General features: G+C 58.1%; 82 protein-coding genes, 2 tRNA genes and 11 pseudogenes (2 of these 95 cut by a window edge). 52 read left to right on the forward strand and 43 right to left on the reverse strand.

The genetic code is table 11. The annotated features are described in order from the left end of the window. The 5 genes and pseudogenes from rdgB to SJQ66_RS29810 form a co-directional block, all read left to right on the forward strand. Positions 1–19, forward strand: partial view of an RdgB/HAM1 family non-canonical purine NTP pyrophosphatase gene (gene rdgB, locus SJQ66_RS26320; protein ID WP_024901661.1) — the end only. 644 nt of this gene lie to the left of the window's left edge; 19 of the gene's 663 nt are visible here — the last part of the coding sequence; its start codon lies off the left edge, out of view; it ends in the stop codon at positions 17–19. Beyond that, positions 16–1,350, forward strand: coding sequence for a radical SAM family heme chaperone HemW (gene hemW, locus SJQ66_RS26325; RefSeq protein ID WP_024901662.1), 1,335 nt, complete (start codon positions 16–18; stop codon positions 1,348–1,350). The genes rdgB and hemW overlap by 4 nt, the downstream gene beginning before the upstream one ends. Positions 1,351–1,449: 99 nt before the next feature. After that, positions 1,450–1,539 (forward strand) — tRNA-Ser (locus tag SJQ66_RS26330). 151 nt (positions 1,540–1,690) lie between these two features. After that, a pseudogene (locus SJQ66_RS26335) lies at positions 1,691–2,378 on the forward strand (IS6 family transposase). 105 nt (positions 2,379–2,483) lie between these two features. Then, positions 2,484–2,603: pseudogene (locus tag SJQ66_RS29810) on the forward strand (IS3 family transposase); the annotation flags it as partial. A 512-nt stretch (positions 2,604–3,115) separates the two neighbouring features. Here the strand turns inward: SJQ66_RS29810 and SJQ66_RS29915 are convergent. Then, positions 3,116–6,936 (reverse strand): annotated as a pseudogene (locus SJQ66_RS29915) (beta strand repeat-containing protein); the annotation flags it as partial. 978 nt (positions 6,937–7,914) lie between these two features. On the opposite strand from SJQ66_RS29915, the gene SJQ66_RS26350 reads away from it, so the two are divergent. The 6 genes from SJQ66_RS26350 (at position 7,915) to SJQ66_RS26375 (ending at position 23,825) form a co-directional block, all read left to right on the forward strand. Next, positions 7,915–8,754 carry a phage tail protein gene (locus SJQ66_RS26350; RefSeq protein WP_320534741.1) on the forward strand — a complete coding sequence of 280 codons (840 nt, stop codon included), beginning with the start codon at positions 7,915–7,917 and terminating at the stop codon, positions 8,752–8,754. A 129-nt stretch (positions 8,755–8,883) separates the two neighbouring features. After that, the gene (locus SJQ66_RS26355) at positions 8,884–9,858 is read left to right on the forward strand and encodes a tetratricopeptide repeat protein (protein ID WP_236693559.1); all 975 of its coding nucleotides are present in this window, start codon (positions 8,884–8,886) and stop codon (positions 9,856–9,858) included. Positions 9,859–10,012: 154 nt separating this feature from the next. After that, a complete protein-coding gene (locus SJQ66_RS26360) occupies positions 10,013–15,418 on the forward strand; it encodes a YDG domain-containing protein (protein ID WP_320534742.1) in 5,406 nt (1,801 codons plus the stop codon). A gap of 91 nt (positions 15,419–15,509) precedes the next feature. Next, a complete protein-coding gene (locus SJQ66_RS26365; protein WP_253463893.1) occupies positions 15,510–17,207 on the forward strand; it encodes a ShlB/FhaC/HecB family hemolysin secretion/activation protein in 1,698 nt (565 codons plus the stop codon). Positions 17,208–17,373: 166 nt separating this feature from the next. Beyond that, positions 17,374–18,174 carry a S8 family serine peptidase gene (locus SJQ66_RS26370; protein ID WP_046153418.1) on the forward strand — a complete coding sequence of 267 codons (801 nt, stop codon included), beginning with the start codon at positions 17,374–17,376 and terminating at the stop codon, positions 18,172–18,174. 128 nt (positions 18,175–18,302) lie between these two features. Then, positions 18,303–23,825 carry a hypothetical protein gene (locus SJQ66_RS26375; RefSeq protein ID WP_320534743.1) on the forward strand — a complete coding sequence of 1,841 codons (5,523 nt, stop codon included), beginning with the start codon at positions 18,303–18,305 and terminating at the stop codon, positions 23,823–23,825. Between the two features lie 49 nt (positions 23,826–23,874). On the opposite strand, the gene SJQ66_RS26380 is transcribed toward SJQ66_RS26375, so the two are convergent. From SJQ66_RS26380 to SJQ66_RS26400, 5 genes are all read right to left on the reverse strand, one after another. Further along, on the reverse strand, positions 23,875–25,410 hold the full coding sequence (locus tag SJQ66_RS26380; RefSeq protein ID WP_320534744.1) for a sensor domain-containing diguanylate cyclase: 1,536 nt from the start codon (positions 25,408–25,410) through the stop codon (positions 23,875–23,877). Between the two features lie 579 nt (positions 25,411–25,989). Beyond that, on the reverse strand, positions 25,990–26,928 hold the full coding sequence (locus SJQ66_RS26385) for a DUF979 domain-containing protein (RefSeq protein WP_024901672.1): 939 nt from the start codon (positions 26,926–26,928) through the stop codon (positions 25,990–25,992). Continuing rightward, the gene (locus SJQ66_RS26390; protein ID WP_024901673.1) at positions 26,925–27,689 is read right to left on the reverse strand and encodes a DUF969 domain-containing protein; all 765 of its coding nucleotides are present in this window, start codon (positions 27,687–27,689) and stop codon (positions 26,925–26,927) included. The genes SJQ66_RS26385 and SJQ66_RS26390 overlap by 4 nt, the downstream gene beginning before the upstream one ends. A gap of 322 nt (positions 27,690–28,011) precedes the next feature. After that, on the reverse strand, positions 28,012–29,412 hold the full coding sequence (locus SJQ66_RS26395; protein ID WP_024901674.1) for an MFS transporter: 1,401 nt from the start codon (positions 29,410–29,412) through the stop codon (positions 28,012–28,014). Positions 29,413–29,479: 67 nt separating this feature from the next. Further along, positions 29,480–30,253 (reverse strand): putative hydro-lyase, encoded by a 774-nt coding sequence (locus SJQ66_RS26400; protein WP_024901675.1) that lies wholly within the window; start codon positions 30,251–30,253, stop codon positions 29,480–29,482. Between the two features lie 386 nt (positions 30,254–30,639). Between SJQ66_RS26400 and SJQ66_RS26405 the strand changes: the two genes are divergently transcribed. Continuing rightward, positions 30,640–31,572 (forward strand): LysR family transcriptional regulator, encoded by a 933-nt coding sequence (locus tag SJQ66_RS26405; protein ID WP_046153441.1) that lies wholly within the window; start codon positions 30,640–30,642, stop codon positions 31,570–31,572. Positions 31,573–31,693: 121 nt separating this feature from the next. Then, complete coding sequence (locus SJQ66_RS26410; RefSeq protein WP_320534745.1) at positions 31,694–35,107, forward strand: hypothetical protein; 3,414 nt, start codon at positions 31,694–31,696, stop codon at positions 35,105–35,107. Positions 35,108–35,150: 43 nt separating this feature from the next. Here the strand turns inward: SJQ66_RS26410 and SJQ66_RS26415 are convergent, their stop codons facing one another. From SJQ66_RS26415 to recA, 6 genes are all read right to left on the reverse strand, one after another. After that, the gene (locus tag SJQ66_RS26415) at positions 35,151–35,744 is read right to left on the reverse strand and encodes a pilin (protein ID WP_024901678.1); all 594 of its coding nucleotides are present in this window, start codon (positions 35,742–35,744) and stop codon (positions 35,151–35,153) included. A 214-nt stretch (positions 35,745–35,958) separates the two neighbouring features. Beyond that, positions 35,959–36,666 carry a TerC family protein gene (locus SJQ66_RS26420; protein WP_024901679.1) on the reverse strand — a complete coding sequence of 236 codons (708 nt, stop codon included), beginning with the start codon at positions 36,664–36,666 and terminating at the stop codon, positions 35,959–35,961. A 224-nt stretch (positions 36,667–36,890) separates the two neighbouring features. Continuing rightward, on the reverse strand, positions 36,891–37,772 hold the full coding sequence (gene sucD, locus SJQ66_RS26425) for a succinate--CoA ligase subunit alpha (RefSeq protein ID WP_024901680.1): 882 nt from the start codon (positions 37,770–37,772) through the stop codon (positions 36,891–36,893). Between the two features lie 217 nt (positions 37,773–37,989). After that, the gene (gene sucC, locus SJQ66_RS26430) at positions 37,990–39,153 is read right to left on the reverse strand and encodes an ADP-forming succinate--CoA ligase subunit beta (protein ID WP_024901682.1); all 1,164 of its coding nucleotides are present in this window, start codon (positions 39,151–39,153) and stop codon (positions 37,990–37,992) included. Between the two features lie 742 nt (positions 39,154–39,895). Next, positions 39,896–40,528: a recombination regulator RecX gene (recX, locus tag SJQ66_RS26435; RefSeq protein WP_407691526.1), complete on the reverse strand. Its 633-nt coding sequence runs from the start codon at positions 40,526–40,528 to the stop codon at positions 39,896–39,898. Continuing rightward, the gene (recA, locus tag SJQ66_RS26440; RefSeq protein ID WP_024901684.1) at positions 40,529–41,611 is read right to left on the reverse strand and encodes a recombinase RecA; all 1,083 of its coding nucleotides are present in this window, start codon (positions 41,609–41,611) and stop codon (positions 40,529–40,531) included. Between the two features lie 243 nt (positions 41,612–41,854). On the opposite strand from recA, the gene SJQ66_RS26445 reads away from it, so the two are divergent. The 8 genes from SJQ66_RS26445 (at position 41,855) to SJQ66_RS26480 (ending at position 53,387) form a co-directional block, all read left to right on the forward strand. Further along, positions 41,855–42,601, forward strand: a complete 747-nt coding sequence (locus SJQ66_RS26445; RefSeq protein WP_046153414.1) for a response regulator — start codon at positions 41,855–41,857, stop codon at positions 42,599–42,601. Further along, positions 42,601–44,430, forward strand: coding sequence for a sensor histidine kinase (locus SJQ66_RS26450; RefSeq protein ID WP_320534746.1), 1,830 nt, complete (start codon positions 42,601–42,603; stop codon positions 44,428–44,430). Before SJQ66_RS26445 ends, SJQ66_RS26450 begins: the two co-directional genes overlap by 1 nt. Before the next feature lie 345 nt (positions 44,431–44,775). Then, on the forward strand, positions 44,776–46,398 hold the full coding sequence (locus SJQ66_RS26455; protein ID WP_162199085.1) for an MFS transporter: 1,623 nt from the start codon (positions 44,776–44,778) through the stop codon (positions 46,396–46,398). Between the two features lie 107 nt (positions 46,399–46,505). After that, positions 46,506–46,582, forward strand: a tRNA-Met gene (locus SJQ66_RS26460). Positions 46,583–46,732: 150 nt separating this feature from the next. Then, complete coding sequence (locus SJQ66_RS26465; protein ID WP_320534747.1) at positions 46,733–48,526, forward strand: site-specific integrase; 1,794 nt, start codon at positions 46,733–46,735, stop codon at positions 48,524–48,526. Between the two features lie 699 nt (positions 48,527–49,225). Then, positions 49,226–50,059, forward strand: a complete 834-nt coding sequence (locus SJQ66_RS26470; RefSeq protein ID WP_320534748.1) for a hypothetical protein — start codon at positions 49,226–49,228, stop codon at positions 50,057–50,059. Next, on the forward strand, positions 50,056–51,162 hold the full coding sequence (locus SJQ66_RS26475) for a helicase domain-containing protein (RefSeq protein ID WP_320534749.1): 1,107 nt from the start codon (positions 50,056–50,058) through the stop codon (positions 51,160–51,162). Before SJQ66_RS26470 ends, SJQ66_RS26475 begins: the two co-directional genes overlap by 4 nt. A 407-nt stretch (positions 51,163–51,569) precedes the next feature. Continuing rightward, positions 51,570–53,387, forward strand: coding sequence for an alpha-ketoglutarate-dependent dioxygenase AlkB (locus tag SJQ66_RS26480; RefSeq protein ID WP_320534750.1), 1,818 nt, complete (start codon positions 51,570–51,572; stop codon positions 53,385–53,387). Positions 53,388–53,973: 586 nt separating this feature from the next. On the opposite strand, the gene SJQ66_RS26485 is transcribed toward SJQ66_RS26480, so the two are convergent. Then, positions 53,974–54,723 carry a hypothetical protein gene (locus tag SJQ66_RS26485; RefSeq protein WP_320534751.1) on the reverse strand — a complete coding sequence of 250 codons (750 nt, stop codon included), beginning with the start codon at positions 54,721–54,723 and terminating at the stop codon, positions 53,974–53,976. Between the two features lie 189 nt (positions 54,724–54,912). Next, a pseudogene (locus SJQ66_RS26490) lies at positions 54,913–55,131 on the reverse strand (transposase domain-containing protein); the annotation flags it as partial. A gap of 306 nt (positions 55,132–55,437) precedes the next feature. On the opposite strand from SJQ66_RS26490, the gene SJQ66_RS26495 reads away from it, so the two are divergent. After that, the gene (locus tag SJQ66_RS26495; RefSeq protein ID WP_320533730.1) at positions 55,438–55,638 is read left to right on the forward strand and encodes a hypothetical protein; all 201 of its coding nucleotides are present in this window, start codon (positions 55,438–55,440) and stop codon (positions 55,636–55,638) included. Then, positions 55,628–57,706, forward strand: a complete 2,079-nt coding sequence (locus SJQ66_RS29815; RefSeq protein WP_320533729.1) for a recombinase family protein — start codon at positions 55,628–55,630, stop codon at positions 57,704–57,706. The genes SJQ66_RS26495 and SJQ66_RS29815 overlap by 11 nt, the downstream gene beginning before the upstream one ends. On the opposite strand, the pseudogene tnpC (SJQ66_RS26505) reads toward SJQ66_RS29815, so the two are convergent. The 5 genes and pseudogenes from tnpC (SJQ66_RS26505) to SJQ66_RS26525 all read right to left on the reverse strand — a co-directional run. Continuing rightward, positions 57,704–58,462, reverse strand: a pseudogene (gene tnpC, locus SJQ66_RS26505) (IS66 family transposase); the annotation flags it as partial. The gene SJQ66_RS29815 and the pseudogene tnpC (SJQ66_RS26505) overlap by 3 nt on opposite strands. A gap of 64 nt (positions 58,463–58,526) precedes the next feature. After that, complete coding sequence (gene ltrA, locus SJQ66_RS26510; RefSeq protein ID WP_320534562.1) at positions 58,527–59,774, reverse strand: group II intron reverse transcriptase/maturase; 1,248 nt, start codon at positions 59,772–59,774, stop codon at positions 58,527–58,529. A 530-nt stretch (positions 59,775–60,304) separates the two neighbouring features. Next, positions 60,305–60,889: pseudogene (locus tag SJQ66_RS26515) on the reverse strand (IS66 family transposase zinc-finger binding domain-containing protein); the annotation flags it as partial. Positions 60,890–60,951: 62 nt separating this feature from the next. Beyond that, positions 60,952–61,287 carry an IS66 family insertion sequence element accessory protein TnpB gene (gene tnpB / locus SJQ66_RS26520; RefSeq protein WP_320534752.1) on the reverse strand — a complete coding sequence of 112 codons (336 nt, stop codon included), beginning with the start codon at positions 61,285–61,287 and terminating at the stop codon, positions 60,952–60,954. After that, the gene (locus tag SJQ66_RS26525; protein ID WP_320534753.1) at positions 61,284–61,667 is read right to left on the reverse strand and encodes a transposase; all 384 of its coding nucleotides are present in this window, start codon (positions 61,665–61,667) and stop codon (positions 61,284–61,286) included. The genes tnpB (SJQ66_RS26520) and SJQ66_RS26525 overlap by 4 nt, the downstream gene beginning before the upstream one ends. A 119-nt stretch (positions 61,668–61,786) precedes the next feature. On the opposite strand from SJQ66_RS26525, the gene SJQ66_RS26530 reads away from it, so the two are divergent. The 4 genes and pseudogenes from SJQ66_RS26530 to SJQ66_RS26545 all read left to right on the forward strand — a co-directional run bounded on the left by SJQ66_RS26530 (position 61,787) and on the right by SJQ66_RS26545 (position 63,566). Continuing rightward, positions 61,787–62,041, forward strand: a complete 255-nt coding sequence (locus tag SJQ66_RS26530; protein ID WP_320534754.1) for a transposase — start codon at positions 61,787–61,789, stop codon at positions 62,039–62,041. Between the two features lie 124 nt (positions 62,042–62,165). Next, on the forward strand, positions 62,166–62,510 hold the full coding sequence (tnpB, locus tag SJQ66_RS26535; RefSeq protein ID WP_320534755.1) for an IS66 family insertion sequence element accessory protein TnpB: 345 nt from the start codon (positions 62,166–62,168) through the stop codon (positions 62,508–62,510). A gap of 149 nt (positions 62,511–62,659) precedes the next feature. Further along, positions 62,660–63,018 (forward strand): annotated as a pseudogene (locus SJQ66_RS26540) (transposase); the annotation flags it as partial. 32 nt (positions 63,019–63,050) lie between these two features. Continuing rightward, complete coding sequence (locus SJQ66_RS26545; protein ID WP_320534756.1) at positions 63,051–63,566, forward strand: DDE-type integrase/transposase/recombinase; 516 nt, start codon at positions 63,051–63,053, stop codon at positions 63,564–63,566. A 126-nt stretch (positions 63,567–63,692) separates the two neighbouring features. Here the strand turns inward: SJQ66_RS26545 and SJQ66_RS26550 are convergent, their stop codons facing one another. Beyond that, entirely contained in the window at positions 63,693–64,985 is a 1,293-nt protein-coding gene (locus SJQ66_RS26550; protein ID WP_046154612.1) for an IS110 family RNA-guided transposase, read from the reverse strand. A gap of 81 nt (positions 64,986–65,066) precedes the next feature. Here SJQ66_RS26550 and SJQ66_RS26555 point away from each other — a divergent pair. Both SJQ66_RS26555 and tnpC (SJQ66_RS26560) read left to right on the forward strand, forming a co-directional pair. After that, positions 65,067–65,381, forward strand: a pseudogene (locus SJQ66_RS26555) (integrase core domain-containing protein); the annotation flags it as partial. A 31-nt stretch (positions 65,382–65,412) separates the two neighbouring features. Continuing rightward, positions 65,413–66,414: an IS66 family transposase gene (gene tnpC / locus SJQ66_RS26560; RefSeq protein WP_320534757.1), complete on the forward strand. Its 1,002-nt coding sequence runs from the start codon at positions 65,413–65,415 to the stop codon at positions 66,412–66,414. Here tnpC (SJQ66_RS26560) and SJQ66_RS26565 read toward each other — a convergent pair. Both SJQ66_RS26565 and SJQ66_RS26570 read right to left on the reverse strand, forming a co-directional pair. Then, on the reverse strand, positions 66,394–68,472 hold the full coding sequence (locus SJQ66_RS26565) for a recombinase family protein (RefSeq protein ID WP_320533729.1): 2,079 nt from the start codon (positions 68,470–68,472) through the stop codon (positions 66,394–66,396). The two genes, tnpC (SJQ66_RS26560) and SJQ66_RS26565, sit on opposite strands and share 21 nt — an antisense overlap. Beyond that, positions 68,462–68,662, reverse strand: a complete 201-nt coding sequence (locus tag SJQ66_RS26570; protein ID WP_320533730.1) for a hypothetical protein — start codon at positions 68,660–68,662, stop codon at positions 68,462–68,464. Before SJQ66_RS26570 ends, SJQ66_RS26565 begins: the two co-directional genes overlap by 11 nt. A gap of 190 nt (positions 68,663–68,852) precedes the next feature. On the opposite strand from SJQ66_RS26570, the gene SJQ66_RS26575 reads away from it, so the two are divergent. Further along, a complete protein-coding gene (locus SJQ66_RS26575) occupies positions 68,853–69,047 on the forward strand; it encodes a hypothetical protein (RefSeq protein ID WP_320533723.1) in 195 nt (64 codons plus the stop codon). Then, positions 68,969–69,184 (forward strand): annotated as a pseudogene (locus SJQ66_RS26580) (transposase domain-containing protein); the annotation flags it as partial. The gene SJQ66_RS26575 and the pseudogene SJQ66_RS26580, both read left to right, overlap by 79 nt. 476 nt (positions 69,185–69,660) lie before the next feature. On the opposite strand, the gene SJQ66_RS26585 reads toward SJQ66_RS26580, so the two are convergent. From SJQ66_RS26585 to SJQ66_RS26605, 5 genes and pseudogenes are all read right to left on the reverse strand, one after another. Beyond that, the gene (locus tag SJQ66_RS26585) at positions 69,661–69,876 is read right to left on the reverse strand and encodes a hypothetical protein (RefSeq protein ID WP_320534758.1); all 216 of its coding nucleotides are present in this window, start codon (positions 69,874–69,876) and stop codon (positions 69,661–69,663) included. Positions 69,877–69,978: 102 nt separating this feature from the next. After that, positions 69,979–71,091, reverse strand: a complete 1,113-nt coding sequence (locus SJQ66_RS26590; protein WP_320534759.1) for a beta family protein — start codon at positions 71,089–71,091, stop codon at positions 69,979–69,981. Position 71,092: 1 nt separating this feature from the next. Next, positions 71,093–72,310, reverse strand: a complete 1,218-nt coding sequence (locus SJQ66_RS26595; RefSeq protein ID WP_320534760.1) for an ImmA/IrrE family metallo-endopeptidase — start codon at positions 72,308–72,310, stop codon at positions 71,093–71,095. Between the two features lie 533 nt (positions 72,311–72,843). After that, positions 72,844–73,230, reverse strand: coding sequence for an IS3 family transposase (locus tag SJQ66_RS26600; protein WP_320535380.1), 387 nt, complete (start codon positions 73,228–73,230; stop codon positions 72,844–72,846). A gap of 21 nt (positions 73,231–73,251) precedes the next feature. Next, a pseudogene (locus SJQ66_RS26605) lies at positions 73,252–73,623 on the reverse strand (transposase); the annotation flags it as partial. Positions 73,624–73,926: 303 nt separating this feature from the next. Between SJQ66_RS26605 and SJQ66_RS26610 the strand changes: the two are divergent. The 5 genes from SJQ66_RS26610 to SJQ66_RS26630 all read left to right on the forward strand — a co-directional run bounded on the left by SJQ66_RS26610 (position 73,927) and on the right by SJQ66_RS26630 (position 79,849). Beyond that, positions 73,927–75,036 (forward strand): TauD/TfdA family dioxygenase, encoded by a 1,110-nt coding sequence (locus SJQ66_RS26610; RefSeq protein ID WP_320534761.1) that lies wholly within the window; start codon positions 73,927–73,929, stop codon positions 75,034–75,036. 166 nt (positions 75,037–75,202) lie between these two features. Continuing rightward, entirely contained in the window at positions 75,203–76,573 is a 1,371-nt protein-coding gene (locus SJQ66_RS26615) for an MFS transporter (protein WP_320534762.1), read from the forward strand. Positions 76,574–76,676: 103 nt separating this feature from the next. After that, entirely contained in the window at positions 76,677–77,942 is a 1,266-nt protein-coding gene (locus SJQ66_RS26620; RefSeq protein WP_024901692.1) for an ATP-grasp domain-containing protein, read from the forward strand. A 77-nt stretch (positions 77,943–78,019) separates the two neighbouring features. Continuing rightward, the gene (locus SJQ66_RS26625; RefSeq protein ID WP_320535381.1) at positions 78,020–79,147 is read left to right on the forward strand and encodes an ATP-grasp domain-containing protein; all 1,128 of its coding nucleotides are present in this window, start codon (positions 78,020–78,022) and stop codon (positions 79,145–79,147) included. 162 nt (positions 79,148–79,309) lie between these two features. Continuing rightward, complete coding sequence (locus tag SJQ66_RS26630; RefSeq protein WP_253463884.1) at positions 79,310–79,849, forward strand: GNAT family N-acetyltransferase; 540 nt, start codon at positions 79,310–79,312, stop codon at positions 79,847–79,849. Between the two features lie 42 nt (positions 79,850–79,891). Here SJQ66_RS26630 and SJQ66_RS26635 read toward each other — a convergent pair whose 3' ends face one another. Both SJQ66_RS26635 and SJQ66_RS26640 read right to left on the reverse strand, forming a co-directional pair. After that, a complete protein-coding gene (locus tag SJQ66_RS26635; RefSeq protein WP_024901694.1) occupies positions 79,892–80,620 on the reverse strand; it encodes a LysE family transporter in 729 nt (242 codons plus the stop codon). A gap of 135 nt (positions 80,621–80,755) precedes the next feature. Then, positions 80,756–82,195, reverse strand: coding sequence for a GntP family permease (locus SJQ66_RS26640; protein ID WP_176026038.1), 1,440 nt, complete (start codon positions 82,193–82,195; stop codon positions 80,756–80,758). Between the two features lie 497 nt (positions 82,196–82,692). Here SJQ66_RS26640 and SJQ66_RS26645 point away from each other — a divergent pair, with 497 nt between their 5' ends. From SJQ66_RS26645 to SJQ66_RS26660, 4 genes and pseudogenes are all read left to right on the forward strand, one after another. Further along, positions 82,693–84,729: a response regulator gene (locus SJQ66_RS26645; protein WP_320534763.1), complete on the forward strand. Its 2,037-nt coding sequence runs from the start codon at positions 82,693–82,695 to the stop codon at positions 84,727–84,729. A 195-nt stretch (positions 84,730–84,924) separates the two neighbouring features. Beyond that, complete coding sequence (copD, locus tag SJQ66_RS26650; protein ID WP_320534764.1) at positions 84,925–85,884, forward strand: copper homeostasis membrane protein CopD; 960 nt, start codon at positions 84,925–84,927, stop codon at positions 85,882–85,884. 55 nt (positions 85,885–85,939) lie between these two features. Next, a pseudogene (locus tag SJQ66_RS26655) lies at positions 85,940–86,254 on the forward strand (DUF2288 domain-containing protein); the annotation flags it as partial. Between the two features lie 106 nt (positions 86,255–86,360). Next, positions 86,361–87,083 carry a 16S rRNA pseudouridine(516) synthase gene (locus SJQ66_RS26660; protein WP_024901699.1) on the forward strand — a complete coding sequence of 241 codons (723 nt, stop codon included), beginning with the start codon at positions 86,361–86,363 and terminating at the stop codon, positions 87,081–87,083. 24 nt (positions 87,084–87,107) lie between these two features. Here the strand turns inward: SJQ66_RS26660 and SJQ66_RS26665 are convergent, their stop codons facing one another. Further along, a complete protein-coding gene (locus SJQ66_RS26665; protein ID WP_320534765.1) occupies positions 87,108–88,229 on the reverse strand; it encodes a Rossmann-fold NAD(P)-binding domain-containing protein in 1,122 nt (373 codons plus the stop codon). A gap of 99 nt (positions 88,230–88,328) precedes the next feature. On the opposite strand from SJQ66_RS26665, the gene SJQ66_RS26670 reads away from it, so the two are divergent. Further along, positions 88,329–89,360, forward strand: coding sequence for a CDP-6-deoxy-delta-3,4-glucoseen reductase (locus tag SJQ66_RS26670; RefSeq protein WP_024901701.1), 1,032 nt, complete (start codon positions 88,329–88,331; stop codon positions 89,358–89,360). Positions 89,361–89,442: 82 nt separating this feature from the next. Here the strand turns inward: SJQ66_RS26670 and SJQ66_RS26675 are convergent, their stop codons facing one another. Beyond that, complete coding sequence (locus SJQ66_RS26675) at positions 89,443–89,592, reverse strand: hypothetical protein (protein WP_320534766.1); 150 nt, start codon at positions 89,590–89,592, stop codon at positions 89,443–89,445. Between the two features lie 34 nt (positions 89,593–89,626). On the opposite strand from SJQ66_RS26675, the gene SJQ66_RS26680 reads away from it, so the two are divergent. After that, entirely contained in the window at positions 89,627–90,820 is a 1,194-nt protein-coding gene (locus SJQ66_RS26680) for an acetylornithine transaminase (RefSeq protein ID WP_046153411.1), read from the forward strand. 274 nt (positions 90,821–91,094) lie between these two features. On the opposite strand, the gene SJQ66_RS26685 is transcribed toward SJQ66_RS26680, so the two are convergent. The 6 genes from SJQ66_RS26685 to SJQ66_RS26710 form a co-directional block, all read right to left on the reverse strand. Further along, positions 91,095–91,811 carry an ABC transporter ATP-binding protein gene (locus SJQ66_RS26685; protein WP_024901703.1) on the reverse strand — a complete coding sequence of 239 codons (717 nt, stop codon included), beginning with the start codon at positions 91,809–91,811 and terminating at the stop codon, positions 91,095–91,097. Continuing rightward, the gene (locus tag SJQ66_RS26690; protein ID WP_024901704.1) at positions 91,811–92,587 is read right to left on the reverse strand and encodes an ABC transporter ATP-binding protein; all 777 of its coding nucleotides are present in this window, start codon (positions 92,585–92,587) and stop codon (positions 91,811–91,813) included. Before SJQ66_RS26690 ends, SJQ66_RS26685 begins: the two co-directional genes overlap by 1 nt. Positions 92,588–92,617: 30 nt before the next feature. Then, positions 92,618–93,784: an ABC transporter permease subunit gene (locus tag SJQ66_RS26695; RefSeq protein ID WP_024901705.1), complete on the reverse strand. Its 1,167-nt coding sequence runs from the start codon at positions 93,782–93,784 to the stop codon at positions 92,618–92,620. Positions 93,785–93,817: 33 nt separating this feature from the next. Then, positions 93,818–94,768 carry a branched-chain amino acid ABC transporter permease gene (locus SJQ66_RS26700; RefSeq protein WP_024901706.1) on the reverse strand — a complete coding sequence of 317 codons (951 nt, stop codon included), beginning with the start codon at positions 94,766–94,768 and terminating at the stop codon, positions 93,818–93,820. A 1,057-nt stretch (positions 94,769–95,825) separates the two neighbouring features. Further along, positions 95,826–96,806 carry a 4-hydroxy-3-methylbut-2-enyl diphosphate reductase gene (ispH, locus tag SJQ66_RS26705; RefSeq protein ID WP_407691527.1) on the reverse strand — a complete coding sequence of 327 codons (981 nt, stop codon included), beginning with the start codon at positions 96,804–96,806 and terminating at the stop codon, positions 95,826–95,828. A 37-nt stretch (positions 96,807–96,843) separates the two neighbouring features. Next, positions 96,844–97,299, reverse strand: a complete 456-nt coding sequence (locus SJQ66_RS26710; RefSeq protein WP_024901707.1) for an FKBP-type peptidyl-prolyl cis-trans isomerase — start codon at positions 97,297–97,299, stop codon at positions 96,844–96,846. 207 nt (positions 97,300–97,506) lie between these two features. On the opposite strand from SJQ66_RS26710, the gene radC reads away from it, so the two are divergent. The 3 genes from radC to rpmG all read left to right on the forward strand — a co-directional run bounded on the left by radC (position 97,507) and on the right by rpmG (position 99,059). Then, the gene (gene radC, locus SJQ66_RS26715) at positions 97,507–98,355 is read left to right on the forward strand and encodes a RadC family protein (protein WP_024901708.1); all 849 of its coding nucleotides are present in this window, start codon (positions 97,507–97,509) and stop codon (positions 98,353–98,355) included. A 291-nt stretch (positions 98,356–98,646) separates the two neighbouring features. Continuing rightward, positions 98,647–98,880, forward strand: coding sequence for a 50S ribosomal protein L28 (gene rpmB / locus SJQ66_RS26720; protein WP_024901709.1), 234 nt, complete (start codon positions 98,647–98,649; stop codon positions 98,878–98,880). 11 nt (positions 98,881–98,891) lie between these two features. Then, positions 98,892–99,059: a 50S ribosomal protein L33 gene (gene rpmG, locus SJQ66_RS26725; protein ID WP_024901710.1), complete on the forward strand. Its 168-nt coding sequence runs from the start codon at positions 98,892–98,894 to the stop codon at positions 99,057–99,059. Between the two features lie 358 nt (positions 99,060–99,417). Here the strand turns inward: rpmG and SJQ66_RS26730 are convergent, their stop codons facing one another. From SJQ66_RS26730 to purN, 3 genes are all read right to left on the reverse strand, one after another. Beyond that, positions 99,418–100,614 carry a DesA family fatty acid desaturase gene (locus tag SJQ66_RS26730; RefSeq protein ID WP_024901711.1) on the reverse strand — a complete coding sequence of 399 codons (1,197 nt, stop codon included), beginning with the start codon at positions 100,612–100,614 and terminating at the stop codon, positions 99,418–99,420. A 413-nt stretch (positions 100,615–101,027) separates the two neighbouring features. Continuing rightward, positions 101,028–102,335 (reverse strand): RsmB/NOP family class I SAM-dependent RNA methyltransferase, encoded by a 1,308-nt coding sequence (locus SJQ66_RS26735; protein WP_046153410.1) that lies wholly within the window; start codon positions 102,333–102,335, stop codon positions 101,028–101,030. Beyond that, positions 102,332–102,979, reverse strand: coding sequence for a phosphoribosylglycinamide formyltransferase (purN, locus tag SJQ66_RS26740; protein WP_253463870.1), 648 nt, complete (start codon positions 102,977–102,979; stop codon positions 102,332–102,334). Before purN ends, SJQ66_RS26735 begins: the two co-directional genes overlap by 4 nt. Before the next feature lie 158 nt (positions 102,980–103,137). On the opposite strand from purN, the gene SJQ66_RS26745 reads away from it, so the two are divergent. From SJQ66_RS26745 to dut, 5 genes are all read left to right on the forward strand, one after another. Then, positions 103,138–104,124, forward strand: coding sequence for a bifunctional riboflavin kinase/FAD synthetase (locus SJQ66_RS26745; protein WP_320534767.1), 987 nt, complete (start codon positions 103,138–103,140; stop codon positions 104,122–104,124). A gap of 474 nt (positions 104,125–104,598) precedes the next feature. Further along, positions 104,599–107,430 (forward strand): isoleucine--tRNA ligase, encoded by a 2,832-nt coding sequence (ileS, locus tag SJQ66_RS26750; RefSeq protein ID WP_253463920.1) that lies wholly within the window; start codon positions 104,599–104,601, stop codon positions 107,428–107,430. A gap of 60 nt (positions 107,431–107,490) precedes the next feature. Beyond that, complete coding sequence (lspA, locus tag SJQ66_RS26755; protein ID WP_024901716.1) at positions 107,491–108,009, forward strand: signal peptidase II; 519 nt, start codon at positions 107,491–107,493, stop codon at positions 108,007–108,009. Further along, positions 108,010–109,362 (forward strand): bifunctional phosphopantothenoylcysteine decarboxylase/phosphopantothenate--cysteine ligase CoaBC, encoded by a 1,353-nt coding sequence (coaBC, locus tag SJQ66_RS26760; RefSeq protein ID WP_320534768.1) that lies wholly within the window; start codon positions 108,010–108,012, stop codon positions 109,360–109,362. After that, positions 109,359–109,805 carry a dUTP diphosphatase gene (dut, locus tag SJQ66_RS26765; RefSeq protein WP_024901718.1) on the forward strand — a complete coding sequence of 149 codons (447 nt, stop codon included), beginning with the start codon at positions 109,359–109,361 and terminating at the stop codon, positions 109,803–109,805. Before coaBC ends, dut begins: the two co-directional genes overlap by 4 nt. Before the next feature lie 182 nt (positions 109,806–109,987). Here the strand turns inward: dut and clpA are convergent, their stop codons facing one another. Both clpA and clpS read right to left on the reverse strand, forming a co-directional pair. Next, positions 109,988–112,285 carry an ATP-dependent Clp protease ATP-binding subunit ClpA gene (clpA, locus tag SJQ66_RS26770; protein ID WP_024901719.1) on the reverse strand — a complete coding sequence of 766 codons (2,298 nt, stop codon included), beginning with the start codon at positions 112,283–112,285 and terminating at the stop codon, positions 109,988–109,990. Then, the gene (gene clpS / locus SJQ66_RS26775) at positions 112,282–112,596 is read right to left on the reverse strand and encodes an ATP-dependent Clp protease adapter ClpS (protein WP_024901720.1); all 315 of its coding nucleotides are present in this window, start codon (positions 112,594–112,596) and stop codon (positions 112,282–112,284) included. The genes clpA and clpS overlap by 4 nt, the downstream gene beginning before the upstream one ends. Positions 112,597–113,362: 766 nt before the next feature. Between clpS and cspD the strand changes: the two genes are divergently transcribed. Beyond that, positions 113,363–113,569 carry a cold shock domain-containing protein CspD gene (cspD, locus tag SJQ66_RS26780; RefSeq protein ID WP_024901721.1) on the forward strand — a complete coding sequence of 69 codons (207 nt, stop codon included), beginning with the start codon at positions 113,363–113,365 and terminating at the stop codon, positions 113,567–113,569. 265 nt (positions 113,570–113,834) lie between these two features. On the opposite strand, the gene icd is transcribed toward cspD, so the two are convergent. Next, positions 113,835–115,091: an NADP-dependent isocitrate dehydrogenase gene (icd, locus tag SJQ66_RS26785; protein WP_024901722.1), complete on the reverse strand. Its 1,257-nt coding sequence runs from the start codon at positions 115,089–115,091 to the stop codon at positions 113,835–113,837. A gap of 155 nt (positions 115,092–115,246) precedes the next feature. Between icd and SJQ66_RS26790 the strand changes: the two genes are divergently transcribed. Further along, positions 115,247–115,343, forward strand: partial view of a pseudouridine synthase gene (locus SJQ66_RS26790; protein WP_036007147.1) — the 5' end (the start) only. It continues 467 nt past the right edge of the window; the window shows 97 of its 564 coding nt (coding positions 1–97); the start codon lies at positions 115,247–115,249; its stop codon lies off the right edge, out of view.

A 115,343-nucleotide genomic window follows, 5' to 3' on the forward strand; every position in this document is an offset into this window, starting at 1 on the left:
GCTGGCCAAGCTGCAATGACATCGTCGCATGATCCGGATGGGCAAGATCGCGAGAACCAGCGCCCTGCTTCCCCTGCGACGGCGAAGACCGCCCGGAGGACCATTCCGCTCGTTCCTGCCGGTGCGGCCCAGTCACAGCATCTGTTCTCCGGACCAGCGGACGCGGCGCGCCCTTTTCTCGCGCCTGGACGGCTGCGGTTGAGCGCATTGCCGCCGTTATCGCTCTACATTCATTTCCCGTGGTGCGTGCGGAAGTGCCCGTATTGCGACTTCAATTCGCACGAGTGGCAAGGTGCCGATGCGCTTCCAGAGCAAGCGTATCTGGATGCGCTGTGCGCGGATCTGGAAAGCGCCCTGCCGCTGATCTGGGGCCGTCGGATACACAGCATCTTCATCGGTGGCGGTACGCCCAGCTTGATGAGTGCCGCGGGGCTGGATCGATTGCTGGCCGACGTGCGCGCTCGCCTCCAGATCGATCCGCAGGCGGAGATTACGCTCGAAGCCAATCCTGGCACTTTCGAGGCGGAGAAATTCGCCCGTTACCGCGATAGCGGCGTGAATCGCCTTTCCATCGGCATACAAAGTTTCGATGCGACCATGTTGAAGCGTCTCGGACGTATTCACGATGCCGATGAAGCGCGTGCCGCGGTCCAGATCGCAGCGCGAACATTCGACAATTTCAACCTGGATCTGATGTTCGCGTTGCCGGGTCAGGATCTGACGGCGTGTCAGAAGGACTTGCATACGGCGCTGTCGTTTGCGCCGCCGCATTTGTCGTTGTATCACCTGACGCTCGAACCGAATACGCTGTTCCACAAGTTTCCGCCGCCCGCGCTTCCAGATGACGACCATGCCGCGGACATGCACGAATGGATCACAGAGACGATGGCCGGCGCGGGGTATCGGCACTACGAAGTGTCGGCGTATGCGCAGCCGGAACGGCGCAGCCTGCACAACACGAACTACTGGCAATTTGGTGACTATCTCGGCATAGGCGCGGGCGCGCATGGGAAGCTGTCGTTCCCGGAACGGATTATTCGGCAGGTACGTCATAAGCATCCGGCGACGTATATGGCCAAGGCCATGGCCGGCGAGGCGGTACAGGAGTCGCACGAAGTCGGCAATGCCGATCTGCCATTCGAATTCATGCTCAATGCGCTGCGGTTGGACGAAGGCGTGACGGTGCAGATGTTCGCCGAGCGCACTGGCTTGCCTGCCACGGTGTTGTCCAAACAGCGCGATGAAGCAGAGCGTCGCGGCTTCCTGGTCCCGGATCCCCTCCGGATCATGCCCACGCCGCTCGGCCAGCGCTTCCTCAACGATCTACAAGAGATATTCCTGGCGGATTGACGCCCGGAACTCGAAAGTGCGCGGTTCGGGGCGCCTGTTGGGTGTCAGGCCGCCACAGAGAGTCGACGCCGCGGAAAAACAATGTACAATCCCGGTCTCGGAGGGCTGGCAGAGCGGTTGAATGCACCGGTCTTGAAAACCGGCGAGGCTTCGCGGTCTCCGTGGGTTCGAATCCCACGCCCTCCACCATATTTATCGATAACCCCCGTAGATTCAAATATTTACGGGGGTTTTTCTTTTTGTGGTCAGCGCTGGGCACTGCCACGTTAGCGAAGCGATCGGCTAAGCTAACCAGATGAAATCCTCGTCCATCTGATGCGGCCCCGGTTTCCCACCCGCCATCATTAGCCTCGCCGTGCGCTAGTATTTCCGCTTCTCGTTGCGCTTTCGTGAGATCGCAGAATTGTTGCTGAAGCGCGGCGTCGTGGTGAGCTACGAATCGATCCGACGATGGTGCGATAAATTCGGCGATCACTTTGCCCGTCAAGTGAAGATCACCAGGCGCCAGGCGTCAGAGCAGCACTTGGCATCTGGACGAAATGTTCGTGCGCTTGCGTGGTGAGCCTTACTCGCTATGGCGCGCCGTCGACGAGCACGGCCGCGAACTTGACATCCTTTCGCAAAAGCACCGCCATACCGGGGCAGCCCAGCGATTCTTTAGAAGGATATTGCGCAACCACCCTGTCCCGCAGGCTATCGTGACGGATCAGCTTCGCAGTTATACGGCAGCCAAAGGCAGAGTGTCGGTGCTTGCCAAGAACAAGCACATCTTCGTACGCGCTGCGGCGCGTGTGAATAATTGCGCCGAAAACAGCAATCAACCTACCCGAGAGCGGGAGCGCCGCGTGCGCGGATTGAGGGATCGGCAACGAACCCAGCGTTTCCTCTCGAACTTCGGTCCGATTCGACAGCATTTTGCGCTGAAGCGAGAAAGGCTTGGCGCGGCGGAGCATCGAGGTCAAGTTCTTGCTCGCCTAGCCTCATGGCAGCACCCGACACTTGCCGGCCAAAATCCGTCCGCGCGTTAAGAGCAGGCAGTGAAATACCGTTTTTCGCTCCTCGCGCGATATCGTGACAGTGCCCCCCCGTAACACCACGGGCGGCCTCACTCGTCTCGCACACAAAAAATTTGACAGTCCCATATCAGCTATTACCCGATGCAGCCGTACAACTGGATTCGGCCACATCAATTCAATGACGGGGTACCACCGGCAGTCACAGAGGAAAAACTTAACCCGGTGTCCGACGTGAGTCGACCACTACATAAGCAATCCTATACATATGGACATTCTTCCGCCACTCAGTTCTTACTGCGACAGAACCAGATTACGCTTACCGAGTCTGTGTAACCCTCAGAATCCGGCCTGTCTCAGCATCACATTCAACTCGCCTATCACCATCGCTTCCAGAAAGAAAAAAGCTAAGTGTGCCGTCCACGTAGAATACGTCGGAGAAAACAGCATCGCTCCCGGCATCCGATGGTCTCGCAAGGACAAATCTCTTGCTACCGTCCAAGTCGATCACATAAGCCGAGTTCTGATTAAGCTCAAAGGGGCTCTCAACAATCGCGACGCCACTCAAATCTGCCAGCGGGCACGCAACTCCGTTCTTTGAGAAATCTATTTGGACGGGCCGGCGCCCATCCACCCATGAGACGGCAATAGGAAGCAACTCGGCAATCGGGCGCCTCTGCGGATTGTTAACGCGGTCATAGGTCGGATCCTTATAGTGCGTAGTGTAACCAGCGAGTGTTGACATGTTCACCTTAGTTAATGGGTCGTGGACTGCCGATCGGCACAAGCTTGCTACGGTCGGAGTAGTTCAGAATTTGCACCTGATTTCCACCGCCAGGATATATGACGCCATTGTACGTCTGGGGTCCCACTGTACCGACTTGCACTTGCACCCCTTGGGGAATGTAGAACTCTTGAACGCTTGCAATTTGAGTCTTAAATGCCGGCGTCACGGCCAAGCTGTTGCGCACGTAGTCCACACTACTTATCGAGTCCAAAGTTCCCCATCCGCCTGGGTTTGTCTGTCCGGGCGCCATTGCCATCTGGATATACATGCCACCTGATGGCGACGGGTACGAGTTGAGCGCAGTTCCCCCCATCCACGGCTCGGAATTAGTCGGCGATGATAACAAGAGGGCGTTGCCCGTGTTTGTCGCAACACTACCACCAGAGGCAGTCCCCCCTACTTTCGCCCCCGCCAACCCTGCAACCAAAGGCGTATCCGCCGCAACTGTTACTCCGTCTTTCTGAACGAACGCCGCCTCGCCCAGCGCTGCCTTCTCCGAGTCAAGCTGTTTCTTTAGCTCCTGCCTTTCCTTTTCAAACTCCGACTCGTGGTCAAGTGTCGAATTGTTCAGAGCCTCGTTCTCAGCAGACGTCGCCCCGCCAACCCCATTGACATTGCCCAGCAACGCATTGGTACCACCCAACAAAGTCGCAAGCCCAACAATCTCTGCACGCTGCGTGTTCGTAAGGTTAGCAGATCCCCCCGCCGCGTTGACCAACAACGGCGCAACAATAGCGCTCGTCGCGCCTCCGATCGCACCACCTTCGCAGCCTGTACTGCTAGCCGCTCCTGCCGCACATCCTAGTGCCGCATGCGCAAGCACATAGGCTGCCGATCCCTGTTCCAGCAAAGAGCCAGGTTGTGAAAGTTGCCCGATTTCGTACGCGCCGATCGCCGCAGCGTTTGACACAAGTGAGCCCTTCAATGCACGAAGGTAGCTACCACCCTCGACGGCCGTTTGTACCCCAGCCGAAATCGCCGCACTACCTACTGCTGCCGCAAGTTGCGTCGACAGGGCCGCACCCGTTCCTGTGGCAGAGGGAGACATCAAACTAGACAGATTCTGCAGACCTGCAAGTTGCGCCAGTGATTGGGAACCGCTGCCAAGCACATTCGTGCCTGTGCTGAACCCCAGTCCGCCCTCCGCACTATAGGTAATCCCGTTCAGCAAACCCGCTGTAATACCACTGACCAAACCTGCTTCGCCGATTTGGTTTAGGTCAAGCGAGCCTGTATTGATTAATTGGCTCGTCGCGCTGCTCGCCATACCTGCAAGCGCCGCAGAAACGACGACATTGCCCAGCCCCGCCGAAACAGCCGCGCTACTTGCCGTAACGGCTGCAAACGTACTTCCCGCCGTCGCCCCAGCCGCCGCGCCGACGGCTCCTGAAGCCGCACCATACGTAACCACCGAAACCGCGATCGCTGCGGCGATCGCCACAACGCTCAGCCAGCCAGGCGTCCCCCCTCCTTGACGAACTGCGTGTGCAATGCGTCCGCCACTGTCTCTTGCGAGAAATTACTGCCTAGCTGTTGCTGCAACTGGGTAACCAGCGCAGCGGTTCCCGCGGCATTCACGCTACCGTCCGCGTTCAACAGATTCAAGGAACCGCCGATCTGCGTGAGCTGGTCCACATTCAACGCATAGTTCGCCGCGCTCATATAGCCGCCCGGCTGCACCACCGTACCCGTGGTGTCGACGTAGCCTCCCTTGACGCTCGACCACTCGTTTCCGATATCGACCTGGTTTGCCCGGTTCGTCAACGTGCCAGTATCGATCGTCAACGTGTTGGCCGCCGCGATCGTGCCGGTGTTCAATACCGACCCACCGCTTTTATTGAACGCAAGCGTGACATTCGTACCCGAAATCGTGCCGCCGGCTTGCAAGGCGTTCGTATCTTGTGGCAGGTATATCTGTGGCATCAACGCGGTAATCGTCGGACACGCACTGGTACCCGTCGCCGTACACGACGGGTCCGGCACCGTCTGCTCGACGTACCACAACATCGGTTTATCAAGCGCCGCTACCTGCGTCTGACTCAACGCGTCACCCAGCTTAAGATTGTTATTCTCCGCGTAGGTCAACGCGTTTTGATATAGGATGCCTTTTTCCTGCTCGGTGACCGACAGGTTGTTTTTGCTGTCATAGCTCAGCCCATCGATAAAGCTCGCTTTGCCGGTCTGCTGCAGGGCGACTTGCTGTAAGAGCAGGTCTTCTTCCTGCGGGTTGTAATAAAACAGGGTCGTGCTAGGCTGCAACCTGTTCGGTAAATTGTTGATTAGATCTTGTGGGGTAAAGCCGTTGCTCGTGCCAATCGCCGAGTCGACGTAGGATGCTGTACCTGCCACCGCAACTGACGTATAAGCACCAGAACGCGGAATCGACAGATTCAAGCTTGGCAAAGTGGTCGGGTTAAGCGAAATCACCTGCGATGCACTATTTGCTCGTGGCGTATAAGTGTTTGCCGTTGTGATGCCGTTAATCAAGCTTTGACCGGTCAGCGAGATTGGCGTACCCAAGACATTGCCAACGTTCTGAATCGTGCCGCCCGCATTAATCGTCAGGTTTGGTGCCTGAATCGTGGCTGCAATACTGCCCACTGGCTGCGGGGGATCGATCGAACCACCGGTCTTTGTATAAGCATCCCCGTACAGTGCCGTGCATTCGGCCACCGATCCACATGCCCACGTATCATGCGACTTATCGCTACTGAACAAGCCTGTCGACTGAATCCAGTGCGAATGCCAATACGCATTCAACGTTTGCGCTTCGTTGATAACCGGCCCGGATACATTAATCGTCGCGCTGGTTCCCGCCGAAATCAAACTCCCCACGTTGGTCAGGCTGCCAGCGTTGATCTGCAAGTTGTTCCCGGCGCTGATCACCGATGAACTTCCAGATTGCTGATCGACATACGCCGAACAACATCCGTCCTTGTATCCCATACAACCGGCGTAGGCTTCGGTCGAACCATAATTGACGCTGATTTGGACTGGCGGCGGAAGCGTGTTCGTGATGGCACCGGACACGTTCAAGGTAATATCGTTGCCCGCGACGATATTACCCGACGTGTTGTTCAAGCTCTTCGCAGCCGTGCTTGAAGTCGCCGTGGTCCCGACGCCACCGACAACCAGATCATGCCCGGCAAGCAAGCTGCCAAACGTATTGTTTATCTGGCCTGCTGCGATGACCAAATCATGGCCGGCATAGATCGTTGCATTTTGTGAGTAGTTGAACGACGCCGTGGTGGGGCCACTGCCCTTCGCAGCGCCCGCTGTGCCACATCCTTCATTCGGCACACCCGAGGCACAGCCCGTCTGCGCAGCCTGGTTCTGTTGCGTACCACCTTGGTTCGTCAGACTTTGTGCCGTGACCGAGACGTCATTACCGGCATAGAGCAGACCAGCATTAGTCAAATTGCCACCGGACACCGTCATATTGTTGCCGGCGGCGATCATGCCCGTTGGCGTTGTCCAGGTCGTGGTGCCAGTGCCGGTCGGCGCGGCAGCACCGGTATTAATCGAGAACGTCGCGGGGGCATAACTGTCAGGTTGGCCACTGCAGTTAAAGTAGCAGTCGTAGGGGCCGCTGTAGCTTCCGCTGCCATTGCGCACGGCAATCGTGCCAATTGACGCGAGTTGGTTCAGGAACGCAGAATAATCACTCTGATTGATCCACGTGTAGGTGGTGGCCGTCAGCGATGGGGCAATCGGGCCGTTGCTTAACGACTGCACGTTTAATGACACATTGCCTTGGGCCGAAATCTGGCCGCCGCGATTCGACAAGAACAAACCTCAGGTCAAACAGAAGCAAGTTCACACCAGAAACCGTACTTGCGCGTTTTCTCCATGGCACATGCATGCGATCATTAGGGCGTTAAACCGCATAATGGAAACGATAAATAGCACCATGATATTTAGAATAACATAATAATTTTAAAACCTTTTCACAATCTTGGAAGTCGAGCAAACGCCGTGATGCGACTGCAAAAAACCGCACAACGAAAAAGCGGCGGACGTTGCGATAAGTAAAAACAGAGTGCATCCCAAAGACGCATGAACGACCATCAGCTTTGAAAGACTGATTGGCAACCAGATTGTTGCCTAAGCAGAATATTTTTTACTAGCGAATTAAAAAAATTCCAACCGTAGCAACTACGACACAAAGGCGTGATGAGCGCGGATATTTTTTCTCGCGTTTGTTAGAGCCTTCTGTTAGATTTCAAAAAATTTCAAATCGTGTCGTCAGATTATGTATGTGTTTGGGAACCGTAATTGAAACGACCGTTTTAATTCGGCCGTCCCGCACTTTTAGTTCATCTTTATCGTCCGATCCACCGGATACACAGTGCCGCGAATGACATGGATCAGGCTTCTCATCTCTACGTGAGCAATAGTATTCATAGGTATCCGATGACACGGGGGATAAGCAAAAGTCACTCAAGAATTAAGATCAAACGATCGTTTGATCTAATCAATTGATTTTCTGTAAAAGTATGCGTGGCGTTTTCTACAAAACGACTTTGGGATCATCGCGTGAATGCTCGAGGCAAAAATATTCATCGAAGTGATCGATGGCGTTTTTCCTGTATTTCCAGACATTTATTAGCATTAGTTGATTGCAGTCTTTATTGACTTGATGAGCGACGGGATGGCGCGAATGAGCACATGCGTATGAATATGATTTACGCGTTTTCGCCGCCCCCCGTTTAAGCACCATTCTTTGATCACGTTGGCAGAAGAGAAGAGGCGGGATACACGACTATGAAGATTTCGATTAAAAAACAAACAGTGGCACTGACCTTGAGCATTGCCGCTGCCGCCGGCGCGTGGAGTACGAACAGCTTCGCGTGTTCGGACACACCGGTTTTAGGAAGCATTTGCATTATGGCCACGCCGGCGAGCTTCGGATCGTTTAACCGCACTTATACGCTTGCCGCAGGTCAACAGCTGTTAATCAACCAGAATGCGGCGCTGTATGCATTGATCGGCATTACGTACGGTGGAAATTCGACGAGTTTCAATCTGCCGGATCTGCGCGGGCGTGTCATCGTCGGTGCTGATGGCACAACAACCTACTCCGCTGGTAAAACGGGGGGCCAGGCCAGCGTCACATTGACGACGGCACAACTTCCCGCCCATTTTTTCTCCTTTAGCGCGCCCATCCCTGTCAACAATCTGACAGCAGAAACGAAGCTGAGCGGATTGACCGGGACGGTAGACCTGTCTAATGTCAAAAGCACCGGGAAAGCCAACGCATTGGTCATGAATGTGGTGAGTACGGGAGCCGGCGTGATTTCACCGTCGGGTAGTTATCTCGGGAAAGTCAGTACCGCTTTGACGGCACCCTATTCAACAGGAACACCCGACGCCAAGCTTGCTGCCGGTGCGATCGGAGGAGATCTGGCCGTGAGCGTGGCAAACGGTACCACGGCGCCGGTGACAATGAGCGCAACCGCAACCACTACCATCAGCGGGACAGCAACGGTATCAGGTGTGAGCAATGTGGTAGGCGGCGGTCAAGCCGTGCCGACCATGCCGCCCTACCTCGTGCTCTCTTACTACATCGCCACCAACGGTCTTTATCCATCAAGGGATGACTAATGCGGCATCCGGATACCGTCACTTATTGATGCACGTCGCCGCTTCCGCCTAGTGCCTGACCGGAAGCGGCGCACAGTGTCGGGACGATATCCAATTGTCTATTGACCTTTAGCACCGAGTAAAACCATCTTGCGCTTCGTCGCCATGCTGGCAGGCCTGACTGCCCTTCTATTCTCGATCGGGGCATACGCCGTATCGGGGTCATCCGACGCGACGCTTGCGCGGGGCGACAAAGCCTTGGCGGCAAAACAATACGATGTCGCCTATAAGGAGTACGCCCACCTTGCATCGCATAACGGCCTGGCGCAATTCGATCTGGGTTTGATAGAACGCAATGGCTGGGGGCGCCCCGCGGATCCTGTAAAAGCCTGCAACTGGTTCGAACAAGCTGCTCACAACAAAGTGCCGGCGGCGGAACAGTTTCTCGGTGATTGCTATGCACAAGGCATTGATCGTCCCGTCGACGGCAACGCCGCCGTTCAGTGGTACATGAAGGCCGCTGATGCCGGCGTGTTCTACGCTTTGTGTGACGCCGGCGAACTTTATTTGTCGGGGGACATCGTCCCAAAAGACGCGCAGCAGGGGTTGGCCTTATGTGCCCGAGCCGCGCAATTGGGATCGACGCCCGCCATGCGGCGCGTTGCCGATGCCTATCGGGAGGGCAAGTCCGTACCGCAGAACCTGTCGGCCGCACGCTATTGGTACGGACAGGCAGCGGAGCGGCATGACGTGGAAGCACAGTACCGGCTCGGCGTGATGTTAAGTCAGGGGGACGGCGGCGATGTCAATTTGCCGCAAGCACTTGGTTGGCTTGAAATAGCCGCTTCGGAGGGCTATGCCCCGGCCTATTTGCCCGTTGCCGTGCTCTATGCCAACAGTGCGGTCGACCCCAAGACAGGTGCCTTGCCACCGGATGTCCTTGCAAAGATTTATATGTGGAATAGCGCGGCGCAAGCGACGAACCACAATCCGGAAGAGCGCGCGACGATGGACCGTATCGAGCAGTTGACGCTATCCGTCATGCCCGCACAGTGGCGCCCCGATCTCGATCGTCGGGTCAAGGCTTATCTGGCGCAGCATGGTGAATCACCATCCCATCAATAGGATTGCCATGCGCACGCAAGCGACGACAACCTGCGAGCGTGCGTGGCACGGCTCACCCCTCATTCTCGAAACCGGGCGTCAGTAACGTGCGCGTGAAGCGCCGTGTACCGCGACCATATCGCTTTTAGCTCTCTTCACGAAACCTTTTGTCATCATGCGCCACGCTTCCGTGAACCACATTTACCGCCTGGTGTGGAGTCAGGTTCATCAAACCTGGATCGCCGTGTCAGAAAGAGCGCGGGGGCGTGGCAAGACTGCCAGCCCCAAACTGCTCGGGGCCACGTTGCTCGCTGTCGCGCACACAGCGCTGGGCGCACCCACAGGGGGCGCAATCACTGCCGGTAGCGGAAGCATCAGCCAGTCGGGCACCACCACCACGGTAAACCAGTCCAGCGCGAATCTCTCCGTCAATTGGCAGACGTTCAATACAACGAGTCAGGAGACGGTCAATTTTGTGCAACCTTCGGCGAGCGCGATCGCGGTCAACCGCATCGCGGATACGAATCCGACGCAATTCCTCGGCCATCTGAACGCCAATGGCCAGATCTACCTGATCAATCCCAATGGCATCGTGTTCGGTGCGGGTGCACAGATCAACGTCGGCGGCCTGGTCGCCTCGACACTCGATACCAGCGATACGGGCTTAAGCGGGGCCGCACGTAATTTCACCGGCACGGGCACCGGTAGCATCATCAATCAGGGCAGCATCACGACTGCCAACGGAGGCTTTGTCGCCTTCATCGGCAAGACGGTCAGCAACCAGGGCAATATCGTTGCACCCAGCGGTGCCGTCGGCCTGACTGCAGGTAATGACGTAACGTTGTCGTTCGCCGGAAACAGCATGGTCGGTGTGCAGGTCAACCAAAGCACGCTCGATAGCCTCGCTGAAAACGGCGGATTGATCCAAGCCGATGGCGGTGCGGTCTGGTTGTCCGCCGGGGCGAAAGACGCCGTGCTCGCGAGCGTGGTCAACAATACGGGCATCATCCAGGCCAGAAGCGTCCAGAACGTCAACGGCACGATCGTGCTCGACGCCGGGGGTGCCGGGACCAGCACCAACAGTGGGACGCTTGATGCATCCGGCAAGAACAGTGGCGAAACCGGTGGCACCGTCGACGTTCTAGGCAATACGGTCAACGCGACAGGCACCAGCAGCATCGACGTCTCGGGTGACGCGGGCGGCGGCACGGCACTTGTGGGAGGCAATTTTCATGGCACCGGTACCGAGCACAATGCCACCACGACGAACGTGGACGCCGGCGCGACGATCAACGCCGATGCCCTGACAACGGGCAATGGCGGTAACGTGGCGGTATGGTCGGATAAGACCACGACGTTCAACGGTAGTATCAGCGCGCGCGGTGGCGCGAACGCCGGCGACGGCGGCCAAGTGGAAACATCGGGCGAGACGCTGCATGTCGGCACTGCCGCGGCGGTGAACACTTCGGCGGCGCACGGCAACACCGGCGATTGGCTACTGGACCCGGCTGACATCACGATCGGCAATATAAGCTTCTGGAGCACCCAGGCAGGGGCACCGTCGATTGACGTGGATTCGGTTGCGCTCACCAACGCGCTCAATACCAGCAGCGTCACGATCAAAACCACCCAGTCATCCGTGAGCTGCACAAACGCGACCTGCGGTTCCGGTAGTGGCAGCAATGGCGATATCATCCTGCTGGATGCCATTGGCACGCAGACCGACAGCAACGGGCAGTACGTCAACTGGAACACCGGAAATACCACGTTAACGCTAAGCGCTTATCGCAATATCCATTTCAAGTCGGACAACGCGACCGGTCAAGCGGGCTTTATCGATATCAGCAGCAACGCCCAAGGTAAACTCGTCTTGCAAGCGGACAACGCTGCAACCGGCACTGGAACGATCATTTTCGACCAGGTCAACGCCAATGGGATCGGCTTGGATAATACGCCGGTCTCGGGCGCGGTCAAGATTTACTATACCTCCGCGAACTACACGGCGATCGACTTCACGCCCTACTTGTTCAGCCCCAACAGTGTCGATCTTTCGCCATATGTCACGGGCTATATGAGCGTGAACGTCGGCGCAACGGTCGCGTCCAAGACCTATGACGGCACGACGAGCGCGACGGTATCCGTCTCCGCCCCGTCAACGTTGCCCAGCGGTGTACAAGTCAATAAGGACAGCGCGACCGGCACTTTTTCCAGCGCCAGCGCCGGCACGGGGAAAGCCGTCACACTGAGCAATGTCACGTTCAGCAACAACGACACAACCATCACCGTCAATGGCTACAGCTACTATCTGAATGGGCTGACGAGCCAGACCGGCACGATAACACCGAAAGCTCTGTCCATCTCTGGCCTGACCGCGAACAATAAAACCTACGATGGAACGACCACCGCAACCTTGAGCGGGACCGCCGGTATCGCAAGCGGTGGCATCGTGGGCAGTGATAACGTCACGTTGTCCGGAACGGCCAGCGGCAGTTTCTCGAGCGCCAATGCCGGCCTGCAAACGGTGACGGTAGGTGGCTACTCTCTGCAGGGAACCGCCGCAAGCAACTACACGCTGAGTAGCACGACGTCACTCTCGGCCACAATCGAAAAGGCCACGCTGACCGTCAGTGGAACAAAAACGTATGACGGTACGACATCGGTCAGCGGCAGCGTGCTGACCGCGCAGGGCGTCAACGGCGAGACATTTACGATAACCGGTAGTGGCGATGCTTCAAATCTCGCGAGCAAGAACGTCCAGTCGAACGGTACCCTGGCCACCCTCACCGGACTCTCGTTGGGCACGGGCAGCAGCGGCGCGTTGAGCAGCAACTACACCGCCCTGTCCACGACGAATAGCGCGATCTCGGTAACGCCTAAAACGCTGACGGTGACCGGCATTACCGCTGCCAACAAGGTGTACGACGCCACCGCAAACGCTGTCTTGAACTCAAGCGGCGTCACGCTGTCCGGTCTCGTGGCGGGCGACAGCCTTACGCTTGCCGGAGCCGGTAGCGGCACCTTCGCGGACAAGAACGTTGGCACCAACAAGAGCGTGACGGTGTCTGGCTACACCGCATCCGGCACCGACGCCGGTAATTACACCCTGGTGATGCCGAGCAATGTCACGGCCTCGATCAGTAAGGCAGACCTGACCGTTTCTGGCGTCAGCGCGCAAAACAAAACGTATGACGGCACGACCGGCGCGACGCTGGCCGGGACCGCTGCGGTCTCGGCGCTTGGAAGCGATGTCGTGACGGTCTCCGGCACCGGTACCGGCACCTTCGCAAGCAAGAATGCGGGAACGAACGCCGTGACAGTGAGCGGCTACAGCTTGAGCGGCACCGATGCCGGCAATTACAACCTCGTCTCGCCGACGGGTCTGACTGCCACGATCAATAAGGCGAATCTGGCCTTGTCGGGCATCTCGGCATCGGACAAGACGTACGACGGGACCACGACAGCGACGTTGACAGGATCGGCGGCGGTAAGCGCGATCGGCGCCGACGTCGTGTCCGTGACCGGCACGGGCATCGGTACGTTCGCGACAAAGGATGTTGGGGTCAATAAGACGGTAACGGTGATCGGCTACACGCTCACCGGCGCGGATGCAGGCAATTACAACCTCATCGTGCCCGGCAATCTCACCGCGCAGGTGACCAAGGCGGCGCTGTATATCACGGGCGTAACGGCATCCGACAAGACCTATGACGGCGGCACGAGTGCCAGCTTGACCGGCACGGCGACCGTCGCCGCGATAGGGGCGGATCAAGTATCCGTTACCGGTACTGGCACGGGGACATTCGCCACTAAAGACGCGGGGACAAACAAGAACGTCACGGTGACGGGCTATTCCCTCAGCGGTCAGGACGCAAACAATTACGACGTGGTGCAACCCACTTCGCTGACCGCCACGATCAACAAGGCGGATCTGACCCTGAGCGGCATATCCGCATCCAACAAGACCTACGACGGGACGACGTCCGCCACGCTAAACGGCACGGCGGCGGTTACGGCCTTGCAAGGTGACACCGTCTCGCTAGCCGGCACCGGGATCGGCACGTTCGTCGACAAGAACGCGGGCACCAGCAAGTCCGTCACGGTAAGCGGCTACACGCTGAGTGGCACCGATGCGAATAACTACACCCTTGTCGAACCCACCAATGTCACCGCGTCGATCGCCAAGGCCGACCTGACGCTGGGCGGCGTCTCTGCGTCTAACAAAACGTATGACGGCACGACATCCGCGACCTTGACGGGCACGGCATCAGTCACGGCCTTGCAAGGTGACACCGTGGGCGTAGGCGGCACCGGTGTGGGTACGTTCGCCGACAAAAACGTCGGCACAAGCAAGTCCATCACCCTGAGCGGCTATACGCTAAGCGGCACCGATGCGGGCAATTACAATCTGGTCGAACCGACCAACGTCACCGCGTCGATCTCGAAAGCCGACCTGAGTATTTCCGGGATATCGGCCGCGACTAAGACCTACGATGGCACGACGGCGGCCACGTTGACGGGCGCGGCGACGGTAAGCGCGCTACAAGGCGATACCGTTTCTCTGTCTGGCACCGGCACAGGTGTGTTTGCCGACAAGAACGCAGGGACGAACAAGCAAGTGACCATCAGCGGCTACACGTTGAGCGGCGTGGATGCAGGCAACTACACCCTGGTCGTACCGAGCAACGTGACAGCCTCGATCAACAAAGCCGACTTGTCCATCTCAGGCCTGTCCGCGTCCAGCAAGACGTATGACGGCACGACCACGGCAACGCTGACCGGGATCGCCTCTATCAGCGCCATCGGCAGCGATGTCGTTTCCTTGAACGGCACCGGCGCCGGTGCCTTTGCGGACAAGAATGTCGCCGTGAATAAAGCGGTTAGCGTCTCGGGATACACGCTGAGCGGCGCCGACGCGGCGAACTACCAACTCGTGACCCCCGCCAGTCTCGTCGCAAGCATCACACCCGCAACCCTGACGGTCAGCGGCATCACAGCCAACAACAAGGTCTACGATGGATCGAGCGCGGCAACGACCAATACATCGGGTGCGACCTTGGCTGGACTGATCGGCTCGGATAACGTGACTCTCAATTCGGCAGGCAGCTTCCTCGATGCCAATGTCGGAAATGGCAAGACCGTCAATCTGGTCAATACGATCGCAGGCGACGATGCTCGTAATTATCTGCTGACTGGCGAGACCACGACGTTTGCGAACATCTCGCCACTGCCAGTCGCAACACCGGCACCCGCCGCCACCGCTTCCGCAACGTCCCCTCAAGTCCAGCAGGCGCAGACAGCGGTCACACAGGTGCAATCGGCGATGCAACCACCGCAGGCGGCAACGCAACCGCAATCGCTTACCCTGTCTTCGACGATCGTCGTGCAGCAAACGAATGGTTCAGCGCAAGGCGGCACGGATGAAGCGGGCGCATCGAATGGCGGCGCAAATACGTCATCGCGCGAGAACACGGCATCGCGCTTCATCAATACGAGCGGCAGCTTCGGTTCGCCGGCGCCCACCTTGCAAATTCAAAATGGTGGCATGCGCTTGCCCGCGCTGGTCTCCAGCGCTACGGAATAATGCATCGATATACATTTAGCCGTTCAACACGATAGCGCGCGCCCGCTCGCGGGTGCGCATGCAGCTAACCGCACGCCAGCACATGCACTTGATGACCCGTTTTTCTTTTTCCATGCGAAAGGCCGTGATTGCGGCACTCGCACTTGCTTCGTTCGATACGCGTGCGGATACCCTGCCCGGTCCCGTCGCCGCGCCCGATTCCGGGGCGTTTCTTCAACAGCTGCAACCCCAGGTTCCACCCGCCCCCGCGGCGAATCGACCCACGTTGCAAGTAGAACCGAACAGCACCGCCAATCCGCCTGCCTCGCAACCCATTGCCGTCAAGCTGATCCGTATTACGGGCAACACCGCATTTTCGACCGACACCCTCCACGCCATTGTGGCCGACCAGGAAGGGCAAAGTCTGACGTTACCGCAGTTAGACGCAGTCGCGGGACGGATCACCGCTTTCTATCAGCAGCGCGGCTATGCTCTCGCGCGCGCGATCATTCCCCCGCAGTCGATAACGGATGGCGTGGTGCACATCCAGGTGCTCGAAGCGCGCTACGGAGAGATTCACCTGCAGAACAGCAGCAAGGTCAACAGTCGCCTCATCAATGCCACGCTCTCACGATTGCATTCGGGCGACCCGATCGCGGATGCGCCGATGAATCGCACGCTTCTCTTGCTATCCGATATTCCGGGGGTAGGCGTCCACGCACTGCTCAAGCCAGGAAGCGCGGTTGGAAGCGCGGATCTCGACGTCGACACCACGACCACGCCCATGACTTTCGCGAACGTGTCGCTCGATAACTACGGCAACCGTTATGTAGGTCGGGCGCGTTTGTCGGGGAACGTCAATATCGTCAATCCACTGCATCATGGTGACATTCTCAGCGCAAACGTCGTCACGACGGGCAGTGAGATGAACTACGGCCGCCTCGCCTACGATACGCTACTCAATGGTCTTGGAACACGCTTCGGCGGCAGCTATTCCTATCTGCGCTACAAGCTCGGCGATAACGCCAAGGCGCTCGATGCACATGGCACGGCGATGGTCGCGAGCCTGTGGGCCAAGCAACCGTTGCTGCGAAGCCGGGAAGCGAACATCTATGCCCAGTTGGAATTTGACGAAAAGCGGCTGCGCGACCGGATCGACGTCAGTGATCTGCGCACGGATCGTCACCTTGGAAACTGGGTGTTGAGCTTGAATGGCGATACGCGAGATACGCTATTCGTGGGGGGCATCAATGCCTGGAGCATTGCGTGGACGAATGGACGAAACACCTTCGACGACGACGCCGCCCGCGCATCCGATGCATCCACGGCACGCACCACGGGTGGCTATTCGAAATGGAATCTCAACTTTTCGCGCCTGCAGGGTCTGACGTCTCGCGACTCGCTGTATGTCAACGTCGCGATGCAATGGGCCGACACCAATCTCGATTCGGCCGAGAAGATGTCCGTGGGCGGTCCCTACTCCGTTCGCGCCTATGATATCGGCGCCATTTCAGGCGACACAGGCTATCTCGCGACCGTGGAATTAAGGCATGACCTTGGCGGATGGATTTCAGGGCAATGGCAAGTCCTGGCATTTGTCGACAACGCCTTTGTCAAGGTCAACCGTCATCCCTGGAGCAATGGCATCAACAGTGCCACCCTCACGGGCACCGGCGTGGGTTTGAACTGGACGGGTCCGGCACTGTGGCGCGCCACCCTGTCTCTCGCCAAGCGCGTTGGCAATACGTCCACGCTCGTATCATCGCCAGCATCCGTAAGGGCCTGGCTCATGGTCAGTAAAGCCTTTTGAGATGCGATTCACTCGCTCGAGACGACTAATAACCATTCGCGATATCGTTTTTGGGAAATGTCATAAAGCTTGAGATTTCCACGGTTAAGATGCGCATTGGCACTGCTTTGCAAGGCCAATATCGATCGCCCTACGTGATCTTGGTATCACCACGCCTTGAGTCGAGATGCCGCCATTTGAACAAACGCCTGTCACGGTTTGCTTGCTCGATAGCGGCTTGCTCCATGGCAGCGATCTGGTTCGACACGTTGTCGCGGGAGTCGATCTGACACGGGACGTCCCGTCCGATGACTGGGCGTCAAGCACCAATGCACACGGATCGCACGTGGCGGAAACGGTGTTGACAGAATGCCCGGAAGCACGGCTGGCAGTGGTGCGTATCATTGACAATAACGGTTGGCTAGGCACGCAGGAAAGGATCAATGCGGGTTTTGCCTGGGTCCTTGAACGGCTGGATCAGTTCGGACCCGTCGTGGTATGCGCCGCATTCGGAGACCTATTTCATCACCGTAGCGATGCAAGCTTACGGGACACGCCTCTGTGTCGCACGATTCAATCGCTACGGGACGCAGACGTGCTGACCGTCACGGCAGCAGGAAACATGTATCCGCGTTTCCGCCGCGCACAACCACAAGGCATGGCCTGGCCGGCAATTCTGCGCGAAACCATCAGCGTTGGCGCATTGTCCATCGCGCAGACAACAAACAGCCTGACGTTCGACCCGTTCAGTCAGCGCTTGCACGCGTCTTGTGGCACGGACTGCGCCACGACGCTTTTTGCATTGCCGGGCCCACCTGGGGATTCGAGCGGCGCCGCCGCGCGCGTTGCCGGCCGTCTTGCTTATCTCCTGCAGACGAGCGCCGATAAGACCGACGCCGTTCGCTCGGACGTCTTACTCGCCACCCTGTTGGGCGAAACGCGACGGCTGCAAGACAGCTTGACCGGGCTTACGTGGCCTGCATTATGAACAAACGTTTTAAAGCGATGTGAGGCATCTCCAATAAAACGTCCTCTAGCGAAACTTCTTTTTATTCTTAGTTTACCAAAATAAAATCAGAAGACCTTACCACTACCAAAGCACATCCGGGGAAAACGATGACCGACGCGCTGAAATTTGAAAGAGTCGAAGACACGACCAATAATATTCTGAAAGATTTTGATATCGTCGCGTCGTTAACGATCAAAAGCATCAACGCGCAACTGAAAAATGCATGGAAACAATGGCATCACCGAACCGATGATGTAGCCGATGTCACGCGACATCTCATCAAGGAAAACGAGGATGGTGATCCTGACCTTGATATTCGCTACACCCTGGACATGCGGCTAGGCGCGCCCGCGATTGCCGTCGATCCCAAAAGTGTATCGCCCCACGAGGTGTTGGTCACATTCGACATAGCGCAAGGCAAGGTTACAAAAGCGGTCGGCAAGCGCACTGCGTGTCTGGACCTCTCACGCCAAGCGTTCACGTTGAAGGCCGCGCTGGTACAAAACCACGTCACGCCAGAAGCACTGTACAAAATCGATGCCAAGACTGCTGCGAAAGTCGCCGCCCTTAGCGGCGCGCAAGGTAGCGGTGCTTTCACGATCGAATGTCTGTTTCTCAACCTCAGCAACATCAATGTGGTAACGGGCTTCGAGATGCCCACGCTGACGACGAATGAGCGCGCGCAACGGTTATCCCATGCAGGGTATGCGGAAAAGTTCCTGGCACGACCCGATAATCTGACCGCACTTGGCAAAGAACTCCAGGATCAATTCGCGCTTTTCATGCGGGACTTCTTCGCGGAAAGCGAGACGCCGGACGGCGAGCAATCACCTCGGTTTCTTTTGAATACGACAATGCGACCGCGGGCGCCCCGCGCCGAACCCAGTCTTGTCATCAACGATACCCGCTTTAAAGTCACTCCCGCTTTGGTAGGCGGCGCTTCCGCCGGGCCTGCTTCGTTGGACTACCTCTGTACGGTGGTTGACGGGCAGGCGATGCCAGCGGACGGAGTGCCATTGGCAAAGGCGCTCGGCGGCATGGCAAGCTGGCTCACGCCATCGCGCGTTGATGCATCAGAGGCCAGCGTAGCGGGCATGATGGTATTGCGCGGTGGACAGGTGGCCAGACTCGTCTCCGACATCTTCCAGCGCGTGTTGCCGACCTTACACGAAAGTATGGAGAAAGCGAACGCGGATGCCGAGCGCGCACTGGGCCGCAAGGTTCTGCACCCGGAGACCGAATACCCCTATCCCGAATATCAGTTACTAGCGACAGAGACCATCTCACTCGATGCCAATACCAATCAGATAAGCATCAGATCGCGCGACGCTCAAAATACATATCGATGGAAAGGCGAGGAGGATGGAAACGAAGTCGACTTCGTACTGAAGAAGCAGTTGTCGCTGACCCTTTCGCCGGTGCGACACGAAGGTTACCGCGTCGACGGTCTATACCAGATCGACCTGAATCGCACACGTAGTGTTCTATTTGGCGCCACCGAGGCCTCAGCGACAAACCGCGTCCCCATTTCCGGTCAGATCATATTCGAAGCCAATACCAGTGTTACGAAGGGTTGCACCATCCAGCCCAGGATCGCGCTGACGATTGGCGACCCCGTTCTCTCATCGAGCGCGTCCAGCAGTAACTTCCTGGTTGGCGTCTTTAACCATGAAGCCTGGGACCAATCGCAAGCCACCGGTTTCTCGAAGGACATCGGCAACGCGATCAAGCGAATGCTGGAAGAGGTTTTCAAGAAGCTCGATTTGCATCTGAAAGATTTCGCCATTATTCCTCCCGGCGACGAGGCGTTCGGCTTCGGTCGGCCACGGATGGGTCTTCAGGGTGATCTTTATCTGGATCTGACCTACCGCCAGTCGCTTCGCGTAGACGACGTTCCCGCGTCGGCCGTTCCGCGCGCCAATGCCAAGCAGGCTACGTCACGCCGCGCAGCAGAGGCCTTCACCTATGATGCGTCCCACTCGGCGATCGCTACTGCGTTGCATCATTCACCCGCCTCGGCCGACGCAAAGGGGCATTCCGCCGCTAACGAAAACAGCGCCAAACGCTTTTCAACAAAAGACATCGACGGAAAGCCCGTTTCCTTCACGGTAGACAGCCAACTGCTCGACTACCTCGAACCTGCCCGCACCTTCGGTGCCGCCGATTTGTTGGAAGCCAATACATCGAGCCACTATCAACCGACCATCATCGCAATCCCTGATCATCGTCCTTCCACGCTCGCGCCGATGCTCCTCACCACCGGGAGTCAGCAGAAACTGCAACTGGTGCGCCGCGTCGGTAACGGCTTGTCGGATTTACCGGCTAATTTCGAGACAGTCGATTTATCAGCGGGATTCGCCGATATCGCCACCGGCAAGGTCCGCGCGTTCGCGGCGGCCTGGACGGCAGACGACAAGGTGACGCTGGCCGTTGCCGTGGACGCACCGTCGCCTTCCAACGACGCCGACAATGGGCCCAGCCAGATACTGATCGCTTACGACGTGAGCACCGCGGCAAACGATTGGTCGACATTACCGTGGATCAATTATGGCGCGCGCGGCGCGATCCGAATCGACGCCATGCGCGTGCTTCGAGAAGCGGACGGCACGTGGATGACACTGATGTCGGGCAGTGCCGGCGTGCTCGCCAACGCCTATGTATTGCGCCAAGACCGTGCGGCATCATTTCAATCCGACGGCATGGTCTACAGTACGCCAATCGACTTCCCGGACATCGTGGATTTCCAAGTGGGCGCGGTGAACGGTGCACCCACCCTCCATGTACTCGGGACAAATCACGCCGGCGAGCGGGTTGTGGTAAGCCGGGAGATTCCTTCACTGGACCAGGACGGCATCCCCGTCCCTACGCCATTCGTGACATTGCACAGTCCGGCCGATGCGAATGTGCTGGCGACGGGACCGGATCGTCCTCAGCACGGTGCCGACCTCTTTATCGGTGGGAAAGGCGTCAAGCGTCTGCGCGCCGGGGAATTTGCAAGGCAGGAAGAGGCGGTGTATGAAGAGGTGATGGCACAAACCGCTACAAGCGGAATCGAACGCCTGGTAGTCGCGGAAGCAGTCGATGGCGCCATGACGGTATGGGCACTCGATAACGATGGCCGCTTGTTGATGAGCAATTGTCCAGCACCGGCGTCCGGCCACCCAGAAACAGGGCGCTGGAGCGCGCCGATTACGTTACGCCGCGGCGTACACGAAATCGCCGCCGTGCCGGGCGATACCTTTTTGAGTGCTTCGGTGCTCGTCATTTACGACAAGGGGCATGCCAGTTCCTTGGTGCGCGATGCGCAGGGCATCTGGCAGGATGAACCCATCACCGTGGCCGATGCGGGTGCGGCAACTCGGCTACTGACGTTTCAAACCGTCGTCTCCCTGGAAAATGCGAAAGGCAATCCGGCATCAGGATGCGTCCAATTGGCGGCCTCGGTGCCGACGACGGTCGTGCTGAATGGGCACAGTCACTTTATCTACCCAGGCAGCGATGCCGTCATCGATATACCGTATGACGGAAAGATCACGATCAGCAATCGTGCACTATCGTTTAGTCCGGCAACCTATCGGCTCAAGGTCGACAACTGGTCCGAAGCGATCGACATCAATCCAGCGGCGCGTCTCTATCAACGATTCGATACCCTCACGGCCGATGAACTCCGGAACGCGAAGCGGGCCGACGGTCAGCCGCTTCTTGATGAAGCGACGCGCGCAACTGGGAAGTCCGGTACCTTGGACGCACTGGTGAAATCACTGAAACAGGCAGCGACCCTTGTGCGCAGCAAGCCGGGGGGTAGCAACGGTGTCTGGTGCGTGCCGGTGAACAGCTATGCTTCCTCGGCGGTCCTGGCGGATACGCTCCCTGATGATTACAGTTGGGGACTGGCCTCTGACGGTAACGGTGATCTCCAAGCGATGGACCATCAAGATGCCGCGATACTTGGCGCGGCGGCACACATGTCGTCCGGCGAGATCGCGTTACTGGACCGTGAATGGTCCTTATCGGACGTCTGGGAGTCGATCGCGAGCGCGGCCGGACAAGCGGTCCGCTTCGTCATACGCAAGGTAGCCGACGTCGTCGAATTCGTCTGCGAGATCGCGGGCAAGGTTGGCCGTTTCATCCTGAGCACACTCGAGGAGATCGGCTCGTTTTTCAAATGGTTATGGAGCACGATCAAGACCGCTGCCGAAGATGTATGGAATTTCTTGAAGTTCCTATTCAGTTGGGATGACATCGTCGCCGTGCGGGACAGCATGAAACGCCATGCCGAAGATCAACTGGCCTATCTGAAAACCAATGTACTAAAACTGAAACCAATCGTTGCCAGTCTGTTCGACAGCGCAATTGCAAAGGTACAGGAAACAAATCGGAATTATGGATTCCCGCAGTCAAATCCACCCGTGGCGGATACAGCGATAGAGGATGCTTGCAAGGGCGGCAGTGACAATAAAGACGGCACGGTCAACAGCGGGCCTGGATCATGGATCATGGAGCAGTTCAACAATCTGGCGAATGGACTGATTCGTATCGATATGGACGAGACAGGTGACGTGGGCGGCACCTTGCTTCGTTCCTTCCACGACGGGTTGAATGCTTTATCGAACGTCTCGAGCAACATTGCCGCCGCCGTCAAGACCATCTTTCCAGACGGCCGTCCGTCAATCGGCGACATTAGCTTGGAGACGTTAAAGCGCCTGGTGATGGCGGTAGGACTCAACATTGCGGAAGGTGCATTGCAATTTGGCAAAGCCTTGTCTTTTACGTTGATCGAGGGGTTGGCCGCGTTGATAGATGCGTTCAAGGCCCTCATGTTCGCCCGCATCAGTTCGCCTTTGCTTGAGAAACTGTGGGAACTTATTGCTGGCGAGAAAGTCGATCTGTCTTTCTCGATCATCGACTTCGTACTGCTTCCGCCTGCCTTGCTCACAACGCTTGCTTTCAAGCTCGCCTACCCTAAGGAAGATCTACAAGCGGTGGCGGCGGTCAAGTTGCCGGTAGGAGACGCCGTTGCGGTGCAGTCCAGCAAGACATTCTCAATGGCCAGCATGCTCATCTCGGTCGGCACGACATTTTTGAGCTTCACACTGTTGAGCATCAGCGCCATTGCAGCGACCGATCCCGCACCGCAGCTCTCCCTGGAGAGTGACTGGAAGAAGAAGGCAGGGTGGACGCTTGGCTTCTTGTCGCACCTCTTTTCCGGTGGCAATATCGTGGCGTCATTGGTGAACAGTACGAAGGCGGCATGGGCAGGCATCTTGGAAGGGGTAGGTTGGTTGATGAGCCTGCTGCACCAAGGCGTGAAATACGTCATCGCCATACCTCCCGCACTGGGAGAAATCGGCAACATGCTCTTTCAGGCTTTACGCAAGGGCATCGTCCTTTTCGAACTTGTCGTGACAGGTGTCGGATGCCTGCTCAAGACCATCGCGATGGCGATCGACGATAAGAAACGTTACGATCCTTTATATATAGCGCAGTTCTACTGCAATACGGGGTCCAAGATGTTGAGTTGCTTTGCGCTGTTGGCACCGGAATTGAACACAAAGCTCTTCCTTTGCGGGGGCGCTTTCGTTGCCGCCAGTGCAGGCTTACTATCTGGACTGTTCAACCAGCTCCTTTGAGCTCAAGCATCCGCCCCTGCACGGAGCTTACCCATCGGACCCGACGCATTTATTCGTCGAACATCCGTACGGTATTGCGTCCTTCCGCCTTGGCCTGATAGAGCGCTTTGTCAGCGGCGAAAATCAATGCACTGGCGGGTGTGGGTCGGTCGCCGCGCTTTTCGCTCAACGACATGATGGCCACACCGATGCTGATCGTCACAATGTCAAACGGTGACGCATCGTGGGGCATGGCCTGATCGGCGACCGCCTGCCGCGACCTTTCCGCGATTGCCATTACCTGGTGACGTTCCACACCTGCGACCAATATGGCAATCTCTTCGCCTCCGTACCGCGCAATCACATCGTCACCACGGGTATTTGCCGCTTTAATCGTCTCGGCCACTTTCCGCAAGCAATCATCGCCACCCAGGTGGCCATACCTATCGTTATATTGCTTGAAGTAGTCGATGTCACACAGGATCAATGCGACCCGCCTTCCCTCACGTGGCGCTCGTGCCCAAGCACTTTCGAGCGCCAGGTCGAACTGGCGCCGGTTCGCCAGACCCGTCAGGCCGTCCTGCATTGCCAATCGTTCCAATCGACGATTCATGATTTCCAAGGCATCGTGCGCTTGCACAAGCCGCTCTTCTGCTTTGGCATCGTCGAGTATTTTTCGAATCAACCGCCAGCCGAGTGTCGACAACAGCACAATGAAAAGCGCGTCTGACAACAGATGCACCACGGTGCTCTTTCGCCAATCAGCAAGAATCTCTTCTTTCGAAAGCGCCGCCGAGACAAACAACGGATAGTTGTCGACCTTGCGGAATGTATTCAGACGCTCGACACCATCCTGCGCCGACAAGACGAAGCGGGTACCTTGCGGCGCGAGTTTCTGATACAGCGAATACAGCTCGGTATGCTGGACATTCTTGCCGATGAAGCGCGCCTCATAAGGTCGGCGTACCATCAGATAGCCATCGGTGGAAATCAAGGCAACCGCACCGTCATTGCGGATTTCCAATGACTCGTAAAACTCCGCGAAGTAATCGACACTCAGCGTTGCAAGTGCGACGCCGGCAAATCGACCATCCGGCGTACTCAACCGCCGCGATACCGGAATGATCCAGCGCCCGCTCGAACGACTGATGACGGGCTTGCCAATCGTGACACCAAGGTCCGTATGATCACGGTGATAGAGAAAATAGTCACGATCCGCGTTATTCGCTTCCTGGCCTGGCGCCGGTGGCTGCGAATACGCCAACCACCGGCCACTTTCATCGTAGACAAAAAGACCATCGAGCTGAGGTAATTCGGCCTTGCGCAACGTCATGACCCTGTGCAATCTCGCCAACGCATCAGGGCCCGTTCCATCCTGCTCAATACGCTCGACCAAACCAACCAGCACGACATCGGCCCCATCCACGGCGTTCTGAGCATGTGCTTCCATCGCGCGTGCCAGATTACGGGTGGCGTCGTCCATCTCGCGCAACTGCTCCGTCCGTTCGCTAAAACTCCTCCACGAATCAAAGCCAACGAGTGCCACACATGACAGCGAAATCAACAAAATGGCCCGAATGATCACTGGCGCGGAACGGTGGGTCATGACGGCCCGACTCCAAATACATATTTAAGACAAAACTTGCCCGACACGGGAACGAAAACAGGCGCCAGGTGACGCGAATAGATGCTTACATTCATTACACGGAGGAAGGCCTGACTCGTCAAGTCACCGTGAACATCGAAGGGATTGAAACGCGGCAACGTGTGTGAACCGCACAACGCATCAGGCGGGCCCGAGCCATGCGCCGAAGCCAGGAATAACAGGCGCCGGAATGGAAAACACGCGGTCGAACCGGGCATCGTGTATTGCTGGCAACCTCATTCGGAACCGTATTCCGCACCGAAATTTAGCACATGAATTAATTCAACATGTTTCAAATAATCTAAATGGAAATTCAATAATTAAATTTTTTTAAATTCAATTCTGCAATGTATTCTTTATTGCAATAATCGACCGCGATTCGATTTATTGCCCTATGGAAATCCCGGGATTATCGATCCATAACCATGGCGTACGGTAACCACTCTCGTATGAATGCAAACTGCCCGGAGGCGACGGAATCGCAACCGGGCAGTCGATCGATCTCTGGCACCCATAAGCCCCAGCCAAGGTGCTCTCGGATCAAAACATAAGAATGTTCAACAAAACAATATTGACGATAAGTAACGGAAACGCTGTTGCCGCCTGCGCACGAATCACACCGTACTTGTCCGGCAATTCGAGCAATGCCGCAGGCACGATATTGTAGTTCGCGGCCATCGGCGTCAGCAGCGTGCCACAGTAGCCGGACATCATGCCGATTGCCACCATCGGGGCTGGATTACCATGGAATACCCCGACCAGGATCGGCACGCCAACGCCCCCGGTCATGACAGGGAACGCTGCAAAGCCATTCCCCATGATGATCGTGAATAACGCCATGCCGATGCAGTACACGGCAACGGCCACGAACCGGTAGTCCATATCGATGTACGCGGTTGTCAAATGCGCCACCGCCTTGCCCACGCCGGCATCGTTAAAAACAAAACCCAGCATCCCCAACATTTGCGGCAACACCACCGCCCACGACAAGGCATCGGTGAGACGACGCGCTTCCTGCACGGATTGCCCCACCGAGTCGCGGGTCATCACGCACGCGATAATCAACGAAATGATACAGCCAATACCGAATGACACCATCGTCGCGCTCTTCGCCTCGATAAGGCCAAAAGAGTGCGGTGCCAATAGCGTGCCAATCACGGTCACAACGGGAATCGCAAGCGCGGGGATGAACAGCTTATTGCCCAGCGTCACCGCACTCTGGTGCCGTGCTTCGTCGCTGCGAACCTTCGGTTTGCGACCCACCACGCCGCCGAACCCTGCGATCAGTGCCATGACCACTACAACGACCCCGACCGCGATCTCCGGCATATGATCACCGGCGACGAAGACGATGCCATACAGAATCCAGAACCCGCCCGCCAACCATCGTTTCGGATGCGCCTTGTCACTGATGATGATGCCACCAATCACAAACAGGAGGATACCGACGATATCGAAAAACCAATTCAACGAAATCATGCTTTGCCTCCCCGTGCCGCGGCGTTTGCCGGCACATCTGCGACCGTACTCGCGTCCGTCTTATCCCCCTCTTCCTTCATGGCGTTCTCAGCCAGCCAGCGATCGAGCCGGTACAGGCGGAACGCGTGGATCACGAAGGCCGCGATCGCGGTTGGAATACCCCAGACGGCGACATGAATCGGCTGTACGCTGATACCGGCTTTCTCGAGGAAGGTCACCATCAGCACAATCGCGCCAAACGCCACGAAGATGTCCTCACCGAAGAACAGACCCACGTTATCGGTAGCGGCGGAAAACGCCTTCAGGCGATTCCGCACCGACTCGCTAATACCGCCGAACTTCGTAATCGCCGCGCCTTCGGCCATCGGCGCCACCAATGGACGCACCATCTGCGGATGGCCGCCCAGACCGGTCAGGCCCAATGCCGCTGTGACCTGACGCACGAATAGATACACGATCAACAAACGCCCCGGCGTAGCGGCACGAATGCCGGCGATCCAGATTTGCGCGCGCTCCCGCAATCCGTGTCTTTCCAGCAGACCAATCACTGCCAGCGGCAACAGGATGATCAACGGAATCACGCGCGTCTTCAACGCCCCCGAACCAATCGCGAACAAGATTTGGTTGATCGAGAAATGCGCGGTAAAGCCGGTGACGATGGCCGCCACCATCACAATGAGCATCGGGTTGAATCGCAGCAGGAACCCCACCACGATTACCGCGACGCCGAGCAGCGGATAAAGGTTGACTGCCGATTGCATTGGAGCACTCCAGGCGCGGTTAATGAATGATCGCTGGATTGTCGGAGTGTCATACCCCTGGCGTCGAGCCAAAAATTTAAATACGCGGCATAAATAATTCCTATACCCGGGAAGACCCGAATGCGCAATCAGCGCCCTTTACACAACAAAACGTTGCATATAGCCGTGATTTTTATCATTTTTCACGCCAAGGCAACTAATTTTCTTTATATACCTAAGCCATTCACCACGCGCGGCGCAAAACAACGCATGCCTACGACATGCGCCCTCCCCGTAATCATGCGATCACGCGTGGTTTCAGCACAGGCACCGCGTCACATGGTCATGCTTGCAACGCCCGACCTCGGGTTTCCGGCAGGGTCAATGCCGCCAATATGACGATGCCGTATGCACAGGCCGCAAACATCCCGATGGCGGCACCCAATGCCATTTTCTGAGACACATAACCAATCAGAAAAGGAAACGATGCGCCTACCGCCCGCCCCACGTTGTAGCAAAAACCTTGGCCTGATCCGCGAATTCGGGTGGGATACAACTCGGTCATGAATGCGCCCATCCCCGCAAAGATGCCCGATGCGAAAAAGCCGAGCGGAAAACCGAGCACCAGCAGAACAGTGTTGCTCATCGGCATGCGCGTGTAGATCAGCGCGATCAGCAATGACATCACCGCGAAGCCGATAAAGGCCCGCTTCCGACCGAAGCGGTCGCTTATATAAGCGCCGCTGAGATAGCCACAGTACGATCCGGCAATGACGACTGCCAGATAACTTCCCGTACCGACCACGCTCAAATGCTGCTCTTTTTTCAGATAGGTCGGTAACCAGGTGGTGATCGCGTAATAGCCACCCTGCACGCCCGTTGCCAACACGGAAGTTCGCAGCGTGGTCCACCAGATATCACGGCCGAAAATGTCCCAGAACCTCGGTGCGTCATGCGAGGCTTGCACGGTGGCGCGCTGCCGGCGATGTACTTCAGGCTCGTCGACCAAGCGCCGGATGAAGAACACAAAAGGCACCGGCAGCACGCCCACGGCGAACAATACGCGCCATGCCAGGTGCGCTTCGAATAACGAAAACACCAGCACGTAAAGGCCGGCGGAGACCGCCCAGCCGAGCGCCCAGCCGGCCTGCACCAATCCAACGGCACGACCGCGATCCTTCGGCCGGATGACCTCGCCAATCAGCACCGCGCCCGCCGTCCATTCTCCACCAAAGCCCAGGCCCATCAACCCCCGGAAAATCAGTAATTGCGTGAAGTTTTGCGCGAAAGCGCACAGCACGGTAAAGACGGCAAAAACCAGGATCGTGATTTGCAACGTCCGCACGCGGCCAACGCGATCAGACAGGACACCGGCGATCCATCCACCTAGGGCGGAGGTCAGCAACGTCACCGTGCCGATCAGCCCGGCCCCGGCCTGCGTCAGGCCAAACGTCGCGATCAAGGTTGGAATCACGAAGCTCAGGAATTGCGTATCCATCGCGTCGAGCGCATAGCCCACCTTGCAGCTCCAGAACGCGCGACGTTCGCTGGGGCTGGTTTCCTTGTACCAGCCGAACAAACCGCCAGCCCCGGGATCGTTGTTGTCGTGCGCGGAGGCAGAGGATGCCGCGGCCGCCGCGGAGCCGAGATTACCAAAACCCTGCGCCGTATCCGATGGTCGGTGCGATACAGCGGTTGCCGCGTACGGCGTCAGCGATGCAGCGTGATCTTGCGGGGTCTTCATGTGAGGATCTCCGTCCAAATTAAATCGTGATTAACGGGGCCAGACGTCACGGGGTCGGACAACGGCGTCAACACGCCGCCAACGATGCATTGGGGATATCGGTGATCAACATGTGCCCCGGACGATGTGCGATGGCAAACGGCAGGCGGGCACTCTCGATCGCGGATTGGGGCGTTACGCCGCAGGCCCAGAACACCGGGACCTCATGAGGGTGGATGGTCACGGCATCGCCATAGTCAGGCTGATCGAGGTTGGCGATACCCAACGCCTCGGGACAGCCCAGATGAACTGGCGCGCCGTGAATCGCGGGGAAACGACTTGTGATCTGCACGGCGCGCACGGCATCCGCGCCGCTCATTGGGCGCATCGACACGACTAAGCGCCCCCCAAACGGTCCACTTCGATGATTGTGAATGGCGGTGCGATACATCGGCACGTTGACGCCCTCGTCTACATGCCGTAGGCCGATACCGGCGTCACTCAGCATCTGCTCGAACGAGAACGAGCATCCCAATGCAAACACCACGAGGTCATCACGCCATATCTCGGTAAGATCATCCGGCTGCTCGACCAGCAAACCGTCGCGATACACATTGAATCCCGGCACATCGCGGCGAATGTCGATGCCCTCGCCAAGCCCAGGAATAGCCCACTGACCGGGTTCCCCAACGCCCAGCAGCGGGCAGGGTTTCGGATTGCGAACGCAGAACCGCAGGAAATCGCTGGCGAAAGCGCTTGGAATGATCGCGAGATTGGCTTGTGCATAAGGCCCGCAATAGCCTGCGGTAGGGGCAAGGAACCGCTTGTCCCGCACTTGCTGACGAAACGCATGAGGCGACATGGCGGTCGCGCGCAAGCGCCTGTCGGTGGAAGCGGTGCTCGCTTTATCAAGGTCATGTGACATGGCAATATATTTTTAAGATGCACTCGCGATGTTCGGGGCAAGTCGATACTGGGTGCTGACGACGATGCGACTACCCTGCTTCCAAGGCCGTTACAACGTCATGGATCGATCGACTTATCCCCGGCATTTCCTTTCAGCGTAAGAATGTCAAAATGCGTTGACCAGCAAGTTATTTCACTCGGTACCGTTAAGTTTTTCTTAACAGGAATATCAAAAAATTCGCTGTGTAGCGGTTTTTCAGCTATATGCCTATGTCGTCAGACTTCTTTCTCGTATTTGACGATAATGAAAAATATCCCCCAAGCGATGCCCGGATCAATGCCATGAACACGCGTTTTCTGGAAACTTTTGTTACGTTGTCGGAACTCGGAAGCTTCCGCGCAACGGCTCGGGTATTGCACGCCACCCCCGCCGCGGTGTCGCTGCGGATCAAGTCACTGGAAAACGAATTAAAAACGGTGCTGGTTGATCGGGATCAGGCGGTATTCCGCTTGACGGCGGCCGGGCAGGCACTGCTGGGGCCGGCCCGTGCGGTCGTGGATGCAGCGCGCGCCCTACGGATGGCGGCAGGCCAGGAAGTCGTCGTCGGTGGTCGGTTGCGGCTGGGCGTGATTGAAACCGTCGTGCACAGTTGGCTTTCCAATTACATCGCATACCTGAATAATCATCACCCCGATATCGATATCGACCTCACCGTGGATGCGAGCGCGGTATTGCAGCGTCGTCTGCTTGCGGGTGAGCTCGACTTGCTGCTGCGTGTGGAAGGCATCGACAGCACCCGGATCGTATCCACCGCACTGGCCAGCTACCCGGTGCGCTGGATTGCAAGGCGCGGCGTGATATCGCCCCGTGCGAAGGACCTGGCGAGCCGCGTATTAAAGCGGCCGATCTTGACATTCGGTCGCGGCACTGCGCCACAAGTGGCGCTCGACAGCATCGTGCAGGCGCTCGCCCGTGAACACCATTTTCCGCTCGATCAACTCCGTGTGACCTGTTCACCGTCGGTGGCTGCGATTGTGCAAATGTTACGTGATGGCTATGGCGTCGCCGGTATTCCTCGGCTGTTCGTGGCCGAGGAACTGGAAAGCGGCGAGTTTGTCGAATTACCGCTAAAGCCAACGCTGCCGCCTATCGTCGTCTCGTTGTGCCGGTCCGTGGAAGCGTCGCCCACCGTATCCGCCGCGGCGCACGCAGCGCGGCTCGCCTGCTCCAGCTACACGCGAAATTGGCGCAAGGACTTTATCGAAATGCTGTAGCAGTAATGGGGCGCTTCGCGCCTTCGCACCGTGCTTCGTATCACCGGCGCGCATCGTGATCTGGCCAGTGACAATCGGCGCTCAAAGGCGGGATGGGTCCGCCGCCGATTGGAGAACCACGATGCCACCAAAAGTTGACGCGACCGATGTTGCGATGACCACATATGCGTCGAATCATCCGGATGACGCCGTTCCATCGCACTCGCGGACGCACAGCAATAACCCTCACGCACGCGGCGCCTCGGGAACCCAGAACGAAAGGGGTAACGGCAATACAACGTCAAGCGTATCGATCCCACCGCTACCCGGATCCGTACCTCGTAAAAAGGCGAACGTGCTCTTGCAGCAATTACAGCCGCGCGCAGACCGTCGAACGCTTGGCGTGGTGGCGGGTGCACTCGACAATAACGTCACCACGGCGCACGGACCAACCTCCGACGCGGTGGCCACACCCCCGCTAAAAGCCAACGCAGTCATCGATACGCTTTCAAGCTTCCATCGGGACGCTGCGATGGCGAAGCCGTTCGACGTCAAAAGTCACTTTGTCTCGGATGCCGAAATCGCGCGCGGGCAGCACTATTTGTCAGACCGTGAGTCCGTGCGAATTGAACTGTCCGGGTGGTTCGGCAACGTCGATGCATCGCAAACGACGTCGCCCAATCGGCAACTTATTGACGCCCTGTTCCCGCCAATGCCTCGACACGGCCAGGCTGCGGCGGTGGCCGGGTCAAGCGCCGCGGGAGACGCGATCCCGGCCGCGGAACGCCTGCTGCCGATGCGCGCCTTGCTGGGCGCATCGCTCTCGGTGGCCTGTCAAGGCGACGCGGAACGGGCATTGCGCGTCCTGAACGCTTTTGATCGTGGCGACGACGGGCACTCACGCGGTCATTCAGCCGCAAGCAGCGCCGCCGTGCAGGATCCGCGACGGCCCCGGTTGGAGCCGCGGACCAAGGACGACCTTTTTACGACGGAGCGCTTGCTGGCCGCGTCCGGTCTGGGTCTGGACGTCTTGCACGAGGGCCGCCTCTGCACGCCTGCAGCATCCCAAATCAAAGGCAAACACACCGTGACGGACGCATCGGTGCCACCCACTTCACCGGCACACGAAGAACTCCAGGTCCAGGCGGAAACCGCGGCTTATGAAGCGGCACATCGGTTGCTGGAAAAATGGCCTGCAGACGTGCAACGGCCGGCCTCACTGCACGAAATGGCGTTGGTTTGTAACACGCTCCATCAGTCGTTTCATGCAAGCCAATTACCCGGGGATATTCCAGAACATTTTCTCGCGCCGCAACGTCACGACGACCGGGCCAGCCTGCTTGAAAACAGCGAAAGCAGACGCCTCTGTGATGCCTTGCTGAACAGTCGGCTCGCCCGTGATCCCATTGCCACGAAAGGTCTGCTCGCCGCCTACCAGATAAAACACGATCCTTCGTTCAATCTCGCGCGGCATCCAGACCTTCAGCTACCGTTCCTGGCCGCGCGTAATCACGTCTTTGACGAAAGTCAATTGCACGAAGTGGGCGAACGCCTTTTCAAAGTGCTCGAATATGCCGATCGCGCCGCCGCGCCCATGCAGTCGTCGTTCAAGTCCGTGCTGGATTTCGTGCTCGGACGACACAAGAATCCGCTTCATGCGCTGAATCGCGGTACCGCGGGCCAAATGCTGCGCGAGCCAGAAGAGGATTTCGCGCATATCCATGCCGGTATCGGGATGTTGATCGACAAATATCGCCTGGACGTGGAAAACACCCCTGTCAGTTCGAACCCATCGCCCAACACGGTAAGGACGGTACTCCGGGCTGCCACGCTGGCCGAATGGGATGAGCAGATCGGCCAGCACGGCTGGCGCGACGTCATGCCGATGCGACCGCTGACCGACGCCTTGCCGCTACGCCACGGTGCGATGGATCGAATTGCCGAGCGTGCGGCTGATGCGCTAGGAATGCCTGTCGAAACGCTCAAGACACATCCCGCGTTTGCCACCCACAAGGACGACAGCACGATGTCTGCCGGCACATTCCGTCGCTGGGCGAACGATGCGGGAATGGTAGACGCAATGCAGCAAGAAATCGGCACCATGAATCGGATGGTCAACCGTGGCGATGGCGACATGACGATGCACACCGGGGACGATCGCATCCTGATGCTGCGCAACAAGATCGCGGGGGCGCGCATGACCTATCCGATTCGCTTTACCGATACCAAACAACGCGGCATCAACTTCAATCCCTATACGACGAAAGGGTTGCCGAAAGGTCCACCGGTGGTCGCACTGGGACCCATCGTCCGGGCCGTGCATACGCGCAGTGCGGCGGTCAATAGCGGATCGAATGCGCTGGCTGGCGCGTTCGAAGTCACATCGGCCCGGGGCATGGGGGGAACCTTGGGAATAGGATCAATCGCGACCTGGCGGCTAGGCAACTTCAGTCCGACGCTCGGACTGTCACTGGTCCCGGCAATCGGTGACCACACAACCGGCAAGGGTGCGGCGCTGCGGACCCGGCTACACGGTACGGACCCTACGTTATGGTCGCGCACGCTGTTAAGCGCCTTCGACGCCATGTACGGCGTCAGCGCGGATCAAGGCACGGTATCCCGCCCCACCGATAGTACGGCCCTCCTGCAACGACTGGCCAACGCCCACCACGCGGATCCCTATTTGTCGTTCGGCCCCATGTCGACGCGTACCACCACGATAGGCCATGCGATTACGCCCAGCGCGGCTTTACGTGGCAAGGCCGAGAAAGCGCGGAGCGCCGCTCGCGGCGGCTTGGCGATGAACGCGACGACGACGGTGCAGTCATATGTCGATCGTCGAACGAAAGACCATGCCGGTGTGCTGTCGACGCAGACAGTAAACCGAAGCGCCAATGTCAGCGTGACGACCAGCGCCGGAGCTGGGTCCTCGATTCCCGCGGTAGGCTCGTTCATTTTTCCGGCGCTTAACTTCGGTAGCACCCAGGCGGTCATCGTCCCGCGATCCACGAGCAGCACCGTGCGATTTGCCCAGGAAAACGGCAAGATCGCACCAACGACGATCGTCGACACGGAATTCGCCAAACCGTCCGACTTCATGAGCAGCATGGCGAGTCGCCGTGATGCCTGGATGAACTGGACCGATTCGCACGGATCGCAGGCAAGTAACGACCTTGACCGCGCGCTGGCCCGCATGGCGGACAATGCCGAGACTGGCAAGGTCTTGATGGCGGAACGCGTCATCATGCAGTCACCGGCGCGCCAGCGCCTGGATCTCCTGCTGGCCATGCGAACAATGGCCGAACATGCGCCAGGCAATGCGGTTTCCCGGCAACAACGGGTGGCATCCGCCAACGCTGGAATCCAGGCGGTGATCCACGATCCAGGATCGCTAGGTCCACGGTTTCTTTATACGATTGAGTCGAATTCGAACCAGACCATCTTCGATCTCTCCTACATGGCGGAAGTGACCGATATCAGCGAGACCAGTACGGCACGGCAATTGAACGCCTACCGGGCGGACGCCACACCAGGTGATCCACGCGGCGCGATATAAGCCACGCCGCACTTCTCGCACGCCCCGGCGTGCCGCCGCTGCCTTACCGGCAGGCCGCCATCGCCAGGCGCGCGGGTAACGTCGCCGGCACAAGGGGAGCGGGCCCCGCCGGGGCGTTGCCTGCCTCGCCAGACATATCGGCGTCCGTACTCGCCGCGCCGTGGCGCCCCGCCGTTTTTCCGGCGGCGAAACACTCCCAGACCAAGGTGCCATCGGCCGGTACACCCGCGCGCAACGCGACGCGTGCACCAGTAATGCTATTGACCGAAGGCATCAGCACCAGCGCGTTTGCATCCTCGCTCGCGACGCGTGCGGTATAACGTATCGTGATTTCGCCGCTCGTCGGCGCGACATCGATACTTGCCACATTTGCACTGGCAGCAGTCTTTTGATGCCCACTGTCGAATGGCAATCCAAACGCGGCATTTTCGGCGACCGCCAGGCGAATAGGTGCGGCCAGCGACAATCCTTCCCCAACGCGACCACGTGCGACATAGTCCTGATACGCTGGCACTGCATACGCCGCCGTAACGGCGATGATCGCCAGCACGATCATCAATTCGATCAAAGAAAAGCCGAAAACCGTCAAAAGAACCGTGTGACGTTGGCGTTTGCGCAAATAGGGTGTATCGAGCATCACATCTTCCCGCCGGTAACGCGTTGGTTATGTCGACCAGCGCTTTATGCAGCGTACGGAAAATGCAGCAAGATAACGAGTCGGCCCAACGGCGTATGCCTGACGCTGCTGGCAGGGAGGCACGTAAAAGAAAGCGGTGCCCCCACCCTATGTTCGTGCTAACCAACAACGCGCGGCGCGACCGGCGTCCATGCACATCGTAGGGGCCACGCGTTCATTCGTGTGCCGCGCGGCGCGATACCATGCGGCGTTTCCACAACCATCCGGCTACTACCACCAGAATGGCGCCGGCGAGATGCGCGCCATACATCGCCCAGGGGGTATCAAGCGATGTCCAGTCATCCGTGACGGGATCGGTGACGATCAGGCCACCACCAATCCAGCCTAGCAACGCCGCACCGGCGGTAATCACGATGGGAAACCGGTCGATCAATTTCAGGACCAGCGTACTTCCCCAGACGATAATCGGAATACTCAAGATCAGGCCGAATGCAACGAGCCAGATTTGATGGGAGGCGTCCGCCATTTGCGCTGCGCCGGCAATCGCGATGACGTTATCAAGACTCATCACGAAGTCCGCGATGATGATCGTCTTCACAGCGCCCCACAACTGATTTGCCGCAGTGACGTCCTTGTGCGCCCCTTCTTCGGGCAGCATCAGCTTCGCGCCAATCCAGAACAGCAACAGGCCGCCAGCGAGCTTGAGGAACGGAATCTCCAGCAGGAATACCGCGAACGAGACCAGCACCAGACGCAATATGATCGCGCCTGCCGTCCCAAAAAAGATGCCGCGTGCACGCTGTTGTGCCGGCAGATTACGGCACGCCAGCGCGATGACAACCGCATTATCCCCACCCAGCAGGATGTCGATGATAACGATCTGAAGAACCGCTCCCCAGTGAATGTCCGCAATCCATTCCACTTACCGCACCTCGATCGTCTGAGCCCGAAGCCGGCGACGCATGCGCGGCGATCGAACATAAAAAAAACGCTCCCGAAGGAGCGCTTTTTATACGCGAACCTTACGGAACCATTGCAGCATCTTAGCAGCAAATGTCCCGCGTGGTCAGCCCACGCCGTCAAGGCGTCAGATCGGAGAATGTCGGTGCGTCACAACGTGTGACGACATCGCCTGTCGTGTCAGGCTTAGAGAACGGACTTCAGCAGGCGTCCCATTTCCGACGGATTCTTCGTGACCTTGATGCCGCATGCATCCATGATCTCGAGCTTCGCTTCGGCCGTGTCCGCACCACCGGAGATCAGCGCGCCAGCGTGCCCCATCCGCTTTCCGGGAGGCGCCGTAACCCCAGCGATAAAGCCTACAACCGGCTTCGTCATGTTTTCCTTGATCCAGTAAGCCGCTTCCGCTTCATCCGGACCGCCGATCTCGCCGATCATGATCACGGCATCGGTTTCCGGGTCGTCCTGGAATCGCTTCATCACATCGATGTGCTTCAGGCCATTGATCGGGTCACCGCCAATACCCACCGCCGACGACTGGCCGAGGCCCAGGGCCGTCAATTGCCCGACGGCCTCATAGGTCAACGTGCCCGAGCGGGACACCACGCCGATGCGGCCTTTCATGTGAATATGCCCCGGCATGATGCCGATCTTCAGTTCGTCCGGCGTGATGACGCCCGGGCAGTTCGGTCCGAGCAAGAGCGTCTTGCGGTTTTCCCGCTTCATGCGGTTGCGCAATTCCATCATGTCGAGTACCGGGATGCCCTCCGTGATACAGATTGCCAAGTCAAGGTCGGCTTCCACCGCCTCCCAAATCGCAGCGGCCGCACCTGCGGGGGGTACGTAAATCACCGAGACGGTCGCACCCGTCTGCTTTGCCGCTTCCGCGACGCTGCCGTAAATCGGGATACCCTCGAAGTCCTCGCCGGCCTTCTTTGGATTGACGCCCGCCACATAGGCCGCGCGGCCGTTGGCGTAGTCGCGGCAGGTACGCGTGTGGAACTGGCCGGTCTTGCCGGTGATCCCTTGCGTGATGACCTTCGTATCTTTGTTGATCAGAATCGACATCTAAGACCTCTGTCTGTTTGTTCGTGCGAGCCATCGGCTGGAACGACGCGGTGTTTTCCGGTACATCGCATTGGCGAGGGCATCGGCATGGCAGGCGTACGCGATATGTCGCTCAACCTGTCGCCGCGTCCGCACGCCGCATGACCATCCCGCGCGGCACGTCGGCCTGCGCGGTGAAACACGCGATGCGTTCCACCTTGGTCGGTCGCGTCGTTGATTAGCCCTTGGCTGCCTCGACCACTTTCTGCGCGGCCTCTTCCATGCTGTCTGCCGAGATGATCGGCAACCCCGAATCGGCCAGCAATTGCTTGCCGAGCTGCTCGTTCGTGCCCTTCATCCGGACGACCAGCGGCACCTTCAGCGACACCGCCTTCGACGCCGTGATCACGCCTTCGGCGATGACGTCGCATCGCATGATGCCACCGAAGATGTTGACGAGAATGGCCTTCAGGCTCGGGTTCTTCAGCATGATCTTGAAGGCTTCCGTCACCTTCTCGGTCGTTGCCCCGCCGCCGACATCGAGGAAGTTCGCTGGCTCGCCACCGAACAACTTGATCGTGTCCATCGTCGCCATCGCCAATCCCGCACCATTGACCAAGCAGCCGATGTTGCCGTCTAGCGAAATGTAGGCGAGGTCGAATTTCGACGCTTCGATTTCGGCCGGATCTTCTTCGTCCAGATCGCGATATGCAACAATTTCCGGGTGACGGAACAGCGCGTTGGAGTCGAAGTTGAATTTCGCGTCCAGGGCGATCACGTCGCCGCTACCGGTGATGACCAACGGATTGATTTCCGCCAGCGATGCATCTGTCGCCAGGAAGCCTTTATAGAGGCCATGCAGGATCGCGCGCGATTGCGCCAACGAACCTTGCGGTACACCGATTTTCGTCGCCAATGCATCAGCGTCGGCATCGGTCAGACCGGTCTTTGGATCGACAACCAGCTTATGGATCGCGTCGGGCGTCTTTTCCGCGACTTCTTCGATGTCCATGCCGCCTTCCGACGATGCCATGAAGACAACTCGTTGCGTCACACGATCAACAATCAGGCTGACATACAGTTCCTTCTTGATGTCCGCGCCTTCTTCGATCAGCAGGCGGCGCACTTTCTGGCCTTCCGCGCTGGTCTGGTGCGTCACCAGTTGCATGCCGAGGATCTGGCCCGCGTACTCACGCACCTGATCCAACGACTTCGCCACCTTGACGCCACCGCCCTTACCGCGTCCGCCGGCGTGGATCTGAGCCTTGACAACCCAGACCGGGCCACCAAGCTTCTCGGCGGCCTTGACTGCATCATCAACGCTGAACACGGCCTCACCGCGCGGCACGGCGACGCCGAACTTGCGCAGAATGTCCTTGCCCTGGTACTCGTGGATCTTCATGCGTGATTACCTTCCGTCTAAGAGTGGATGTAAAGTCGGTCCGCCGATACCCGTCGCGCGAATAGCGACCCTGATCCGTTTCACGTGTAATACGTGAACTCGGCTCAACGCGATTGCCCAATCGGCAACGGATACGATGGCGGAAAAAAGGGAACGAATCGATAAAGGACTACGGCGCACATGCCATCCTTGGCGATCAGACGCCGGGGACGATGGCGCGCGATTGCGATCGCCAGGAGCCGCTTGCCCGGAATGAATCGGGTAAATCATCGACGCGGACTGTCGATCCCGAAGACGCCGTCGCACGCTGATGGGTGCGTTCAGGCCATGTGGACTGGAAACGCGACGCACTGAAAACACAGCAGCGGTTATCGCCAGACAGCGATCGACCCGGACGGCCGCAACCGTCCCTCGGGTCGAACGACATCGCGTAGCGGTACAGGAATGCACCATGCGTAGGCAGAAAACGGGATCAAAAGATTCCGCATTCTAGCATAGGGCAATCCCGAGTCCGGACGAGCAAAGGCCGGCCAGAACACAGGACCCGCGATCGCACGATAAGATCAGCGCGCTATTTTTGCACACCGGCCAGAACAGTGACATGTGACAAAGCGCCGCTGTAAGGTGAACACCGTACAAAAAAACGAACTGGAATAAGCGCTTGCGATATTTCGTCGTAGCGATGTCACACCACTGAAAGCTTGTCACCAGATGGCGAAATCAGTGCATTACCAACAATAACTTATTCCAACAAATCATCTTCATCTGCATTGAGCAGGCAACGAATAACATCCAGCGAAAAGCCGCGAGCTGCGAGAAATCGGGCCTGTTTTGCTCGAGCCTGCGGAGAATCCGGCAATGTGCCAAATTTGCGTTGCCACACGGCGCGGGCGCGGGCGGGTTCCGTTTCGCGCAATGCATCACGGACATTGGCCAACTGATCCGGCGCGATGGCATGCTGCTTGAGCTCCCCTACAATCCTTGAGGTGCCAAAGCGGGCGGCCTTACGATGCACGACGCTCTCGGTGAATCGGCTGTCGGACAGCCATCCTTCTCGCTCCAGTGCGTCGAGGAGGACGGGCAACGGATCGTCTTCGTTGTCCCCTTGCATTTCCGCCGCGAATGGCGCCAGCTTACGTGTCAATTCGATGCGACTGTGCTCACGACGGGACAAATACTCCAGCGCGCGGCCCCTCAGACTACGCAGCGGCCGCTTCGACTTGCAAGGGTCCGCCGCAGCGTCAAAATCGGATGCGGAAAAGCCATCGGGCACGTTGCCAGAGAGCGGTTCTCCCGCCGACATGCCCGATGGCTCCGATCCGCCAGACGTCGTGGTCGAGGCAGTGCGCCGACCACGTGAAAACCCGCTGCGCATTTATTCTTCGTCAAGCACGTCGGCCTTGGCGGCCGTCTTAGCCGGCGCCGAACCCGGCAATAACTTGATGCCCAGCTTCTCACGCACGCGGTTCTCGATTTCGAAAGCAATGGCCGGGTTCTCGCGCAGGAACTCTCGCGCATTGTCCTTGCCCTGTCCAACGCGATCGCCGTTATAGCTGTACCACGCACCGGCTTTCTCGACGATCTTGTTCGCGACGCCCAGATCAATGACTTCGCCTTCGCGCGACGTACCTTCGCCGTACAAAATGTCGAAAATCGCTTCACGGAACGGCGGCGAGACTTTGTTCTTGACGACCTTTACCCGCGTTTCGTTGCCGATCACTTCATCGTTCTTCTTGATCGAGCCGATACGACGAATATCCAGGCGCACCGACGCATAGAACTTCAACGCGTTACCACCCGTGGTTGTTTCCGGGCTACCGAACATTACGCCGATCTTCATCCGAATCTGGTTGATGAAGATCACCATGCAATTGGTCTTCTGGATCGTACCCGTCAGCTTACGCAGCGCCTGGGACATCAGCCGTGCCTGCAGACCCGGCAGCGAATCGCCCATTTCGCCTTCGATTTCAGCCTTCGGCACCAACGCGGCCACCGAGTCGATGACAATCAGATCAACCGCACCGGAACGCACCAGCGAATCAGTGATTTCCAGCGCCTGTTCGCCGGTGTCCGGCTGCGAGATCAACAATTCGTCCAGGCGCACGCCCAGCTTTTGCGCATAGATTGAATCCAGCGCATGTTCCGCATCAACGAACGCGCACGTTCCACCAAGCTTTTGCATTTCCGCAACCACTTGCAGCGTCAACGTGGTCTTACCCGACGATTCCGGCCCGTAGATCTCGATCACCCGGCCGCGCGGCAGACCGCCGACACCCAACGCGATATCGAGCCCGAGCGAACCCGTTGACACCACCTGGATGTCGGCAGGCTTATCGTTCACGCCCATCTGCATGATCGACCCTTTGCCGAACTGCTTTTCGATTTGGGCCAGCGCCGCGGCCAGCGCCTTGCTTTTATCGGCAGTCATGCTGTTCGAGCCTTTCTTGCTATCTTCCATGAATCGTCCTTTGCTATGATGGGACGTCAGCGACGACGCCACGTCGATCCGCGCTGCCCGGATAAAACCGGGGCAAAACCGCGAGGGTACAACGTGTCGCCGCCCGCAAGCGTCGATATGAATGATACTGTATAAAAAAACAGTGCGTCTGGCAAGTCGAAAGCGCAATGAATGCGTGTCGACCCGTCCGCCGCGCCCGTCTCGTACGCTTGATCCGTAATACCGCGTGCCGCCAGGAGACCGATGCGCATTCTAATAGCCGAGGATGACAGCATACTCGCCGATGGCCTGACGCGGACCCTCCGCCAGGCGGGCTATGCCGTGGATCATTTCGATAACGGCGGTGACGTCGATCGTGCCCTGGCACTCCAAGCCTACGACCTGCTGATCCTGGATTTGGGCTTGCCAAAATTGTCCGGGCAGGAGGTCTTGCGCCGCTTGCGCGCCCGCCAAGGTGCCAATGCCACCTTGCCCGTCTTGATCCTGACCGCCGCGGACAGCGTCGAGGATCGCGTGAGCGGGCTCGATCTGGGCGCGGACGACTATATGGCCAAGCCCTTTGCCTTATCCGAGCTGGAAGCACGCATTCGCGCGTTAACCCGGCGCGGTGCCGGTGGCGGTGCCGCCATCATGCGGCACGGCCCCCTTGCTTTCGACCAGGTGGGAAGGACCGCGACGCTGAACGGCAACATGATCGAATTGTCCGCACGTGAAATCGGCTTGCTTGAAGTGTTGCTGCAACGCGTCGGCCGATTGGTATCGAAAGAGCAATTGGTCGATCACCTGTGCGAATGGGGTGATGAAGTCAGTACGAATGCGATCGAAGTCTATATGCACAGGCTGCGCAAAAAAATCGAACCGGGTGGCGTGCGTATCAACACCGTTCGCGGCATCGGTTACTGCCTGGATCGACCGCCGCAAGCGGACGCCGCATCGTCGTCGCCCGCACCGACGCCCGCCACGCCTGCCCGTAACGACGCATACCGCTAATGTCCTACCAAGGACCTGGGACGATGCGCCATGCTGCGGATAAGGGGGCAACCCCGGCGGAAACCGCACCGACGCCGGCATGGACCAACGCGCCTGCTCCGTCGGAGCAGGACCCGTTCCCCTCAACCCCGCCCGCCGCTGCGCGTAATGCGCGCTCCCTGCTTGCGGAAATCCTGGACTGGATGCTGGCGCCACTTTTGATGCTCTGGCCGCTGAGCATCGCCGTCACCTGGTTGATCGCCAAATCCATTGCCGGCGCGCCTTTCGATCATGCGCTGGAACGGCGGCTTGCGGTACTCGCGCGGCAAGTACACCAGGCCGGCCCCGTCGCGTTGGCACCACTGCCCGCCATCGACGCGGATTGGTTGCTCGACGACCCCGACGACACAGTGCTATTCCAGGTCCGTGATACCGAAGGCCGGGTGCTTGCCGGTTCACCACAATTACCTGACCCTCAACTATCGCGCCCCGCCCCCGCAGGTAGCCCGGTAGGTGGCTCCATGGAAGGTATGGCCAATGCCGACGATGAGGCACTCGTTGATGCGAATGCAACCGGCACTGGTGCGATGCCCGGTGTTGTAAGGATGCGAGACGTGGTCGCGGGTGGGCGCGCGATGCGGCTTGCCTGGACGAGCGCCATCGCGCCCGATACCGCTACTGCTACGCCCCCCCCGTCGGGACATGCGGTCGCGCGGGCTCTGGCTGCGGACGATGTTCTTACCTTGCCCCGCACATCGGCCGCCACCGGCACGCCCGAGAGATTGGTGGCCCCACCCGACGTGGCTGGCGTAGCCTCCCATGCTCGCACACGGATACTGGTGATCCAGGTCGCTGAAACGCTCAATAAGCGCAACGCGCTGGCAAATGATGTGATCAAAGGGGTCATACTGCCGCAGTTGATCATTCTGCCAATCGTGATCCTGCTGGTCTGGTTTGGCCTGACGCGCGGTTTGGCTCCGCTTCACGTGTTGCAAACTCGCATCAGGAAGCGCGATCCCGATGATCGATCGCCGTTGATGCCCGGCGACGCGCCAACCGAACTTGCGCCGCTTTTATCCTCATTCAATGAATTACTGGGCAGGCTCGACGCCAACACGACCGCGCAGAAGCGTTTCATCGCGCAGGCGGCACATCAGATGAAAACGCCGCTGGCGGGGTTGCGCATGCAAGCCGAAATTGCGTTGCGCCATCCGGTGCCGCCGGATGTGCGTCGTTCATTGGAGCAGATTGCGACCAGCTCTCGCCAGGCTGCCCGATTGGTGACGCAACTCTTGGCGCTTGCCCGCGCGGAGGAGGCGGCCCCCTTGCGCACCGCCGTCACGCTGGACGCGGCAACGCTTTGTCGAGAGGTTGTACGCGACTGGGCACAAGCGGCAATCGACAAAAGCATCGACCTCGGCTACGAGGGGCCAAGCAGCGGCGTATCGATTGTCGGGCAACCGCTTTTACTACGCGAGATGGTGGCGAACCTGATCGACAACGCGGTCCGCTATACGCAAACCGGGGGCCGCGTCACGGTCCGCCTACATGATCAGGATCCGATATTGATCGAGGTCGAAGACAATGGTCCGGGCATTCCGGCAGCGGAACGCCCGCATGTCGTCGAGCGCTTCTACCGCATCCTGGGACGAGATGGCGATGGCAGCGGCCTGGGTCTGGCCATCGTGCAAGAGATTGTTGCGATGCACGACGGCACGCTAACCATCGGCGACCATGTCTACCAGACCGTACCGCATCGCGCCGGCACCTTGATACATGTCACGCTTCCCCGAACCGCTTCTGCAACAGAGGACACCGATCTGCCTCAGGACGCCGCTACCTTTTACTGACACATCGCCTCCCGATTTACCCTTGCCTGTGATATTGGCGACACGCCATCAGCCTATGGCAACTCGTCTTTAGTAAGGATCGCAAATCAACTGAAACATCGTAAATACGCGGCTTTCGCGCTAATGCTTCGGACCATCGCCCGCTATTTTTCGCCCCCCATTCAAAACACGGCGTCGCGTGTCAGTTTCACGTCAGTTTGGCGTCAGCACCAGGTAAGGTTAGCGTTTCAATAATGCCGCACGATCTCAGGCGGCGTGCTGCTGGGACCGCCACATTATTTGAACGAGCTGGAGACAAGCATGGCAGCGATTGGAACCGGGGGCCCCGCGCAAACGCCCCACGCAATGACGCATGCGGAGCGCCGCGTAATATTTGCAGCGTCGCTGGGAACCATTTTCGAATGGTATGACTTTTACCTGGCGGGCTCGCTCGCCCTCTACATCAGCAGGACGTTTTTCTCCGGCGTCAATCCGACCGCCGCGTTTATTTTCACTTTGTTGAGTTTTGCGGCGGGGTTCGCGATGCGGCCGTTTGGCGCCATCGTCTTTGGTCGGCTCGGCGATCTGGTCGGACGGAAGTACACGTTCCTGATCACGATCCTGATCATGGGCGGCGCGACGTTCCTGGTCGGCCTGTTACCCGGCTACGCGACGCTGGGCATGACTGCGCCGGTCTTTTTCATCGTCATGCGGATGTTGCAAGGGTTGGCGCTCGGTGGCGAGTATGGCGGCGCGGCGACCTATGTAGCGGAGCACGCCCCGCATGGCAAGCGCGGGGCCTACACGTCGTGGATTCAAACCACGGCCACCGCAGGTCTGATTCTGTCCTTGCTGGTGATCCTGGGCGTTCGTACCGCGGTGGGCGAAGAGTCGTTCGGTGCATGGGGCTGGCGTGTGCCGTTCCTGCTGTCCATCGTCCTGCTGGCCATCTCGGTCTGGATTCGTCTGCAGTTGAGCGAATCGCCGACGTTCCAAAAAATGAAGGCGGAAGGCAAGACGTCCAAGGCGCCGCTGACGGAGTCGTTCGGGCAATGGAAGAACCTGAAGATCGTGCTGATCGCCTTGTTTGGCTTGGCGGCAGGACAAGCCGTGGTGTTCTACACGAGCCAGTTTTATTCGCTGTTCTTCCTCACACAGACACTAAAGGTGGACGGCAGTACCGCGAATATCCTGATGGCGGTAGCGCTGATCATCGGCACGCCGTTCTTCGTGATATTCGGCACGTTGTCGGATCGGATCGGTCGCAAGCCGATCATCCTGGCCGGCTGCGCGATTGCCGCGCTGACGTACTTCCCGATGTTCAAGGCCCTGACGCATTACGCTAACCCGGCCCTGGAAGCGGCGCAATCGCGCGCGCCGATTGTCGTCAGCGCGGACCCGGCCGAATGCTCGTTCCAGTTCAATCCGGTGGGTACCTCGAAGTTCACGACGTCGTGCGATATTGCAAAAAGCTATCTGTCGCGGGCGGGCTTGAACTACGAGAATGCCGCTGCGGCGCCAGGCACGATCGCATCGATCAAGGTGGGCGATCAAGTGATTCCGTCGTTTGACGCACGCACCGGCGACGCGAAGGCTGCGAACGCCGCCTTCGAAGCGAAACTAAGCGCTACGTTACGAGGGGACGGCTATCCGGCAAAGGCGGATTCCGCGCAGATCAACAAACCGATGACCGTCATCATCCTGGCGATCATGGTGATCTACGTTGCCATGGTGTACGGACCGATTGCAGCCATGCTGGTGGAAATGTTCCCGACCCGGATCCGCTATACGTCGATGTCGTTGCCTTATCACATCGGTAACGGCTGGTTGGGGGGCTTCCTGCCTGCCACCTCGTTCGCGGTGGTGGCGGCGAACGGCAATATCTATGCGGGCCTGTGGTATCCGGTCATCGTCGCCGTCGCGACGTTCTTTATCGGCCTGATCTTCGTCAAAGAGACCAAGGACCGCGATATCGATGCGATTGAGTAATGGGAACGCGGCGGCGCCGAAACTGGCGCCGCCACACGTATCAATCGTCTCCTTTTTGCACAAAATGCTTGACCACCAGGAAGATACTGTCTAATATTCGGTCTCTCGGCGAATTAGCTCAGCCGGTTAGAGCGACGGAATCATAATCCGCAGGTCCGGGGTTCGAATCCCTGATTCGCCACCAAAATTAAAAAAGCCCGCTTCTGCGGGCTTTTTTTCGTCCATAAGTTCTTGAATCTATTATTGTTAATTAAATTCAATAACTTAGCGATTTGGCCGATAACCCTAACTGGTACAAAACACTAGGACAAAAAGGGCTCAGGGACCCGCTTGCATGGACGACATCTTGGCTAAGCGACCGTACATTATTTTTGTAGCAGGAAGCGCTGCACCCTACTTTCGAGCAGTTGTACCAAAATCTCTTCGTCCATTCGCAAATGGAAGAACGGTCTACAAGAGGTCATTGGGGCTCGACAGGAAAAAAGTTGACTCCCATTACGCTGAATGCCTCAGCGAATGGACACAACTGCGCGACGCGTGGGAGGCGGAGGCCAAAGCGTATGAGGCCTACATCGCACCCAGAGCACCCGTTCGGGTGCTAACACACCTCTCTAGCGACGACTGGGAAGAGTTAGATTGGTTTGCAATCAACTGGTGTGACGAGGCCGTCGACGATTTCGAGAGCACGGGCGATGATTATGAGTCAGATGACGCAGCTGAAAGTGCCAAGCGTACCTTGTGTGCCCGACGTGATCTGTTGAAGAAAAGCTATCGAACCGGGAAACCTCCGGCCGAGTGGATCGAGGAGCTTGACGAACATCTCCAAAACATATCGCGGATCCGGCTTCACGACGAATGCCCGGACCGGCGTTCGTTCCAAATGCGAGTACTCGTCGAGGAAGTAAAAGCATTGGATGAGGCCATAGGAAGACTCAACGGCGACGTGTTTACCCCGCGGACCTCCGGCTCCCGCCTCACCGCACAAGCGGAACAAGCACACCTTCGCGAACAAGCCGAATATCCGGTATCTCCCGGTGTACCACTGCCCTTACCTAGCAAAGACGGCGGCCAGATGTCTTTGCAGGAGATGTTTGACGACTGGGCATCGACTGGCGAAAAAAAGCAAAAATCCGTCAAAGAATTTGCCAAAGTGTTCGAAGATTTCACCGACTTTATCGGCGGTGGGGCTCGTGCCACTGAACTTACTTTCTCTCACGTAGACGGGAGGGGTCGAGTAATCGCGTGGCTCGAGCATTGCGCGAAAGCGAAAGCCATTACACGAGCAACGCTCAAGAAGCGCAAGCAAGTCGTCTCAGCAGTGTTTGGACTTGCAGTTCAGCGAGACAACATCGCCGTGAATCCAGCTTACAACATCGATATCAGCATACTTAAATTAGCCGGAACGGCGGCGCAGGCCAGTGCTCGATCGAAAACCAAAATTTTGCCATTTACGGAAGCTGAGGTTCGCAGTTACTTCAGCCACATACGCGCCCTACGCAATAGCGCAGACCTCCGACCAGCCGTCAGTTATTGGTTCCCGCTTTTCTTATTTGCCTTCGGCATGCGGCCAGAGGAACTGGCAACGCTAATGCGGGACGATATTGAACAGATTGCTGGCCGCTATTGGATACGCATTTACTCTGAAAAGCTAAGTCCAAATGGACCGAAACGAAAGCCGAAAACCGACGCATCATATCGGCAGTTACCGATCCCCGATGAGTTTTCGAAACTTGGTTTTGAAGACTATCTGGCGTCAGTACCTCGTGGCCAATGGCTGCTCCCGTGCGTCGGAGAGAAGCTTTCTAATAAGGCAAGTGCAGAGGAAGGTCGGTCGGCATTAACCTTAAAATACCTCGGCATCTATAAGGAAAGAATCGTCAAGATTACGGATGAAAAGAAGAAAACATACAGTTTCCGACATTTCTTTCAAGACGAACTCAATCGACGCGGTGTCGCGAGAGAAATTGCCAACCAATTCACTGGTCACGCCAACTCGAACGCCAGCGATAAAACCTACGGCAGTACATGGTATCCCGAGGAACCACTTCTGGAAGCTTGGGAGAAGCTCAGACACCTTAACTTGTTGCCAACCTGCTTCCCGACTTGGGCCGAATTCGAGAAGAGTTGAAAAACACCGAGTACGGCGGCGCTTTCTCGGCCGGCGCTGCCATGCGGCACCGACTCTGTTGATGGCAGCAAAGCGGACAGTAGCGACCGCAAGCGGGAAACGCCGGTAAAAAGGTCGGCTATCGATCCATGGCCGCCATTCGTGCTGCCGGCCATGTCTGACATGCGGCGATTCTCGCCATCCCCAGCCAGGAGCCAGGTTCACGACGCATGACTTGAACCTTGCATCCGCGATTTGACAATGAAGCTGATGGACTGGCCGCTGTAGAGGGCGCGAAGGTCATCTTGTCTAACTTGCGGCCGCTACTGCCATGGCGTCGCTCATGCCGACCACACACGTTGGCTGTCCGCGAAGCGTACCTTTGAATAGTAACTCATCGTGCACATTGTGGCAGAGAGAGGCGCATCTTTTTCGCAAAACCTTCGCCAGCACCAGATAACCCACACGCCCATTGTTCGCCTTGTTAACAGACTATAGCGCCCCGCTGCTGCGGCTATCTATTTTGTCCGAGCGCATCGATGATGCCGATCATCACAGCAACTCTCAATTCTTTCAGCGGACTTGCTAGGATGGCGCCTTACGAGGCATGCAAGCAGCCCTTTCCGGCACCCCTGGCAACCGAATCCAGTTGTCGCGTTGGCAAGCATAGGCAACAATCAGCCCGTTACATGTGCTAACAAATGAAGCTAGGGAGGCAGCTTGATTACAGTCAGCCCGTGGTATGAGCATGTGCGCCGCACATGCATCGTCGACCCGCTCAACAACGACCGAAGGGAGACGCGCCAGAATGGGACGCGATTAGGGAAGTCGAGCCGTTGGATCTTCGACCACGCTATCGGCGGCGGGCAGGCGAACTTTGATGAGCCCTTCGAAGACCTGTCCCCAAGAGATAGGGTAATGCTTTACGCGCTCTTCAACCAAAAGGGCCACGTTCTCGAGCTGATCCACGCATTCCAAAAACTCGCGAATCTCCCGCAGCACCTGAACAGCGCCACGATGCTCGACATTGGGTGCGGACCGTTCACCGCAGGCCTAGCACTCGCCAACGTGGCCGGCAACGACGTTGCCTTCCGATATTTCGGTGTCGACACTTCCCAGCAAATGCGCGCCCTTGGCGTTGAGCTCGCGCAGGCCGCGCGGGAGGTTGGGGGGCTAAGCCTTCAGACGGGAGTGGGTTTCGCCGACTCAATAAGCGGCATTGATTTCGGGCAGCAGAGGTTGGGCTGGACCATCATAGTCCTATCCTACCTGCTGGCCAGCGCGTCGCTCAATGTTGGGCTGATCGTACGCGAGATCGTTGATGCATGCGGCCGTATCGGCCCAGGCCCGGTCGCAGTGCTGTACACGAACTCTGCGCAGGCCGAGCGGCGCATAGCATTCCCCGAATTTCACGCCGGTATGGTGGCTGCCGGCTTTAAGTGCGAGGCGGTCGACACTGAATTACTGACAGACGGCGAGAGGCCACGCAATATCCACTATGCCCTCTTCACGCGGGCGCCACTAACGATGCTGCTAAGCGAGGTTAGCCGATGAGATTACCGAGCTTCAGCGCCTTGCTCGACGAACAGCGCCGGGTATTTATGGAGGATCCCGACCGGTCGATCCTGGTGGTTGGACCGCCTGGGTCCGGCAAGACCTCCGTGGCTCTCTGGAAGGCCAACATACTTGCCGGGCCTGAATTCCAATGCCGGGTGACCGTGGTCACCAAGAACAGGCTGCTTGCCGCACTTGCTACGCAAATTTCCCAAGATCAGGGAAATGCGCCAGTCATTAGCACGACAATGCACACGCTTGTCTGGAACCATTACAGGGATACCTTCAATCGCAACATTCCTCAAATTTGTCGGTACAATTTCAATTGGGCTCAAGTCTTTCAAGACTATACAGAGGCCAACGTTGTGCCGTCGATCGATCACCTCATCGTCGACGAAGGACAGAATCTGCCGAAGGAATTCTTCGTTTGGGCCTGCCGCTTTGGGGCTCTAGCCGTCTCAGTCTTTGCAGACGAGAACCAGTCGACAGAAGCCGGCGGTTGTCACGTTGCGGATTTGCAAAGCGCCGGTTTTACGGAAATGCATCTTCTGACCGTCAATCACCGCAACACGCTGGAGATTGCTGAACTGGTTGAGTGTTTCCATCAGAACCGCAATGTTCCCCCAGCACCGGCTCAGCGCGGGCGATCTAACGAATCTCCTAGGATGATCACGGTAACCAACTGGGGGGAGTTGGCTCAACAGGTTGCCATCAGATTCGAAAACCGCGGTGGCTCTATTGGGGTAATCGTTTACCGCGTGGACGACGTCAGTATCCTGTACACCTTGCTTAGAGACCGGTTGCCTGACGCCCGCGTCGACATGTACACTAATAATATCGAACCCCGGGCGGAGGCCGCCATTCGCCTACGAGATGCTGGAATCACCATCATCTCTGGCGAATCGGCCATCGGGCTTGAGTTCGACACCGTGTACCTCCAAGATCTGGACCGCTCGTTGCCAGTGATTTTTCCGGTCCAGCAACGGCGCCTATACATGCTATGTGCCCGCGCTCGGGACACCTTGCTTCTCGTCAATGGGCCAACACTACTTATCGACGCACAATTGGCCAGTCTTCCTCCTCCTCCGGTCCTAGACCGATGACGACTATGTCAGGCGACCAGTTGGAGCTAATTGCATCCGTGCCAGCACCTGAAAAACAAGCTGCTAGCAGTGTGCGTCTGCTTGGCCTCGCCCTGGACCAGACAGCCTTTCTGCACTTCCTCAGCAGCGAATGGATAATACCGCCGACAGGGCACCTGCTTCTCGGCACACAGTCGGTTTGTAGCAGCGATCCCAGCAGCGACTCTTCATCCGTCGGCATATGGTTCGATGCCCAGAGTCTTCCGGACAGCGCTATCATGGTATGGAGGGATGACGCTTGGGCCGAGACTACTTTGCGCGGCTTGAGAGCCAGCGATACCGTTGTGTCATGGGAGGGCCCGCTGCCAGCGTTTGCGGTTGACCATTTCAGCGTGAGTTCAGAGGCGACCAAGGCGAAACTTCTGGCAATGGCTCGCAACTTCACGGACATGGAGGTCCCGTCCCAACCGTTCAAAGTTGGCGTGCTATCGCAAGTCGCACCGCCAGAGGACGCGCCCCCAAGGAACAGCACTTCGCAGCCTCCTCCGAACTGGAACGCATTGCGAGGCGCTGCGGCGATGGCAGCTTTCGCTGTTCCGGTGATTGATCCATGGATCGAGTTGTTTTGCGACCTGCTTTGCGCTGGTGTTGCGAACTCCGAGTCTGTCGAAAAACTTCACGCCCCCTGGTGGCGAGTTGCGCTTTGGGTCGACAGTGCGGAGCAGGAGCAACTCCCAGGACTCTGGCGGGCCATAGTTGTGCAGTTCTCGCAACCAGGAAGATTGAACGAATGGCGGGCGAAGACCATCCTCTCCGACATCTGTGAGAAAGCGCGAGGTCTTGGCGAGGATGAGACTCGACTGGCGAAACTCTCGGAGGGCGCGATGGCGCTCCTGAACGACAAGGGAACGGTGCAAGACCTTGGAGCACACGACGACTTCCTTGCCCTTACGCTTCAACTGCTGCTACTCCGGCCGTCGCCCGAGAAGTTTTCCAGCTGGCGTGAGGGGTGGCCCGCAATCCCACCCCTGGTCTGGTGGACTGGCATGACACTCGCTGGCTATCTGCAGGGCTACGGGTCCTTGCCGACACAGTTTCGCGGATCCACGGAGTGCCGAAAGCTGCTAGCGTTAAAGACCTGGCAGCAGGCTGGTACGAACGGCTCGGGGCCTTGGCATGCGCTTACGCCAGACAATGTAGCGTGGCGTGTCGACGATGGAGTAGTCGTGATGACGGCGGACTCGCAGACGTGGGCCGAGCACAGGCTAGGAACCCGAGGCAGTTGGTATCGAGCAGCCTTTGAAGACCCGGCGGTTCAGCTGGAGGCACAGGCCCTTGCTCTTGAAGAATGTCCTAACTCACTCGAACAGTTGGTCGTGGTGGAAAACGCAACTATCCAGCTTTCCGGTGACGGTGTTTTTAAGGTGCAGAAGGAATCCGCTTTGACCGTCAGTGGCCGGATTGAGTTCGCGCTTGGTCAAGGTGTCACACTTGAACGTCGGCTAAACCAGCCTCGCTTCAAGGAATGGCTGGCGACTGCAGGTATAACTCGCCGCCTCGTGCGTCCGTCAAGCACTTTGCCTCGGCAGGATGGTGATGCATTTCCGCCCCGCACCTCTGCTAATCAAGCGTCATCTACCACTTTACCGAAGAAGCTTGCAAACAAGCGGGCATCCAAGCTGAGCACGAAGAGCGCTATTGGACCAGTTGGCCTGCAAGTGCTGCCCAACTTTATCACCGACGACGAAGAACACCGGTTGGTCACCATTATCGACTCCGTTGAATGGGATCAATTGATGAAGCGTCGGGTCCAGCATTACGGCTGGCGCTATGACTACAAAGCTCGGCAAATCACACAGGCCAACTACCTTGGCCCGCTCCCGAGATGGGCTGAGGATTTGGCTGAACGTCTGCTCGCATCAGGCGTCGTTCCAGAGTTACCGGACCAAGTGATCGTCAACAACTACGAAGGCAACCAGGGTATCTCGAAACACATCGATTGCAAGGATTGTTTCCGCGGTCCAGTCGTCACCATCAGCTTGCTGGAAACATGGGACATGGTCTTCACTCGGAAGATCGCTGTGGAAACCGAAAAATTCATTCAATCACTTACGCGCTGCAGTGCAGTGGTTCTAGATGGTGAGGCACGGAGTGCTTGGCATCACGAGATCCCCACACGCCTCACGGAGCGCGGAGTACGTCGGGGTCGACGCATATCCATCACCTTCCGGAAGGTCGCGATCTAGACTTATGCAAGCTAACTGACCAGTGGCGGACTTCTCCACGTTCGCGCACCAATGGTGCACCATGTTGCGAGTGCGGATAAATGTTCAAAACTAGCGTCTGTCGAATGACGGCTACGACCGAATTGTGGACAAAAATGTGACACAGATAGAAAGTTCGGCCGCGTGTAAAGCCAACGTGCTTCCTAGCGACTTTCTATTGACGAGATCGAAGCAACAGCCGCGCACAGGCAAAGCTGCCGATACCTGCCAACGCCATCGTCAGGCCGAGTGGCCAGGGCGTTCTATCGGCGCGAGTGCCTGCAAGCGCCAATCTCGTTGCTGATTGCAAGGCTGTGCTCAGAACCGTACACGATCGAAATGCATTTGCGCATTTTGATTGCGTCAGCACAATCGAAAAGCGCCCCAATTGAGGCGCTTTTCCCTCTTGAAAACTAACGCAAGTCTGGAGCCTAGAGCACTACTTTCAGCGCTCTGCTTGATACCCGTGGAATAACTCCCCACCGGGTTCGTTTTCGTTCCCGAGATTAAAAGGGGCCGCTTGCGCCAAACCGAATAACATGGCTATCATGCCTTCGACATTCGTTTTTTACGCTTCGTCATCACGCTGACGCGAAAATTTCTTCATGTCAATCTGTATTGAGTTCAGCCCGCTCGCTTGGAAATTATCGCTTGGCACACGCTTTAGCATTTCATCGATCCAAGGACCTTTTCCTGCGCCTCGCAAAACTCGCATTTTGAAATCGGGGAAGCTTTCGTCTTCGCCCTGACTCAACTCAAGCTCCTGGCCTTTGCTGACTAGCCCGGAAGCTGATGTCCACCACGATGGACCCGTATTTTCCTTTGGGCGGTCAGCCGGGATGTCTTCCTCCCAACGTTGCTCGCGAAGCCAGCGGCCCGGGAAGGGAATAAATTGTGGGGGCGTATCCTCATCTGTCCAGCGTTTTTTGTCCCGTTCGAGACCGTCTAGGACCGCGCAAAAGGCAGTCGAATCCAGTTTCAGTGCGGCGTACTCATCCTTGGCTGCAACCTTGGCCCGCGGACGCGGATAAGCTGCCCAGAAACGTGCGAAATCCTTGTTGGATGAAGGCTCGCTAGCTTTAGAATTGTCTTTTCTCTTTTTAGTATGTTTTTGTTTTTTGGTTGTAGCGCCGACAACTGCGCCGTTGTTCGACGAACAACTTTCGGTGCTCACATCAGCAACCCGTCTGTTGTTATCCCACCAACGAGTCGGCAATACATCCCCTGGCTCGAAATCTTCGCCGTCAGTGCTTTCATCGCGTCGTTTCTTTCGGAATATTTCCATTTTCTCTTGCACGCTGGCTTTGCCGGTCCACATGCTTGGGTGGTTCACTGAGTAGCGGTAACCTCTTCTGCCGGGAAGCTCCGACCGTGTCACGACATTGTCTGTAAGCGTCGACCGAAGGCATCTTGTCAGCCGCGTATTTCATGTGGCCGGGTATCGATTGGCGGCATGCCGGTAGTGCCCATTTAAAAATAAATGGGCACTTTAATAAGCCTTTTAAGCTTAGCGGGGTTTGCTGGAAGCAATGTTCCACGGCAGCAGGTCGTCGATCTGGTTAACCGGGTGGTCGGCGATGCGCGTGAGCACATCGCGCAGATACGCTTCGGGCTCGATGCCGTTCAGTTTGGCCGTACCGATTAGGCTGTACATGGCGGCCGCACGTTCGCCCCCTGACTCCGAGCCAGCAAATAGATAATTCTTGCGGCCCAGCGCAATTTCCCGTTCATTCTGCCCATATCGGGCAGGAAGTCGAGATTCATTATCGTTGGCATCCGCTGTATGGGCGTCGCGTCAAGGTTAAAGACATCGAGCGTCGCGGCGGAGGTCAGGTCGTCCATGTGGAGGCGGACCCCGGTGTAATCAGGATGATCGCGGGATGGATGCTCGATGCCGCGATTTGTTCAGCGATGGTTCTCGGCGAACCGAGAGTTACCGTAGCGACACTGCATAATCTGCATCAATTGCTGGTCGATCTGCATTTGCGGGGAAACTCTCCGGACGGTTCCACCAACGTCCGGGAGAAACGCAATGGGCAATCTGCCAAACGTCGTTCCAGCAGGTCAACAGTTATCGCGGTCGATGCCGCCCCAGATGAACCTGATGTTCGACGCGGTCGAGCTTCAGGGGATGAACGCGGTGCAACGGGCAAACACGCTCAGGCATCTCGCATGCCTGTTGATGCAGGCGGCGGGCATCCCGACTGCGAAGGGGCGTAACGATGACGAATGATGATCGTTTGCCCGCAGATCTTCTTAAACGCAAGGCGGTAGTTTATGTCCGACAGTCCAGCCGAACGCAGGTCCAACTGAACCTCGAGAGCCGGCGCCGGCAGTATGACCTCGTGCAGGAAGCAAAGCGACATGGATTTCGCGACGTCGAAGTCATCGACGACGACCAGGGACGCTCGGCGAGCGGCACAGTTGCGAGACCGGGCTTTGATCGTCTGGTCGCGTTATTGTGTGCAGGCGATGTCGGCGCAGTGCTTTGCCTGGACGCCTCACGCCTTGCCCGCAATGGACGCGACTGGCATCATCTGCTCGAGCTCTGTGGTCTCGTTCAAGCGCGGGTAATCGACCTTGACGGTGTGTACGATCCTTGCCGGGCAAATGACCGGCTATTACTTGGCATGAAGGGCAGCATCAGCGAATTCGAACTCAACGTGCTTCGAACGCGCATGCACGACGCCAAACGAGAGAAGGCACACCGTGGTGAATTACGTATCAGCGTGCCGGTCGGCTATATCTGGCATCGTGATGTTGGTCTGGGTTTCGATCCAGACGCACGGTTGCAGGAAGTCATACGCCTGATTTTTACTCGTTTCCGGCAACTGGGCAGCGCGCGGCAGGTTCTGCTGTCGATGAACGCTGAACAGGTCCACTTCCCGCGCCCCTCTGACGGCCGGACGCTGACGCGGGTCGACTGGACTCCAATACGCTACCGTAACGTGATTTCGGTGCTCAAGAATCCGTTCTATGCTGGTGTCTACGCGTATGGCAAGAGCGGCAAGCAGATGACGATCGTCGAAGGCCGGGCACGCAAGAGCTACAAGCACCGCAAGCCGTTTGAGAACTGGGACGTCATGCTCCGGGAACACCACGAAGGCTACATCGACTGGGCGGAGTTTGAACGCAACCAGAAGAAGCTCGCGACAAATGCTTACGGCAAGGCGGGCGACGTAAAATCCGGTCGTGGTGGCCGCGCGCTGCTCGCTGGCCTGCTTGCCTGCGCACGCTGTGGACGTCGCCTGTCGGTGGCCTACGCTGGACGTATCCCGCAGGCCGTGTACCGGTGTGACCGCTTCGACACGTCAGCGCGATGTATGAGGTTCGGTGGTTCCCGTATCGATGCGACTGTCAGCAAGGAGCTTCTGCGCGTCGTGGAGCCATTGGCGATCGAAGCGGCACAACAGGCTGAGCAAATGCACATGGATACCCTGAACGAGCAGCAACAGATCGTGGAACTCGAACTGCAGCAGGCCCAGTACGAGGCCACGCTGGCTGAGCGGCGCTACGCCGCCTGTGATCCCGAGAACCGCCTGATTGCCGCGCAGCTGGAGAAGAACTGGGAAGCGGCATTACGTCGTGTACAGGCCTGCCAGACGCGCGTGGAGACGGTGACTGCACCAAAGGCGCAGGCTCCCCTGCCTGACTTTACGAAGCTCGCCGAAGATCTTCATGCTGCGTGGAATGCACCGAGCGTCGCCATGCGCACACGTCAACAGCTTGTTCGCGCGCTCATCGTCGATATCGTTGCCGACGTCGACGAGGCTACACGCGAAATCATTCTGACGATCCACTGGCAAGGCGGTCAACATTCCCGGCTACGGATTCGCAGGCCGCGAACTGGCGAGCATGGCTGCAGTACGTCAGACGAAGCGCTCGCGGTTATTCGCAGCATGGTAACCCGATGGTCCGACGAGGACATTGCTGCATCACTGAACCGCATGGGAATACGCACAGGACAGGGCAAGACCTGGACCGCACATCGTGTCAGCTCTGTACGGCATGTCCGCGATATCCACGCCTACAAGTCGGCAGATAAGGATGGCGACTGGCTGACGATGTCTGAGGCAGCGAAGGAGCTTGGTGTCACTCACTACATGATCCGGCGTTTGATCAACGATCGGATTCTGCCTGCCGAGCAGGTCGTGCCTGATGCCCCATGGCAGATTCGGACGATCGATCTGCACAGCGAAGCGGTTACCGCAGCACTGGCGCGCAAGTATCGCCCGTGTCGCAACGATGTCGAAGGCCAGATCCCAATGTTTATCCAGGTTTCAGAAGGAGGTGCACAATGAACGCCCCGTTGCGATCGGGCGAATTTGATTTTCTGCCCAGTTATTATCAATGGGCAATTGGCTATCGTCCAAGAATCGCGTGAGCGCTTCCCAGCGACGTAGGCTGTAGTCGAGCGCCTTGGCAATCGCCGAGCCTTCGCTCACTTGCTGACGGTGCAGCAGCATCCAAGTATGAAGCGCATCGGCAATGGGCCGACTTCGTTTCTGTCGTCGTTCGTGACGCTCATCGGGTTCTAGATTTTGTACTTCGCGCTCGATGTCGTAGAGCTGCCCAATGTGAGTCAACGCCTCTTCGGCAATCTGGCTTTTATTGCTCGCGTGCAACTCGTAGAACTTGCGCCGTGCATGCGCCATGCAGCCGATTTCCGTCACGCCCTGGGCGAATGAGGCTTTGTATCCGCTGAAGTCGTCGCAAACGAGCTTGCCCTGCCAGTTGCCGAGGAAGGCACGAGCATGTTCTCCCGCACGGCTCTCAGCGAAGTCGTAGACCACGCCCTTCATTGACTCGAACGCGCCAGGACAGTAAGTCCAGAGATAGGATCGGTGCGTCTTCTGTTTGCCTGGCACCAGCATCGAGACCGGTGTTTCGTCCGCTTGCAGCACGCGGTGCTGAACAATTTGCGCACGCAGGGCGTCAACTAACGGCTGCAACTGCACCCCGCATGCGCCAATCCACGCGCCCATGGTGGAGCGAGGGATGGCGAAGCCCGCGCGCTCGAAGATGCGCTCTTGGCGGTAAAGCGGGAGGTGAGTGGCGCAGGGGAATCTCACCCCTGCGCTCTCCCAGAACCGGACGTGAATCTCTCGACTCATCCGGCTCCTATCGTCCAGTCGCTTGTATTGCCGCGCCCCAATGCGGACATAGCGTCGGAGCGCGATGTTGAAGATCAGACAGCCAATCCCAGGCCCTCGAGATATGGCCGCGAAGCTTCTTGTACTTGCGTCGCGCCCATCGCACTAGATGGAAGTCCAGTGCCTTCAGGGAACGTTGCAAGGTCGACGGATGGAAGAGCCCGTAATACCGTACCCAACCAACAATCTTCGGTCGAAGCCGCGCTAGCAGCTCCCCCAAATCATATCGGCTCAGGCGAGATAGGCCCCAATCACGCATCTCCTGCCGCATAGCTTTCGCCGCTTTGTCGCTCACGGCCGGCGAGAAGCTTGTGAACAACTCCCCTCGCCGATTCATCGCCTGTCTTGGCTTAAACGTATAACCAAGGAAGTCGAACCGCTTCACAGCAAAGTCACCACGCCGATTCGCATCGACGCAATATACGACCTGAGTTTTCTCTGGATGCAATTCCAACTGACACTGTGCCATACGAGCTTTAAGATCAGTCAATAACGACTGCGCCTCCGCTTCGCTTTCACAATGGCAGATGACGTCATCCGCATAGCGTTCAAACGACACCGTAGGATGATGTCGCTCCATCCATTTGTCGAACGCGTAATGCAGGAAGAGGTTTGCCAACAAGGGACTAATAACACCCCCTTGCGGCGTGCCCCTATCGCGCATTTGCCGTGTTCCGTCCGGCATCACCACATCCGCGCTCAGCCAGCGCCTAACATACAGCGCAGTCCACCGGCAGTCGGTATGCCGCTGCACAGCTTTCATCAATAGGGCGTGATCGATGTTATCGAAGAACCCCTTGATATCAAGGTCAAGCACCCAGGGACGTTGCCAGCAACGACTTCTGGCAACGCGCAAGGCATCGTGTGCCGAGCGCCCCGGTCGATAGCCATAAGAATCCTTATGGAATACCGGCTCCAGCAACGGCTCAAGCCGTCGCCGAACGACCATCTGTGCAATCCGATCAGCAACCGTGGGAATACCCAGCGGTCGCGTTTTGCCATCCCCCTTCGGAATGTCAACTCGCTTGACCGGTGACGGGAAGTAGCTGCCCGAGGCCATTCGATTCCAGATCCGGTAAAGATTCCTGCTTAGATCTCGATCGAACTCGATAATACCGACCCCGTCAACTCCGGCCGCGCCACGATTCGCTTTGACGCGCTTGTACGCGTCCCAAACTTCACGCTTGGTAATATCAAACGACTTTGCCTCAGACATGAACGTCATCCCCTTGCAGGTTGTGTCCATGCTGAGACCGAACGACGACGCCCCTTCGGTCCAGCTCCATTACAGAGCCTTCTACCCTACTACGAGCATCTCCGTCCCTGTGCCCCGCATCGGTACTCTCGTTCTCGCAGAGGCTTTCCACTTGAACTTCTCCCTTAACATCGGGACGACAGGTTCTTACGTTCCTTACTGAAGCCTGATACAGAGTCACGCCGCCTTCATGCCGGGCGCCGGTCGAGCAGTCGGCAGGCTTCCCTCGACCTTCATCCCGGGCTAACCACCAAGGCCCGGTTTCGACGCCATCTATATACGTTTCGACACCACATCGACGGTTCATTTTCATTCGTCTCTCTGTACCGCACCTGACGCAGTCATTGCTGCGCCTTTTCCTCAACGCTCACCACCAGAGCTCTTTACCCCAGCAGCTTGAGGTGGTTTGGAGCCTGCTCCTGCAAACCGACTCCGAGGGGCCCACCCTCATCTTCAATAAAGCACCACAGTTCTCCTTCCTGCTATGGAGGCTGTGTTCGTAACACACGATGATCGCTGTATTTCGCGACCAATACGTGGGCCAACAGCCCCGCCGTAGGAATGCCTTTATCGATGACGTGCGCGTCGACGGGGGCTTGGATCAGCGTCTCGCACTTCGCACACGCCCACTTGCCCCGGATGTGACGCTCGACCGTGAACACGCCCGGCGTGTAGTCCAGCTTCTCACTGATGTCTTCGCCAATGCGTTTGAGTTGGCAGCCGCACTGGCACAGCGTTGACTCGGGTTGGTGGTGTAAAACGACGCGCGCCAATGCTGCTGGGAGCGCCGCGCGGCGCGGCTTGTTCGCCTCGGTCTCGCGCGGCGGCTGCCCGGACATGTGCGCGAGTTCGTGTTCGACGGCAATCAGGTCGGCATCGATTGCCTCGTCCAGCAAGCTACGCTGCTCGGGCGGCAACTTCTCGCTCTTGGCGGCGAACTGCAAACGCCGCAGTACCGCGATCTCGTGGGTGAGCTTCGCGTTGACGGCCTCTTTGTGACGCACATCCGATATCAACTGCACGGCCAGTGCACGCAGTTCTTCTGCGCTCATGGACTGGAGTTGTGTCGGATCGATCATAGGCGCTATTGTGCCAGGGCAAGAGGACCTCGCCTATTGGCGCACGTGCCGATTGTCCTTCAGGTGACACGCACGACCGCGTCTTCTCCCAGGCGTTGCCAAGGTAGGCCGAGTACCAGTGCTGCGAGTTGTTCCGAGGACAGTGGCAATGGTTGCCCGACGCCACGTTGCGGCCAGACGAAGCGGCCCGTGTTCAAACGCCTGGCTGCCAGCCACACGCCAAATCCATCATGCACAAGCACCTTGATCCGATTGGCTCGGCCATTGGCAAACACATAGGCATGGTGCGGGTGTGCGGCGCCGAAGATCTTGACCACACGTGCCAGTGCGGTCTCGGTGCCGGCACGCATGTCCATGGGCTCGATGGCGAGCCAGATGGCGTCGATACGGATCACCGTAAAATCTCCCGCACCCAGGCGGCACTGTCGTTCAGGCGCTCAGCAGGCCAATCAATGGCAATCGTGATGCCGTTGCGCTGCACTTCGATGCGCACCGGCACCGAGGGGCTCTCGGGCGCAGGTGACGTTACTGCCATTGGCAACGGGATGAAGGCCGGCACCGTATCAATGTGCTGCGTTGCCATCTTCGGTGCTCGTGTCTGATCAGCTTCCTTGATCCAACGACGCAGTACATTGGGATTCATGCCGTGCGAGATCGCGAGTGCGGAACACGACATACCGAGTTGCTGGCACTGCCGAACTAAATCGGCGCGAAATTCCGGAGAATAGCTACGCTTGGTTCGGCCTTTACGGGGCTGTTCTGCGATAGGGTACATGTGTCCGCTTCCATGTGATCGTGGACACGTATGCTCTTACGCGCTAATGCCGAATGCCAGATGGGATGACCGGCCGCTTACCGTGCTCATGCTGTCGGATTTTTCGACGGATGCAGACGATGGAAGGTAAGCAAGTGGTACCCGTGACGCCGCGCACTGCGCGACGCAGTTTCACCAAGGAATTCAAGCGCGAGCTTGTGCGCCAAGCGATGCTGCCGGAGGTTTCTCGTGCAGCTCTGGCCTTGGCCAACGGCGTCAACGCCAATCAACTGGCACGCTGGTGTCGCGAGAGCATCAGCGTGCCGATCACGTCACTTTCGTGCCCATCGTCAGCGCCGCATCCACTGCTTCAGAATACGCTCGTGCTCCGCTAGCCACAGTTCCCCCGACTGAGCTCGAGTGGCTGCATGGCCATACCAGGATCGTCATTCGGGGGAACGTCGAGGTCGAGATTCTGCGCACGATCATCTCGCAAACCTTGGCATCCTCACGTGCAGCATGATCGGGCTAACTCCCGGCACGCAAGTGTGGCTTGTCGCAGGCGTAACCGATATGCGGCGTGGCTTCGACGGTTTGGCCGCTGTCGTGCAAACCAAACTTGCCAACAACCCGTACGGCGGCCAGGTGTTCGTCTTCCGAGGTCGGCGCGGCGACCGAATCAAGGTACTCTGGTGGGATGGACAGGGTCTGTGTTTGCTCTGCAAGCGCCTCGAACACGGTTACTTCGTCTGGCCGCAGGCCGATTCCGGTAGCGTGCATTTGAGCGCTGCGCAGTTGTCCATGTTGCTTGAAGGCATCGACTGGCGCCGACCACAGCGCACCGCCACACCCCGTGCAGCGTAGTCGTAGCAGTTGTATACGTGGCCTGAAATGCGTAAACTGTCGCCATGGCCGAATCCCCTAACAGTGCGCTCCCCACCGAGGTCGTTGTGACCTGCTCCCCGCGATTGGTACGCGAATAATGTAGAGTCCGTTCCAAAGGGAGCGGAGAGATGAAGAAGCGATTCACGGAAGAGCAGATCATCGGCATATTGAAGGAAGCCGAGGCGGGTCTGAAGGCAGCTGAGCTGTGCCGTAAGCACGGAATTTCCGAGGCGACCTACTACAATTGGAAGGCGAAGTTCGGCGGGATGACGGTTTCAGAGGCGCAGCGGCTGAAGGAATTGGAATCCGAGAATGTCCGGCTGAAGCGATTGCTGGCTGAGTCGATGCTCGACAACGCCGCCTTGAAGGACCTCGTGCGCCAAAAGTAGCAAGCCCGCAGGCCAAGCGCGAAGCGGTTCAGAAGTTGATGACCGAACGCGCTATGGGCATCACCCGTGCCTGCGGGCTGGTTGGTATCTCCCGGTCTTTTTTCTTTATAAGTCGACTCGCGAGAGCGATGTGGCTTTGAACGAACGCATGACCGCTATCGCGGCCGTGAAGCGCCGCTATGGCTATCGCCGTATTCACGTGCTTCTGCGACGGGAAGGCTGGATTGCGAACCATAAGAAGATATGGCGGCTGTACAGCCTCGCTGGCCTGAGCGTTCGCCGACGCAAGCGCAAACGAATTGCGGCTGTCGAGCGAGTCCAAAAGCCCGTGCCCAGCGGCCCTAACCAGAGCTGGTCGATGGATTTTGTATCGGATGGCCTAGCGTATGGACGGCGCTTGCGAAGCTTGAACGTGGTCGACGATTACACGCGAGAATGTTTGGCGATTGAAGTTGATACGTCGTTGCCGGGCTTGCGGGTACGGCAGGTTATGGAGAGGCTTTGCGAGATGCGTGGCTTGCCGTTATCTATCACTGTGGATAACGTACTAAATGCAATAGGCTCAGACAAAAAAGTTACAGCATCCCCTGGCGGCGAGATTTCGCTCGTCGCACATTTAAAAGAGCGCGTCCTGCAACATTCCTAGCGGTCTTCCGCTCTGTAACGGGCTCGCCCAGCTCACCATAGTAGAAACAAGATTCGAGATGCCCGCACCTCGATCTTCACGTTACTTAAAACAGCATAAGGGCCCAGCGGAAGGTCCAATCATTATCTACGAGGTCACTTGCTGCTGTGCCTCAACGGCCCTGCAGAGAGGGATCGATCCGCTGGGTAAGCTTTGTTCAAAGAACCGCTGATACGGACGGTTCGTTTTAATCATTCCGTGTGCGACTCGCGCCATCTTCGCGCAAACAGCAGTGAGGGCTTTGCGCTTTAAGTCGGCGTTGCCAGGATCGGACTTGATATATCGATCGTATTTATCTTTAAATGAATTCTCACGTAGGCGAACTGCGACAGTGCCTGCCATCCAAAATGCCAAGCGCAGTCTCGCGTTTCCACGTTTGGACAACTGCTCACGACCTCGTGCCGTTCCAGACTGATGCTTGGCCAGATCAAGGCCACAATATTTCAGGAATTGCCGATAATGGCGGAATCGGCGCAAATCACCCGCTTCCGCGAGAATGGTAAGTGCGATGATCGGACCAATACCTGGCAACGTTCGCAAACGTTCGTAGTCGGCATTGTTCAATAATGCCGCTTCGGCACGCTCCTCCAAACTCGTACGCGCTTCGTTGAAGTGCTGAAGTTGCCGAAGTGACAGTCGAAATGTTTCTACGGCTAGGCTGTCTGGGTGATGCGGCAGCGCAGCTGACTGTTGTGACATGTCCCAGATTTCACCTAGTTTTTGGGTCTTCTCGACCTTGCGACCGACAAGGTCCCACGCCGCTTTTACAAACTCTTCTCGCGTCAGCCGTTGCACATGAGCCGGCGTCGGAAATTCCAGCATGAATCGTATCCACCACTCACTGCGGCTGCTGCTCCAGTACTTGTACATCTCCGGAAAGTACAGAGGGACGTGGTGATTGATGATTGAATGCTGAACGCGTGTTCGCAACCTCGATATCTGGAAGTAAGTCTTGGACAGCTCTTGCAGATCATGGTTGCCAGCGATCATCGGGTCAACGTATTGCTGCACGATGCCGTGTTTCAGCATATCCAGAATCACTGAGGCGTCTTTGGGATCATTTTTATCCCATGAGTTGAATTTGGCCTCGCGGTAGCGAGCCTGTGCGACCGAAGACACACTGACAAGATCGACACCGGCCATCAAAAGTCGATGAGCTATTGGGCGGTGGTAATCGCCGGTCGGCTCCAGTGCACCTTTACACCGACCTCCAAGGCTTTGAATGAATTGGATAAGCCGGTCAAAATCCTGAGCGGAGTTTGCCATCTTGAAGCGATGCTTCATACCGGTCGCGGTTTCGATCAACACAGCGTTCCATTGCTTTGCAACATCGATTGCAAGGAAATGCACGTCAGTCGTAGTATTGGAAGTGTCAGCCATCACGGTGTCCTCCTGTGGTCCTCGAGAAACCTAAGGATGCCAGTCACTGGGATTGGCTGACCACCATTCTGCATTTACTACGGGCCCGAATTCGCAGGCAAAGTGCTTGATGCCTGGGCTTATGAGGCTGGGGTTACGCTGTCGTTCATTCGACCAGGAAAGCCCGTCGAGAACGCGTATATCGAGAGCTTCAACGGCAAGTTTCGAGACGAATGTCTGAATGAGCATTGGTTCACGTCGATGCGTCATGCCAGGGAAATCATCGAAGCCTGGCGCATCGAGTACAACACCGAGCGGCCACATAGTTCGCTTGGTTATCTAACGCCTGAACAGTTCGCCACCGCGTACTGTCAGAAAGGGTTTTTAACGACGGACTCTACAGCCGTTGGAGACTAATGCCGGGGGCAGGTCACTTGCGCTTCAGCGCATGGTCGCGGATCTCGCCGGCCAGGTGCGCAAACTCCAATCGAATCTGAGCGCACGCGAGTTGCTCATCGAGCATTTACAGATTCAGATCGCGGCGCTTCGCCGCCAGATGTACGGCCGCAAGTCCGAGAAGCTGGAGACCGAGATCGGTCAGCTCGAGCTCAAGCTCGAGGAATTGCTGCTCGACAACGGGGAAGATCCGGCGCCCGCCACGCCTGTCGAACAAGAACGTAAAAACCGCACTCGCAAGCCGCTGCCGGAGGATCTGCCGCGCGACACGCTCGAGCATCTGCCCTCAGGCGATGACTGCCCGGACTGCGGCGGTGCGCTCAAGCCAATCGGTGAGGATGTCGCCGAGCAGCTCGAGTACGTGCACGCTGACGACACGCCTGTGCCGATGCTGGCACCGGGTAAAGGCAAGACCGTCACCGGTCGGTTGTGGGCGTATGTGCGTGACGAACGCCCAGCGGGCTCGGCGAATGCCCCCGCATTATGGATGGCGTTCACGCCCGATCGTCGCGGCGAACATCCGCAACGACATCTCGGCGAGTTCAACGGCATCATCCACGCCGACGGATTTGCAGGATATGACGCGCTGTATGGCGACTCGCGAACGCAGGCGGCCTGCTGGGCGCATGCCAGACGCAAATTCTACGAACTCACGAAGTCGCATCCGTCACCGGCGGCAGGCGAAGCGGTGCGCCGCATCGCGGCACTGTATGCAATTGAAGAGCAGATCAGGGGGGAGCCCCCGGACAAGCGTTTGCTAGTACGAACCGAACACAGCAAACCATTGCTCGACAGTATGCGAACCTGGCTAGACACGCTGATCCCAACGCTATCGACCAAATCGGCGCTCGCCGGTGCGATCCAGTACGCGCTCAATCGATGGGATGCGCTGAATACATTCGTCCAGGATGGCCGTGCGGAAATTGACAATAACGCTGTCGAACGCGCGTTGCGCGCCGTGGCAACGGGGCGTTCATTGTGCACCTCCTTCTGAAACCTGGATAAACATTGGGATCTGGCCTTCGACATCGTTGCGACACGGGCGATACTTGCGCGCCAGTGCTGCGGTAACCGCTTCGCTGTGCAGATCGATCGTCCGAATCTGCCATGGGGCATCAGGCACGACCTGCTCGGCAGGCAGAATCCGATCGTTGATCAAACGCCGGATCATGTAGTGAGTGACACCAAGCTCCTTCGCTGCCTCAGACATCGTCAGCCAGTCGCCATCCTTATCTGCCGACTTGTAGGCGTGGATATCGCGGACATGCCGTACAGAGCTGACACGATGTGCGGTCCAGGTCTTGCCCTGTCCTGTGCGTATTCCCATGCGGTTCAGTGATGCAGCAATGTCCTCGTCGGACCATCGGGTTACCATGCTGCGAATAACCGCGAGCGCTTCGTCTGACGTACTGCAGCCATGCTCGCCAGTTCGCGGCCTGCGAATCCGTAGCCGGGAATGTTGACCGCCTTGCCAGTGGATCGTCAGAATGATTTCGCGTGTAGCCTCGTCGACGTCGGCAACGATATCGACGATGAGCGCGCGAACAAGCTGTTGACGTGTGCGCATGGCGACGCTCGGTGCATTCCACGCAGCATGAAGATCTTCGGCGAGCTTCGTAAAGTCAGGCAGGGGAGCCTGCGCCTTTGGTGCAGTCACCGTCTCCACGCGCGTCTGGCAGGCCTGTACACGACGTAATGCCGCTTCCCAGTTCTTCTCCAGCTGCGCGGCAATCAGGCGGTTCTCGGGATCACAGGCGGCGTAGCGCCGCTCAGCCAGCGTGGCCTCGTACTGGGCCTGCTGCAGTTCGAGTTCCACGATCTGTTGCTGCTCGTTCAGGGTATCCATGTGCATTTGCTCAGCCTGTTGTGCCGCTTCGATCGCCAATGGCTCCACGACGCGCAGAAGCTCCTTGCTGACAGTCGCATCGATACGGGAACCACCGAACCTCATACATCGCGCTGACGTGTCGAAGCGGTCACACCGGTACACGGCCTGCGGGATACGTCCAGCGTAGGCCACCGACAGGCGACGTCCACAGCGTGCGCAGGCAAGCAGGCCAGCGAGCAGCGCGCGGCCACCACGACCGGATTTTACGTCGCCCGCCTTGCCGTAAGCATTTGTCGCGAGCTTCTTCTGGTTGCGTTCAAACTCCGCCCAGTCGATGTAGCCTTCGTGGTGTTCCCGGAGCATGACGTCCCAGTTCTCAAACGGCTTGCGGTGCTTGTAGCTCTTGCGTGCCCGGCCTTCGACGATCGTCATCTGCTTGCCGCTCTTGCCATACGCGTAGACACCAGCATAGAACGGATTCTTGAGCACCGAAATCACGTTACGGTAGCGTATTGGAGTCCAGTCGACCCGCGTCAGCGTCCGGCCGTCAGAGGGGCGCGGGAAGTGGACCTGTTCAGCGTTCATCGACAGCAGAACCTGCCGCGCGCTGCCCAGTTGCCGGAAACGAGTAAAAATCAGGCGTATGACTTCCTGCAACCGTGCGTCTGGATCGAAACCCAGACCAACATCACGATGCCAGATATAGCCGACCGGCACGCTGATACGTAATTCACCACGGTGTGCCTTCTCTCGTTTGGCGTCGTGCATGCGCGTTCGAAGCACGTTGAGTTCGAATTCGCTGATGCTGCCCTTCATGCCAAGTAATAGCCGGTCATTTGCCCGGCAAGGATCGTACACACCGTCAAGGTCGATTACCCGCGCTTGAACGAGACCACAGAGCTCGAGCAGATGATGCCAGTCGCGTCCATTGCGGGCAAGGCGTGAGGCGTCCAGGCAAAGCACTGCGCCGACATCGCCTGCACACAATAACGCGACCAGACGATCAAAGCCCGGTCTCGCAACTGTGCCGCTCGCCGAGCGTCCCTGGTCGTCGTCGATGACTTCGACGTCGCGAAATCCATGTCGCTTTGCTTCCTGCACGAGGTCATACTGCCGGCGCCGGCTCTCGAGGTTCAGTTGGACCTGCGTTCGGCTGGACTGTCGGACATAAACTACCGCCTTGCGTTTAAGAAGATCTGCGGGCAAACGATCATCATTCGTCATCGTTACGCCCCTTCGCAGTCGGGATGCCCGCCGCCTGCATCAACAGGCATGCGAGATGCCTGAGCGTGTTTGCCCGTTGCACCGCGTTCATCCCCTGAAGCTCGACCGCGTCGAACATCAGGTTCATCTGGGGCGGCATCGACCGCGATAACTGTTGACCTGCTGGAACGACGTTTGGCAGATTGCCCATTGCGTTTCTCCCGGACGTTGGTGGAACCGTCCGGAGAGTTTCCCCGCAAATGCAGATCGACCAGCAATTGATGCAGATTATGCAGTGTCGCTACGGTAACTCTCGGTTCGCCGAGAACCATCGCTGAACAAATCGCGGCATCGAGCATCCATCCCGCGATCATCCTGATTACACCGGGGTCCGCCTCCACATGGACGACCTGACCTCCGCCGCGACGCTCGATGTCTTTAACCTTGACGCGACGCCCATACAGCGGATGCCAACGATAATGAATCTCGACTTCCTGCCCGATATGGGCAGAATGAACGGGAAATTGCGCTGGGCAGGAAGAATTGGCTGTTCGCGGGTTCATTGCGGGCAGGCAAACGCGCGGCGGCAATCATGAGTCTCGTTCAGTCGGCCAAGCTCAATGGCCATGATCCGTACGCCTATCTCAAAGACGTACTAAATCGATTGCCAACCCATCCGGCACGGCAGATCGATGGCCTGTTGCCGCACAACTGGCAGCCCACGGCAACCTAACCCGTCATCCACCATCGTCAAGATGGGATCACCAGCCGCTTACTGAGCACGTTCATGTCGCGACGAAAGATGCCTTGGGTCGACGCTTACGAGCATTGGACACAGCAAGTCGATCTCGGTTGAAGCGGGACGCGTGAGTCGCCCCGAGACGAGCTAAGAGAACCAGGCTCGTCTCACTCTCAGGCAAGCTGAGCAACGGTTTTCGCGAGACGAGTCAGGCGAGACGAGTGAACGCATGCATGTGCTTGCACTATGGCAGCGTAGTCTCTTTTTCTATTGACTGAATATATGATCTGACTTGCCTCACTTGTCTCACCTGCAGGCGAAACCAAGCCTGACAACAGTTTGAAGTGCGACGTGGTGGGACAGACGACTCGCCTAAGGCCGCCTCAATCGCCTTACATAATGCCAAGAAATACCTCGGCTAGAGGCGACGCAACAATTGCGTATGCCTCGAAGCGAACGGATCATAAGCACTACATCTTTTTCTTAATGAGCTGATCGAGTGTATCGACGCCTTCCTTCTTCATCACCGTTCCGAGCTCAGCGTCCGATCGATAGCCCTTCGCAAAATCGGGGCCGTAGGTCTTACGCAAAGTCTCGACCTTCGTATCACTGCGCTTTTTACGAATCTCACCGTCGTGATCGCGCATTCGATCATCCAAGCCTTTTGGAAATGTCTTGTGTGCCATGGTCGATATCCTCTCAGGAACTACCTCGCGCATCCTAATTCCCACACCCGCTTCCGGGAGGACGCGACCCGGAAACCGTACGCAAAGCCTGCTGCGCAGATCTTAGCGCCCCCCAGGAACTGTGCGCCCCGTAACTCGGCGTTGGTGTTCGAAAATCTCGGCAAGGACCGCGTGGATATGGTGATTCGTATCGATCCCGATCCACTCTGTAGGACCGCCCATGTACTTCGAATTCGGATCGCTGCAAGTAACGATCGTGCTATCACCCCAGCTAAAGCGCTCGCCCATGAAGTGCGGAGAATTGACGAGGAGCGCGGAAAGCGCTTTTTGCTGCAATCCCAGTCGGGTCAGTTGCTTGGACTGGCCGCGCAGAATAAAAAACTGATTGTCGATCGTGTATCGAATTTTGCCGTTGTTGTGCTTCGATATAATTCCATCCATGGCGTTAGGATTGCGAATACCATAGTCACCGAACACGATACTGTCGCTACGCCGGTCAGCAAAAATCGCCTTCCAAAGCAGCATTTCAACCCGGTGCACCATGCCTGCCTCGTTGGGCTTCCGCACAGCTTCATTCACGAACTCGGGCATCGAGCCGCCTGCGATAACAATACTTCCAAATCCGTTATCCCGAAGCTGTTCGATCGCAACGTCGGCCCGATCGAGCAGATCAGGAACGGACCGGTGCCCCACGTCTCCGAAGTCGATTATTGCGACAGAGCTTTCCGGAACGATACCAAGGCCGTCAACAATTTCTTCCAGGCGTTCCTGGAAGAAATCTGGATCGAGCATGTCTTCAAGTGCTTCAGTGTTCAGCCTCAAGCAAAATTTTGGACCAAAGGTAGTTCCAATAGATCGCAGCGCTTGGCTGTAGACTGTGTCATCCCATCGGTCGTAGGCGACAACAGTATATGGAAGAACGCCTTGATCAGCGATCGCAGAAACTGCGTATTCAAGAACATGCACTCGGCCGCCGGTACGCGCATTCGGCTTCCACTTGGACATATCTACCAACGCAGGCCGCCCCAACCATGCCTTACCCATGGCAAAAGCCGTTTTTGTGATCGCCTCCTCAAACGTATTAGTGGACTTCTCTCCAGGCATCGGAATATCAAGAACCGGCAAGATTTTTGACGCGATCACAGTGGGGAGATTCCGTAAGGCGGAAAACTCGCCCTTCTTTGCCTTAAGTATCGGTACATAAAAAGGACTCATCTTACGCCTCGGTGTCCACGTTCAAGTTGAAATGCCGCCGAACTTCGTTGTTGCCTACCAATTCGCTAAAGATCCGGTAGTTTTCCGACTCTCTACGAATTCGCCCAGCTATGATCGCGGGGTGAATTCGCAACTCTCTAGATAACTCGTCAATCGACGCACGTGTGGGGTTAAGACAGGCGTCGCTGCGCTTCCACGCTACCCTCGGAATCAGCGCCTCACGAGCGATTCGATTCGCCTCCAACTCACGCTTATCCTCGGACGAAGTATCGAGATTATCCAAAAACGTCTCATCAATTCCCACGTGCTTCCAAAGGTGCGCGACCTCGTGAAGAAGCGTAAACCAAAAACTGTCTATCCGATCAAATCTGATGGTCATGCCAATAATCGGCATACCATCATCGTCTTTCAAAGCCGCACCGTCGAGTAACGTGCCCTTCAAATGAGGCTCAATGACTACGGCGATCCCATGCCTTTCAAGAAATTCGACAGCGAGCGCAGGGCCATGCTCCGACCAGCTTAGTTGAGCAAGCTCTCGCAAAAAAGCATTCGAGAAAACCTTCGGATCGAAGTGACCAAGCTTAGGCTTGCGCTCACGTCCTCGCTGAATCACTCGCGCCAGCCACGCATACAACGCGTACTTTGTTGCTGGCGAGTATGCGTCGCCATTTACAGAGCGCCGAAATGCAGCGGTGCCGAACTGAAGTCCAGTACTTGAAATGAAACCCTTTACCAACTGCTCGGTACTCTCTGCTGCAAGCTCAGACATTTTTCTCAGCCAACCTCTGGCAACCATTTCCTTCACGGGAAATCGCGTCCAGTCGACTTCGTCCTTCTGGCCACCATCCTTTGATTGAGCAGTGACGCCTACCAAGGTCTCGGCGGAAATGCCAAGTCCCAGCGAAACGGCGCGAATCATTTGCACGGTCAAAGGGCGCTTCCGGCTCAACACCTCTGACACTCGGCTTCGTGTGCCAAAGAACGGAACCAAATCGGCCTGCTTCAGACCCTGTTCGTGCATCCTAAATGTAATCGCATCTATCGGGTCCGGGGCCTCCACTGGGTACTGCTGATTCTCGTATGCCTCGACCAACACCGACAACAACTCCAACTTATCAGTGTCTTGACTTCCGGGTGCAGGCGCTTTTGCTATCAGCCCGTGTAGTTCGGCCAGATAGTGCCGGTGCTGCTCTTCCGAGCGAATTACCTTGAGTTCCATCAATGGGTATGAATCCAGTTTTCTAAATCAGCGACGAGTACGATTCCAGACGGAAAGCCCACCGCAATCTTGATCCCGAACGGTTGCGACGCGACAGGAAAAAGAAACGTGCTGTCTGCGCGAACTACCGCGTTAGGGAATTGGTGCCGAACGTCTGCCGGAACCTTCCAAGAGGCATGCAATATTTCCGAAGTCCAGCCGATCACCCACTTATCCGTGTGATCGTCCAAACCGTACAGCGCTTGAAGCCGGTTTCTTCCAAGTAGCCGCATAAGCCATATGTTCTCAATATGGGAACATGTTATGGCAGAAATTCAAGGAAGTCAATGTTCCACTTTCGGGAACACAAGGTCAGACTACTGTATAAAAACACAGCAATCAAGTTTTTTTTGGAAGAAATTCGTTGGTGGCGGACGTGATAAGCTCGGCGTCACGGAAAAACCGTGACACCTGTCAGCCCTCCGACCTGACAGGCCCTTGTAGACAGCGGTTTAGAGCGATTTGGCGGGTACGTCCCTGATTCGCCACCAAAATTAAAAAAGCCCGCAAAGCCTCTCCATTACCTGCCGTACCCGCAAGCCCGGCAACGACGTATCAACTTCGATCGCCAAACATTCTCGCGTGTAATCGCCGACCAAGTTCAAGCTTCGCAAGCGCCGTCCATACGCTAGGCCATCCGATACAAAATCCATCGACCAGCTCTGGTTAGGGCCGCTGGGCACGGGCTTTTGGACTCGCTCGACAGCCGCAATTCGTTTGCGCTTGCGTCGGCGAACGCTCAGGCCAGCGAGGCTGTACAGCCGACATACTTTCTTATGGTTCGCAACCCAGCCTTCGCGTCGCAGAAGCGCGTGAATACGGCCATAGCCGTAGCGGCGCTTCACGGCAGCGATAGCGGTCATGCGTTCGTTCAAAGCCATATCGCTCTTGCGAGTCGACTTATAAAGAAACAAGGACCGGGAGATGCCAACCAGCCCGCAGGCACGGGTGATGCCCATAGCGCGTTCGCTCATCAACTTCTGAACCGCTTCGCGCTTGGCCTGCGGGCTTGCTACTTTTGGCGCACGAGGTCCTTCAAGGCGGCGTTGTCGAGCATCGACTCAGCCAGCAATCGCTTCAGCCGGGCATTCTCGGATTCCAATTCCTTCAGCCGCTGCGCCTCTGAGACCGTCATCCCCCCCGAACTTCGCCTTCCAATTGTAGTAGGTCGCCTCGGAAATCCCGTGCTTACGGCACATCTCAGCCGCCTTCAGACCCGCCTCGGCTTCCTTCAATATGCCGATGATCTGCTCTTCCGTGAATCGCTTCTTCATCTCTCCGCTCCCTTTGGAGCGGACTCTACATCATTCGCGTACTAATCGCGGGGAGCAGGTCATCAAAGCCAGAAAACCACTTGTCCGCCATACCGGGGAAGTCCAGCTGAGGCGCCCCCTAAAATCGAGAACATTCCTTTACCACAAAGTTTTCGTATGCCACTAAATATCTTATTCAATTTAATCTGGTTATTTTCATAGGAATTACATATAAATAAAATTAATGGCCCGAACAAATATAAATTAGATTCAAGGATACGTTTCTGTTTTATTATTTTTTTGACATCTGAAAATTATTGGCAAGTGGAAGTCTCTCAATCCAATCAGAGGGGAATCACAATGGTAGTAGGTGCAGACAAGCATATTGTTCTGACAGAATCAGAGTCATCCGAAATTCGTCGAGCTTTCAGCATGCTCGACTATGATCCAACAGGGTCGCCCGCGTACCTGAGCGCGGTCAGAAAATGCGCCTATATGAACTTCCCGGACAGGGTGCTGTCCGCGATCGAAGAAATCCAGCGGCCCACCGCGGAGGCATTAGGCTCCTTGCAGATCGACAATCTGCCAATAGATTATGGCGTTCACGGTAGTCCTCGTTTTACAGAAACAGGCCATCTATTCAAAGATGGCGTGCTCAGCGAAAATGTACTCGTCGGCTTTGGCAGTGTGTTGGGAGAGCCCTACTCGATCGCGCATGAGGGCCGTGAGCTTGTTAACAACCTAACCCCTCACAAAGAGACCGCAAAGGAATTTACGGGACTCGGCTCCGAGGTCGAGCTGGACTTCCACATCGAGAACGCGGCACAAGCGCATATGCCCGAAGGCGACATCTCACCTTTTGCGCTGCTCTTGCTTGGTGTCAGAGATGAAGTCGGCGGCGGACCATACACACGCGTGGCCGATTGTCGGCGCGCGCTTGCAATGCTCTCCGACGAGGATATCGACTACCTTTACGGTAAGCATTACATCATCCGTGTGCCATACAGATGGCGTGGTGCCACGGAAACGCAACGTGATAATACGGACCTCAGTCCGATTTTATCTGGCCCTCACTCTGCGCCGCGTGTGACAGTAGCGTTCTACCCAGACATGGTACTGCCAGCCAATGCACGGGCGAAGGCTGCCTTGGACAACTTATACAAAGCAATACGCGAAGTCTCTTTCGGCGCACGAGTCAGTCCGGGCCGACTGTTGGCGATCAACAATCACTTCGCACTTCATTCCCGAGACCGTTTTGAAGCGCAATTTGACGAGAATGGACGAGCGCAGCGATGGGTGCAACGTGTATTTGTAGCGCGAAATCTATGGAATTTCCGTGCTTTTACGGCAATACAAGCCCGTGTTTTCGATCCGAAGGCAAATCCGATCGCCCGCGTTCGCCAGCCGCGTGTTCTCGACTTGACCACACAGTAATACGTGCTGACCAGCATCGCGGTAGGTGGCAACGCGCCCTATTGTCGACATGGGATAGGGACGATAGCGATCGACCGACTGATTTTCACTTCTGACACTGCTGCTTGCCGCGAACTGAAGCCCTATTGGGCTTCGTAACAACCACGAATTCGATTTTAGGTTTTCAGTGAACACTGCCAGTAACTCGCCTCTCTCGAAACCGGTCTCCAGCATAGGATGGACCCTCGCAGCAACTAGCTTCGGCTTCGTCGTCGTGCAACTCGATGTGACAATCGTGAACGTCGCGATGCCGCAAATCGGTAGCAGTCTTGGATCCAGCGTTGCGGGCCTCCAATGGATCGTCGACGCCTATACGTTGGCGTTTGCGGCGTTGCTGCTAACGGCGGGCTCACTGGCTGATCGTTACGGTAGCAAGCGCGTTTTCAGTATGGGTCTGATACTGTTCGGACTGGCGTCGCTCGCTTGTGCGGTTGCTCCGTCCATTGGATTGCTGATTAGTGCACGCGCAATTCAAGGTGTTGGCGCGGCGTTGATTCTTCCGACGTCCCTGTCCTTACTGTCGCACGCGTGTGCCGGTGACCATGCTAAGCGTGCGCACGCGATCGGTTGGTGGAGTGCGATTGGAGGGGCTGTAAGTGCCTTGGGCCCGGTTGCTGGTGGTGTACTCACCAGCGGGTTCGGGTGGCGTTCAATTTTCTTCGTAAATCTGCCTATCTGCCTATTCGGGTGGTGGGCGTGCCAACGGTATGTTGTCGAAACCAATCGTCTAGCGGAGAAGCGACTGGATGTTGCTGGGCAGGTACTGGCGGTTTGCGCGCTATTCTTCATCACTCACTCGGTTATAGATGCCGGTTCGAACGGTTGGGCAAATCCGGCAGTGCTATGGGGCTTCGCATTCGCCCTGAGTTCGGTCGCAGCGTTCCTGTTCAATGAAGCAAGGGTGGGGAATCCCATGATTCCCTTATCCTTGTTCAAAAATCGTACCTTATCGATCTCGGTGATATTGGGATTGGTCTCGAATCTGTCTTTCTACGCGTTGATTTTTGTATTGAGCATTTATTTTCAGCACGTAAAAGGCTATACCCCAACCCAAACCGGCTTCGCTTTGTCGCCGTTCACGGTGATCATGCTAGCGAACGTGGCGAGCGGGAAATTGGCGAAGCGGTATTCTCCGCGTGTTCCGGCAGTGGCAGGTAGTCTCCTATGCGCCCTCAGCTTCGCACTTTTACATGGCATAAGCGAACAGACAACCTACATCCAGATTTTGCCAAGTTTGCTACTACTCGCTATCGGATCGGGCGTAAGCACACCAGCGCTAACATCCACGATCATCGGTAGTGTGGACAAATCCCGCTCTGCTACTGCATCCGCGATCTTCAATGCTGCGCGACAAGTGGGTAGCGCGATCGGCGTTGCGCTATTTGGTGCGCAGATGGTCGGGTCTGCAGCGCAGATGGCAGCAGGTGCCGCATCATCGTTCGACGTATCCACCGTGCTCCGCGTTGCTAGCGCTTTTCTCGCCGCACTGTATCTCTAACTGTTCCAAATCTCACCAGCAGTCAGTGACTTGATGGCAAACGTTTAGGCCATCTTGGCGGACTGCGCTCGCCTACAATTTCACGATAATCAAGGAAAGATCCATGGCAAAGCAACTGATTGATACTGTCGCCATCGTCGATGGGGCATCTACTAGCGCTTATCTCGCACCGGCATTCCGTTCTTACGGCGTAAAGTGCGTACATATCCTTAGCAGTGAGTCACTGCCATCGCGATTGCAAGCGCAGATCAACCCGTCCGACTACGTTCGATCAATCGTACACCGCGGTAACGTTCAACAAACAGCCGATGCAATTCGCGATTTGGGTATTAGTGTCGTCTTGCCAGGTGGAGGTAGCGGAATTGAGCTTGCATCATGGTTGGCTGACGCGCTGGATGTCCCATTGAAAAATCCTGGAGAACTCGCTGTGGCACGCCGGCATAAGTACGAGCAAATCGAGGCCTTGAAACGTGCCAACATTCATACGCCAAGCCAATATCAAGCAAAAACCCCCGCTGAAATTGTTGATTGGGTATTGAGCAGCGCTTCATTACCGGTGGTAGTGAAACCGACCCGTGGCGCAGGCGTGAAGGGCGTCAAAATCTGTCGATCCCTTGAGCAAGTCGCCGAGGCTGCACAAAACGTACTCGACTCAATTTCCTATTACGACGAGGTGCAGGACGAAATTCTCGTCCAGTCCTACAGCGAGGGGCAAGAATACATCGTGGACGCCGTGTCATACGATGGCAAACATAAAATCGTCAGTGTATGGGAGGTCGAACGAGATCGCCGGCACTCACCCCGCCTCGAAAAAATGTTAGTCGTCGACCATACACAGCGGCAATATGAGTCGATTATTGCGTATGCGAAGCAAGTGCTGGACGCAGTGGGATTACACTACGGCCCGTCGCACATGGAGCTTATCGTGACCGCAGACGGCCCGACCATCGTTGAATTGAACTCCCGCTTGCACGGTAGTCTCGACCCCCGACTCACGACGGCTGTCACTGGCGAAAATCAGATCTCTGCAACCGTTGAGGCCTTCGTAAACCCCTCCCGATTCTTGCAGACGCTTGAGGATGCACCACGCTTTGACGGTTTTTGTGGGCATATCCTCCTTGTCTCGCCAAAAGCTGGCACCCTCAGCGGCGATTTTCCTTGGCACGCTTTAGAGGCTTTACCTTCCTTTGTCAGCGTTAAACGATGGGTTAAACCCGGCGATGCACTTCACGTCACGACCGACTTGCAAACCGCACTTGGCATGGTTGGCGTATTCGATGCTGAATTCGATCAATTGACGCAAGATTGGCAAGCTATACGAAAAATCGAAGCTGATTTCTTTGCAAGCCAGGAACCTTCATTCGCGTAATACAACGCGCAGCGCCGGTCATTACATGTGCGCCGGCGTGCACTGCGCTTTCCCAAAAGGACGTTATCGTGGCCAGTATGTCGGAAGAACTCGTTATCGTTGGCGCCCGGGCGACCGGAACGAGCATCGCACTCGTTGAAGCGGCCATGCGTAGAGGGATGGGGGTTACCATCTTGCTTGAGTCTGGCGTTGAGCTAGATAGGAATGTTTTTCCAAAGCAAACAGAGATTTTCAATGTCGATACCAGAGAATCGGCCGTGATATCTTGGATTCAGGAACGATTCTCTCATCAAGCAGCGAAATTGTATGTCACTACCGCCCACGACTTATATGCGAAACTGGCTGCGAATGTGGCCGCCTCGCTTGGCTGTCTAGGCCCAGATGCGGAATGCGTTACGCTGTCGATTTCGAAATCTGCACAAAAACGTATACTTGAGGAAGCTAGCATTCCAACATCACCTTATGCCGTAATTGACTATCAAAACCGTGATCAGACTAGCAGTTTGGTTTCCGCCTTAGCGATCCCGGTTGTAGTGAAGCCGTCCGAAGGATCAGCTAGCAATGGCGTTCGACTATGCCATTCAATTAAGGATGCAGTGGAACACGTAGCGCTACTGTTCGAGAGCGATGGCGGACTGCAAGAGGGGCAAGTGGTGGTCGAGTCGTTCCTCTCCGGCCATGAGTATTGCGTCGAATTCTTTGACGGCGTCTATGTAGGGTCGATGCGGAAGCTGAAGTCGAGCGGTTTAAGATTTGTAGAGCGTGGATACACGGCTGAGCTGGATCTTCAGGATATTACCCTTGAGCGCATGATTGCCGTATGTGGCGCAGCCGTGGCAGCTGCAGGGCTAACGTGGGGACCTGTCCACCTGGATTGCATCGTCTCACATGACGTGCCCCACATTGTAGAACTGAATCCCCGTATTGCGGGGAGCTTCATATGCGATATCGTGCGAGATGCTTATCACTTCGATCCCGTCGAAGCGTTGCTCGATAAGCTACAGGGCCAGGAAATTCGTCTCCCAAATGCGTTTAAGCCAAAACGATATGCTCGTGTAGATTTCTTCTTGGATGAGGATTCGCCGTCTTGGAATCTTGCAGAGGGCGGAAATGTGTGCACTGGTCCGTTGACGATGCGGTATGGACCATTACGGATTCCTAGCCGCGAAAGACGCGCCTTCGTATATGTTCATGGCACACGATAGGTACCGTGACCGATATACGGAACCGCGTCGGTTCTGTCGCAATAATTGGGTCTGGTATTCTGAAGACTTCGAGCGAACGATCTGATCGATGTGACCTGCCCCTCCTGAGCAGCCCGCAGACAAAACGTGTAAAAATACCGCTTTGCCCGTACGATATTCGAGATGGCCAAACAAGATTCCATGTCCCTGCCCCGCGATCCAACCGACACTTCTGCCCCCATGTTCACCATCGTACCGGTACGCACGCAACGCGACCTGGAGGCCACCATTGCATTGATCCGCGAGTACGTTGCCTGGCTCGGGATCGATCTGTCGTACCAGTCGTTTGAGGAGGAAATGGCGACGATGCCGGGGAAGTATGCGCCACCCAATGGCGAGCTCTGGCTCGCGCGCCATACGGTGCACGGCACGCCGCTAGCCTGCATCGGCTTACGCCCACTGCCGGACACCGCAACGCAAGGGCTGTGCGAAGTAAAGCGCCTCTTTGTATCCGAACATGCGCGCGGGATGGGGGTCGGACGGGCGATGGTAGCCACGGCTGTCGACCACGCACGCAAACTTGGCTATCGGGAGATGCGGCTCGATACGCTGACAACGATGGTCGCGGCACAAAGGCTTTATCGTGAAGCGGGCTTCATCGACATTCCGGCCTATTATGAAACGCCGGTGGAAAACACTTGCTTCATGGCAAAGCAGTTATAAAAGCGACGATCGACACAGCTGCAAACAACCCGGCGTACAGGTTCAAGTCCGCTGCCAACCCTGATAGAACAGCCGTACACCAAAGCCCGCCAGCGCCAGCCCGGTAATGCGCTCCAGCAACAGCCTGGCGCGTTGATACGCCCGGCGTACAACCGGCAGGGAAAATGCCTGACTCACCACGCAACGCCAAGCCAGCGAGGTGATGACGATACCAACCCACGTCCCCACCTTCGTTTCCCAATTCGTCGCAGGCGTCAGCACGACGGAAAAAACGCTGGCGAAGAACAATGCTGTTTGCGGATTGCCGAGATCCGTCAGCAGGCCGCGCCGGAACAACGAAACTGGTGTGGCAGCAGGTGCGCCATCCACGGGATCGCCCGACGTTCCTGCGTCGAGCACATGTCGCGGCGCCAGCGCAGATCCCGATGCCGTTACCGCGCCCCGCCCTGCAACACTATTGGCACCTGCCCGCTTGCGTGCCGCACGTTGTCCGGCCAGGAACATACGCAAGCCGAACCACATCAAGTACATGCCGCCGGCAAGCTTGATAACCGAAAACAACGTCCCGCCTTTCGCGATCATCGTCGCCATACCCAACAGGCCCAGCGCCGCGTAAAGCGCATCACCGGCGGCTACGCCCAGTCCCGTGATAAAGCCGGCGGTTCGCCCCTGTGTGACACTCGCCTGCACGACAACCAGCAGATTAGGGCCTGGACTCATGAAGGTTACCGCAAACAGACCCATGGCCAGTAAGACGACTTGGATAGACATTTCCGACTTTCCACCGAAGTAAAGCGGTTAATCGAAGCAAACTTAAGCTTCAAACACTAGCTCGGCCTGATCATCGCGTCATTGAAGAAACGAAGGAATGGCGCGCCGGACGCAACACAGGACATGGTCCTGTTTTCAGGTCAATATTTTCCACATCACAAGCACCATCGTAATGCCGACTACGGAAACCAAGGTCTGCAGTAGCGACCATACCCAAATCGTTTCCTTGAGTTTCAGGCCGAAGAATTCCCGGACCATCCAGAAACCAGCATCGTTCACATGACAGAAGAAGACCGAACCCGCACCAATCGACAGTGTCAACAAAGCACCATGCGTTGCCGGCATTCCCATCGCCAACGGCGCGACAATGCCTGCCGTGGTCGTGGTGGCGACAGTTGCCGAGCCGGTCGCCTGACGCAGACAGATTGCAATCAGATAGGCCAGTAGTACTAGTGGCAGATGCGTACCGGTGGCAACCTTGCTAACCGTGTCGCTGATCCCGGCCAATACCAATGTCTGCTTCAAGCCGCCGCCCGCGCCGATAGTCAGCAGCAAGATGCAAATCGGCGGAAGGCTGCGACGCAGGATGTTGCCCACTTCGTTCTTCCCACGCCCCGTGGCCCAACCGAAACCAACGATCGCCACGATAACCGTGAGGCTCAAGGCGATGATCGGTTCGCCGAGGAATTCAAGTGCCTGCGTGAGTGGTGACGCGGCAGGCAGCAACAACCGGGCGATGGTCCGCCCCAGCATCAAGATCACCGGCAGCAGGATCGTGATCAACGACATACCGAAACTCGGGCGACGATACCGCGATGCATCCGCGTCAGCAACCGGCACGGCGGCATGCTCACCATCAAAGGTTGCCCCAATCGCCACCGCCGCCGCGTCGGACTCTCCATCGCGTGCGCGTTGCGCGGCGATCCGCGGACCCAGCCACATCCCGTAAAGCGGGCCTGCGATGATGATGGCCGGGATTGCGGCGATAAAACCCAGCAGAATCGTCATGCCCAGGTCCGCGTGCAGCGCACTGACGGCAATCAGCGGACCCGGATGCGGCGGCAGCAACGCGTGCAATGTCGTCATGCCGGCCAATGCCGGGATCGCGATTCGCAGCACCGGCTGGTTCGCGCGTCGTGCCATCACGAAAATGATCGGCACCATGACGACCAGGCCAACTTCGAAAAACAACGGCAAGCCGATGATCACCGCGACACCTGCCATCAACCAAGGCAGCGTACGTGGCGTCGAGCGACGCAACATCGCGTCGACAAGGCGATCCGCCGCGCCTGATTCCGCCATCAGCGCGCCCAGCATTGCACCCAAAGCGATGATGACGCCGACATCGCCAAGCAAGCCGCCTGCCCCCTGACTGAAAGCTTTTGCGACTTTCTCCATCGGCAGGCCCGCCACGGCACCGGCAACGAAGGTGCCAAGCAGGATCGCGAAAAACGGCGCGATCCGTAACACCGCGATTAGCGTGACGACAGTCGCCAGTGCCAACACGCAGGCAAGTATCAGTTGTGAATCGTGCTGCAGCCAAGCGCTGGCGGCAATCGCATGCGTCGTATCCAAAGCATTCCCCGAGAACCCGTCATCGCTCAAATGAAAGGATAACGAAAGACTGGTCCGTATGACCGTGATATGTGGTTATAACAATTGCCAATACAACTTTAAAGTGGCAAACGGCGCGTATTAAAGCACCAATTTATCGAACAGATCACCGGACAACGCCGATCTCGACCCAATTTCCGGGTTTACACCTAGACATTTAAACTTACAAATGACTATGAAGATTTTCCATAATCGTCTCAAGCATATGAAAATTTTGAAATGCTCACCAGGCACGAGACGTGCTTAGCTTTGATGCACGTACCGTGATGTACCCTGTGTGGCGTGAGTGACAAGACAATTTTCCCCGCATTATCGGTGCGCTTGGCTCGATTGCAAGGCCTGGCAAGCGTTATGAAGGGACGTGTCACAATCATTCGATACCCACGGGCGCTGCTGCAAACTATTCGCGACAGATCGGTCTTTTTCACGTTTTTACGCACCATTGCGCGGCACCGCCCATGCGAGATCGTTTCCCTGTCACCACGCCAGAAGCCGTAGCTGCCGCGTTGCCCGCGAACGAAGCTGCGCGCATCGCGGCACTGGAGCGGCTTGCACTACTCGATACCGAGCCCGAGATAGCGTTCGACGACATTGTCCAATTAGCCGCTACGGTGTGCGATACGCCTATTGCATTGGTGTCGCTCATTGACCGGGACCGCCAATGGTTCAAGGCCCGGATTGGCCTGGATGCCACGCAGACGCATCGGGACCTGGCATTTTGCGCTCACGCGATTCTGCAGCCTGAAGCGCTGACAATTGTCTTGGATGCCACCGCGGACGCGCGATTCAGCGGCAATCCTCTGGTGACCGATGAACCCGGGATCCGTTTCTACGCAGGTGCGCCGCTACGCTCCCCTGACGGCCACGCGCTCGGCACCCTTTGCGTCATCGACACCAAGCCTCGCTCGCTGGACGATAAGAGCGGCCTGGCGCCGTTCACTGCCGCCCAGCAACAAGGATTACTAGCATTGGCCCGACAAGCGACGGCGCTTATCCAGTTGCGCGAACTCGGCCTTGCGCGCGCGCGACAAAACCATGCCTTGCGACAGAAAATCACAATGGCGTTGGCTGACGCTTCGGACGCCGACGAAGGCCTCTACGCACGACTGCGGCATGAGCAACGCGTCAACGCCGTCGGACAATTGGCCAGTGGTATCGCGCATGATTTCAACAACTTGTTGCAGACCATCAGTACAAGCCTGCAGCTGGTGCAACGCAAGGCTGAACAGGCGGAGCACGTGCGACGTTGGGCAAACAGTGGCATGCTCGCGGTCGAGCACGGTGCCAGCCTGGTATCCCAGCTTCTGGCATTTTCGCGTAACCGGACTGACGGCGAGGACCACGAGGCCGCGCAGCCGGTGTGCTGTGTCGATGCCACCATCGAGCGCATCGAAGACCTCCTCGCCCGCGTCCTGGGTCCGGAAATCCGCCTGACATTTGCATTGAACGCGGGCACGGCGTGTATCGACTGCGCCGCGACGCAGATCGAAGCCGCCATGATGAATATGGTCATCAACGCCCGCGACGCAATGCGCAACGTTGGCAGCATCCGCATCACGACCATGCGTACACGGGTCGATGCGGTCCCGCACGACGGTGCATCCGCATCGATTGCCGGCACGGCAGTGTCTGGCGGCGCGGTGGGTGATGTAACACCTTCCCAGGGCGACGCCATGACCCCGCCGCTTGCCGAGGGTGATTACGTCATGTTGCAAGTTTCGGATTCCGGACCGGGAATGCCGGAGGATGTCGCGGCCCGGGCATTCGAGCCTTTCTTCACGACAAAACCGGCAAACAAGGGGACCGGACTGGGTTTGGCTCAGGTCCAGGCGGCGGCGCTGAAAGCAGGCGGCACAGCCCGCATCGATGCCTCGCCACACACCGGCACGACGGTCACTTTGTGGTTGCGCATCAGTACGGCGGACGAAATGTCCGCCCTCGTCGCATCGACGGAAACCAGCCAGGCGATGTTGGACGGCGTGCCGCCCGCGATAGTGGTGGGCATCCCGCCATCCGCGGACCCGCCGCCGCAACCGCCCCGGGTCTTGCTGGTTGACGACCAGCGTGATCTGCGCACGGCGCTTGCGGCCTTGCTGGAGGAAGCCGGGTTCGTCGTGGAGCAAGTGGAAAGCGGGTTGGCGGCGCTTCAGCAAATCGATCTCTCGATACCGGATATTGTCATCAGCGACTGTGCGATGCACGGGTTCAACGGCGCGCTTTTAGGGCGGGTCCTTGGGGCGATGCATCCCCGATTGCCCATCCTCTTCATGACCGGCCACATCAACCTGGATCTGGTCCGGGCGGATCTTCCCGCCGAAGCCATCCTGCTGCGCAAGCCCATTGTCATCGACGCGCTGATTACGCGCATCGATGCCGCGCTGCAAGCGCTGCCGAATGCGGAACGCTTCACCCGCTATCAACGTTCGGACAATGCGAACGTCGTCGGGCCTGCCGAGCCGCCTATAGCGTCATCCGGCATGCAAGCCGTCGGATAGTGCAATGCCGCCAGCGCTCACCTCATGGGTGACCTGCCACTAAAGGCGCACGCAAGACTTATCCGAACGAAAACACCCGCAGGAATACAGCGCCCATGCGCACCGACACGGCGGCGCCGGTGCGATCGGATGCCGGTTGAAAGGCAGGTGCAGTAACATCACGCGGTTATCTGCCTATTGTTCCCGTTCCTGCCGATGTCTGTAGAAAGCGCGCTCGTCGTTTGCCGGTTCCTCCATTTCGCCGCGCTGTTCGCGTGGTTTGGGCGAACGCTGTTTGTCGGGATCATCGCCATGCCCGGCGCCGCACGCCACCTCATATGCGTCACGCGCCGCACCACATGGTGGATGGCTGTGCTGACACTACTCAGTGCCTACGCCCTGGTTCCGATTGAAACGGCGCAGATGACTGGTGGGTGGGACGACGCCTGGCAGCCATCGATGTGGCTTGCCGTGCTGGACACGCCGTTCGGTGCGGTCTGGCGATTGCATCTGGTACTTGTACTGGCGACGACCCCTCTTGCGCTCGCGCGATCCCGCGCTCTCACGCTTATCACCTTGGCCGGCACTGCCGCGCTGCTGATGACGCTGGGCCTCGAAGGCCATGCGGCCATGCTGAGCGGCTGGGGTGGTGCCTTGCAACGCACGAACCACGCCTTGCATCTGCTCGCCACCGCGGCATGGGCCGGCATGCTCCCCCTCCTGTTACCGATTCTGTCGCAACTCTCGCATACGCCATCATCTGCGTTGCCCCGGTTACAACCCTATAACCGTGCCGAGGCGCAGCGCACATTACAGCGTTTTTCCATTGCGGGCCACATCGCGGTCGCGTTGGCGGTGGCAACCGGCATCGCGAATATTGCCTGGATTCTAGGCACGCTTCCCTGGACCGGCACCATGTCCAATGCGCCTTATCGCGATGGATTGATGGAAAAGTGCGTGCTTGTCGCGGCGATGATCGCGATTGCGCTGGTGAATCGCTATGGTATCGTCCCGGCCATGCGGCATGTCGACGTAGACCGCGTTGCGTCGACTACGCGCCGGGACAGACTTCAACGATTGCAGCGTGCATTCGCCCTGCTGACATGGATCGAGATCGGCATCGCCCTGGTGGTCATCGCGTTGGTCAGCCACTTCGCGACACTCGATCCCCATTGACCGGCTCCGCGATTTCCCCCAGCATCGTCCCTGCTTCCTCTATTCTTTCAACGTCATCGTGCCGTCTACATTGCCGCATTCCACCGAACCGTCCGAGCGCTACCTGAAACTGCTGGGGGAAACCGCGCAGGTCAAGTGGTCCGAACTCGCGCCGTTGCACCTGCGCGGCGCCCTGCTGCACATTGCCGGTGACCTCGACCTGGTCAGCGTGGCCGAAGCGGTCGCGGGCGACGACGCGCGTCAAGTGGCGGCATGGGCGTCGAGCGGCCTACTCGAACGGATGCCCGCGGCCATGGCCGCCACCTACGAAGCCAGCGATGCATCGCTTTGGGCCGTGGTTGTCGCGCCCTGGGTGCTGGTACAGAAACGGCATGCAGGAGACAACGCGGCGTTCACGGCGCGGCAAGACGGTGACCAGGCAAAGCCGACGGGCGGGAATGACAAAACGTAATACGCGCCGGCGTGCAGCCGGTATCCTGGATCTCGAATCGATCCTGTTCTCGCAAGGCTTTGGTGCGCGGCGAGCGTGCCGTGCCCTGGTCGAACGGGGCGCCATCGTCATCGACGGCATCGCGCAATCGGACCCGGATGGAGAATGGGAGACCGCTGGTCTGACCCTCGAGGTCGACGGCCAGGTCTGGCCCTTTTGCGATAAAGCCTATCTGATGCTGCACAAACCGGCAGGCGTGGAATGTTCACGCGATCCGCAGCATCATGCCAGCGTGTTTTCCCTGCTGCCAACGCCACTGACGGTACGGGGGGTGCAATGCGTCGGCCGGCTGGACCAGGACACCACCGGTCTGCTTCTGCTATCGGACGACGGCGCCTTCGTGCATGCGATGGCGTCGCCGCGACGGCATGTGCCAAAACGCTATCACGCCACCGTGAAACACCCACTCGACGACGTTCAGTTGCGCACGTTACACGATGGTGTCCTGCTGCACGGAGAGACCGCGCCGAGCCGGGCACTCGACACGGCGGCGCTATCCTCCCACAGGTTGATGCTCACCATCGCCGAAGGCAAGTATCACCAAGTGAAACGGATGGTCGCCGCCGTCGGTAATCGCGTCGAGGCGCTACACCGCGCGGCGATCGGCACGCTATCCTTGCCCGAAGACCTGCCGCCCGGGGCATGGCGCTGGCTCACGTCGGACGATCTCGCGGCGTTACAGACACCCTTGCCTGCCTCGCCCCTCTGAACAAGTAACTCTTACGTGGGCGACTCAAGTGCGGGCCGCCAGCGTGACCAATAAAGCGTCGACATCCGGGTAACGCAGTCGGACACCCAGTTCGCGATGGAGACGCCGATTATCCAATTGCCGCGACTCGCGCATGAACGACCACATCGTCGGCGACAATGCCTTCACGGCCTCGTCACGTGGCAGTCGTGGCGCGCGCGGCAAACGCAGCGCATCGGCCACCTTGTCGAAGTAGTCTCCCATGCGCAGACGGCTATCGTCGCTCGCGTGGTAAAGACGCTGCGGACGACCGTGGGTCAACGCCCGAACCGCGATGGTGGCCAGATCATCGGCGTGAATATGATTGGTGTAGACGTCGTCGCTTTCGCGCAACGCCGGCATCCGGTCCCGCAGCCGCCCTTCAGGCAGCCGATCCGCCGCATAGATCCCAGGGATACGCAGGATCGCTACCCGGTGGCGCAAGCTGGCACCGTTGCTTATCCTCCGCAAACCGGACGTTTCGCGCCATTTTCGTTCGGCATCGACGCGCCGCACCGCGCGGGCGTTGCTGGGCGACACAACGCGCGTTTCGGGCACTAGCGCACCACCACAATCCCCGTAGACGCCACTGGTACTCGCGTAGACAACGCGTAATGTCCGGTCGCCGCGGCGGTAAGCCGCCGGGGCAGGAGTGTCGGGTACAATACCTCCGAAACGACGTCGGTGCGGGCCCTGCGCACGCCTCGCCGCGACCACGGACGCAACGGCGGTGATCCAGCGTGCCGTACGCGCATCCGCCTCGCCGTCTGGTGCAGGAGGGGCGAAGTACAGGACACCGAAGGCGGACGCGGCCAACGCTGCGGCGCGCCGCAGCGACCGTCTGGCGTCCAGATCGCCGGCCACGTACGAGACCCGCGTCAACGCATCGTGCGCAGTCGATGATGCAAGTGCTGGTAACGGCATGTGCCGAGGCGATGCGCCTTCAGATGGCGTTGCGGCATCGCCCGGCCCCGTGCCGCGCCTGGCGACCGGTGCGATAGGGGCCGCGTGACGCCGCATTGCCACAATCCGGTAACGGGGAGTGAGCAGCGGAGTAGTGCGCGTGGCGACATCGCCGAAGCCGACGATGACGACGCGGGGGCGGCGGAGTAGACGCGTGGCAATCATGCCGTCATTGTAGCGCGCGCGTGGCGAACGCTTGCATCCGCCCGTAGCCGGTCCCGTGCGCGTCCCCCCTTTTCCTTCGATATCGATTTTTATTGATCCATGAGCTTTAACGTTACGCTTCGGCCCAGCGGCCGCCAATTTCAAGTCGATACCGACGAAAGCATCCTTGCCGCGGCGCTGCGTCAGGGTATCGGGCTACCCTATGGTTGCAAGAACGGGGCATGCGGATCGTGCAAGGGTCTGCTGGTGGAGGGGACCGTGGAGCAAGGTCCGCACTCGTCGTCGGCGCTGAGTAACGACGAGAAGACGCGCGGTCACGTGCTGGTTTGCTGCGCCCAAGCCACCTCGGATCTGAACATCCAGATCCGCGAGATTGCCGGCGCGGGCGACATGCCGGCGAAGAAACTCCCTTGCCGCGTGGCGGAATTGGAAAAGGCGGCCGACGACGTAATGATCGTCAAGTTGCAACTGCCGGCCAACGAACGACTGCAATACATGGCTGGCCAGTTCCTCGAATTTATCCTGAAGGACGGCAAGCGGCGCGCATATTCAATCGCGACCGCACCGCACCATGAGGGCCCGATCGAACTGCACATTCGGCATCTGCCCGGCGGCCAGTTCACGGACCATGTGTTTTCCGCGATGAAAGCGCGCGACATCTTGCGCTTCGAAGGACCGCTCGGGTCATTCTTCCTGCGCGAAGACAGCGACAAGCCGATCGTGCTGCTGGCGTCGGGGACCGGATTTGCGCCGATCAAGGCGATTGTCGAACACGCGATCCACAAACAGATCACCCGTCCGATTACGTTGTACTGGGGCGCACGCAAACGCGCTGACCTGTATCTCGAAAAATTGGCCGCGGAATGGGTCACCGCGCTACCCGGCTTCTCCTTTGTGCCGGTATTGTCGGACCCGCTCGATACGGATGGCTGGACGGGACGAACCGGCTTCGTGCATCATGCAGTGATCGCCGATATTGCCGACCTGTCGGGCCATCAGGTATATGCCTGCGGGGCGCCGGTCATGGTGGAGTCCGCGGTGCGTGACTTCACCGCACACCACGGATTGCCGGCCGAGGAATTCTACGCGGACGCCTTCACCAGCGAAGCGGACCTCGCCAACGCGGTGTAACGCGGCGAAAGTTGCAGCCAGCTTGCCGGCAGCGACGGCTGCATGCAGCGGTTTCGGACAGCGCATCTGTCCGATTGTCCCGTCATTGCTTCAACGCGTACCGCCCCGCGCGGTGCGTCCGGCAACGGGCCAGTGCGGTGGAAATCGCAATGGCCCGTTGCACCATTGTCTCGATCGAAACGGCATTGCGCCTCCACGCGGTCATGGCAATGCCGCAATGACGGCTCATCATTCAGTAGTCACCGTTTTTTCCCGTGGAGCCTTAGATGAATTTCCAGGAATATCCAACCAGCTCGCTGATGTACATCACGAACCGCCCCGAGATCGTGTTCACGCACGGCCGAGGCAATTGGATATATGACAACAACGACAAGCGATATCTGGACTTCATCCAGGGTTGGGCAGTCAACTCACTTGGGCATAGCGACGAGGGCATGGTCAACGCCCTGACGGAACAGTCACGCAAGCTGATCAACCCGAGCCCTGCGTATTACAACGCACCCATGGCACGCCTTGCGGGCCTGCTCACGCAACACAGCGCATTCGACAAGGTATTCTTCGCCAATAGCGGTGCCGAAGCGAACGAAGGCGCGATCAAGCTGGCGCGCAAGTGGGGGCAGAAGAACAAGAATGGCGCCTACGAGATCATTACGTTTGACCATAGCTTCCACGGCCGCACGCTGGCAACGATGTCCGCTAGCGGCAAACCCGGCTGGGACACGATCTTCGCACCCCAGGTCCCGGGCTTTCCAAAAGCGGATCTGAACGACCTCGCATCGGTCGAAAAGCAGATCACGGACAAGACCGTGGCGGTCATGCTGGAGCCGGTGCAAGGCGAAGGGGGCGTGATCCCGGCATCGCGTGAATTCATGCAGCAACTGCGCGCGTTGACGACGAAGCACAACCTGCTGCTGATCGTCGATGAAGTGCAAACCGGCTGTGGCCGTACCGGGGAGCTGTTCGCCTATCAATTGTCGGGTATCGAGCCGGACATCATGACGCTGGGCAAAGGCATCGGTGGCGGCTTCCCGCTGGCAGCGTTGCTCGCAAAGGAGTCGGTCTCGGTATTCGTTGCTGGCGACCAGGGCGGAACATACAACGGCAACCCACCGATGACAGCGGTAGGCTATGAAGTCATCAGCCGGATGGTCGCGCCAGGTTTCCTCGAAAACGTCCGCGCCTGCGCAGACTACCTCCGGAACCAACTGCTGAAGCTGTCCGACGAATACGGTTTCCAGGGTGAGCGTGGCGAAGGCCTGTTGCGTGCGTTGCTGCTGGGCAGCGATATCGGCCCGCAGATCGTGGAAGAGGCGCGCCTGCTCACGCCCACCGGACTGTTGATCAACGCCGCGCGACCGAATCTGCTGCGTTTCATGCCGGCGCTGAACATCACGACCGACGAGATCGACCAGATGATCGCGCTGCTGCGTCTGGCGATCGATAAAGTCGTCAAGAAGTAACTCGCGGTACCGGTACCGGCCCGCCGTCCCACGACGCATCCGCGGCGCAAAGCGCACGGCGCGCGTCACGGACGGTACGGTGGCCTGCTGGCCCGCCGGAAAAACAAAAAAGTGGCATGGCGATACCCCGCCAAGAAAAACACCCCAGAGGTCGGACAGATGCCCGACTTCTGGGGTGTTTTTCATCACGCCGCGTTTTTGTTACGCGCCCTGCTGGCGGCCGTAGCGGCTCCGGCATGGTCGTCCGGACGACCCACAAAACAAGCAATAATTACTACTCGCCCAGATACGCAGCCCGTACCTTTGGATCGTTCAGCATGTCCTTCGCGGCGCCCGTTATCGTAACGATACCCGAGTCCATCACATAGCCACGATTGGCGGCCTGCAGCGCCAGACGCGCGTTTTGCTCGACCAGCAACACGGTCAACCCTTCCGACGAGATCTCGCGCACCACCTCGAAAATCTTCTCGACCATGATCGGTGACAACCCCATCGATGGCTCATCCAGCAACAACAGCTTCGGCCGGCTCAACAACGCGCGCGCCATTGCCAGCATCTGCTGCTCACCGCCCGACAAGGTACCTGCGTATTGCGCCTGACGCTCGCGCAGACGCGGGAAGAAGTTGAACATCCGCTCGGTGTCGCTTTTGATCGCTGCAGTGTCACGGCGCAGGTAAGCGCCCATCTGCATGTTCTCGAGAATGGACATCCGCGCGAAGATACCGCGACCTTCCGGGACCATCGCCAAGCCACGCTTCAGCAGTTCGTAGGGCGGCACGCCCTTGATCGACTTGCCAAGGTACTGGATGTCGCCGCCACTGATTGCCTGCAGGCCGGTGATGGCCTTCATCGTTGTGGTCTTGCCGGCGCCGTTCGCGCCGATCAGCGTAACCAGTTCGCCCTGGTGCACGTCAAGATCCACTCCCTTCACCGCCTGGATGCCGCCGTACTTCACTTCCAGGCCCTTGATACTCAACATCGCTTCGCTCATCAATGGCCCCCGGAGCCCAGATAGGCTTCAATCACTTTTGGATCCTTCTGAATGTCTTGCGGCACGCCTTCCGCAATCACCTTGCCGTAGTCCAACACGGTGATCCGGTCGCACAGGCCCATCATCAGTTTCACGTCGTGTTCGATCAGCAGAATCGTACGGCCATCGGAACGGATCTTGTCCAGCAGCGCGCGCAGCTCGACTTTTTCGGTTGCGTTCATCCCGGCCGCCGGTTCATCCAGAGCCAGCAGCTTCGGATCGGTCGCCAATGCACGCGCGATTTCCAGACGACGCTGATGCCCGTAAGACAGGTTGCGTGCCGTGTAGTCCGCGTACTTCAACACGCCGACGTATTCGAGCAGTTCAAGCGCCCGTTCCTTGACTTCACGTTCCTCGCGCCGCTCGCCGGGTGTACGGAACACCGCGCCAATCAAGCCTTGCTTGGTCCGAACATGACGGCCCGTCATGACGTTTTCGAGCGCTGTCATGCCGCCGAACAAGCGGATATTCTGGAACGTCCGCGCAATGCCCGCCTTGGCCACTTCATGCACCGTGGTCGGCTTGTACGTCTTGCCGTCCAGTACGAATTCGCCGGAATCCGGCTCGTAGAGCCCGGTGACCACGTTGAAGAACGTGGTCTTGCCCGCCCCGTTCGGACCGATCAGGCCATAGATCTGGCCCTCCATGATCGTCATGCCGACATCGGACAATGCCTGCAGGCCCCCGAACCGCTTATTCACGCCCTTGATGAACAGGCGCACATTGTTATCAGTCATTTCCTAGCCGCTCCGTCAGATTGCGCCAGCTCATGCGCGGATCGTCTTATTGCCCCGCTTGGCGATCTTCGCCACGCGGTCCTCGTGCTTCGGCGCCGGCCACAGGCCTTCCGAGCGATACAACATGATCAGTACCATGGCGAGGCCATAAATCAACTGACGAATCACTTCCACGTCAACGATGGTGTGACCGAACAGGAAATGTTGCAGTGGCCCCATCGTCGAGCGCAAGACCTCGGGCAGCAGAGACAGCAGCACGGCACCCAGGATCACGCCCGGAATATGCCCCATGCCGCCCAACACCACGCAAGCCAGAACGACGACCGATTCCCAATACGTGAACGATTCCGGCGACACGAAGCCCTGGAATGCACCGAACATCGCTCCGGACACGCCGCCAAACGACGCGCCCATTGCAAATGCCAGCAGTTTCACGTTACGGGTGTTGATGCCCATCGCCTTGGCGGCGATTTCATCTTCGCGAATTGCCGCCCATGCACGGCCGATGCGTGAATGCTGCAACCGCACGCAGACGAAAATCACGAAGACCGAAAAGAGGACGAACAGGTAGTAGTAAGGATAGACCGCGGAAAAATGGTAGCCGAAGATATCGTGCCCTTTCGAGAAATCGATCCCGAAAAGGTGAACCGGCGCCACATCGGTAATGCCTTTCGGACCATTGGTGATGTTGATCGGGCGGTCCATGTTGTTCATGAAAATCCGCACGATTTCACCGAAGCCCAGTGTGACGATCGCAAGGTAGTCGCCCCGCAGACGCAACGTGGGTGCGCCCAGGATGCACCCGCAGATGGCAGCCACCGCCATCGCAACCGGCACGATCACCCAGATCGAGAAATGCGGGCCGTGCGGCCAGATTGCCGCGATCCATGCGAAGTTTTGCGACAACTGCGGCGATGACAGGAACGCCGCCACGTACGCGCCTACCGCGTAGAACGCGATATACCCGAGGTCCAGCAGCCCGGCAAAGCCGACCACCACGTTCAACCCCAGCGCGAGCATGACATAGAGCATCGCGAAGTCCAGCACGCGCACCCAATAGTCGCCACCGGCGGTACCCACCAGCATCGGCAATGCAAGCACCAGAACAGCGCCAACGATCCAGGTACCGATACGCGTCGGCGTTGGCGCCGACGGCGTCAGCTCGTTGGTTGTTTGAATCGGAGGAATGGAGCCCATTTCGTGTCTTCCCTAAACTCGTTTATGCCTGGATCAGGCCCGATCCGCGACTCGTTCGCCCAGCAATCCGGATGGACGGAACACCAGCACGACAATCAGCACGATGAACGCGAAGACATCCTGGTAGTTACTGCCGAACACCCCGCCCGTGAGACCACCGATATAGCCGGCGCCCAGTTGCTCGATCAGTCCTAGGACGATGCCGCCGACCATCGCACCACCCAGATTGCCGATCCCACCCAGCACCGCGGCGGTGAAAGCCTTCATCCCCGGCAAGAAGCCCATATAGAAATGGACATTGCCGTATTCGGACGCAATCATCACCCCTGCCAGCGCGGCCAGCGCCGAACCGATCATGAACGTCGCGGAAATAACGAAGTTCGGGTTCACGCCCATCAAGCCGGCAACATTCCGGTTTTCCGAGGTTGCCCGCATCGCACGGCCCAGCCGCGTCTTGTTGACCAGCAGCAACAAGCCGCCCATCACGAGGAATGCCGTGGCGATGATAATGATTTCCGTACCCGAGATCACCGCGCCAGGCGTCGTGTCGGTCGGCGCGATCACGTTCAGCGGGTCCGTCGGCAGCAACTGCGGGAACATCAACGGGTTGCGGCCCCAAATCATCATCGCCACCGTTTCCAGCAGGATGGAGACGCCGATCGCGGTGATAAGCGGCGCCAACCGTGGCGCACGACGCAGGGGTCGATAGGCACCCTTTTCGATCAGGTAGCCGACGATCGAACAGACGACCGCCGCGATCACGAGCGCGATGACCAGCATCAGCCAGCCCGGCATGTTCGGAAAGTGCGCCTGCAGGACATTGATGGCCGACAGCGCCACCATCGCCCCCACCATCAGCACGTCGCCATGCGCGAAATTGATGATGCCCAGGATTCCGTACACCATCGTATAACCCAGCGCGATGATCGCGTAGATGCTTCCCAGCACCAGCCCGTTGATGATCTGCTGGATGAAGGTATCCATTCGCTACTCCTTCCTTGTTACCGCCGCGGACGGCGGCGCCTGTCGTGCCGGTGACCCGGCGGGGTTGCTTGCAGCACGATCCAGTCACACCCTCGGTGCGCCTGGCTTGGTATGTCACTACATTCAGTAGGTGCGCGAGCAACTTGCCCTCACACATACCGGGGTCGCATCTAAAACACTGTGAAACGGTGAGGAGGCGCGAGGCTTGTCCACCCGCCGCACCGCGCAGCAATCACGCAGCGCGTCTCCGGGAGCGACGTCCAACGCCCACCTGTATGTTCAGCCAGCGGGCACCGGGCCTGCAAAGGCATGCGCGAGCGCTATCCTGCCGGCCCGGGCCACTGCCCACATGTTGGGGAGTCGATCGCTGATTCGCGACCCACGCGAATGCCCATGTGACATCACTACGCGGTGTGGTCTTGCACAACGTCATCGACTTACTCCACATCCCCGCCACGGCAGCCTTTCATAACAGTCGGGCTGCAAAGTCGGGCGAATTGTACCGTTATTTATTCGATGCGCAATATGCGTTGCAACCCCGAATGGTCCAGGTTGCGACAATAGCGTTCTATAGTTGCACCTGTTTTCGCCAACGCGGTGCATCACCGCCTTTCTGACGACGCACAATCATGGTGCGAACAAATACTTTCAGCAAGTGCTGAAGTGGCTTTGCCGGTGGTTGTTGTGAAATCAAAAAACAACGAGGCATGTAAGCATTCCGCTCTTCGGATGGCGCGCCAGCCTTGCCACGCCCCGTCAAGGTGCATCGATTAACCAATGAACGGCGTACGTTGATGTAATTTTCGCCGCCTCATTTAGAGGGAACCGTCTAGCCCATTTCCGCGATCGTGCGGGAATTGGGCTGACATATCAGGGAAAAGGGGAAGTGCGCATTCGCTGCGGGTGATCGCGCTGACCGCGGCCTCCGGCTATCACAATGCGTCTGGAGTTGGCGTACATCGCGAAATGGCGTATGAAAAGCCAGGATGCTGCCCGGTACCGCATTCCTGCCGTCCCTGGCCGACACATTGCCTCGACTCGGGACGCGCGGCCTGATTCAGGTCAAACCGCGTGGGAGCGGGAATGAGATGTTTTCCTCGATGCCTTCCAGCGCACGAACATCCCGCTTGCCGAATTCGTGGATGCGGGCAATCACCGACTGTGCCAACACCTCGGGAGCGGACGCGCCAGCCGTCACGCCGACGCGCTTCTTGCCGTCGAACCACGCTTCCTGCAATTGGTCGGGCGAATCGACCATATAGGACGGCACACCCAGCTTTTCGGCCAGTTCACGCAGCCGGTTCGAGTTTGAACTATTGGGGCTGCCCACGACGATCACGAGATCGCACCGTGGCGCCATGAACTTGACGGCATCCTGACGGTTTTGGGTCGCGTAGCAAATGTCTTGCTTCTTCGGCTCGCGGATATTCGGGAAACGCCCCTTCAATGCCGTGATGATCTCCGCGGCATCATCGATCGATAATGTGGTCTGGGTCACCAGTGCCAGCCGCTCCGGATCGCGAACGGTCAACGTCGCGACATCGTCCGTACTTTCAATCAGGTACATGCCTTCCGGCGTCTGGCCCATCGTGCCCTCCACCTCCGGATGGCCCTTATGGCCGATCATCACGATCTCGTATTCCTCGGCACGCATCTTGGCCACTTCCACATGCACCTTGGTCACCAACGGGCATGTCGCATCGTAAATACGCAGGCCACGGGATTCCGCCTCCGCGCGCACGGCCTTCGAAACACCATGGGCGCTGAACACCAGGGTACTGCCGGTAGGCACGTCATCAAGCGATTCGATGAAGATCGCGCCTTTTTGGCGCAGGTCCTGGACCACATAGGCATTGTGAACGATCTCATGCCGCACATAGATCGGTGCGCCGAACAGCGCGATGGCGCGTTCGACGATATCAATGGCGCGATCCACGCCCGCGCAGAACCCACGCGGTTGCGCCAAAAGGATCTCACCATCGACGACGGGCGCCACTTGGGGTGCAGCGCCTTCCATTACATTCGTGTCCGCGTTCATCGTGTAGGTACTCCCATATCGAGAATGGGTATGAAAATCAAAGAATGCCGATGACCTGAACTTCAAAGGTCACTGCCTGGCCCGCAAGCGGGTGGTTGAAATCGAACAAGGCCGCCGTCTCCCCGATCTGCTTCAATATGCCCGCGTACCGCCCACCGCTTGGTGCGTTGAATTCGATCAGGTCGCCCGGTGAAAAATCCTCGCCGACCATGCTGTTGGCGCGCAACGTGGCCATCGAAACCCACTGTAGCAATTCCGGATTGCGTGGCCCGAACGCCTCATCCGGCTTTAGCTGAATGGTCGAGTGGTCACCCGTCTTCATCCCCAGCAATATAGCTTCAAGCGGCGGCGCCATCTGCCCCGCCCCCAGCAGCAACGTCGCTGGCTTGTCGGCGAAGGTATTGACGATATCCGTCCCGTCCGCGAGCGACAGACGATAGTGCAATGTGACATGGGAACCCGCTTCGATGCGGGCGAGGTCGATCAACGTCATGAGAATGTCCGAAACAGTCCGACCGTGGTCGGTCCGGTGGGCCGGCGAGATGCGCGGCGAAATCGCACCGGGTGACAGACCGCCATTGTAAGCCACTGTGGCACGCCGGTCGCGCGAACGCTCGCATGTCCGCTCATACACACTGTTTCACCCCCGTTTTACACCAACGCTTCCCGCTCGTAGACCGCCCTTATCCGGAGCTGCTCCATGCCATGCCCCACACTAAGCCTTCTTTCCCCTCCTCCCGCACTTGGCGCGCCCGCACCCATCGTCACCGACGTCGCGCCGGGCCGACGCGCGACGGATGCGGACCGGCGCGCGCGTCCGCGGCGGCGCACGAATACCCTCACCGTCGTCGACACACCACATTCGCACCTTGCGATTTGTGACTGGCCGGCACAGGACCGCCCCCGCGAGCGGCTCGAAAAACTGGGCGCGCAGGCGCTGGGCGACGCCGAACTGCTGGCGCTGTTTCTTCGCACGGGCGTCCGAGGCCGGAGCGCCATCGACATCGCTCGCGCCCTGCTGATATGCTGCGGCTCGCTGGCCGGCGTGTTGCAGGCGGACGACAAGACATTGCAGTCGATTTCCGGGATCGGTCTGGCAAAACGTACCCAGTTGCGCGCCATTCAGGAAACCGTACGGCGCACGCTCAGCGAAACCCTCAGCGGCAAAAGCACCACGCTGCGGAATGCCGCGGCGGTAGCGGATTATCTTCGGCTGACGATTGGCGATCGATCGCGAGAGGTGTTCATCGTGCTGTTCCTTGATGTCCACTGCCGCCTACTGCGCGCGGAGGAAATGGCGCACGGCACGGTGGATAGGAGCGCCGTGTATCCCCGTGAAATCGCACGGCGCGCGTTGGATCTGAATGCCACGTCACTGATCGTGGCGCACAACCACCCGTCCGGCGTACTGCTGCCCAGCGCCGCGGACCGCGCACTGACCCGGCAACTACAACAGGCGCTCGGCTTGCTGGATATCGCATTGGTGGACCACCTGATCGTCAGCAAGCAAGGCTATTTTTCATTTGTCGACCAGGGCATGCTGCCCTGAATCGCAAATGTATTTGATTCCGTTGCCGAAAGCCTGCTAAAATCTCCGTCTTTGTGTTCCGGCCTAGCCCGGATACCCGAGTTCACGGCTGGTAAAACGGTTGCTCGGCGGCGAGGAGGAATCACCTCGACCGTTGTACGGATTCGGCCCGCGAAGGGCGGTAGGCGGCGCAACGAGACGTTAGGCAACGGCGGAATGTTCCCGAACGTTGATCGGCACGCGCCCCGCGGACAGGGTCCGGTAGAGTGATCGACCGGCTATTCAGCAAAATTAGCGTACTAGGAGTGCTTCATGGCACGCAAATGCATCGTGACGGGGAAAGGGCCGCAGGTCGGCAATAACGTTTCCCACGCAAACAACAAGACCAAGCGTCGTTTCCTGCCGAATCTGCAGAGCCGCCGTATGTGGGTCGAAAGCGAAAATCGCTTTGTGCGCCTGCGCATTTCGACGGCAGCACTGCGCTTGATCGATAAGAACGGCATCGACTCCGTGCTCGCAGACCTGCGCGCACGTGGCGAAGCTTAAGGAGATTTCTCATGGCCAAGGGCGCACGCGACAAGATCAAACTGGAATCGACCGCAGGTACGGGTCACTTCTACACGACGACCAAGAACAAGCGGACGATGCCGGAAAAGATGGCAATCTCCAAGTTCGACCCGGTTGCTCGTAAGCACGTCGAATACAAGGAAACGAAGATCAAGTAAGGTGCCGCACTGGCGTTAATGCCAGTCCTCCTCGCTTGCTTCGTTGTCGTCGCGATTCTCGCGAGATACCAAAAAGCCTGGCACTTCCGTGCCGGGCTTTTTATTTTTGCGCCAATGGGAACCCGGGATGGATGACAGCACAGTACTGTCGTGTCGGGTATTGTGACAGCCGCAGACGATAGGCGGTTATCGCCGTCACGTCCGGTCAACCTCGACATGGTTGCCTTTTTAGCGCTATCGCTCGTCGTCCGCCATCCCCTGCGGACGTCGGTCGCTGCCGCCTACACCCAACCCATAAAAAAGGGCGCCGCTTACCAAGCCGACGCCCTTTCCCTATGCCACGCAGCGCTTCATCACATCAGGCATAGCGACGCAGGCGCGTTGAAAATTCTTGCAATGATTGAATGCCGCTCTGCTCCGCACGATGGCACCACTCCTGCAACTGCGTCAACAACTGCTCGCGAGACACATTCGAGCGCTCCCAGATCTTCGTCAGTTCCGTGCGCAACTCGTAATAGGTACGCAACGCGGTACTGTTTTCGATAATCTGCGGTACTTGCCGTTTCTGGTGTTCACCGAGTACCGCTTCATCCTTGTGGAACCACTTCCGGCCACTCTTGAAGACCTGGTACTTGTCGCTGGCACCAAGCGACTTGATATGAAGCAGTTCCTGGCGGTAAGCACGGCGCAACGTCGTGGCATAACGCTCCATTACCTCATAACGGTTGGACAAAACCGCCTGCAGCGTCTCGAAGTCGATCGTGGTCTTGCCCCGTTGAAGCTTGGGCGTTGGTGCGAGCTTCTTCACCTTGGCGAGCTTGAACGTCGACAGCACGCAAATCCACATCCAGCCGATATCGAACTCGTACCACTTGTTCGAGAAGCGCGCGGATGTCGCGAAGGTGTGGTGATTGTTATGCATTTCCTCGCCACCGATCAGAATGCCGATCGGCAGAAGATTCGTGCTCGCATCTTCGCAATTGAAATTGCGATAACCGAAGTAATGGCCAACGCCATTCACCACGCCAGCGGCCCAGAACGGAATCCAGACCATCTGTACTGCCCAGACGGACAGACCCACCAGCCCGAACATTGCTACGTTCAGCACCATCAGCAGCGCCACGCCCATGATCGAATAGCGTGAATAGACGTTGCGTTCAATCCAGTCATCCGGCGTACCGTGACCGAACTTCTTCATCGTTTCTTCATTACGCGATTCTGCGCGATATAACTCGGCACCTTCCCATAAGACCTTCTTCAGACCGCGCGTCTGCGGGCTGTGTGGATCCTCTTCGGTTTCACACTTCGCATGATGCTTGCGATGAATGGCCGCCCACTCCTTGGTCACCATGCCAGTAGTGAACCAGAGCCATGCCCGAAAGAAGTGACTCACTGACGGGTGCAAATCCAGCGCACGGTGCGCCTGGCAACGATGCAGATAAATCGTAACCGCCAGAATCGTCACGTGCGTGACGCCCAGGGTGTAAAGCACGATCTGCCACCATTGCCAATCAAGCATGCCGTGCGCGAGGAATTGAAGCAGGGAATCAACCAAGGTATATATCTCGAAGACGAGGATAGAACAACAACAACAATTGACGTCGCGACAAGCCCCTCAAGGGCCGCCGCGCCATGCCGCAGCAACGAAAGTGCTTGACGGCAAACCTACACTGGTGAGAGCCAATTCTACCCCATCGGTTCCCGCCAACTTGAGAGGAAATTGTAACCTCCAACGCAGAAATCACATTGCGCCGCATCAAAATGACCGCATTATCTGTGCGGTTCTTCCAAAAATCAGACCATTCCACCGCGCTCCAGAAAGCGTAAAAACCGCCCTGCTGGCGTTACGTTGCAAGCGGTGGAATCACCGCAAGAATTCACGCTGGCCTCAGGGGGCCATTACACGGCCTTCCCGAGCCATAGACCTGCATTTGATCGCTCTTCGAAGCGCAGGGCGGGGCAAATGCGTCAGACTTCAGAGGCATCTTCCAGGGGAACATTGGCAACCGCCGCCACGGTTTTTACGCGCGTCAGTACCGCTGCGAAAAAACCATCAGTAGCGTGGCGATGCGGCAACAATGACAGGTATGACCCTGTGTCCAACGGTACTTTTTGCTCAGCCAACACGGTATTTGCCGGCACCAGGACAAAGTCAGGATGTGTCGCGAGGAAGCGCTCGACAATTGCCTCATTTTCCTCGTGCAGCAGGCTGCAGGTGGCATACACGAGTCTGCCGCCCGGCTTCAGGAGTCGCGCCGCCGCCGTGAGAATCGACAGTTGCTTCGGCTGAAGCTCGGTAATCGTCGAAGGCGATTGACGCCACTTCAGATCCGGATTTCGCCGTAAAGTTCCCAGGCCACTACATGGCGCATCCACCAGCACACGATCGATCTTCCCGGCCAGGCGGCGGATCTTTACATCGTTTTCGCTATCGATCACGATCGGATGGACGTTCGACAGGCCACTGCGCGCCATCCGTGGCTTCATCTTCGCCAGGCGGCGCTCCGCGATATCAAAGGCATACAAGCGTCCGGACGAGCGCATCATCGCGCCTAGCGCGAGCGTCTTCCCCCCTGCGCCCGCGCAAAAATCCACCACCATTTCGCCACGCTTCGGTGCGACGAGTTGACACAGCAATTGGCTGCCCTCGTCCTGCACTTCCACCCATCCGTCCTGAAAGGGTTGCATCTTTGTCAACGCGGGCTTTCCAGCCAGACGCAGCCCCAGCGGGGAGTACGGCGTGTCCTCGAGTTCCTGGCCCAATTCGACCATCGCCTCGCCCGCCTTATCGCGATTGACCTTCAGTGTATTCACGCGCAGGTCCAGCGGTGCGGGATAGTTCAGCGCCGCTGCCAGCGCCGCCAGCTCTTCGTTGCTGAAGCGCGTGGCCAGCGCTTGATAGATCCAGTCCGGCAGGTTCGTTCGAATACGGAGCGGCAAGCTCGTCGGATCGATGGTTGCCACATGTTCGAGCCATTCACGTTCCTGCGGCGCCACCACATGCTTCAACGCCGCGCGACCCACGGTCTGCATCAGGCCCAGCAAGGTGAGCCGCCGGGTAGGTGAGCCGCTGCCGCCCTCGGCCAGATGGGCGAATTCCATCTTGCGGCGCAGCACGGCATAGATCGCTTCGGCAATCACGCCGCGCTCCGCGTGCCCCAATTTGGAATGCGTACGGAAGAAACGACTGACAGCCGCGTCGGCGGGCCCGCTGAACTGCAGCACTTCGGCCAGCAATGTTTCGGTCTGACCGATAAGGAAACCATGCAATTTCATGCGAACTCCGTGGCGAAAAGCCACTGTGTATCAGGATAATCAAGCCGTGCACGCACCCGGGCACCGTCGACCGTCAACCGGCCCTCGACAAACCAACGTACTGCGTTCGGATAAATGACATGCTCGGCGCGGAGCACGCGAGCGGCAAGTGTCTCGGCATCGTCATCGGCGCGCACCGGTACCACCGCTTGCGCCACCACCGGACCGGCATCCAGCTCGGCCGTGACAAAGTGCACGGTGGCGCCATGCAACGGCAGCCCTGCGTCAAGCACGCGCTGGTGCGTATGCAAGCCCGGGAAACTTGGCAGCAGCGACGGATGGACATTCAACAACCGTCCCGCGTAATGCCCGGTGAAAGCAGCGCTCAGCACGCGCATGAATCCCGCCAAAACGAGCAAGTCAGGCGCAAAGGCGTCGATCTGCTGCCGCAATGCCGCGTCATACGCGTCCCGCGAGGCAAAGTCGGCAGCGGTCTGCACCACGACCGGAATGCCCCGTGCGCGTGCAAACGCCAGTGCGGGCGCATCCGCGCGATTCGATACGACGGCCGCGATGCGCGCCGGCCAGCCTTGCGTCGCGCACGCATCGGCAATCGCCTGCATATTGCTGCCACGACCGGACAGCAGGATGACAATATTTTTCATCCGGCGGATTCTAACATTGCCCCTCGCCTGCGGGCCGCTCCGCGCAGTCGCATTTGCATTGGATCGACCCTCTCGCCCGATGCGATGCCCAATGCCGCCGAAGCCCGTCATTTTCGTCTATAATCAAACGCTTTTCTGGAAATCGACCGACAGGTATCGTGAGAGTTTTCAGGGGTCTCCCCAATGCCGAGAGCAAAGCGCCCTGCGCGCTGACGATTGGCAATTTCGACGGCGTCCATCGCGGCCATCAAGCGCTGCTTGCGCTAGCGCGCGCGGCTGCCGACGCGCGCGGCCTGCCGCTGTGTGTCATGACGTTCGAACCACATCCTCGTGAATTCTTCAATCCGGCCGGTGCCCCGCCCCGTATCGCGTTACTACGCGATAAGCTGGAAGCGCTACGCGCCGCCGGTGTCGACCGGGTCGTCGTCGAGCATTTCAATCACACCTTCTCGTCCCAGCCGGCCGAGTGCTTTGTCCGTGACACGCTTGTGAACGGCCTTCATGCGCGCTGGGTATTGGTCGGTGACGACTTCCGATACGGCGCGAAGCGCGCGGGCAATTTCGATGCGCTGCAGGCCGCGGGCTGCGAATTCGGTTTCGAAGTCGAGCAGATGACGACGCTGGCGGACCCGGAAGGCGCGCGCGTGTCGAGCTCCGCTGTTCGGGCGGCATTGATGGCGGGCGATCTCGACGGTGCCTCGCGGTTGCTCGGACGGCCGTATATGATTTCCGGACACGTCATACACGGCCAGAAGCTGGGACGCGACCTGGGATTTCCAACGTTGAATATCCGGATATCCCACAAGCGCCTGGCGCTTGCGGGCATCATGGTCGTGCGGGTGCATGGTCTTGCCGATGAACCGTTGATGGGGGTCGCAAGCCTGGGATTGCGACCGACGGTAGATGATTCCGGCCGCATCTTGCTGGAAGTGCATCTCTTCGATTGGCGTGGTGACGCGTACGGAAAGATCGTGCGCGTCGAATTCATGAAGAAACTGCGCAATGAAGCGCGGTATGTGGACTTGCCTGCGTTGACCGCGGCCATCGCACGCGACGTGGCCCAGGCGCGTTCCTATTTCGGCCTGCCGCACACCGGACCGGCGTCACGGGGGACCGCGACCGGCGTGACAGACCGAATTAGCTGATCGGCGCTTTCCCGAACCACGGGCCCGCCGAAAGACGCCAACGATGCCCGGCATGACAGCTGCCGACGCGCATGCCTGCTTCGTGCACGGTTTTTTTACCGTACCGCATCGGCAAATGCACTTCAGCAGCATTGACACGCCACCGTAATCACCCCGCACCACGACCGGCGAGCCCGTCAATGGACGCTATTCGTTTTCAGTACGCGTTCGGCGCAACGACCCGGTAGACCGACGACAATAGCGTCGATGGCCGCCGCGGTCTGGACGCCGAGTCGCCCACGCGCCGAATTCCGGACGCGTAGAAAAGTACAAAGTCAGAGCACAAGGATTGCAATGAGCAATAACACTTCACCCGAACAGAACGCCGGCAACGACAAAGCTGCCAAGCGCGACGCGGGCAAGGCAGGAAAGCCGGGTGGCAAGGACAGCACGCCGTCGCGTTATCCGGTCAATCTGCTGGATACGCCATTCCCGATGCGGGGCGACCTGCCGAAGCGCGAACCAATGTGGGTGCAGGAATGGGAAGACCGCGGTGTCTACCAAAAGATTCGCGAAGCCAGTGCCGGCCGGCCGAAATTCACGTTGCACGACGGTCCCCCCTATGCGAATGGCGACATCCACCTGGGGCATGCGGTCAACAAGATCCTGAAGGACATGATCGTCAAGGCCAGGACGTTGGCAGGCTTCGATGCAGCCTACGTGCCTGGCTGGGATTGCCACGGCATGCCGATCGAGATCCAGATCGAAAAGCAATTCGGCAAAAACCTGCCGGCGGCGGAGGTGCAGCGCCGCGCGCGCGCCTACGCCAGCGAGCAGATCACCCGCCAGATGGTCGACTTCAAGCGCCTGGGCGTGCTGGGTGATTGGGACGATCCGTACAAGACAATGAATTTCCAGAACGAGGCCGGCGAACTGCGCGCGCTGGCCAAGATCCTGGACAAAGGCTACATCTATCGCGGACTGAAGCCGGTGAACTGGTGTTTCGACTGCGGTTCGGCCTTGGCCGAGGCGGAAGTCGAGTACAAGGATCGCAAGGACCCTGCGGTGGATGTGGGCTTTCCGTTCGCCGAGCCGGATAAACTGGCCGCTGCCTTCGGTCTCGACGCGCTGCCGCCGAACACCGGCGGCCGCCCGGATCAGACCGGCCAGATCGTTATCTGGACGACGACGCCGTGGACGATCCCGTCCAACCAGGCGTTGAACCTGCATCCGGAAATCGAATATGCCCTGGTGGCCACGGCGGCCGGTCTCCTGCTACTGGCAACCGACCGTGTGGCATCGGCGCTGGCGCAATACGGCCTGGCGCCGCTTGCCACCGATGGCGATACCAGCATGGATGACATGCCGCATAGCAGGATCGTCGCAACGACACCGGGTGAAAAGCTCGCGGGTATCCGTTTTCATCATCCGTTGGCCGAAATGGATGCCGGCTTCGCGCGTACCGCGCCGATTTTCCTCGGCGACTATGTAACACTGGATACCGGCACCGGCGTGGTGCACTCGGCGCCGGCCTACGGCATCGAGGACTTTAACTCGTGCAAGTCGCACGGCATGACGGACGAGGATTTTATCAATCCGGTAATGGGCGACGGCCGCTTCGCATCCACGCTGCCACTATTCGGCGGCCTGACAATCTGGGAAGCAAACCCGAAGATCGTCGAGACACTGCGCGAAGCTGGCACGTTGTGGCACGACGAGATGCACGAGCACAGCTACATGCACTGCTGGCGCCACAAGACGCCGATCATCTATCGCGCCACGTCGCAGTGGTTTGCCGGCATGGACTTGACGCCCGCGGACGGCGGCGCCACGTTGCGCGAGTCCGCGCTGGCCGCCGTCGAGCAGACGCGCTTTTTCCCGGCATGGGGCAAGCAACGCCTGTTCAACATGATTGCCAACCGTCCGGACTGGACCTTGTCACGCCAGCGTCAATGGGGTGTGCCAATGGCGTTCTTTGTCCATAAGGAAACCGGCGAGCTGCATCCGCGCACGATCGCGCTACTCGAACTGATCGCACAACGTGTCGAGGAACAGGGCATCGAAGCATGGCAATCGCTGGAACCGGCAGACCTGCTGGGCGACGAAGCGGTGCACTACGAAAAGAACCGCGACACGCTGGACGTATGGTTCGATTCGGGCACGACCCACTGGCATGTACTGCGTGGATCGCACAAAGCAGTATCGGCATTCCCGGCGGATCTCTATCTGGAAGGGTCGGACCAGCATCGTGGCTGGTTCCATTCCTCTCTGTTGAGCGGCGCGATGCTGGACGGCCGGGCCCCCTATAAGGCACTGCTGACGCACGGTTTCACCGTCGACGGTGAAGGCCGGAAGATGTCGAAGTCCGTCGGCAACGTTATCGTGCCGCAACAGGTCTCCAGCAAGCTGGGCGCCGAGATCATTCGATTGTGGGTGGCATCGACGGACTATTCCGGCGAACTGTCGATCTCCGATGAAATCCTGAAGCGCGTGGTGGAAGGCTATCGCCGTATCCGCAATACCTTGCGTTTCTTGTTGGCCAACCTGTCCGACTTCGATTTCGCCAAGAATGCGGTACCGGTCACCGACTGGCTGGAAATTGATCGCTACGCGGTGGCGCATACGGCAGCGTGGCAGGCGCAGCTGCTCGACCATTACGAGCGCTACGAATTTCACCCGGTGGTGGCCGCGATCCAGACATTCTGCTCCGAGGACCTTGGCGGCTTCTATCTGGATGTGCTCAAGGACCGCCTCTACACGTCCGCGCCGGATTCGCGCGCCCGCCGTGCCGCGCAGACTGCGTTGTGGCACGTGGCGAACGGCTTGCTGCGCTTGATGTCGCCGTTTGCGTCCTTCACCGCGGAGGAAGCGTGGCAAGTCCTGCATCCGGGCAGCGATACGATTTTCACGGGCCTGTATCATCAGTACCCGGAGATCGACGACGCCGCGGCGCTGATCGCGAAATGGCAGGTGTTGCGCACGGTACGCGGCGAGGTCACGAAGGCACTGGAAGAAGCACGCACCGCGGGCCAGATCGGTTCGTCGTTGCAAGCGGACATCGTCTTGCATGCGGCGGGCACGCGTTTCGATGCGTTGACGAGCCTGGGCGAGGATCTGAAATTCGTAATGATCACGTCGGAAGCCGTGGTTACCCGTGTCTCCGACGAAGCGGAACAATCGGTCACCGTCACGCCGTCGGCGGCACAGAAGTGCGAGCGATGCTGGCATCATCGTGGAGATGTCGGGATCGACGCCGCGCATCCCACCTTGTGCGGCCGCTGCTTCAGCAACCTGTTCGGTGCCGGCGAAGATCGTCACGCGGCCTGATCAACACATAACGACGATGTTTCACGCCACAACGCGGCAATGGCCGGCAGGAGCAACGCAATGAGCAAATCCGTAGGACGAACGATGGCCGTGGGCAGCCGCGCTGGGGGCTCGCTACTGCCCTGGCTTGGACTGGCCGTCATCGTGATCCTGCTCGACCAGTTGTCGAAGGTCGCCATTCTGCAGACCTTCGCCTATGGCGAAGGTCGTGTGGTAACGCGCTTCTTTAACCTGGTGCTGGTGTATAACCCCGGTGCGGCCTTCAGCTTCCTGGCAGGGGCCGGCGGCTGGCAACGCTGGGGATTCACGGCGCTGGGCGTGGTTGCCGCGCTCGTGATTTGCTATCTCTTGCGCCGGCACAGCGGGCAACGGCTTTTCTGTACTGCCCTGTCGCTGATCATGGGCGGCGCACTGGGCAATGTCATTGATCGACTGATTCATGGTCACGTGATCGATTTTCTGGACGTTCACGTGAATGCATGGCATTGGCCGGCGTTCAACGTGGCCGATAGCGGCATCTGCATCGGCGCGATCTTGCTGGTGTGGGATGAACTGCGCCGTGTGCGCGGGAGCCGTTGAATGCGCGGCACCGGCATGGCGACGGCGCATCCCAACGGGCCGCTGGCGGGCAGGCATCTGGTGCTTGGTCTGACAGGCGGCATTGCCTGCTACAAGGTGGCCGAATTGGCGCGCCTGTTGATCAAGGCCGGCGCCACGGTGCAGGTCGCGATGACCGAAGCCGCCACGCGTTTTATCACACCGTTGACGATGCAGGCCCTGACCGGCCACCCCGTATTCCTCGACGAATGGACATCCCAGGATGGCCATGGGATGGCGCATATCGATCTGTCGCGCCGAGCAGACGGCATTGTGGTCGCGCCGGCATCGGCGGACTTCATGGCGCGGCTCGCGCACGGCATGGCCAACGACTTGTTGTCGACGCTGTGTCTTGCTCGAGATTGCCCACTCGCGATCGTCCCGGCGATGAACCGGCAAATGTGGAGCAATCCGGCGACCCAGCGAAACGCCCATCAGTTGCGCCACGACGGCATTGCGATCTGGGGTCCCGACGCCGGCGACCAAGCCTGCGGAGAAGTGGGGGATGGCCGGATGCTTGAGGCCGACGCGATTCGCGATGCGATTGTCGCGTGGTTTACGCCAAAGCGCCTCCAGGGCCACCGCGTGGTGATCACGGCGGGTCCGACGTTCGAACCAATTGACCCCGTACGCGGCATCACAAATCGATCGAGCGGCAAGATGGGTTACGCGATCGCACGCGCCGCAGCTGATGCGGGGGCCGATGTGACGCTGATCAGCGGGCCGACCGCGTTGCCGATGCCGTGGGGCGTGCGTCGCCTCGATGTGGAGACTGCGCAGCAAATGCGCGCGGCGGTGCACGCTGTACTGCTGTCGCAAGACAACGAGGAGCACCCGGCGCTCACGCATACCCCGGACACGAACGCAGGACCGTCCGATATCGACCGCCGTGGCCTGGACCAGTCGAACGTCGGCCGTCGGCCCATTTTCATTGCGGTGGCGGCGGTGGCGGACTGGCGTCCCGCCGCCGCGGCGACCGAAAAAATCAAACGCTCCAACGATCCGGCGCCGACGCTGGCATTTGTCGAAAATCCGGACATTCTCCGCGAGGTGGCGCACGGCCCGAATCCGCCATACTGCGTCGGGTTCGCCGCGGAAACCAATGACCTTGACACACATGCGACCGAGAAGCGTGCACGCAAGCGTGTGCCGCTACTTGTCGGCAACCTGGGTCACCTGACTTTCGGCAAAGACGACAACGAGATCGTGCTGTTTGACGACGAAGGACGTCACCCTCTTCCTCCCGGCGACAAGGCCTCCCTCGCGCGACGCTTGATCGAAGAGATCGCGCGGCGGGTCACCCGGTCCCACTCCCCTTCCGTGCCTCAGCCATGAACTTGCAACTGAAGATAGTCGATGCGCGCATGCGCGATCACCTGCCTGCCTACGCGACCACAGGAAGCGCCGGCCTTGACCTGCGCGCCTGCCTGGATGCGTCGGTGACGCTGGAACCCGGACAGACGGCCCTGATTCCAACCGGCCTTGCGATACATCTCGAAGATCCGGGCTATGCAGCGATGATCCTGCCACGCTCGGGACTGGGCCATAAACACGGCATCGTGCTCGGTAACCTGGTCGGGCTGATCGATTCCGACTACCAAGGGCAATTGATGGTGTCGACGTGGAACCGTGGTCAAACTGCCTTTACGATCGAACCGCTGGAACGGATCGCCCAATTGGTGATCGTCCCTGTCGTGCAAGCGACATTTCATGTCGTCGACGAATTCACCGCCAGTGAACGCGGCACGGGCGGCTTCGGCAGCACCGGTACACGCTAGACGACCGGCTGCCGTTACGTATCCTGCAGCAGCGCTCACAACAAAGAATAAGCTTTCCATAAAAAAACCCGTTCGTCGAAAACGAACGGGTTTTTTTATTCAAGCGGAGGCTAGCGTGGCCACGCGTGATGAAGACAAGACGCAGCTGCACGCGCAGCCACGTCCCGGCGAAAGGGTGCGCGTTACTCGACCTCGACCGTTTCCGGACTCGGGCTACGCGGCGCACCGCTGTCATCGAATGTCAGTTGCACCTTGCCTTCTTCGTCAACATCTACCGCCACGCGGCCACCAGCTGCGAGCTTGCCAAACAGCAGTTCGTCCGCCAATGCACGGCGGATCGTGTCCTGGATCAAACGTTGCATCGGTCGCGCGCCCATCAACGGATCGAAACCGTGTTTCGCCAGATGCTTGCGCAACGCGTCGCTGAATTGCACGTCCACTTTCTTCTCGTGCAATTGGTCTTCAAGCTGCATCAAGAACTTGTCGACCACCCGCAAGATGATCTCTTCGTCCAGCGCGCGGAAGTTGATGATCGAATCCAGGCGGTTCCGGAATTCCGGCGTAAACATCCGCTTGATGTCGGCCATCTCGTCGCCAGTTTCACGTTTTGTCGTGAAACCAATCGTCGACTTCTGCATTGCCTCCGCCCCCGCATTTGTCGTCATGATGATAATGACGTTACGGAAGTCGGACTTGCGACCGTTGTTATCGGTCAACGTGCCATGATCCATCACCTGCAACAGGACGTTATAGATATCCGGGTGCGCCTTCTCGATCTCGTCCAGCAACAAGACGCAGTGTGGCTTCTTCGATACGGCCTCCGTCAACAAACCGCCTTGATCAAAGCCAACGTAGCCCGGCGGCGCACCGATCAAGCGGCTGACTGCATGACGCTCCATGTATTCCGACATATCGAAACGGATAAGCTCGATACCCAGCGTGAAAGCCAGTTGCTTGGCGACTTCGGTCTTCCCGACGCCGGTCGGACCGGAGAAAAGGAAAGAGCCAATCGGCTTGTCGGTCTTGCCCAAACCCGCGCGCGCCATCTTGATTGCCGCGGCCAACGCATCGATCGCGGGATCCTGACCAAACACCACCGACCGTAAATCGCGATCCAGCGTCTGCAACTTGCTGCGATCGTCCTGCGAGACACTCTGCGGTGGAACACGGGCCACCTTCGAGATGATGTCCTCGATCTCGGATTTTCCGATCGTACGCTTCTGCTTAGACTTCGGCAGGATACGCTGTGCGGCACCCGCCTCATCGATGACATCAATCGCCTTGTCCGGCAGATGGCGGTCCGTGATGAAGCGCGCCGACAACTCCGCCGCCGCCGATAAGGCCCCGGCTGAATACTTGACGCCGTGATGCTCTTCGAAACGCGACTTCAAGCCGCGCAGGATGGCAACTGTCTGCTCGACCGTCGGCTCCGGCACGTCGATTTTCTGGAAGCGACGCGAGAGCGCCGCGTCTTTCTCAAAAATGCCACGGTACTCGGTAAACGTCGTTGCACCGATGCATTTCAACTGGCCCGAGGACAACGCCGGCTTCAGCAAGTTCGATGCGTCGAGAGTCCCGCCGGAAGCAGCACCGGCACCAATCAGCGTATGAATTTCGTCGATGAACAAGACCGCGTGCGGGCGGTCCTTCAGCTCTTTGAGCACGGTCTTCAAGCGCTGCTCGAAATCGCCGCGATACTTCGTGCCCGCCAGCAGCGCACCCATGTCAAGCGAATACACAATCGCGTCGGACAAAATATCCGGCACCTCGCCGCGCGTGATGCGCCACGCCAGGCCTTCGGCGATCGCGGTCTTGCCCACCCCGGCCTCGCCAACCAGCAGCGGATTATTCTTGCGACGGCGGCAGAGCACCTGAACCACCCGTTCCACTTCCGCCTCGCGGCCGATCAGCGGATCGATACGGCCATCCTTCGCCGACTGGTTGAGATTCTGTGTGAATTGCGCAAGCGGCGTTTCCTTCTGCGCGCCACCTTCTTCGGCTTCAACGCTCGCATCGGCCGCCTTGGCCTGATCACCCGCGCCGGTCTTGGCGATGCCATGCGAAATGAAGTTGACCACATCCAGACGCGTCACGCCCTGCTGCTGCAGGTAATACACCGCGTGCGAATCCTTCTCGCCGAAGATCGCGACAAGCACATTAGCGCCCGTGACTTCCTTCTTGCCGTTCGACGTCGATTGCACGTGCATGATCGCGCGCTGGATCACGCGCTGAAAACCCAGCGTCGGCTGCGTGTCGACGTCATCGGTCCCAGGTACCGTCGGCGTATTATCGTGGATGAAATTACGCAGATTCTGACGCAGATCGTCGATATTTGCCGCGCAGGCACGCAGCACCTCGGCAGCGGTCGGATTATCCAACAACGCCAACAACAAGTGCTCGACCGTAATGAATTCATGGCGCGCCTGACGCGCTTCCATAAACGCCATGTGCAGACTGACTTCCAGTTCCTGGGCAATCATGCTTCCTCCATCACACACTGCAGCGGATGGCCCGCTTGCCGCGCATGGGTAACGACTTGCTCAACTTTGGTCGCCGCGACATCTCGCGAATAGACCCCACAAACTCCCCTGCCCTCGCGATGAACCTTCAGCATGATCTGTGAAGCCGTCTCACGATCCTTGTTGAAGTATTGCTGAATGATCAAGATCACGAACTCCATCGGCGTGAAGTCGTCATTCAACAGCACGACCTTGAACATCGGCGGCGGCTTTAGCTTTTGCTCCTGCCGCTCTAGAACGGTTCCGTCCTGCTTGTTCGGGATGATCGCCATACGTCCATTCTAAACATCTCGCGCCGCCCTGCAATCCGAACCTGATCGGGAATGCGCCTTTGCGTTTACAGCAACGGTCGAACGTTGCCGCCGACGTCATGTAGTGTATCGGGCAATCTGACCGATACCACGACAACACAAGGCGCAAGGCATGCAGGCCAAACGCATTGCACTCACTATGGGGAAGAGACTCAGATCGCACGCAGCGTTCAACTGCCGGAAATGTCGCGCGCTCCAACCTCGAAACCGCTTGAACAGCCTTGCCGCGAACATTGCGTCTTGACAGCTATCTTGGGCGATTATCGCCGTTTTCAAGATCCAGCGCTGCGTTATCACAATACCCCTCGATGGAAGACGGAAAAGCGCCCGGGAATGCCCGTCATACAATGGACACATCCCATTTGTGTCTTGTTTTCAGACAGCCACGCCATCAGGGAAATTTTTTACGGCGCGACCGCCCTGCGGAAAAGTCGGGACGACGAATAGTGAGACACGTTTGCCGATCAGGGTCTTCCCCTAGAGAGAAACGCCTGCGCGGCGCACTCGCGCGCCATGCGAACTACGTATAAGCGCGTGACAAAAAAACGCTTGACAGTCGAATAAAGAGCCTCAAAAATCAAAAAGCATCTTCCCTTACACCAGTACTTACAGGGGAATGTGCTTTGGCCTGCCGCTAGGCCGCGACCCCATTCCAATGGACCGCGTGCTGTTCCATGGCGGTATTCAGTGACAGTTGAGCGAGAAAGCGCTTCAGAGGGGATGCAGTATGGCAACAGGGACGGTGAAGTGGTTCAATGATGCAAAGGGTTTTGGCTTTATCACCCCGGACGAAGGCGGCGAAGATCTTTTCGCGCATTTTTCCGCCATCCAGATGAGCGGCTTCAAGACACTCAAGGAAGGGCAAAAAGTGAGCTTCGAGGTCGTGCAAGGCCCAAAAGGCAAGCAAGCGTCCAATATTCAGGAAGCCGCCTGATCTGATATCCGGCTCGATCATCCTGCCTCACGCCGGCAAACGCCCACGATACAGGACGATGACGCCAGTACTGCTGTAGAGAAGCGATACCTTTTCTAACAGGAAAGGTGTGGGGGCAGGATAAGCGAAGTTATCGTTTGCTGGCCCGCCTGCTTCGCTACTAGCAGGGAACGCAAACCGCCCGCTCTTCTCTCGCCCCGCTCTCACCCGGTAGAGATGCGCGTCAGACAGGGGTTGGGCCGTTTGCGCAAACGCATTGCCCTGGCTACAAATTGTCAATCAGGGCGTCGCCGAACCCCGAACAACTGACTTGTTCCGCGCCTGACATCAAGCGCGCGAAATCGTAGGTCACCCGTTTCTGCGAGATCGTCTTGCGCATTGCATCGACGATGGCGTCCGCCGCCTCGATCCATCCCATATGCCGTAGCATCATTGCCGCGGACAGAATTTCCGATCCCGGATTCACATAGTTCTTCCCTGCATATTTTGGCGCCGTGCCATGCGTTGCCTCGAAAATCGCGATGTCGTCGGACATGTTCGCGCCTGGCGCGATTCCCACCCCTCCCACCTGTGCGGCCAATACGTCTGACGCATAGTCGCCATTCAGGTTAAGCGTCGCGATGACATCATATTCACGTGGGCGCAACAGCGTGCGTTCGAGAAATGCGTCGGCAATGGCATCCTTGATCGTAATATCCTCGCCGGTGCGCGGATTCCGGATGCTGACCCATGGACCATCGTCGATCAGTTTGCCGCTAAACTCTTCCAGCGCCACCTCATAACCCCAATCGCGAAACGCCCCCTCCGTGAACTTCATGATGTTGCCCTTGTGGACAAGCGTCACCGACCGACGGTCGTGATCGATGGCGTACTGAATCGCCTTGCGCACCAGGCGCTTGGTTCCTTCGCTGGACACCGGCTTGAGACCAATGGAAGATGTATCAGGAAACCGCAGGCCCGTCACACCCATTTCCTCGCGCAGGAATCGGATCAATTTCTGCGCTTCCGGCGTGCCTGCCGCCCACTCGATACCGGCATAGACGTCTTCCGAGTTTTCCCGAAACACCACCATGTCCGTGTGTTGCGGTTCACGTAACGGCGACGGCACGCCGTCGAAATACTGGATGGGACGCAAGCAGACATACAAATCGAGTTTCTGCCGAAGCGCGACGTTCAACGAACGATACCCTTTGCCGACGGGAGTAGTGAGCGGTCCCTTGATGGCCACTGCATGATCGCGCAATGCTTGCAATGTTTCGTCCGGTAGCCATACGGTATCGCCATATAACCGATGCGCTTTCTCCCCCGCATAGATTTCCATCCAGTGAATCCGGCGCCGCCCCGTGTAGGCGGCGCGGATCGCGGCATCGACGACCTTGATCATCACCGGCGTGATATCCACGCCGACACCATCCCCTTCGATAAACGGAATGATCGGGTTATCCGGTACCGTCAATGTGTGATCGTCGCGCACGACGATACGTGCGCCTTCGGCAGGAACCTGAATGTGCTGGTACGGCATTGTTCGACTCCACTCGACGGCATACGGGCGCTAGATGCCCTGGACATGGTATTTTACGCTCTGATCGCGCGATTTTCCCGAAGTCGGCGGCGTTATCGGCCAGCCATCCGCCGCTACGACGTTCGCTGCGTCCTCGCGCCAGCTCTCACCCCGTTATGTCATTGCTCGCCCTGAACAAACCCTTTGGCACGATCTGCCAATTTTCGTCTCACCCCAGCCGTCCGACCCTTGCCGCGCATGTCCCGCTGCCCG

The sequence above is a fragment of the Robbsia andropogonis genome (genome assembly GCF_034047095.1).
In the GTDB taxonomy this organism is placed as follows: Bacteria; Pseudomonadota; Gammaproteobacteria; order Burkholderiales; family Burkholderiaceae; genus Robbsia; species Robbsia andropogonis.

Coding starts and splice junctions, on each gene's coding strand:
- SJQ66_RS26415 (WP_024901678.1), bottom strand. CDS start 35,744: ATGCTCGATACACCCTATTTGCGCAAACGCCAACGTCACACGGTTCTT.
- cspD (WP_024901721.1), top strand. CDS start 113,363: ATGGCAACAGGGACGGTGAAGTGGTTCAATGATGCAAAGGGTTTTGGC.
- SJQ66_RS26350 (WP_320534741.1), top strand. CDS start 7,915: ATGAAGATTTCGATTAAAAAACAAACAGTGGCACTGACCTTGAGCATT.
- coaBC (WP_320534768.1), top strand. CDS start 108,010: ATGCGCGGCACCGGCATGGCGACGGCGCATCCCAACGGGCCGCTGGCG.
- SJQ66_RS26620 (WP_024901692.1), top strand. CDS start 76,677: ATGGCAAAGCAACTGATTGATACTGTCGCCATCGTCGATGGGGCATCT.
- SJQ66_RS26405 (WP_046153441.1), top strand. CDS start 30,640: ATGAACACGCGTTTTCTGGAAACTTTTGTTACGTTGTCGGAACTCGGA.
- SJQ66_RS26380 (WP_320534744.1), bottom strand. CDS start 25,410: ATGACCCACCGTTCCGCGCCAGTGATCATTCGGGCCATTTTGTTGATT.
- SJQ66_RS26600 (WP_320535380.1), bottom strand. CDS start 73,230: ATGGCTTTGAACGAACGCATGACCGCTATCGCTGCCGTGAAGCGCCGC.
- SJQ66_RS26665 (WP_320534765.1), bottom strand. CDS start 88,229: ATGATTGCCACGCGTCTACTCCGCCGCCCCCGCGTCGTCATCGTCGGC.
- SJQ66_RS26550 (WP_046154612.1), bottom strand. CDS start 64,985: ATGGCTGACACTTCCAATACTACGACTGACGTGCATTTCCTTGCAATC.
- SJQ66_RS26570 (WP_320533730.1), bottom strand. CDS start 68,662: ATGGGCAATCTGCCAAACGTCGTTCCAGCAGGTCAACAGTTATCGCGG.
- SJQ66_RS26565 (WP_320533729.1), bottom strand. CDS start 68,472: ATGACGAATGATGATCGTTTGCCCGCAGATCTTCTTAAACGCAAGGCG.
- SJQ66_RS26675 (WP_320534766.1), bottom strand. CDS start 89,592: ATGATGAGCCGTCATTGCGGCATTGCCATGACCGCGTGGAGGCGCAAT.
- tnpC (WP_320534757.1), top strand. CDS start 65,413: ATGGTCGCGGATCTCGCCGGCCAGGTGCGCAAACTCCAATCGAATCTG.
- SJQ66_RS26590 (WP_320534759.1), bottom strand. CDS start 71,091: ATGAGTCCTTTTTATGTACCGATACTTAAGGCAAAGAAGGGCGAGTTT.
- hemW (WP_024901662.1), top strand. CDS start 16: ATGACATCGTCGCATGATCCGGATGGGCAAGATCGCGAGAACCAGCGC.
- SJQ66_RS26395 (WP_024901674.1), bottom strand. CDS start 29,412: ATGAAGACCCCGCAAGATCACGCTGCATCGCTGACGCCGTACGCGGCA.
- SJQ66_RS26710 (WP_024901707.1), bottom strand. CDS start 97,299: ATGACGTTGATCGACCTCGCCCGCATCGAAGCGGGTTCCCATGTCACA.
- sucC (WP_024901682.1), bottom strand. CDS start 39,153: ATGAAGATCCACGAGTACCAGGGCAAGGACATTCTGCGCAAGTTCGGC.
- SJQ66_RS26680 (WP_046153411.1), top strand. CDS start 89,627: ATGAATTTCCAGGAATATCCAACCAGCTCGCTGATGTACATCACGAAC.
- SJQ66_RS26465 (WP_320534747.1), top strand. CDS start 46,733: ATGGACGACATCTTGGCTAAGCGACCGTACATTATTTTTGTAGCAGGA.
- SJQ66_RS26685 (WP_024901703.1), bottom strand. CDS start 91,811: ATGAGCGAAGCGATGTTGAGTATCAAGGGCCTGGAAGTGAAGTACGGC.
- SJQ66_RS26670 (WP_024901701.1), top strand. CDS start 88,329: ATGAGCTTTAACGTTACGCTTCGGCCCAGCGGCCGCCAATTTCAAGTC.
- SJQ66_RS26475 (WP_320534749.1), top strand. CDS start 50,056: ATGAGATTACCGAGCTTCAGCGCCTTGCTCGACGAACAGCGCCGGGTA.
- SJQ66_RS26365 (WP_253463893.1), top strand. CDS start 15,510: ATGACCCGTTTTTCTTTTTCCATGCGAAAGGCCGTGATTGCGGCACTC.
- SJQ66_RS26485 (WP_320534751.1), bottom strand. CDS start 54,723: ATGTGGACCGGCAAAGCCAGCGTGCAAGAGAAAATGGAAATATTCCGA.
- sucD (WP_024901680.1), bottom strand. CDS start 37,772: ATGTCGATTCTGATCAACAAAGATACGAAGGTCATCACGCAAGGGATC.
- SJQ66_RS26690 (WP_024901704.1), bottom strand. CDS start 92,587: ATGACTGATAACAATGTGCGCCTGTTCATCAAGGGCGTGAATAAGCGG.
- purN (WP_253463870.1), bottom strand. CDS start 102,979: ATGAAAAATATTGTCATCCTGCTGTCCGGTCGTGGCAGCAATATGCAG.
- radC (WP_024901708.1), top strand. CDS start 97,507: ATGCCATGCCCCACACTAAGCCTTCTTTCCCCTCCTCCCGCACTTGGC.
- recX (WP_407691526.1), bottom strand. CDS start 40,528: ATGCGCAGCGGGTTTTCACGTGGTCGGCGCACTGCCTCGACCACGACG.
- SJQ66_RS26400 (WP_024901675.1), bottom strand. CDS start 30,253: ATGTCGCCTCATGCGTTTCGTCAGCAAGTGCGGGACAAGCGGTTCCTT.
- SJQ66_RS26645 (WP_320534763.1), top strand. CDS start 82,693: ATGCGAGATCGTTTCCCTGTCACCACGCCAGAAGCCGTAGCTGCCGCG.
- ispH (WP_407691527.1), bottom strand. CDS start 96,806: ATGAACGCGGACACGAATGTAATGGAAGGCGCTGCACCCCAAGTGGCG.
- SJQ66_RS26385 (WP_024901672.1), bottom strand. CDS start 26,928: ATGATTTCGTTGAATTGGTTTTTCGATATCGTCGGTATCCTCCTGTTT.
- dut (WP_024901718.1), top strand. CDS start 109,359: ATGAACTTGCAACTGAAGATAGTCGATGCGCGCATGCGCGATCACCTG.
- SJQ66_RS26410 (WP_320534745.1), top strand. CDS start 31,694: ATGCCACCAAAAGTTGACGCGACCGATGTTGCGATGACCACATATGCG.
- icd (WP_024901722.1), bottom strand. CDS start 115,091: ATGCCGTACCAGCACATTCAGGTTCCTGCCGAAGGCGCACGTATCGTC.
- SJQ66_RS26585 (WP_320534758.1), bottom strand. CDS start 69,876: ATGGCACACAAGACATTTCCAAAAGGCTTGGATGATCGAATGCGCGAT.
- SJQ66_RS26390 (WP_024901673.1), bottom strand. CDS start 27,689: ATGCAATCGGCAGTCAACCTTTATCCGCTGCTCGGCGTCGCGGTAATC.
- SJQ66_RS26450 (WP_320534746.1), top strand. CDS start 42,601: ATGTCCTACCAAGGACCTGGGACGATGCGCCATGCTGCGGATAAGGGG.
- tnpB (WP_320534755.1), top strand. CDS start 62,166: ATGATCGGGCTAACTCCCGGCACGCAAGTGTGGCTTGTCGCAGGCGTA.
- ileS (WP_253463920.1), top strand. CDS start 104,599: ATGCGGGGCGACCTGCCGAAGCGCGAACCAATGTGGGTGCAGGAATGG.
- clpS (WP_024901720.1), bottom strand. CDS start 112,596: ATGGCGATCATCCCGAACAAGCAGGACGGAACCGTTCTAGAGCGGCAG.
- SJQ66_RS26370 (WP_046153418.1), top strand. CDS start 17,374: ATGCCGCCATTTGAACAAACGCCTGTCACGGTTTGCTTGCTCGATAGC.
- SJQ66_RS26480 (WP_320534750.1), top strand. CDS start 51,570: ATGGCTCGCAACTTCACGGACATGGAGGTCCCGTCCCAACCGTTCAAA.
- recA (WP_024901684.1), bottom strand. CDS start 41,611: ATGGAAGATAGCAAGAAAGGCTCGAACAGCATGACTGCCGATAAAAGC.
- SJQ66_RS26735 (WP_046153410.1), bottom strand. CDS start 102,335: ATGAAATTGCATGGTTTCCTTATCGGTCAGACCGAAACATTGCTGGCC.
- clpA (WP_024901719.1), bottom strand. CDS start 112,285: ATGATTGCCCAGGAACTGGAAGTCAGTCTGCACATGGCGTTTATGGAA.
- SJQ66_RS26575 (WP_320533723.1), top strand. CDS start 68,853: ATGGACGACCTGACCTCCGCCGCGACGCTCGATGTCTTTAACCTTGAC.
- copD (WP_320534764.1), top strand. CDS start 84,925: ATGTCTGTAGAAAGCGCGCTCGTCGTTTGCCGGTTCCTCCATTTCGCC.
- SJQ66_RS26595 (WP_320534760.1), bottom strand. CDS start 72,310: ATGGAACTCAAGGTAATTCGCTCGGAAGAGCAGCACCGGCACTATCTG.
- SJQ66_RS26695 (WP_024901705.1), bottom strand. CDS start 93,784: ATGGGCTCCATTCCTCCGATTCAAACAACCAACGAGCTGACGCCGTCG.
- SJQ66_RS26635 (WP_024901694.1), bottom strand. CDS start 80,620: ATGTCTATCCAAGTCGTCTTACTGGCCATGGGTCTGTTTGCGGTAACC.
- SJQ66_RS26630 (WP_253463884.1), top strand. CDS start 79,310: ATGGCCAAACAAGATTCCATGTCCCTGCCCCGCGATCCAACCGACACT.
- SJQ66_RS26495 (WP_320533730.1), top strand. CDS start 55,438: ATGGGCAATCTGCCAAACGTCGTTCCAGCAGGTCAACAGTTATCGCGG.
- SJQ66_RS26445 (WP_046153414.1), top strand. CDS start 41,855: ATGCGCATTCTAATAGCCGAGGATGACAGCATACTCGCCGATGGCCTG.
- rpmB (WP_024901709.1), top strand. CDS start 98,647: ATGGCACGCAAATGCATCGTGACGGGGAAAGGGCCGCAGGTCGGCAAT.
- SJQ66_RS26455 (WP_162199085.1), top strand. CDS start 44,776: ATGACGCATGCGGAGCGCCGCGTAATATTTGCAGCGTCGCTGGGAACC.
- SJQ66_RS29815 (WP_320533729.1), top strand. CDS start 55,628: ATGACGAATGATGATCGTTTGCCCGCAGATCTTCTTAAACGCAAGGCG.
- ltrA (WP_320534562.1), bottom strand. CDS start 59,774: ATGTCTGAGGCAAAGTCGTTTGATATTACCAAGCGTGAAGTTTGGGAC.
- SJQ66_RS26700 (WP_024901706.1), bottom strand. CDS start 94,768: ATGGATACCTTCATCCAGCAGATCATCAACGGGCTGGTGCTGGGAAGC.
- lspA (WP_024901716.1), top strand. CDS start 107,491: ATGAGCAAATCCGTAGGACGAACGATGGCCGTGGGCAGCCGCGCTGGG.
- SJQ66_RS26360 (WP_320534742.1), top strand. CDS start 10,013: ATGCGCCACGCTTCCGTGAACCACATTTACCGCCTGGTGTGGAGTCAG.
- SJQ66_RS26625 (WP_320535381.1), top strand. CDS start 78,020: ATGTCGGAAGAACTCGTTATCGTTGGCGCCCGGGCGACCGGAACGAGC.
- SJQ66_RS26375 (WP_320534743.1), top strand. CDS start 18,303: ATGACCGACGCGCTGAAATTTGAAAGAGTCGAAGACACGACCAATAAT.
- SJQ66_RS26530 (WP_320534754.1), top strand. CDS start 61,787: ATGGAAGGTAAGCAAGTGGTACCCGTGACGCCGCGCACTGCGCGACGC.
- SJQ66_RS26525 (WP_320534753.1), bottom strand. CDS start 61,667: ATGTACCCTATCGCAGAACAGCCCCGTAAAGGCCGAACCAAGCGTAGC.
- rpmG (WP_024901710.1), top strand. CDS start 98,892: ATGGCCAAGGGCGCACGCGACAAGATCAAACTGGAATCGACCGCAGGT.